We start from the raw sequence: 107,024 nt of genomic DNA, 5'->3' as shown, positions 1-107,024 counted from the left end.
GCCGTCGGTGGCCACGGCATCGGCGCCGTAGAGGGCGTGGTAGCCGATGCGTTCATCGCCGCGCAGCTGCTCGTGGTGGGCGGCGGCGGTCAACGCCAGGTAGTCGATCCCCGTCACCACCGGAGCCGAATCCGGGTTCTCGGGTCGGGCCTTGGGATGGGCGTGGCGGGTGATGGTGTGCGGCAGCGCAGCACCGAAGCTGCGGCCGCGGTCGCGGACCTCGATACTCTCCAGATCAAAGGGGCTGAAGACCAGCTCCACCCGGCGTCCGGCCAGGGCCAGGTCGACCCGGTAGGTGTTGGCGTGCAGCGACACGGTGGCGGTCTTGGTTACCACCCGGAATTCCGACCACAGGAACGCCTCGGTCAGATCCGCCGCGCTCGGTAGCGCCGGTGACCCGCCGAGCCGCTCCCATCCGGTCTGCCAGCGTGCCAGCGGCGCCTGCTCGGTCTCCGAATGTGTGCGGCGGTGGTATTCGGTCTCCACCCAGGCCATGAACAGCCGGTTGAGCTCCAACAACGCGCCGGTTTGGTCGACCCCGGCGGTGGCGAGGTCCTCGGTGGTGGTGTCTAGAGCGCCGCGCTGCGATCCGAAATGCCGGCCGATGCGATGGTCCGCCGAGAGCAATGCCGTTTTGGCCGCGATGCACTCCTTATCCGCACGGCGACATCTCGTATAGCGCGGTGGTGGCAGAAGACTGCCAAAATTCCACCTTCTGACCTGAGTCGCGTCGTATCGGTCGCAAGGACCTACGGATCTCAAGCGGCAGTTCTCTCCAGCAGAAGGGGTCAGGCCACCGCCGCCGTCCGGATCCCGTCCGGGCGCCGGCCTGTGAATCGATGGGCCGGCGGCTGTCCGAACAACCGTCGTTTTCCGGACACCACGCACCACTCGCCACGCCGCACATCGGCCGTTGCCCTTGACAGAAGTCCTGATTATCGGCAGCGCCCGGCCGCATGCAGCCCAAGTCCCTCAGGCCTGTCGGGTCTAGCTTCTAGACTTTTTCGCCCATGGGGGATTTCGACGGCCTGTACGGCAACCTTGATGCTGACTCGCGGGTTCGCGGCCGGCAGTTCGAACACGTCTGCAAGTGGTTTCTGGAGAATGACCCGGTATATCGCAGTGAACTGCGGCGGGTGTGGCTGTGGGACGAGTGGCCGGGTCGGTGGGGTGGGGACGCCGGGATCGACCTGGTAGCTGAGGACTGGAACAGGGGCCTGTGGGCGATCCAAGCCAAGGCCTATGACCCCAAGTACCGGGTGTCGAAGAAGGACGTGGATAAGTTCCTGGCCGAGTCGGGCCGCAAGGTGTTCGCCTACCGAATGCTGATTGCCACCACAGACCTGATCGACCGCATCGGCGAGCGCACCATCCAGCAGCAGGAGAAGCGGAGCAGCTTCTTCCGCCTCAACGACCTGCGTGCAGCTTCGGTGGATTGGCCGACGTCGCCGGCGTTCCTGCGCCGGGCGAAGCGTCGCAAGCCCGCCCAGCCCCGGCCGCACCAGGCCGAGGCGGTCCGCGATGTACTGAAGGGATTCATGACTTCTGACCGCGGCCAGCTCATCATGGCCTGCGGAACCGGCAAGACCCTCAACGGTTTGTTCATCACCGAGAACCTGAAAGCCCATCGGACGCTTGTGCTGCTGCCGTCACTGTCGCTGCTCAAGCAGACACTCAACGAGTGGCGGGCCAACTGCACCAACGATTTCGCCTCACTGCCGGTGTGTTCCGACGACACTGTCGCTGGCACCGACGACGCCGCGCTCGCCCATACCGCCGACCTCGGAGTCCCGGTCACCACCGACCCGAAGGAGATCGCGGTGTTCCTGCGCCGAAACTCCGGGCCACTGGTGGTCTTCTCGACCTATCAGTCCTCACCGCAGATCGAGGCGGCGTTCAAACTCAGCCGGGTTCCTGGGTTCGACCTCGTCATCGCCGACGAGGCGCACCGAGTGGCCGGGCCGGTGTCGTCGGACTTCGCCACCGTGCTGAACCCCGCGGCGATCAAGGGAACCCGCCGACTGTTCATGACGGCCACCCCGCGCTACTTCACCGGCAGGGTACTCAAGGCCGCCCAGGACGCTGACTACGAAGTCGCTTCGATGGACGACGAGGAGGAGTTCGGGCCGGTGTTCCATCGGCTGCCGTTCGGTGAGGCCATCGAACGTGATCTGCTCACCGATTACCAGGTGGCCGTCGTCGGTGTCGATGGCGGGACTTACCGCGCGTGGGCCGAAAAGGGAAGCCTGGTCACCCGCGACGGTAAGACAATCGACAACGCGGCGACCCTGGCCGGGCAGATCGGTCTGGCCAAGGCGATGCGGAGATACAACCTGCGCCGGGTGATCTCGTTCCACTCCCGCGTCAAGAGAGCTCGGGAGTTCGCTGCCTCAATGCCCGACGTGATCGCCTGGATACCCGCACCACAGCGGCCGAGGGGCACCTTGTGGTCCGACGTCGCGACCGGGGAGATGCCCGCCGGGGACCGCTACGTGTTGCTACAGCACCTGGGACGCCTCGATGACGCCGACCGTGGCCTCCTGGCCAACGTCCGCTGCCTCTCCGAGGGTGTGGACGTGCCAACCCTCGATGGTGTGGCGTTCATCGACCCCCGCCGCAGCGAGGTGGACATCGTCCAGGCGGTGGGACGCGCAATCCGCAGGTCCGAGGGGAAAACCGTTGGCACGATTGTCATCCCGGTGTTTATCGACACCGACGAGGAACCCGACGTAGCCCTGGATTCGTCAGTGTTCAAGCCGGTGTGGGACGTCATCAAAGCCCTACGAGCCCACGACGAGGAATTGGGCGAGCAGCTTGATGAGCTGCGCCGGCAGATCGGCCGCATAGGCGGAAACCCGCTGCTGCCCGACAAGATCCATGTCGATGTACCTGTCGCGGTGGGCACCGACTTCGCCGACGCATTCAACGTACGGCTGGTGGAGCAGACCACCGCGAGTTGGGACTTCATGTTCGGCGTACTGGAGCGATACGTCTCTGAGCATGGACACTCGCGGGTGCCCCGAGGCTGTGAGGTCGACAGAGTAAAACTCGCGGGATGGGTTACACGGCAGCGGGTCGCCTACGCCGAAAACACACTCCGCGAAGACCGTCGGCTTCAGCTGGAAGCGCTACCCGGATGGACCTGGGATCCGTTCGCCGACCAGTGGGAAGCGGGCTTCAACGCACTGATGCAATACATCGACCAACATGGACCCCAGTCGGTACCCCAGCGGTGTGAGGTCGACGGATTCAGTCTGGGCACCTGGGCGTCCCAGCAGCGCGCCAAACGCGCGAACGGCACCATTGATCCGGATCGCGAGCGACGACTCGGCGCAGTTCCCGGGTGGAGTTGGAACCCGAAAGATGACCAGTGGCATGAAGGATTGCGCCGGCTACGCGAACACCTAAAAAGCGGCCCCGATGTTCCTATCCCTGCCAAGAAGACGATCGCGAACGGATTTCAACTGGGCACGTGGGTCGACGTACAACGCCGCGACCACAAAAGGGGAACACTGCGGCCGGACCGACGAGAACTCTTGGAAGCCCTCCCCGGTTGGACTTGGAATCCCCAACAAGACAAGTGGGAGGAGTGGTTTGCTGAGCTCCAGGTATACGTCACAGAGCATGGAGACTCCCGCGTGCCAGACAGCTACGCGACCGAATCCGGCTCTCCACTGGGCAACTGGGTGGGTGTGCAGCGCGCCCTGCACGCGAAAGGAAAGTTGGGCGCCGATCGCGCTGACCGCTTGGCAAGCCTGTCCGGATGGAATTGGGAGCCGGTAAGCGCCCAGTGGGAGGAAGGGTTCGCATCCCTGGAGGCCTACGTGGCGGCAAACGGCAACGCCCGAGTTTCGTTCGACTACACCGCGGCGGACGGCTACCCCCTCGGCCGGTGGGTGGCGCGGCAGCGCAGCAGCTTCAGAGATAGTCGCCTCGCCTCTGAACGGGTCGCGCGCCTGGAGCGCCTCGATGGCTGGTCGTGGCGAGCCAACGAGGACAGGTGGGAGGAAGGGCTCAAACATTTGGTTGCCTACATCGCACGGAACGGAGACGCGCGGGTTCTTGGCGACTGCGTCGTCGACGGATTCGCCTTGGGTCGGTGGGTACTCAAGCAGCGGACGAGACACGGAAAAGGGGAACTGGAAATCGACCGGGCAGCGCGTCTTGCGGATCTGCCTGGTTGGTCCTGGGATCCACACGCCGAGAAGTGGGAGGAGGGCTTTCGCATCCTGCAGGAATACACGGCTAGATATGGCGACGCCCGAGTTCCTGCGGCATTCGTCACGGAGGACGGATACCCGCTAGGCACATGGACGGTTCGCCAGCGTCGGCTTCACGTGAAGGGCACCCTCAGCCTTGATAGGCAGCAGCGGTTGGACTCCATCCCCAGCTGGACGTGGAAGGCGCCGAGAGGCCCTGCGCCCAAGCGCTAAAACCAGCTCCAACACTTGGATAAAGGGCCTGCGGATAGCTGTTGATGCCGGTCGGCGCCGGGTGCGGTGGTCACGGTCATTTCGGCGGCCGCACTTAATTGAGGGTTCCGCCACGCGATGGACACCCCAGCGCGCACGGATTGGGGTGCGCGTTCCTGCTACGCAACCATCCCCAAAACGTCGCCATAGACACCGACAGCCCTCAGTGCCTGCCTGCGGTTCGACACCCCTAAGTGAGCGCCGCCTACTGCGAAACGGGACTTGCCGACAGAAGTCCCCAATTCCTGTCGCACGACGCTCGGATACCCCCCTCCCCCCACCCAAACACAAAGGTCACGACCTCTTTCAAGGTCGTGACTTAAGTGCTCGCGGTTCGCAGAACCGCTCGTGGTGGGCGAAGGGGGACTTGAACCTGTGCAGAAACGCTCTGACCTGCACAAATAGGTCGGGCACCGTCGGGTGAAAACGGGTAAAACCCCAGGTGGCGTGGTGGGGGGTCTTGACTGTGTCAAGACGGGTCAACGGTGGTGGGGCACCTTCGTCGGAGGCTTGGGGCAAATTTTCCCCAAGGCGCGCTGTAGAGCCTTGTGGCAGGTTTTCCATAAGCCTTTGGCTCTGACCAGCGAGAAGCGCTTGTGGCAGATTCGCCACAAGCTATCTCTGAGGCTGGACGTCAGTTCTCACCAGCGGAAACGACTCCGGCGGATTTGCCGGAGTCGATCCGCCGTGACAACGAGTCCCGCGAGCAGTCCGCTAAGGCGATCAGGTCGGTGAACCGCCCCAGTACTGCATCATGTTTCGGTTCTGCTGCTTCTGAAGATCGGCCATAGCGGACTTGCTGTCCTGCCCCTGACCGACGTTCACATCACCGTGCACGATCATCCCGGCGTTCGTCTGATTACCCTGCTGCCCCTGCTGTTGCTTGTCGTCAGGCTTCAGCGGGGGTTGCGTCTTCCCGGCCGAATTAGGGGCGGACGGGTGTGCGCCAGCTAAGCCGAAGATGATCTTGCCCGGAAGGGACTTGGACGGGTCGGCCAGTGGGGAATCGTTGAGAGAGAAGGTCTCTAGCAGACCCTCTGCGGCGATACCACCAAGCTGCCCAAGATACCCGGCAAACCGGTTCGCCTCTTGTGTGGCGATGTCCACACCAGCGCCAGCGCCGGGAGCCATCATGTTCACACCAGCGGCTGCGGCACCTTCAGCGGAGCCGATGAGGCCACCGGAGATCCCGAAGCCGGGAGACTTGTTGGTGGTGCCCAGCTGCTGAGACTTGTTCGTGCCCTCAGCCTTGTTGCGTGGACTCGCCCCGGTGATGCCCATAGGTGAGCCTTGCGGAATGCCGCCGTAGCCGACGGGACCGACACCACCACCGCCGTATCCGGCGATCATGGAGTTAGGGAGGTGCCACTGCTGAGGCAGGCTCATGGGACCGGCAGCAGAGCCACCGAACCGGAAGCCACTTCCCGCGCCGCCATCCTCGACGGGTATCCCACCGAGGGAACCGACCATGTGGCCAGACTTTCCGGGCTTCGGATTCACGCCGATGTTGAAGAACGACGACGGAGAGTATCCCGGCTGAAAGCCCAGACTCGGGAAGTTGCTTGTCGTGGTGAAGTGCCGGGTAGTCGGGTCTTGTCCGGTCAGTGCGCCGTACAGGCTGGAGATAGCGCCACTGCAGTCGGCGAGTCCCTTGGTGAGATCCGCTGCGCCATACGAGTAGGGGGAGCCGTTGGCGGACTGCGCCAGGGCGATAGCGTTCTGCACACCGGCCGGAAGCTGCCCACCTTCCCCGGTCATCTGCTGCGGCCAGTTAACAACCGAGACCGGTTGCGTGGCTTGGAGACGACCCAAGGGGTTACCCATGGCCAGCTCGGCCAGGAAGGTTGTCGCCATGCGGGCGATGTTCGGGAGGGTGAAGCCACCCGATGCGGCTTCGGCCAACGGGTTATAGATGTCGTTCCCGCCAGACGGCATAGACGACGGTGTGGTGGTGGCCGGGGCGGTGTAAACAGGATCACTCTTGCTCCCAGAGGGGGCCTTGTAGCCCGACGAGGAGCCGCCAGACGAGCTGGAGGACGGCACCGAGGGTAAAGGGATACCCGGCGTGGGAACAGCCGCTGTAGACCCGTCCCTGCGCCTGTATGTGCCCGGTGTGCGACCGGGTGGCTCGAACGTCGGACCAGACGGTGACGACGGTGACGAGATGATATCCGGCATCGTGGGCACGTTCGGAAGGCTGATGTCCACGCCGATCAGCTTGGCTGCGGCACGGACCGGGGCAAGTGCATCGTTGAGTGCGTTGCGGATCTTCTGCGCCACGTCGAGCACGACGGAGCCGACACCGTAGACCACGGTCTTGATGTCATCGAAGCCGGTGTGCAGCACGTGGACAGCGGTAGAGACCTGTTTCAGCCCGACTTCCCAAACCCCGAACTGAGGCCCGACAAGCTCGGCGGTCTTCTCGATCACCGGCATCAGATCGGCGACGTCATGCAGGATCCGGGAAATGTCCGGGAGAACCTTCTGGCCTACCGGGGCAAGGGACATCAGTGCCTTGCTCAAAGCCCAAGCGTCAGACCCAAGCTGCTTCAGCGTTTGCAGACCGTCAGACAACCATTTCTTGAGCTGCCCGGACTGCTGCGCCTGTTGGATGAAGTCGGAGAAGTGTTGCGCGGCATCAGCTGCGGCGGTGGCCAGCTGCGGGAGGAACGATGACCCTACTTGCGCAATCGACGCCATGGCACGGGTCAACGGTGCTGCGGCCGGTTCGATGGCCTTGAAAGCGGCCGCGACGTCGTGCAGCAGATCGGTGATGGCGGCACGGGTTTGCGGGTTGAGCAGCTCGTTACCGACACCCTGCAGCAGACGGCTGACAGTTCCAGCCACGCTGGCCATGGTGCGCTGCAGCTCGGGGAGGTAGACGCTGGCCACCTTCTGGATCTCAGATCCCATGCCCGAGAAGAGGGAGTCCTGCACGGCTGACTTGAGTCCGTCGAAGGCCGGCAAAAGGTTGCGGATCGACAGTGCGGTCTGTTGCGCTGCGGGACTGAGGGACTGCAGATCCTTGGCGAACTTCTCCGGATCACGCATATCCCCGAGAGCTTGGGAGAAGCCCTGCATGCCGATCTTGAGCGTGCCGAAGCCGACAGCGGCAGCACCGGCAGCGGCCGGGAGAAGCCACAGAGACTGTGCGGCACTGGCAGCGACACCGGCCAGCTCGACCAGACCGCCCACCACGCCAGCGATGGCGATAGGGGCCAGCGGACCCAACGCACCGGGCAGGCCGGTGGCCAGCTGACCGAACCGCGACGAGGCGGTCTCGGCTTCGGTGACGGTGATCTGAAGATCCTTGTAGGCCGATGCGGCGTCACGGATGGCCAGCGACTCGGCGCGACGGAGACGGTTGTGGTTCTCGGTGGCAGCGGACAGCTGTGTGATGGTGCGGGACTGCCGGTCGCGGATACGGGTGAGATCGTTCTCGGCACGAGTGATCAGGTGCAGATCGGTGATGCCGCTGGAACGGAGATCGGCTAGGTGCCGTTCCGCCTTGGCGAGATCGTCGGCGTCACGCTGTGCACGCTGGCGCACCTCGTTCAGCTTCGTCTCGGCAACGGAGACTTTCCCGGCGGCGTCGACAGCTCTCGTCTCGAACTTGCTCAGACCGGCGGTCAGGTTGTCGCTCATCTGCTGCCCGGTGAGGCGGCTGTTCTTGTCGAACTCATCGTGGAGTTGACGCGATGCACGCTGCAGTGCCTGATCGTCAAGACGGGTCCTGACGTCAATCGTGATCGTCACGCGCGTTCCTCCATCTGGAAGTAGGCTTCAGTCTTTGCGGCACAGGCGAACTCGGGTGTGGGGGTATTGCCACCCGTCCCGTACTCAATCCAGTGAGCTTTGTGGTCTGTGGCCTTGACCTGCACGTTTGGCATGCCGAACTTCACGGACTCGCGCCCGAGGTGGATGCTGGCCTTGTAGGCACCGGTTCTCACGGGGGCGATGCTGCGCCAGTAGTCGCGGACCTCTTTCGCGGCTTCACGCGTGTGTCTCTTCAGCTCCGCATCACGGCGGACCTTGGCCGCGATCTCGCGGGCGATCTCTTCAGTGGTACTTGTCATGTCTCGCTATTCAGTTGTGAAAGTTTTAGGTGCCCCGGCACCGTTGGCATGCCCTCTAAGCACCAACGGTCCGGGGCGATAACGGGTCGGTTGATTACCCGTCAATCCCATCTTGACATGATGGGGAGTAGGTGCCCCGGTGCGCACGATCACCGGGGCGGTGCGGTAGGAGAAGGTAAGACCCGCACCCTCTTGGCCGCGCAGCGGCAAAGGTTCGCGCAGCGGCCGAAGTCATGTGCCCCCAGGGCGAGTTCAAGGCTCAGCCCTGGGGGACCTAACAGAAAGCAACCGAATCACGGTCGCCGGATCCCGCTACTTATGTTCGCGGGACGTGTTTAGACCCGTTCCACCCAACGGTTCAGAATCCAGTTGCGTGCAAGGGATTCAGGAACGGTGGGGGTCGATCCGGGCCAGTAGGCGTTGCCCTCGTAGGCAACTTGGAAGGGTGGCAGCACCTTGACCTTCGTCAGGATGTCGGGCGCTTCCTCTTCCTCGACGCGTGGGGCGATCTCGCAATCCGGCATGAAGCGCTTGTCATTGCGGGGACGCTGGCCACGGCGGGGACGTGACTCCCCGGACTCGATCACGCGGTGGCGAGGTTGGAGACGACCATCACGGCGGACGGACGCTCGACGCAGAGCACCAGGCGCTCCTCCATGACGAACCGAGAGATGTTGTCGATGAAGTCGGTCCCGGACTGTCCGACGTGAACGGTCAAGCCTTCACGCACGGCGACGAAACCGAACTTGGTGGTGTCCAGCATCACGGCGGTACCGTCGGCGATGGCGGTGGTCAGGGCGACCGGCACACCGAAGAGCTGACGCGCCCCGACGGCGGCAGGCTCACCGATCAGAAACTCACCATAGGTGTTCTTCAGACGGCGCATAGACGAATAGGTGGCGGGCGACATCACGATGAAGTTCGCCTCAGCCAGCGACGTGCCGCTACGAAGTGCGGTGATGGCCTTTTCGATGGAGTCGAGCGCGGTCTCGTTGGTGCCGGTGTCCAGTGAGGCGTCATGGGTGAGTACGCCCGAGGTGGCGGTGAAGCCGGTCATGTCGGTTCCGGTGCCAGCGCCAGAGAGGATCTGTGCGTTCTCGACGTCCTGAATCTGACGCATCATCTCGTGCTGTGTATAGCCTTGGAAGGCACCGAAGTCCTGCAGGGTCTCGTACGAGATCCCCACATGCGCGGCCAGCTTCACGGCGGTGAAAGTCTCCGACGTGGTGTTGAGGACGATCTCGGGCTTCGCTGCACCTTCGGCAACCGAGGTGGGCGCGCCGGTCGTGGAGCTGTGAACGATAACCTCCAAGCTCGGCGCACTGATCGGCCGGGTGGGGAGGTAGTCGAGCACGCGGTTCTCGTGAACCTGGCCGAGGACGGCGGGGTCCAACTGCGCCGGCAGCAAGGATTCAACCGAGCTGTATGCCTTGACGGCGAAACCCTGCTTGGACACGGCGGCGTTGTACAGGCCCTTGATGGCCTTGGCGTCGATCCTCAGAGGGTTGCTCTGTGCGCCGGTCTTGACCTCGAAAGCCGGTGCAGTGACCGGGGTACCGAGGAAGTCGCCACCGCTGTCGCGCAATGCGTTCACGGTGTTGGAGGTCTGAGAGACAGCCTTGGCGGCAATCGCGGCGATCTCTTCGGTGGTCTTGGCGGCACGGAGGCGCGCAACAAGATCAGTGTTCATTATTGTGTTTTCTCATTTCTTTGGAGTGTGAAACCCCTTGCGGGGCAATGACTCCGGGCGGCAACGTCAGCGGGCCACACGTCGTTGTGTGAGCGGCGTTAGGTGCGGGCCGGGATGAGCATTGGCAGCGGGCACGGCGGCATGTAGCGGGCGTAGCGGCTGCGGACTGCTCAAGACTGTTCGACGGCCTGAGAGGCGTCGGAGAGGCGCAACCAATTCTCCTTGGTTGGCCAGTTGTACAGCTCAAGGGCCACGGTGGCCAGCTCCTCGACGGCGGGGGTTGGCTTCTCCCCGTAGAGGATGGTGACGGCTGCGGCTCGCAGCTGTTCTAGGTAGGTGTCGAGTCCTGCGCCGTGGTCGGCCAACAGGTCCCAGACCTGACTAGCGAATCGGCGGTGTTCTTCGTGCATTGTTTCTCCTAATTCTGTGAGCGTATTTACGTGCGCTCGGGTGGTGCTTATCTAGACGACGTGCGTTCGTCGCGTGGTGGATTACCGCTTAGGCAGGAAACCCTGCTTCCGGAGCAACGCTCCCCCGCATCCTCGTGGGGACGGAAGCGAGTCAGGCGGTCCAGTCCCTGTAGGCGGTGGCAGACCGGGCAGACAGCGGACTTGGCTTCGGGCTTGCGGAACCTCACCGCTCGGACCGTTCCCATTCGGCCATGACGTCATCGTGAGACAGACGCGACAGCCGCCCAGAGTCCCGCCACGTCCAATGGCTCAGGATGCGGGCAGGATCGCCGGGGATGAATCCGCGCGAGTCGGTGCAGCCGATGACGACGTCGGTCTTCTGCTCAGAACAGGTGGGCAGCTTCAAGCGGGCGCAGAACTCACGCATGCGCTCGGACAGCACCTTGAACGTCTCAGCGTCGGCCGGGACAGCGTCGGGGGTTTCCAGCTTCAGCCGAAGACCCTCCCACGCGGCGGCGAGCGCGGCGAAATCGCGCAGCTTCGGCCCGTAGATGCCGTGCTTGTCCCAGACCGCCCACCGGGTGATGTCAGTTGCTCTGGAGGATGGAGTCAATTTGTCGGTCCAATTCGGTGCGGTCGATCTTGCCCTCGTAGAGCGGAATGCTGCGGGACAAGGTGATGAGGCTGGCACGGGCAGCGGCCAGCGGGGACAGGCTCGGATTCTTCGTCCAGTTCTGCCGGGAGCGGACCACGACGCCACGCTTCTGAACGTCGTCGGCCAACAGGCCGTACAGGTGCATGGTGTCGGCGAAGATGCTCAGAAGTTCGAGATCCGCGCCAGCGAGTCGGCCCTCACGGCGCAGACGTTCGCGATGATGGTCGTAGATGGCCTGTGCCTCCGGGCACAGTTTTCGAGAGGTGGTCATGATTCTCCTAAATTTGCTGTGAACTGCGGAAACGGCACAGAAAACGAGTGTGAAAGCCGTGATCTGCAGACACAACACTGGTGAGCGGTCGGATGGTGCGTCCCGGTAGAGGCTGAAACCCACCCCCTGACCTGCAACAAACGATGCAGGTGCGCATGTGCAGGCCAGTGGTGGGAAGCGTTGTGCCGCTTTACTCTTCAGTGTCGCTGTTGGTAAAGCGTTGCAGCACACCAAGCTTGGCCGGGGTGGTGCCGGTAGGTGTGGCACGGTCGAACGCCACGAGTCGCGCCAGCTCGGCAGCGGAGAGGATGACGTGCCGATCTCCTTGCGTGAGCTTCACTCCCCCGTGCGGTCGGCGGGTGACGACGGTGAGCTTGCTGCCGGGGGAGCTGATGACGGCGGCGGTCATAGCCGTGCCGCGACCTCATCGAGCCATGCCAGCTTGTCGACGCGGAACGCCTCCGAGACGTCGGTGGCGGTAGTCCCCCTGGTCGCCAGTACCGATTGCGGATACTCCCGCTCGTGCTCGTTATACCAGTAGCCGAATTGACGTAGCGGAGCAAAGTCTAGTGTGCGTCGACATTGAGCAATTACAGCAGACGGGCTATCACTAATTGCATCAGTGATGAATCCGCCTAGCTTGAATTCTTCATTCTCACGATTGCATTCTTTGAGCCAGCGTTGTGCAGCAGCCATAACGATCTCCTCAGTTACCGACGTATCCTCACGCATTCTCTTCCCGGCAATGTTGGCCAGGAGTTTGGTGTTGTATCCAGTCCCTGCCGGTATCACGTTCTCGATGATCTTCTCAGGAGAAAGAGAAGAGGAGTCAGTACCTTCTCTATTCCCTGTATAAGTACCTGTATAAGTACCTGTAGGGGTGTCTTTGCCCTGGTCAGGGCGATTTAGATAGGACACGATGTCATCACTTGCAGGACACGATGTCACTACTTGCAGGACATCATGTCCTGTTGAATGCGTGTTTGTGTCCTGGTGTTGGACATTGTGTCCACCCGTTCGGACATCATGTCCGACCATCTCGCAGAGGTTGTAAGTACGCTGTGCCGCTAGTCCTGGGCCAGCGTTGCGGCGTGCAACCTCTTCGATATATCCCAGTTCGCAGAGTTTACGGAGTGCGGGATTAAGCCGGCGAATATCCGAATATCCCCCGATTGCCTCAGACAGTTGGCGGGGTTCTACCGCCCATCCTGCCCCGTTCTTGCGGGTGAATTGCACACAGATGATTCCGGCCAGTCGAGCCTCTTGGGCTGTCAGGTTCTCGTCTTGCATTACTTGCTTAAGCCATGCGAATTTGTCAAAGCTCATTTACTGTTCCTGTTCTTTCTTTATTGTGTTTCTAGTCCGTGTTTGCGACGTAGTACCCATGCACACTCAGCGCAGACGACGTTGTCCTGGCAGTAGTGAGGTGGTCCAAAGATCTTGGCCAGACACATCACGCATACGGGGACGCGGCTAGGCTTTCCGCGTAGGCACGACGGGTGAACGGTGCGACCGTCGAGCAACCGAAGTGACGTTGTCTCACAGCACTTATCACAGATGTCACACACCGGGGACGCTTGGCAACCGTCACGGATTGCCCTTGGTTCATCGAGAACTATCCCGGCGCGCCTCAGTGTTCTTTGCGCTCTCTTTACATTTCTGCTCATGGCATCTTCTATCGTCGCAAGGGGTATGGACAGCGAGTAATTTTCGTGTTCACGCCAGTACCTGTGACCAGCGTGAATAGCACCGCATTACCCCACGAATAGAATTCTGAGGCACTTTCAGCGGTGAGGAAGGTGGTAGTGCCCGAGCGCTAGAGAAATGCGCTTAGAGAATTGCGTGAGCAACGTATTTAGGGCAGGGGATATCCACCTACTTATACTATAACACATTAGTACTGCTAGATGTTTCCCAACAGGAAACACATACGCCATATCCCCAGGTGAGTGTTTCCCATCAGTAGACTGCTGTGAGCAACGTCACACTAGACGGAGTTGCGACCTGGGAGAACGTGTGGTATCGCGACGGTTCTCCTCAAGCCATTTCCTGACCCATGCGGCCGGGTAGCGGACGGTCCGGTGGCCTACGCGAACATAATCCGGCCCACGCTTCTGGTAGCGCCAGGACAGGATGGTGGAGCGGCTCACGCCGAGGTATTCGGCCAATGAGTCGGTATCGAACAGGCCCGTGGGGTCATAGCTCATAGCAGTGTTTCCTCTCAGGAAAGCGCCGCCTCTATAGCGTCGGAGACGGCTTGGAATTGCGACCGGTCTAGATGCCCGTACCGGTCGACGGTGGTCTTGATGGACTCGTGTCCTAGATGCGCCTGAACAGCCGGGAGCGCTACCCGTGCGGCGATCAGCCAGGATGCGCAGGTATGCCGCAGATCATGGATACGCACCCTCATCCCGGCGCGCTCGACGGCCGGTGTCCACACCTTCCCGGAGAAGGACGGCAGACGTACCGGGCCGGTGCCACGGTTACCACGCCCGGAGTTGGTGAACACGTACTCGTGTGAGTAGTCGAGTGTGTCGAGCACACTGGCAGGCACGTTGATCAGGCGTGTGCTCTTACGTGACTTCGGTGGCCCGATCTCCCAGCCGCCATTCACGGAACGCCATGCGCGGCGGATACTCACCGTGTTGTTCTCGCGGTCGATGTCCGACGGTCTCAGTGCCGTGGCCTCACCCCAACGGCAGCCGCTGGAGACGAGGAAACGCACCAGGGGTTGCCAATACTGCGGGATCTCTGCCAGCAGCGTGGCGAACTCCTCACGCGTCAGGAAGGCGGCTTCTGGCTCCTGCCCACGAGGCAGCTTCACCCCCCGGCATGGGTTAGCGGTGATGTGCCCGGCATCCACGGCGGCGTTCATCGCCCCGGACAGGTAGCGGAGCTTGTTGGCCTGAGTCTTGACGGCATTGCCGTGTAGACCCTTCAGCCACTGCGCCACCTGGTCGCGGTGCAGCTGCCTCAGGGGGATCTCGCCCAGTACCGGACCGATGTCATTGGCGGCATAGGCACGGTAGCGGGACAGCGTGCCCTCGTGTGCCCCGGTGAGGTGGTCGCAGTGATGCTGCAGCCACTCTGACACTGTCAATCCCTGCGGTGCCGCCCGGACCGTGTCGGGTATGTCGTATGCCTTCATGGCCTCTTGCCCGCCGATGGCGGTGGCCAGGGCACGGAACTTCTCGGCCGTGACCAGGTCGGTGAAGCTCACCGAGGTCTGTCGGCCGTCGATGGTGAACAGCACAGCGTGGACGGGCGTGCCGTCCTTGCGGGTGCGGGTACGTATTGAAGCCATGACCCAACGGTACGCCGATCTTGACTCGGGGTCTTGACTGAGGTTACCGGCTGGTATTTATCCCTCTGACCTGCACTTTCTTGTGGGCGAAGGGGGACTTGAACCCCCACGTCCCGAAGGACACTGGCACCTGAAGCCAGCGCGTCTGCCATTCCGCCACTCGCCCGTGACAACCGGGGGAGCCTATCACGCAGGCGACCCGGTATCCCAACGGTAATAGCGCACCCCCACGAACGCCAAAACGGCCTACTAAAGGGCGGTGACCTGCCGGGATGCGATTCTCAGAATTCTGTTGGTCCCGTTGCCCGGTGCACGGCCGATACCATGGGATCGAGCATCGCTGCCAGACGACACGCTGGCAGCATTGACGTGTGAGCAGGATCGCCGCACGACACCGAGGGAGGCGAGCAGGCACATGGGGTTCGTCGACCGCTTCGAGCGGAGGCTCGAGGACAAGGTCGGCGACGCGTTCGCCCGCGTTTTCGGCGGGTCGATCGTGCCGCAGGAGGTGGAGTCTCTGCTCCGCCGGGAGGCCGACACCGGAGCCCGGGAGTTCGGCGGCGGCCGCATTTTGGCCCCGAACGACTACGTCATTACCCTCAGTGTGCCCGACTACCACAAGGTGAGTGCCGACCCGGACATCACCGAGACCACGTTCGCCAAGCACTTGGAGGGATACATCCGTGACCAGGGGTGGCAAACGTATGGTGATGTGGTCGTCAGATTCGAGCAGTCAGCCAGCCTGCACACCGGACAGTTTCGCGCGCGTGGTGCGGTCAACCCCGACTCGACCACAGGCGAATCCGCCCCACCACCTCGAGACGTAGCGTCCCAGGCAGAACCAGGAGTACCACCGATGAGCGACAACCCGACCTACCACAGCGGCCAGGGGCAGGGCCAGGGCCGGCCGCCCGCCGACGACTATTACGACGAGCGCTACAACCGCCCGGACGAGCAGCGTGGCCAGTACCCTCCGTCGGATCAGGGCGGCTACCAGCCGCAGGGTGAGCAGGGCTACCAGCAGCGTGGCGGTTACCCGGACCAGGGCTACCCGCCGCAGTCCTACGAGCAGCGCCCGCCGGCCGGCTACGGCCCGCCCCCCGGCTACCCCGACCAGGGCTATCGGCAGGCCCCTCCCGGCTACGGCCCGCCGCAGGGCGGTCAGCCCGGCTACGGCGGCCCGTCCGGAGAGTACGACTACGGTCGCCCGCCCGGGCGTCCCGACGAGGGCGGCTACGGCCAGCCGGCCCGTCCGGCCTACCCGGATCAGGGTGGCTACCCCGACCAGGGCGGCTACGGCCAGCCCTACGGCAGGCAGGAATACGCCCAGCCCGACTACGGGCGCTACGGCGAGCCCCCGGCCGGCTACTCCGACCAGGGATACGGCGAGCACGGTTACGGCGCACCCGGCCAGCAGGGCGGCTACGGCCAGTACGGCCAGGGCGATTACCCGTCGGCCGGATCCGCGGTCACCCTGCAGCTCGACGACGGCAGCGGGCGCACCTACCAGCTGCGGGAGGGTGCCAACGTCATCGGCCGCGGCCAGGACGCCCAGTTCCGGCTGCCCGACACGGGTGTGTCGCGCCGGCACCTGGAGATCCGCTGGGACGGGCAGGTCGCGCTACTGTCGGACCTCAACTCCACCAATGGCACGACGGTGAACAACGCCCCGGTGCAGGAGTGGCAGCTGGCCGACGGCGACGTCATCCGGCTGGGTCACTCCGAGATCATCGTCCGCGTGCACTGAGGGTCGGCCGCCCGGGAAAGCGGTCGGCACGGCCCCCACGGCGTTCGACACCCAAGTAAGGTGGCGATGCCGAAGGGACGGGGACGGAGAGGACGTCAGATGCAGGGGCTGATACTGCAGCTGACGCGCGTCGGCTTCCTTCTGCTGTTGTGGCTGTTCATCTGGTCGGTGCTGCGGATCCTGCGGACCGACATCTACGCGCCGACCGGTGCGGTCATGGTTCGCCGCGGGCTACCGCTGCGCACCTCGCTGCTACCGAAGCGCGGCCAGCGCAATGTGCCCCGCCAACTGGTGGTCACCGACGGCGCGCTGGCCGGCACCCGGATCCCGCTCGGGACCCAGCCGGTCCTGATCGGCCGCGCCGACGACTCCACCCTGGTCCTCACCGACGACTACGCCTCGACGCGCCACGCCAGGCTCTCTCCACGAGGTCCCGAATGGTATGTAGAGGACCTAGGATCGACCAACGGTACATACCTCGACAGGGCGAAGGTGACGACGGCGGTACGAGTTCCGATGGGCACACCCGTGCGGATCGGCAAGACGGTGATCGAGCTGCGCCCGTGACGCGACCGGCACCGCGCACGCGTGGGGGCGCTCCCCCAGCAAGCTGGGCGCCCACCCCGGCAAGCCGGGGGCCCACCCCGGCATGCTGTCGGCCCACCCACCCGCAGGGTACGGGGAGACCGCAATGGCACTAGTGCTTCGATACGCCGCGCGCAGCGATCGCGGCCTGGTCCGGGCCAACAACGAAGACTCCGTGTATGCCGGTGCGCGCCTGCTGGCACTCGCCGACGGCATGGGCGGGCACGCGGCCGGTGAGGTGGCCTCCCAGCTGGTGATCGCCGCCCTGGCCCAACTCGACGGTGACGAGCCCGGCGGGGACCTGCTCAGCAAGCTCGACGCGGCGGTGCGCGAGGGCAACTCCGACATCGCGGCGCACGTCCAGGCCGATCCCGAGCTCGAGGGCATGGGCACCACGCTCACCGCGATCCTGTTCGCCGGCGACCGGCTCGGGCTGGTGCACATCGGCGATTCCCGCGGTTACCTGCTGCGCGACGGCGAGCTGACCCAGATCACCAAGGACGACACCTTCGTCCAGACCCTGGTCGACGAGGGCCGGATCACTGCCGAGGAGGCGCACAGCCACCCGCAGCGCTCGCTGATCATGCGCGCGCTGACCGGCCACGAGGTGGAACCGACGCTGATCATGCGGGAGGCCCGGGCCGGCGACCGCTATCTGCTTTGCTCCGACGGGCTGTCCGATCCGGTCAGCCACGAGACCATCCTGGACGCCCTCAAGATCGCCGACGTCGCCGAAAGCGCCGACCGCCTCATCGAATTGGCGTTGCGCGGGGGCGGTCCGGACAACGTGACCGTCGTGGTCGCCGACGTCGTCGACAACGACTACGGACAGACCCAGCCCATCCTGGCGGGGGCCGTGTCCGGCCAGGACGACCAGAGCGCCCCGCCGAACACCGCCGCCGGGCGGGCATCGGCGTTCAACCCTAAACGCAATGTGGCCAAACCCGTTGTCCCACAACCAGAGGTCCCCCCGCCGCGTCCCCGCTCGAGGCGCCGCATGTACATCGCCGCAGCCGTTCTGGTGCTCGTTGTGCTCGCGGGCCTGGCCGTCGGCCGCGAGATCGTGCGCAGCAACTACTACGTCGGCGAGCACGAGGGCACCGTGTCGATCATGCGGGGTGTCCAGGGCTCCTTTCTCTGGCTCTCGCTACAGGAGCCCTACCTGCTGGGCTGTCTGAACGCCCGCAACGAACTGTCCCTCATCAGCGCGGACCAGTCCCTCGACAACCTCGACTGTCGTCTTCTCAACGTCGACGACATGCGCCCCTCCGAGCGCGCACAGGTCATCGCGGGCCTGCCGTCGGGCTCGCTGGACCAGGCCATCAGCCAGATCGAGGAACTCTCCCGCAGCTCGGTGCTGCCGGTGTGCCCACCCCCGCCCACCTCCACATCGCGGACTCCGACGACGACCGCCGCCACCACCACCGCGACCCCTCCCACACCGAGTCCCTCCACATCGGAATCGGTTGGGCCCGGCGCTGTTCCGGGGACACCCTCCCCCACACCGGCACCCGAGACACCGCGCACCGTCACCACGTCGCCGACCGCCGCTCCGGGCTCCCCGGCGCCCTCCCCCACACCGTCCACCTCGGCGTCGCCGTCGCCGACCGTGACCGCACTTCCACCCGCACCACCTGAGCCGGGAACGAACTGCCGGGAAATCTCATGACGACCCAGCCGCAGTCTCCGGTCGCGGTGACCCCAGCCCTACCCAATCGGCGCAACGCCGAGCTGTTCCTGCTCGGCTTCGCCGCCCTCATCACCACGGTGGCCCTGCTGCTCGTCGAGGCCAACCAGGAACAGGGGCTGCGCTGGGACCTCGCCCAGTACACCGTCGCGTACCTGGCCCTGTTCACCGGTGCCCACCTGGCGATCCGCCGCTTTGCGCCGTACGCGGATCCGCTGCTGCTCCCGGTCGTCGCGGTGCTGAACGGTCTGGGGCTGGTGATGATTCACCGCCTCGATCTCGCCGAGGGCGCCAACACCGCCCAGGGACTCGGTGGCACGGCCAATCAACAGATGCTGTGGACGCTGGTCGGCGTGTTCGGCTTCTCCGTCGTGGTGATCTTCCTGCGCGATCACCGCATGCTGTCGCGCTACGGCTACCTGTGCGGTCTGGTCGGCCTGATCCTGCTGGTGATCCCCGCGATACTGCCCGCATCGATGTCCGAGCAGAACGGCGCGAAGATCTGGATCCTGTTGCCGGGCTTCTCGATTCAGCCCGCCGAGTTCTCCAAGATCCTGCTGCTGGTGTTCTTCGCCGCCGTCCTGGTGTCCAAGCGCAACCTGTTCACCAGCGCGGGCAAGCACGTCCTGGGCATGGACCTGCCCCGTCCGCGTGACCTGGCCCCGCTGCTGGCGGCCTGGATCGCCTCCATCGGCGTGATGATCTTCGAGAAGGATCTCGGCACCTCACTGCTGCTGTACGCGTCGTTCCTGGTGATGGTCTACATCGCCACCGAACGGTTCAGCTGGGTGGTGCTGGGCCTGGCACTGTTCGCGGCCGGCAGCGTCGCGGCCTACTACATGTTCGACCACGTGCAGGTGCGGGTGCAGACCTGGCGGGATCCGTTCGCCGACCCCGACGGTGCCGGCTACCAGATGGTCCAGTCCCTGTTCAGCTTCGCCACCGGCGGCATCTTCGGCACCGGGCTGGGCAACGGGCAACCCGGCACCGTGCCCGCCGCCTCGACCGACTTCATCATCGCCGCGGTCGGCGAGGAGCTCGGGCTTGTCGGCCTGGCGGCGGTGCTGATGCTGTACACCATCGTCATCATCCGCGGGCTGCGGACCGCGATCGCCGTGCGGGACAGCTTCGGCAAGCTGCTGGCCGCCGGCCTGGCCGCCACGCTGGCGATCCAGCTGTTCATCGTGGTCGGCGGCGTCACCAAACTGATCCCGCTCACCGGTCTGACCACCCCCTGGATGTCCTACGGCGGGTCGTCGCTGGTGGCCAACTACCTGCTGCTCGCGATCCTGGTGCGCATCTCGCATGCCGCGCGCCGCCCGATCGGGACCACCGCCCTGCCGTCGGGTCAGACGGGCAGTATCGCGGCGGCCAGCACCGAGGTGATCGAGAAGGTATGAACACCTCGCTACGCCGCATCTCCCTGATGATCATGGGCCTGATCGTGCTGCTGCTGGCCAACGCCACGCTGACCCAGGTGTTCACCGCGGACGGCCTGCGCGCGGACCCGCGCAACCAGCGCGTGCTGCTCGACGAGTACTCCCGCCAGCGCGGCCAGATCGCCGCCGGCGGCCAGCTGCTGGCCTATTCGGTGGCCACCGAGGGTCGCTTCCGGTTCCTGCGCGTCTACCCCAACCCGATGACCTACGCACCGGTGACCGGGTTCTACTCGCTGAGCTATTCGAGCACCGGCCTGGAGCGCGCCGAGGACAGCATCCTCAACGGTTCCGACCAGCGCCTGTTCGGGCGCCGGCTGGCCGACTTCTTCACCGGGCGCGACCCCCGCGGCGGCAACGTCGCCACCACGATCAACCCGCAGGTGCAGCAGGCCGCCTGGGACGCCATGCAGGAGGGCTGCGACGGGCCGTGCCAGGGCTCGGTGGTGGCGCTGGAACCGTCCACCGGCCGCATCCTGGCGATGGTCTCCTCCCCGTCCTACGACCCGAACCTGCTGGCCAGCCACGACGCCGCCGAACAGGACGCGGCGTGGGAGCAGCTGCGCGACGACCCCGCCTCGCCATTGCTCAACCGCGCTATCTCGGAGACCTACCCGCCCGGGTCGACGTTCAAGGTCATCACCACCGCGGCCGCGCTGCAGGCGGGGGCCACTCCGGACACCCAGCTGACCGCGGCGCCGCAGATCCAGCTGCCGGACAGCACCGCCACGCTGGAGAACTTCGGCGGCACCCCGTGCGGCGGCGGTCCGAGCGCCTCGCTGGAGTATGCGTTCGCCCATTCCTGCAACACCGCGTTCGTCGAGCTCGGCATCGACACCGGTGCCGAGAAGCTGCGCGCCACCGCCGCCGCGTTCGGCATCGACACCGCACCCGAGCCGATCCCGCTCCAGGTCGTCAAGTCGACCGTCGGGCCGATCTCCGACGCCGCCGCCCTGGGCATGTCGAGCATCGGCCAGAAGGACGTCGCCCTCACTCCCCTGCAGAACGCGATGGTCGCCGCGACCGTCGCCAACAAGGGGGTGACGATGCGGCCCTACCTGGTCGACCGGATCCAGGGTCCCGATCTGTCCACCATCGCCGCCACCGAGCCCGCGCAAGAGCGGCAGGCGGTACCCGAGCAGGTCGCAGATACACTTACGGACTTGATGGTCGCCGCCGAGCAGGTGACTCAGCAGAAGGGAGCCATCGCCGGCGTGCAGATCGCATCCAAGACCGGCACTGCGGAGCACGGGACGGATCCGCGCAACACGCCTCCGCATGCCTGGTACATCGCCTTTGCGCCCGCGCAGGCCCCCAAGGTCGCCGTCGCGGTGCTGGTCGAGAACGGCGGCCAACGCCTGTCGGCGACCGGCGGCGCACTGGCGGCGCCGATCGGGCGTGCCACCATCGCCGCCGCACTGCGGGAGGCCTCGTGAGCGGCCCTCGCCGGAGGCGAGAATCCGGTTTCCGAGCCGGAGGCGAGCAGACCAGCAGACGCGCCGGAGGCCAGAAATGAGCCCCCGCGTGGGAGTAACCCTGTCGGGGCGCTACCGGCTGCAGCGCCTCATCGCGACCGGCGGCATGGGTCAGGTCTGGGAGGGCGTGGACTCCCGGCTGGGCCGGCGGGTGGCGATCAAGGTGCTCAAGGCCGAGTACTCCACCGACTCCGAGTTCGTCGAGCGGTTCCGGGCCGAGGCCCGCACGGTGGCCATGCTCAACCATCCGGGCATCGCCGGGGTGTACGACTACGGCGAGACCGACATCGACGGTGAGGGCCGCACCGCCTACCTGGTGATGGAACTGGTCAACGGCGAGCCGCTGAACTCCGTCCTCAAACGAACCGGCCGACTGTCGCTGCGGCACGCGCTGGACATGCTCGAGCAGACCGGCCGGGCCCTGCAGGTCGCGCACACCGCGGGCCTGGTGCACCGCGACGTCAAGCCCGGCAACATCCTGATCACCCCCACCGGGCAGGTGAAGCTGACCGACTTCGGCATCGCCAAGGCCGTCGACGCCGCGCCGGTCACCCAGACCGGCATGGTGATGGGCACCGCCCAGTACATCGCGCCCGAGCAGGCTCTCGGCCACGACGCCACCGCGGCCAGCGATGTCTACTCCCTCGGCGTCGTCGGCTACGAATCGGTGTCGGGCAAGCGGCCGTTCACCGGCGACGGTGCGCTGACCGTGGCGATGAAGCACATCAAGGAGAACCCTCCCCCGCTGCCCGCCGACCTGCCGCCCAATGTGCGTGAGTTGATCGAGATCACGCTGGTGAAGAACCCCGGTATGCGCTACAAGTCCGGTGGGGCGTTCGCCGATGCCGTCGCAGCGGTCCGCGCCGGACGGCGGCCGCCGCGCCCCAACACCACACCGTCGATCGGTCGGGCCGCGCCGACGGCGGTGCCCGCCGCCACCCAGGCCCGTCCGGTTGTCCCCCCGGCCCCGGCCCCGCGCGCACGCAGCGCAGGCACCCACCGGTCAGCACCGCCGCCACGCGGGCGCACCTTCTCGTCGGGCCAGCGGGCGCTGTTGTGGGCGGCCGGGGTGCTCGGCGCGCTGGCGATCGTGATCGCCATCCTGATCGTGCTCAACGCGCAGGACCGCAGAGACCGCGTCCCCCCATCGGACACCACCACGCAGACCCCACCGGCGGAATCGCCCACCGCTGCGCCGGCGCTCCCTGACCTGGGTATTCATCAGCCTGACGAATACTGGGTATCCCTCTCGCACGACGCCCGACCGCCGGCCGTCACGCTGTACGCCGCAGGACAGATGATGCCATGACGACCCCACAGCAACTTTCCGACCGCTATGAGGTCGGCGAGATCCTGGGCTTCGGCGGTATGTCGGAGGTGCATCTGGCGCGCGACCTGCGCCTGCACCGCGACGTGGCGATCAAGGTGCTGCGGGCGGACCTCGCCCGTGACCCGAGCTTCTATCTCCGGTTCCGCAGAGAGGCGCAGAACGCCGCGGCACTCAACCACCCCGCCATCGTCGCCGTCTACGACACCGGCGAGGCGGAAACGCCCACCGGACCGCTGCCCTACATCGTCATGGAGTACGTCGACGGGGTGACGCTGCGCGACATCGTGCACACCGAGGGCCCGATGCCGCCCCGGCGGGCGATCGAGGTGATCGCCGATGCCTGCCAGGCGCTCAACTTCAGCCACCAGCACGGCATCGTGCACCGTGACGTCAAGCCGGCCAACATCATGATCAGCAAGACCGGCGCGGTGAAGGTGATGGACTTCGGCATCGCGCGTGCACTGGCCGACGCCGGCAACCCCGTCACGCAGACCGCCGCGGTCATCGGCACCGCCCAGTACCTGTCCCCCGAGCAAGCCCGCGGGATCAAGGTCGACGCCCGCTCCGATGTGTACTCGCTGGGCTGCGTGCTCTACGAGGTGCTCACCGGGCAACCGCCGTTCGTCGGCGATTCACCCGTCGCGGTGGCCTATCAGCATGTCCGGGAGGACCCGGTACCGCCGTCGCAGCGCAACCCCGACATCTCCCCCGACCTGGACGCGGTGGTCCTCAAGGCGCTGGCCAAGAATCCCGACAACCGCTACCAGACCGCCGCCGAGATGCGCGCCGACCTGGTCAGGGTGCACAGCGGCCAGACTCCCGACGCGCCGAAGGTGCTGACCGACGCCGAGCGGACGTCGCTGCTGTCGGCGACGCCGGCCCGGGACCGCACCGAACCCATCGAACCGGTCGGCGGCCACCAGCCCCGCTACGAGGAAACCGTGCGCAGCGGATCGGTGGCCCGCTGGTTGATCGCCGTCGCCGTACTGGCGGTGCTGACCGTGGTGGTCACCGTGGCCATCAACATGTTCGGCGGCGCGACCCGCGACGTCCAGGTCCCCGACGTGACCGGTCAGGCATCCGCCGACGCGATCGCCACGCTGCAGAACCGCGGCTTCTCCATCCGCACCCAGCAGCAGCCCGACTCCAAGGTGCCACCCGACCACGTGATCAGCACCGATCCCGAGGCCAACGCCGCGGTGTCCGCCGGTGACGAGGTCACCCTGAACGTCTCGACCGGACCCGAGCAACGCGAAGTACCCGACGTGTCGGGGCTGAGCTACGCCGACGCCGTGGAGAAGCTCACCGCGGCCGGCTTCGGCCGGTTCCGGCAGACGACCTCCGACTCGCTGCCCGAACAGAAGGACCGGGTGCTGTCCACGCTGCCGCCGGCCAACCAGACCTCGGCGATCACCAACGAGATCACCATCGTGATGGGCCGCGGGCCGGCCACCGCGGTGGTGCCCGACTGCGTCGGCCAGACCGTGCAGGTCTGCCAGGAGATCCTGTCGGCGTCCGGTTTCGCCAATACGGTTCCGGTCGAGGTCGACAGCACCACCTCGTCGGGCCAGGTGGTCGGAACGGACCCGGCTCCGTCGCAGACGGTGCCGCAGGACACCGTGATCCAGATCCAGGTGTCGCGCGGCAACCAGTTCGTGATGCCCGATCTGACCGGCATGTTCTGGACGGACGCCGAGCCACGGCTGCGTGCGCTGGGCTGGACCGGCCAGCTGGACAAGGGCGCCGACGTGCGGGACAGCGGTCAGCGGACCAACGCCGTCGTCACGCAGAGCCCGTCGGCGGGCTCCGGGGTGAACTACGGCGCCAGGATCACGCTGAGCTTCGCGTCGTAGCGGCCGCCACCGCGCCGGCCACCTCGTCCTCGAGCCGGCGCACCAGCTCCTCCGGCGGCGCCGCACCGCAGAAGCCCAGCCAGTTGGCCAGCATTCGGTGCCCGCCCTCGGTCAGGATCGACTCCGGATGGAATTGCACGCCGTGGATGGGCAACTCGACGTGGCGCACGGCCATGATCACCTCCCCGGCGGTGCGGGCGATCACCTCCAGCTCGGCGGGCACCGTGTCGGGCAGGATCGTCAACGAGTGATAGCGGGTCGCCACGAACGGGTCCGGAAGTCCTTTCAGCACACCGCAGTCGGAGTGATACACGGTGCTGGTCTTGCCGTGGAGCAACTCCGGGGCGCGGTCCACGGTGCCCCCGAACGCCACGCCGATGGCCTGATGTCCGAGACAGACCCCGAGCAGCGGTGTGCCCGCCGCAGCACAGGCGTGCACCAGCGGGATCGATGCGCCGGCCCGCTCGGGGGTGCCCGGCCCCGGGCTCAGCAGCACACCGTCGAATTCCGCCGCCACCCGCGCGACGTCGTCCGGGGTGGCCAGCCGGTCGTCGTCATTGCGCCAGACCTGCGCGTCCACCCCGAGCTGGCCCAGGTACTGGACCAGGTTGAACACGAAGCTGTCGTAGTTGTCGACGACCAACACCTGCATGGCAACAGGCTACCGGCGCAGGTGACGGCCCCCAACGTCAAGTGACTGAGTCGAGCGGCCGATCAGTACCCGAGCGGACCGATCGGGGTGGCGTACTTCATCTTCAGCGGTTCGGTGTAGCCGACGAGTTCGACGTCCTTCGGTTCCTCGGTGTATCCCAGCCCGAACCGGGCCGCGTACCGCTTGTAGAGCTGCACCAGCGGCGCATCGGCCAGCGCCTGCTGCATCGACCCGGCGTCGCCGATCGCGGTGATCACATACGGCGGGCTGTACGTGCGGCCGTTGAGCAGCAGCGTGTTGCCCACACACCGCGGCGCCGACGTCGCGATGATCCGTTGGTCCTGGATCTGCATGCCCTCGGCCCCGGCGCTCCACAACGCGTTCATGACGCCCTGGATGTCCTGCTGGTGCACGACCAGGTCATCTGGGGAGGCATCGCGCGGGAACCGGCCCTCGGCATCGCGCTGCGCGTCGTTGAGCGTCACCACCAGCCCGGGGCCGCGTACCGGCGCCACGCCCGCCGGCACCGAGAGTGCTTCGGCGCGACGGGTGATCGCGGCCAGCGCCGCTGCGATGCCGGGGGATCCGCCGTGGTGGTTCTCGAGTTCGGTGGCCGCGGCGTCCCGGGCCGCGGTGAGACGGTCCACCGACTGTTGGGCCTCCCGCACCAGGTCGACCAGGCGGGGCGCGTCGCTGCTGCGAATCTCGTCGCCGCCGGACACGCCGTGTGTGACGCCCAGCAGCAGGCCGGCCGCCACGCACACCACCGGGACACCCAGGCGCCATACCGACCGCCGCGGTGCGGGGTGCGTCCCGTGGTCCATCGGTTTCATCTCCTTCGGAGCGGTTCGGCGCCTGGGTTAGGCTTTGCGTACCCAATCGTCGCACTGACCGGTGGCTCGTGGCATCGGCGACAGGCGCGGCGCCGAACGCCCGAAGGTACGCATGCCCAAGTCCAAGGTCCGCAAGAAGAACGACTTCACCATCAATCCGGTGAGCCGGACACCGGTCAAGGTCAAGGCGGGACCGTCGAGTGTCTGGTTCGTCGTACTGTTCATCGGCCTGATGCTGATCGGCCTGACATGGTTGATCGTGTTCCAGTTGGCCGGCAGCGGACCCGACGCCCCCGGCTTCCTGCAATGGATGGCCGCCCTCAACGTGTGGAACTACGCCATCGCGTTTGCCTTCATGATCACCGGGCTACTCCTGACGATGCGCTGGCGGTGACCGTCACGGCCGGAGAGATGGATTCATCTTCGTTGCTTTCGATCACCCTGTACGTGACCTGTGCGTCAACGGATCACACGCTTGTTATTCATCCCCATTGGGGATAGCACCTGTGGATAACCCTGTTTTTCGCGGTAGGAGGGTGTGAATTGTCCACCCAGCAAACCCAGTGGGGCCCGCCGACGGCGGGCATTCTCGGGGCTGGAGTCGCTGGTCTAGCTCTCGGCGTAGGTGTTGTGACGCTGGTCACAGACCCGCCCGGGCGAATTCTCGTGGGCGCTGCCGCGGTGGGTTTGCTGGTGTTTGCGGTCATGTCGTTCCGCGCACGACCGAAGCTGGCAATCAGCGAGGGGGGCCTGGTGTACCGCGGCTGGTGGAAGGACCGCCGGCTCGAGCGCGGTGACATCACGCTGATCCGCATCACCGAGTTCCGCAGAATCGGTCGCCGCGTGCGGCTGCTCGAGATCGACACCATCGACGATCGGCTGCTGGTGCTGAGCCGGTGGGACCTCGGCACCGATCCGCTGCGGGTGCTCGACGCGCTCACCGCCGCCGGGCTCGCACCCGGCACCGGGTGATTTCGGTGTAGTTGGTGACGGTGAGCGTGACGAACTACACCGAAATCGCTACGAGATGGTGATCGACTCGATCACGACCGGCTCGACCGGGCGGTCGCCGCGGTCGACGGCCGTGGTCGCGATCGCGTCGACGACCTTCTGCGACTCAGGATCGACGACCTCACCGAAGATGGTGTGGCGGCGGTTGAGGTGCGGCGTCTCGGTGACCGTGATGAAGAACTGCGAGCCGTTGGTGCCCGGGCCCGCATTGGCCATCGCCAGCAGGTAGGGCTTGGAGAACTGCAGCTCGGGGTGGAACTCGTCGGCGAACTTGTAGCCGGGTCCGCCCCGGCCGGTGCCGGTCGGGTCGCCGCCCTGGATCATGAACCCGTCGATCACCCGGTGGAAGACCGCGCCGTCGTAGAACGGCCCCGAGGAACCACCCGAGGCGTTCTCGGTGCTGTAGTCCTTGGTGCCCTGGGCCAGGCCGACGAAGTTGGAGACGGTCTTCGGCGCGTGGTTTCCGAACAGTGCGATCTTGATGTCACCGCGGTTGGTGTGCAGGGTCGCGGTCGCGGTCTGAATGGGACTCGTCACGGGAAGTCAGTGTGCCACGCCCGGTCCGAACGCCAACCGGCACCATGGCGTCGGCGCGGATGGCAGTCTGGAGCACGACGCAGCCAGCGCAGGAAGAGGTGGGATATGAGCCCCAAGACCGAGCAGCGAATGACGCCGGGCCAACGGCTGAGCCGCGGCCTGAAGTACTCGGCGGTCGGCCCGGTCGACGTGACCAGGGGAGCGCTCGGCCTGGGGGCGGAATCGGTGCGGTCTTCGGCGGCCTGGGTCGGGAACCGCTACCGGCGTGGACGCGTCGCCAAGCAGCTTCGGGCCGACCTGGCCGCCGCGCAGGACGCGTTGACCGCCGAGCTGGCCGAGGTGCAGGAGGCGGTCGCCGCCCTGCCCGAGACGCTCGGTAAGGCCCGCAAGTCCCGCAGCCGGACGCGCCCGCTGGTGTTCGTCGGCGTCGGGGTCGCGGTGCTGGCCGGGGGAGCGGCGGCCTTCACGATCGTCCGGCGTTCGACGCAGCCCGAGCCGTCCCCGCTGCCGCCCAGCGTCGAGGTCGCACCCAAGCCGTAGCGCGGTTACCGTCGGTCATGACCGTCTCGGTGTTCGATCTGTTCTCGATCGGGATCGGCCCGTCGAGTTCGCACACCGTCGGCCCGATGCGGGCGGCCCGCCGTTTCGTCGAAGGCCTGTCCGCCGACGGCCGGCTGGGCGCGGCGACGGGCGTTCGGGTCGAGCTCTACGGCTCGCTCGGTGCGACCGGCGCGGGGCACGGCACCCCGGGTGCGGTGGTGCTCGGGTTGGAGGGGTTCGCGCCCGAGACCGTCGATCCCGGCCTCGCGCGCAACCGCGTCGAGGAGATCCGCTCCGGTGGCCGGCTGTCGCTGGCGGGGGAGCGCACCATCGACTTCGACATGGCCACCGACATCGTTCTCTCCCTGCGCGCCATGGACTTCCACAGCAACGGGATGGTGTTCTCGGCGGTCGACGGCGCCGGCGCTCCGGTCGCGCGCGGGGTGTACTACTCGGTCGGCGGCGGCTTCGTGCTCGCCGAGGGGGAGACCGCGGCGAGCAGCGACGTCGCGGTCCCGCACCCGTTCCGCAGCGGCGCCGAACTGGTGGCGCTGGCGCAGGAAAACCGTTGCCGCATCGCTGATATCGTCGCCCGCAACGAGATCGCGCTCGGTCACGGCGACCGCTTGCGCGACGGCCTGCTGCAGATCTGGGCCACCATGCGTGAGTGCGTCCACAACGGGCTGGGCGCGACGGGGGTGCTGCCCGGCGGCCTGCGGGTGCGCCGGCGGGCCCCCGGCCTGGCCCGGGCGCTGGAGTCCGACCCGACCGATCCGCTCTATGCCATGGACTGGGTCACCGTGTTCGCGCTGGCGGTCAACGAGGAGAACGCCGCCGGCGGGCGGGTCGTGACGGCCCCGACCAACGGGGCGGCCGGCATCATTCCCGCTGTCCTGCACTACTACTGGCGGTTCGTCCCCGGAGCCTCCGACGACGGCGTCGTCGACTTTCTGCTGACCGCCGCGGCGATCGGCCAGCTGTTCAAGACCAACGCGTCGATCTCCGGGGCCGAGGTCGGCTGCCAGGGCGAGGTGGGCTCGGCCTGCTCGATGGCGGCGGCCGGGCTGGCCGCCGTGTCGGGCGGCACCCCGGCCCAGGTGGAGAACGCCGCAGAGATCGGTATCGAACACAACCTCGGCCTGACCTGCGACCCGGTCGGGGGGCTGGTGCAGATCCCGTGCATCGAGCGCAACGCGGTCGCCTCGGTCAAGGCGATCACCGCCGCGCGGATGGCGTTGCGCGGTGACGGCACCCACCACGTCAGCCTGGACACCGCGATCAAGACGATGCGCGACACCGGTGCCGACATGGCGGAGAAATACAAGGAGACGTCGCTGGGCGGCCTGGCCCTCAACGTCGTCGAGTGCTGAGACGGGGCGACGGCGGTCCCGCACCCCAGTAGGCTCAGCCCGTCCCGGGCGGCACCAGCATCGACTGCCACGTCTGGTCCGTCGGGGCCTCCCCGGCGAGATCGGTCTGCGTGTAGACCTGGCCGTCCGGCCCGACGTAAGACCCGGTCGCCGGGTCGTACTCTGCTGCCGGCAACGGCAGCGGTTCCGGTTGCTGTTGCGGCACAGGCTGACCCGACAGCGTGGCATTCGGGTCGCCCTTCCAGTTGAAGCCGTCGTTGAGCGGCACGTAGGTCTCGTCGCTCTCGCACATCGCCGCCGTCGGCGCGCGCTTTCCCGGGCGAGTGACGCACGGTGTGTTACGAACACCCCGCACCCCGATCGGCGAATCCTGGGGCACCCGGCAGTACAGGTCGCCCGGCGGGCGGTCGGGGTAGTCCTCCGCGGCCGGGGGACGTCGCTGCTCGGCCGGCAGGAACCCGGTGGTGCACGGCGGCGGCAGGTTCAGCCTCAAATTGAAGCTGAGGAACGCACCGACATAGTCCTGCATCGTGTTCCGGTTCGCCACACCCACCGCCTGGGCGACCGCGGCAGCCTGGGGCAACAGCACCAGGAGCTGCTCCAGGCTGGGCTGGTAGGTGACCGCGACCTGACCGACGCTGACCAGGTTGGCCAGGATGACCGGAAGGGTAGGTCGCACCCGGTCGAACAGTGCACGGGCTTCCTCCGCGACCGGGCCGCCCTGCTGCAGCACGCCGCGCACCGCGTCGTCGTGTGCCCGCAGCTGCCCGCTGATCTCGGCCAGGTCCGCAGCCCACGCCTGCACCGAGTCAGAAGAATCGATCTGGGCGTCCAGCACCGGCTGTGCCCCGTCGATCAGCGTCAGCAGTGGGTCCAGGTTCTCCCGCGCGTTGGCGGCCAGGGCGCCGGTGTCCGTCACGAGCCCGGACAACTCCGGCCCCAGCCCACCCACCGCGACGTACGCCTCGTCGACCACCGTCTTCAGATCGTCGCGGGGGATCGCTGTCAGACCGGTGTTCATCGCGTCCAGCGCGGAGTCCAGATCGGGCGGCACCGAGGTGCGGTCCACCCGGATGACGTCGCCGTCCCTCAGCGGCGGGGAGTCCCCGCGCGGCAGCAGCGCGACGTACTGCTCGCCCACCGGGGACTGGCTGTGCACCTGTGCGTCGAGATCCCCGGGGATGTCGATGCCGGACTTCAACGAAAGCACGGCCGCGACACCAGTTTCGGTGAGCCGCACGCTCTTGACACGCCCGACCTCTGCGCCACGATAGGTGACGTTGCCGCTCGGGTACAGACCCGCCGCCCGGGGCAATTCCACCGTCACCTCATAGCGACCGATCCCGAACATGGCGGGCAGCCTGATGTAGCCGAACACCATCGCTGCACCACCCACCAGGGTGACCACCGCAAAGATCGCCAGCTGGACGAAGATTCGCCTCGACAACGGGGGCATGTCAGCGGCCCTGGTCCCAATGGTACGGAGCGACGAGCGGATTGCCGACGGTGTACGGGCTCGGCAGTTGGCCGATGGTGCGGCCCCACTGCAGCTCGAGCTCCGTCAGATCGCCCTCCCACCGTGTCCCGGTGAGAAACGATGCGTCGAGCCGGCTCAGGGTCAGGTCGATGACGGCGGTCAGGTTGGCGTAGTCGCCCCGCGCCCAGTTGCCGACGGTGTCCGCCGGAAACGGATACGTGGCGAACAGTCCCAGGGCGCGGGTCAGCGCGGGACCGGCATCGCCCAGTGACTGCAGCACCGGCCCGATGTCCTTCAACTCGGCGAGCAGACTCTCCTCGGTCTGATTCGCCGTATCGGCAACCAGCGCGCTGAACTGACCGAGTTGGTCCAGCGCATCGACGAGGTTCTGCCGCTCGGCGGCCAGCACCCGCAGCGCGTCGGGGATGGTGTCGAGGGCGTTGTCGAGCACCGGTTTCTGGTCGGCGAACTGGCCGGCCAGGTTGTTCAGGCTCTCGGTGGTGGCGATGATGTCCCCGCTCTGGTCGTTGACCCGGCTGGTGAAGATGTCCAGCTGGTGGATCAGGCTGCGCAGGTCGTCCTCGCGGCCGGCCAGGGCGGTGCTCAGCGATTCGGTGATTTCCTGAACCTGTCCGATGCCACCGCCGTTGAGCAGCATCGTGATTGCCGCCAAGATCTGCTCGGTGGACGGATAGGTCTCCGCCGATGACAGCGGGATCAGCGATCCGTCTGTCAAACGGCCTCGGGGCGCGACGTCGACGGGCGGCGCCAGCTCGACGTGCAGTGAACCCAGCAGGCCGCTCTGGCCGACCGTCGCCGTCGCATTGGCAGGCAGATCGACATCGCCGTCGATCCTCATCGTCAACAGCGCATGCCAGCCCTGCCGCTCGATCTTGCTCACCGAGCCCACCGTGACGTCGCCCACCTGTACCCGGGAGTTCGGCTCGAGCGTGCGCACGTCGGGTAGCTGTGCCTGGATCGTGAACGAGCCGGGCCCGACGCCGGCGGTTCCCGGCAGCTGCACCGAATTGAGTCCCCGCCAACCACAACCGCTCAGCGCGGCGGCGGCCACCGCCACCAGCAGCGCGGCAACAATGCGGCTACCGACCGGTCGGGGGGGTGTGCGCATCATGGGCCGGCTCCGGCGGGCACCATCATCCCGGGCAGGCCGGCGGCCGGATCTGTCGCGTGCACCTCGGCCGGCAACGGCGGAACATCCTGCTGCTCCGCCGAATTATCCGCCGGGAGAGAGGCCGACGGAGTTGCCGGGGGAGCGGCCGGGGGATGTTCCGGGGAAGCGGCCGGGGGAGGGATGTAGTCCGGCCGCAGCCAGTCTTCGCTGTAGGTGACCTCGTTGGGCCGCGCGGTGGCGCCGACGATCAGGTTCTCGCCCAGCGGCGGGAAGTTGTACCGACGGTTCTTCACCATCGGCGCCAGGTACTGCACGCACAGCTTGGCCGACTCTTCGGCACCCAGCCGCGAGGCGGCCTGCACCGCTCCGCACAGGAAGGCCAGCGGGTTGGCGAGGTTGTTGAACGCGGGGGCACCGCCGAGAGTGCCTTGCGCGGGTTGATAGATGTTCATCAGGTTCTGCAGTTCGTTGGGGGCCAGGTGCAGCGTCTGCTTGATGTCGTCGAGGCTCTCGGTCAGCGCCTGGCTCACCGACGCCAACCGGTCCGACGTCGTTCCCAGTGCGTCGCGGTTTTCGCTGATCACGGTTTTCGCATCGCCCAGCGCGGCGTTCAGCGCCGAGACGGCGTCGCCGACCTCGTTCGAATCGTCGGTCAGCAGAGCACCGACCGAGGCCAGGTTGTCGTTCAGCTCCCGCTGCAGATCGTCGCTGTCCTGCAGCGCCGATACCAGGATCGACAGGTTCTTCATCGTGCTGAACACATCGTCGCTGTGGTCACCGAGGGCGGAAACCGCCTGGGAGAGCTCGAGGATGGTCTGCCGAATCGTTGCTCCCTGGCCGCGCAGGTTGTTCGCGGCCGTGTGCACGACCGATCCGAACGCGCTGACCCCGCCCGGTTCGTTGGGTTGCACCATGTCGCTGAGTCTTTCGAGCTGCTGGCGTACTTCATCCCATTCAACGGGAACCGCGGTGCGCTCCTCGGGGATCACCGCGTTGTTCGTCAGCTTCGGGCCCCCGGTATAGGGCGGGTTGAGCTGGATGACTCGTGCGCTGACAATGGCCGGGGACAGGATCACCGCCGTGGCGTCGGCGGGCACCTCGTACTTGTCGTCGTACCAGAACGTGATCTTGACCCGTTGCGGCTCGGGCTCGATCGTCTCGATTCTGCCCACCGGCACGCCGAGGATGCGCACGTCGTCGCCGGGAAAGATGCCGTTGCTGTTCGCGAAATACGCCACGACCGTGGTCCTGTCGGCCACCGCCGACGAGTACAGCAACACCGCGACAGCGGCGATCAACGTGGTCACCAGCGTGGCCGCCACTCCGATACGGGCCTTGTCCCGGCTCTTCATCGTTCACCCTCCGGCGATGGCAGCGGTGGGCCGGGCGGCGGGCCGCCCGGCGCCGGCGCCGGCGGTGGCTCACGATAGGGATACCGCGGGTCACCGGGTACTCCGGTGATCGCATCCGGCAGAGTCATCCTCGGCTCGCCACCTTGGCCGGTGCGCGGGTACGGAACCGGCAGTGCCGGGGTTCCCGGCTGACCGGTCTGCGGGTCGGTGAGTTCGGTCGGCAGCAGGACGTTCGGATCGAGCCCGAGGTCGGAGAAGGCGGCGTCGATGAACGGCTGGATGAACTGGCCGGGCAGCAGGTTGGCGATGTAGAAGCTGAAGAACGGCCCCGACGACATCGACTCGCCGAGCGACATCGCGTAGACGTTGAACTTCTTGATCGCCGACTGCACTCGTTGTTTGCGGTTGTCGAGGATCGTCAGGAGCTCGTTGAGCTTGTCCAGCGCGGGTTTGAGGGTCTGCCGGTTCTCCGAGACCACCCCCTGGATCTGCTCGCTGACCGCCACCAGGTTCTCCGAGATCTGGTCCAGCGCACGGCTCTGGCCGAGCAGCGCGACGAGCAGCGCATTGGTGTCGGTCAGCAACCCGACGATGCTTTCGCTGCGCTCCGACAGGACTGCGGTGACCTTGTTGGCGTTGCTCAGCAGGTTTCGCAGCTGAGCGTCACGCTTGTTCAGCGTCTGGGAGAACCGTGCGACACCCTGCATCGCGATCCGCAGCGCCGGGGGAGTCTCGGAGAACGTCTGTGACAGCACGTCCAACGATTCCGTCAGCGTGCCGGTGTCCAGTCCGCTGACGGCGGTGGTCAGCTCTCCGAGCGCGTCGGGCAGCTGGTAGGGCGACCTGGTCCGTTCCAGCGGGATCGGTCCGGACTGCCGGCCGTCGCCCCGGGGGGTGATCTCGAGAATCTTCGCGCCCAGAACGCTTTTCGTCTTGATCGCTGCCTCGGTGTGCTCGCCGAGCCGAATGCTCTTGTCGATCTCGAATGTGACCAGCACCCGTGGTCCGTCGAGGTCGATGCTGTCTACCCGGCCGCTCGCCAGACCCGAAACCTGGACGTCTGCGCCGGTGAGCAACCCACCGGCTTCGGCGAAGTAGGCGGAGTATGTCTTGTTCGAGTTGATCAGCGGCAGCCTGCCGAAGTTCAGAGCGGCCAGGACCACGGCGAGGGTCACCGCCACGCCGACCGCGCCGACGACGAGGGGATTGCGCTCGGAGAACGTCTTCATCGGGGTGTGCACCGTCCGGAGTCCTGGCCGGCGACCTTGACGTAAACCGGTTGGCCACCTTTGCCGTTCAGTTTCAGGATCAGGTCGCACAGGTAGAAGCTGAAGAAGTCGCCGTACAGGCCCTGGCGATTCAGCATCTGGTAGGTGTCGGGCAATGTGTTGAGCAGGTTGTCGAGGTAGTCGCGGTCGGCCAGGGCCACCCCGGCCGTCCGGTCCGCCTCGTCGACGATCTTGCGCAGCGACGGGCGGGCCTGCGCGAGCAGATCGGCGGTCGCCGCCGCGGCCTCGTTGCCGTACGCGATCCCGGCACTGAGGTCCTGCCTGCGGTCGGCCAGCGTGCCCAACAGATCCGACAACGACTCGATGGTCGTGACGAGCTGTGGACTTCGATCACCCAGCGAGCCGAGCACGGTGTCCAGGTTCGAGATGATCTCTGCGATGAGGTGATCCCGGTCGGCGAGCGTGTTCGTCAGGGCCGCGGTGTTCGCCAGAAACGACGCGATCGTGGTCCCCTCGCCCTGCAACGCCTCGATGAGCTGCCCGGAAAGCGCGTTGACCTGCTCGGGCTCCAACGCCCGGAACAACGGCCGGAACCCGTTGAGCAGCGCGTCCAGATCCAGCGCGGGCGAGGTCTGCGACAGCGGGATGGTCGCACCGGGCTCGAGTTGTCTGGTGCTGCCGGCGCCTTCCTCGAGGGCCAGGTATCGGTCGCCGATCAGGTTACGAAAGCGGATGACCGCCCTGCTGCCCTCCGTCAAGACCACAGACTCGTCTGCGCCGAATTCCACCAGCGCGGTGGCGTCGTCGCGCAGCGAGATGTTCCTGACCTTGCCGACCTCCACGCCGGCTATCCGGACGAAATTGCCGGCCTGCAAACCCGAGACGTTGCTGAACAGCGCTGTGTACGTGTACATCCGCTCGAAGCGCGGCTGCGCAAAGATGACCAGCATGACGGCCAGGCCCAGCAGGCACACGGCCATGAAGACAGCCAGCCGCCAGACCGCTGCGCCCAGGTTCTCTCTCACGGTTCGATCCTCATGGCGCCGGCGCCGGCGCCGGGGTCGGCTGCAGCTGGGCGGGGGCCGGGACCACGAACGGCTCCGAACCCGGCGTGGGGCCCGGTTCGCGCGGTGCACCGGGCGGGGGCGCCGGCGGCAGGCCCGGCCAGAGTGGCGTCCCGTCCGGTGCGTACAGCTGCGCCCCGTAGGCCGGTGCACCGGGATACGGGATCGGCCCGGGTGCCGGACCGCCCGGATTGCGGATGCTCGGCGGTTCCGGTACCGCACGGGTGACCGGGAAGAAGTTGGCGTATGCCGGGAACGCGATTCCCGGGTTGGGCCGGATGTCCAGGCCGGTTCCCCAGCCGGTGTTGGTGATGAGTTGGCGCACAGGCCAGTTCGCGGCCACATCGGGCAGCGATCCGCATCCCGGTTTACCGCCGGGACCGCCCTTGGCGCCGATGATCGGCAGGTTGCGCGGGTAACGGTACTGGTCTGCACCCAACAGAATGGCGCTGTCCAGGATCAGCGATTTACCGTTCGCGCCACCGGTCGCATCCAGGTACCCGCTGTCGAGGGCTGTCTTGGCTCCGACGAGTGTGCACGTGTACGTCGGATTGTATTTCATCAACAATCTCGTGGTCGTCTCGAGCAGGGTGACCGACTCGATCAGGTTCTCGCGGCTCGAGCCCATCAGGTCGATACCACTGCGGGACATGCTCACCACCCCGACGAGCAGCGCATCCAGCGCCTGTGCGTTGTCGGTGATGGTCCTGCTGGTGGTGCCGACCGCGTCCAGGGCGGACAGGATGTCCTGTGCAGCAGCGCTGTAGGAGTCGCTGACCTCCCGGACGGCTCGCATATCTGCGCGGATCGTGTCGGTGCGCGAGTTGACCGCGATCAGCACCCGGTTGGCATCGGTGATGGCCTGGCCCATGCCGGCGCCGTGGCCCCGCACCCCCTCGGCGAGCGCGGCGAACACCGCCTGGAGCTTCACCGGGTCGATCTGATCCAGCACCCCGGCCAGGTTCTTCCACAACGTGTTGATCTCGGTGCTGACGTACTGCGAGGTGATCACCGTCCCTGCGGTCAGCGGGGCGGGGCTGGGGTCGCTCGGATAGACCAGTTCGACGAACTTCCCACTGAACAGGGTGCCGGCGCGGATGCGTGCCTCAACGTTGGCCGGGATGTAGTCGACCTGATCCGGGTCGATCTCCAGTTTCAGGCTCACCTGATTCGTCGCGCCCGTGACCTGGCCGACCCGACCCACCTGCACACCACGCATCGTGACCTTGGCGCCACGATCCATCACCAGACCGGCGCGATCGGACAGCAGCGTCACCGGGACGTAGTCCCGCAACGATCCCGAGAACAGCGCCGAGGTCAACACGACGGTGGCGACGGTCGCGGTGACGAAAATGAGCGTCCACCAACCTGGATGCATTCCTTCTCTCCGGCGTTCTGGCATCGCCCGCTACCCCGAGAGGTGGAAATTGCCGGACTGCCCGTACACCGACAGCGCGATCGCCAGCAGCAGAAAGGTCAGGACGATGAGTGACGTGCGCACCGAACGGCCGACCGCTTCGCCGACTCCCGCGGGTCCTCCCGAGGCGGTGTAGCCGTAGTAGGTATGGACCATCATGATGGCGACCGCCATCAGCAGCACCGTCAGAAACGACCAGAGCAGGTCAACCGAGTTCAGGAAGGTGTTGAAGTAGTGGTCGTACACACCGGTGGACTGGCCGTAGAACCCGGTCGTGCCGAACCGGGAGGCCAGGAACGCGCACACCATGGCCACGCAGTACAGCGGAATCACCACGACCACCCCGGCCACGACCCGAGTGGAGACCAGGTAGGCGACGGACCGGACCGCCATCACCTCGAGCGCGTCGATCTCGTCGGCGATCCGCATCGCACCCAGTTGGGCGGTGGCGCCCGCGCCGATCGTCGCGGCCAGTCCGACTCCGGCAACGGCGGGCGAAATGATTCGGACGTTGACATAGGCCGAGATGAAGCCGGTCATCGCTTCGACGCCGATGCCGGCCAGTTGGCTGTAGCCCTGCACGGCGATCACCGCCCCGGTCGCCAGGGTCATGAAACCGACGACGACGACCGTTCCGCCGATCACCGCCAGTGCGCCGGTGCCCAGGCTCATCTGGGCGATCAGTCGCAGGATCTCCCTCTTGTACCGGATGAACGCCATCCCGATCTCGCGCACCGACAGTGCGTTGAAAGCGATCTGTTCACCGACGTGATTCCAGCCCCCGGCAACAGCATTCGCCGCGCTGGTGAGCCATCCGGACCGCCGGCCCGCGGGGCTGCCCTCGGTCATTGCGCACTCGTGTAGAACACGGCCGTGGTGACGATGTTGATGACGAACAGCGCGATGAAGGAGTACACGACCGTCTCGTTGACGGCGTTTCCCACGCCCTGCGGCCCCCTGCGCACCGACATGCCCTTGTAGCAGGCGATCAAGGCGGCCGCCATGCCGAACAACGCCCCCTTCACCAAACCCAGGATCACATCGGGCAGACCGGTCAGCAGCGTCAGGCCCGCGGCGAAGGCCCCGGGGGTGACCTTCTGGACGAAGACCGCAAAACCGAATGAGCCGGCGAGTCCGACGATGGTGACCAACGACACCAGCGAGACGGCGGTGACGGTGGCCGCCAACACCCTGGGCACGACCAGGCGGTGAATCGGGTCGACACCCATGACCCGCAATGCGTCGAGTTCCTCGCGAATGGTCCGCGCGCCCAGGTCGGCGCACATCGCCGTCGCCCCGGTGCCCGCGACGACGAGCACCGTGACGATCGGTCCGATCTGCGTGACCGAAGCGGTCGCCGCGCCGGTGCCGGAGAAATCGGCGGCGCCGAACTCCGTCAGCAGGATGTTCAGCGTGAACACCACCAGCACGGTGAACGGGATCGCCAGCATGAGCGTGGGGACGATGGACACCCGCGCCACGAACCAGGTCTGCAACAGGAACTCCCGCCACGCGAACGGAGGCTTGAACAGTGCGACCAACGTGTCCAGGGCCGTGGCATAGAACTCGCCGACGCCCCGAAGCGGCTTCAGGGCGACCTCCGGCAGAACCAACAGCGGCCCCTTCCGTGCTTCCCGCTTGGGGCGTGAACCGCGACTCTGCTGCGACATTATCCGAACACGTCGGCGCCGCACGGCGCCGCGAGCGCGTGTCGTGGCTTTGCTTCACCCCCTCGCGAATTCGGATCCCGGCACCTGGTCTTGGGCGGCCGCACGTGCCGGGCGCGGCACAGAACATCGAGGCCGGATACAAGTAGTGTCCCGTTCCATGGGGAGCGACAGACGTGGCTGGTGGCTCGGATTGACCCTGGCAACGGTGCTGGTGGCCGGCGCCTGCAGCTCCGACGGCGGCGCGGGGTCCGACGGTACGGGTCCGGCGACCTCGGGTGCCGGAAACACGGACCTTCCCGACGAGGCCGCCGGCCTGATGGCGGCGGAGAAGTACCGGTCGTCTCGTTGGTCGCTGATCGTGGAAGCTGCGGACGGCGGCGACCCGGTTTACGCGCTGGACAGCGGCAAGATCGGCACCATGGGGTCGAACGCCAAGCTCTACACCGTGGGCACCTGGCTCGACGTCTTCGGGCCCGACCACACCATAGAAACCCCGGTCTACGGGCTGGGTTCGGTCAGCGGCGGGCGCCTCGACGGCGACCTGGTGCTGCGTGCGATGGGTGACCTGGTGATGGGCAGCCGCCAGGCCGGCAGCGGCAAGCTGGCATACAGCGTCCCACCGCAGGGCGACGCCAACGGCATCCCCGGTGCCAAGCCGGCGCCCGGTGATCCCCTCGCGGGGCTGAACGATCTCGCAGAGCAGGTCGCGGCATCCGGGGTCACCGAAGTCGGTGGCGACGTGCTCATCGACGACCGTCTCTTCCAACAGTGGGAGACGCCCCGTCCCCTCGAGATCAGCCCCATCGTCGTCAACGACAATCTGTTGGCGATGGTCACCACGCCCGGCAGTGCGGGTGAGCCGGGTACCGTCGAGACGGTCCCCGAAACTGCTGCGTTCACCATCGTCAACGACACCGAGACCGTGGCGGCCGGCGAAGACACCACCCTGTCGTTCGCCCCCGAGTTGGACGCACAGGGCAACCCCACCAACGTGATCGCGGTGAACGGCACGATCGCCACCGATGCCGAGCCGGTACTCAACGTGTACGAGGTCCCCGACCCCGCCACCTACGCCCGCACCCTGTTCATCGAGGCGCTCGAGCGGGCCGGGGTGACCGTGAGCACCGACCCCCTGGCCGTCAACGACGCGTCGACGCTGCCCGGGGCCGAGAGCTACGCGGCGGGCAACGCGCCGCTGGGGACCATCGAATCACCACCGATCTCGGAGATCGCCACCCTCGTCTGGAAGATCAGCCACAACTACGGCGCCGATCTCGCCGTGTGCCTGCTCGCGGTCAACGAGGGCTCGACCGACTGCGACGACGGGTTCGGCCCCGTTCGTGAGCGCATCGGCGACCTCGGCATCGACCAGAGCGACGTGTGGATCCTCGACGGTTCCGGGTCGAGCGTCGCGTCGACCACCCCCGATGCCATGGCCACCTGGCTCCGTTGGCTGCATTCGCGGCAGTGGAGCGACCGGCTCCCCGAGATGTTGCCCATCCTCGGCACCGACGGCTCGCTCTCGCTGTCTGAAACCGACAGCCCGGCGAAGGGCCGGGTCCAGGCCAAGACGGGGACCTGGGCAGCACGCGATCCGGGCACCGGCGACCTGCTGATGCTCGACCAGTCCCTGGCCGGGTTCATGCAGGGCGGTGACGGCACGGTCTACGTGTTCGCCCTGTACCGGCACAACACCAGCTTCGAGAGCCTGTCCGACATCCTCGGCTCACTGGACAACGTCGCCGCCGTCGCCGCCGCCCTGCAGCAGTCGCTCTGAGCCCGGTCGCAGGGGCCGGACGCCGGTGGATCATTCTCGCCCTGACTGTCGCCGGGGTCGCCAGCTGCTGCGGGTCAGCGCGGCAATTCGTTCAAGTGGTGCAATTTCGGCCAGAAGTCAGCGGACGCTCCCAATGCCAGGTCGTGCCCACGTCGGGATCCTCCCGTTCGCCGGCCAGCATAAATCCGAGTCGGCGAAGCACGCCCGTCGACGGATTCTCCTGGGGGAGCGTGTTCGCGACGACCATGCTGACCGTCCCGTGGGCGGCGGCCTTGTCGAGCATCGCCCGCGCCGCCGCCACCCCTAGCCCCCTGCCGCGAAACCCCGGCGCGAGTTCGTATCCGATTTCGACAACGCCCTGGTCGGGTGGGCCGGCGAAACCGCCCGAGCCGAAGAGGATTCCGCCGGACATGAAGAAGTGCATCCACCAGTCGGCTTCCTCGGGATGTTCGCGCAGCCGGTCGAGGGTGTATCCGACAGACTCCGGAAACTCCGGCCATCCGACCGGTACCGCGCTGCCGATCAACCTGCCGAACCTCGCGGGGTCGGATTGCAGGGCGGTGAGCTGCTCGACGGTGGCGGGTAGCAGGACGACGCCGGGCATTCCGACAGTGTGTCAGCCGCAATCCATCGGCTCGTCGGTTGGCGACCGGGCCGGTCGCACCTCGCCGTTGCCATGCAGTGATGGGGCAATCGTTGCCGCTTGTGGAGCCTAGGAGATTCGAACTCCTGACATCTGCCTTGCAAAGGCAGCGCTCTACCAACTGAGCTAAGGCCCCCGGTGCCGATCAGGAAGGTGCATCGGCGTTGTGGTCGGGCAGGGTGTGCCACACCTCGGGTCCGTGCTGGGTCCGCCACACCATAACCGCGGCGATCGCGCCGACCGCGGCGGTCAGAAGCACCACGAGCTTCATCGATGTGAACCTTTCCGTGGGGCTAGGAGGACTCGAACCTCCGACCTCTTCGTTATCAGCGAAGCGCTCTAACCGCCTGAGCTATAGCCCCGTCAACCGCACGGGCCGAGCGACGAGATTACCGTACGGTGTGGCCGTCTCCCAAACTCGATGCCCGTGACCTCAGTCGCGGTCGGCCAGCGTGACCTCGATGCCGCCCACCAGGTCGGTGGTCAGGTTGTAGATGAAGGCCCCGATCGTCGCCGCGGCGGTCAGCAGCACGATGTTCACCAGCCCGATCAGCGTGGCGCCGCCGAAGATCATGCCGCTGGACACCAGTTCTCCGCCGGAGGCGCCGCTGGCGCTGGTGAGCAGGTCACCGACGTTGCTGTTGAGCTTGCTCCACACGCCCATGCCGCCGAGCACCAGGTAAAGGAACGCCACCGCGATCATCCATACGAAGAACAACGCGACCGACAACAGCAGCGACACCTTCAGCGTGCTCCAGGGATCGATGCGCCGGATCTGCATGCTGGCCCGGACGGGTCCCTTGTGCTGGCGGGTAGCCACCTCGACCGCCTTGGCCGGTGGGGGAGTCGCCGGCGACTGCTGCTCACCCTGGGGACGTTCCGGCGGTTTGCGCTGCTGAACCGGTCGCGGCATCGGGCCGGACAGATCGGGCAGCTCGCTGGCGTAGGCCTTGTTCTCCACCCGCGGCGCCGGGCGGTTGGGCTCGCTGCGCATCACCTCGGTGCGGTCGCCCCGCGGTGCCTGGTCGGCCTCCGGGCCGGTGGTCGGCGCGGCCGGTGCTGCACCGCCGGAGATGAACCGGTTCAACCGGGCATCCAGGCCGCCCGCCGCACCAGTGCCGCGCTGATCCTCCGGGGTCTGCTGGCGGCGGGCCGCCGTGCCACGCTGCCAGGGCGGTGCGTCGCCGTCGGCGCCCTGCGCCGGCGCCGGGCCGGGCGCGCCGCTGCGGGCCGGCGATGTGCCCGGCGATGCACCCTCGGTGGCCGGACCGGCAGAGGTCGCAGACCCGCCGGGCGAGCCGTTGGCCCCGCTTGACCCGTCACCGCTTCGTGGGTTTGCCGGCTCGTTCGGTGAGCTCACCTACGACTCCTCACTGATCTGTCGCGTCGAGGTCGGTGTTGACCTCATCGGTACTGTCACCGGCTTCGGCATTCCGCGCGATCGCGATAAGTGTGTCGCCGTCTCCCAGGTTCATCAACCGAACGCCCTTGGTCTGGCGGCCGGCCTTGCGCACCTGTCGGGCGCCGGTCCGAATGACGCCCCCTCCGGAGGTGATGGCGTACAGCTCGGTGTCGTCATCGACGATCAACGCACCGACCAGCGTGCCACGTCGCCGGTCGAACTGGATCGTCAGCACCCCCTTACCGCCGCGGCCCTGCACCGGGTACTCCTCGATCGCGGTGCGCTTCGCGTAGCCACCCGAGGTCGCGACCAGCAGATACGTGTCGTCGCGGACCACGTTGAGCGACAGCAGTGCGTCCTCGGCGTTGAACCGCATACCCTGCACACCCGAGGTGGCGCGGCCCATCGGCCGCAGCGCCTCGTCGGTGGCCGAGAACCGGATGGACTGCCCGTTGGCCGAGACCAGCAGCAGGTCGTCCTCGGCCGAGCAGAGCACCGCGCCGACGAGCTCGTCGCCGTCACGCAGGTTCACCGCGACGATTCCGCCCGACCGGTTGGAGTCGAAGTCCACCAGCTTGGACTTCTTCACCAGGCCGTTGCGGGTGGCCAGCACCAGATACTGGGCGTCCTCGTAGCCCTTGATCTGGATCACCTGCGCGATGCGTTCCTCCGGCTGGAACGCCAGCAGGTTGGCGACGTGCTGGCCCCGCGCCGTGCGCGACGCCTCGGGCAGGTCGTAGGCCTTGGCCCGGTACACCCGGCCCTGCGTGGTGAAGAACAGGATCCAGTCGTGGGTGGAGCAGACGAAGAAGTGGTTGACGATGTCGTCCTGCTTGAGGCCGGCACCCTGCACGCCCTTGCCGCCGCGCTTCTGGCTGCGGTACAGGTCGGTCTTCGTCCGTTTGGCGTAGCCCGTCTCGGTGATCGTCACGACGACGTCCTCGCGCGCGATCAGATCCTCGTCGGCCACCTCGCCGTCGGCGGCGATGATGCGGGTGCGGCGCTCGTCGCCGTGCTTTTGGACAATCTCGTCGAGTTCTCCTCTTACGATGGCCCGTTGCCGCTCCGGCTTGGCCAGGATGTCCTCGAGGTCGGCGATCTCGGCCTCGATCTTGGCCAGGTCGTCGATGATGCGCTGGCGCTCCAGCGCGGCCAGCCGCCGCAGCTGCATGTCCAGGATCGCCTGGGCCTGGATCTCGTCGATGTCGAGCAGTTCGATCAGGCCGGCCCGCGCCACGTCGACGGTCTCCGACGCCCGGATCAACGCGATCACCTCGTCGAGCGCGTCGAGCGCCTTCACCAGACCGCGCAGGATGTGGGCCCGTTCGTTGGCCTTGCGCAGCCGGTAGGTGGTGCGCCGGACGATGACGTCGAGTTGGTGGTTGACGTAGTGGCGCAGCAGCTGGTCGAGCCGCAGCGTGCGTGGCACGCCGTCGACGATCGCCAGCATGTTGGCGCCGAAGCTGGTCTGCAGCTGGGTGTGCTTGTAGAGGTTGTTGAGCACCACCTTGGCCACCGCGTCGCGTTTGATCTCGACGACGATGCGCAGACCCACCCGGTCACTGGACTGGTCCTCGATGTTGGAGATGCCGCCGAGCTTGCCGTCGCGGACCTGCTCGGCGATCGAGGTGATGAAGTTGTCGTGGTTGACCTGATACGGCAATTCGGTGATCACCAGCGACGTGCGGCCGCGGGAGTCCTCCTCGATCTCCACCACGCCGCGCATCCGGATCGAGCCGCGCCCGGTGGTGTAGGTGTCGGCGATCCCCTGCGAGCCGACGATCAGGCCGTGGGTGGGGAAGTCGGGTCCCTTGACCCGTTCGCACACCGCGATCAGCGTCGCCTCTTCGTCGGCGTCGTGGTTGTCCAGGCACCAGTACACCGCCTCGGCGAGCTCGCCCAGGTTGTGCGGCGGGATGTTGGTGGCCATACCCACGGCGATGCCGCCGGACCCGTTGGCCAGCAGGTTCGGGAACCGGCTCGGCAGGACCGTCGGCTCCTGCACCCGGCCGTCGTAGTTAGGGATGAAATCGACTGTCTCCTCGTCGATTTCGCGCAGCATCTCCATCGCCAGCGGAGTCAGCCGGGCTTCGGTGTACCTCATCGCCGCCGGCGGGTCGTTGCCCGGTGAGCCGAAGTTGCCCTGGCCGTCGACCAGCGGGTAGCGCAGTGACCATGGCTGGGCCATCCGGACCAGGGTGTCGTAGATCGACGCGTCGCCGTGCGGGTGGTAGTTACCCATCGTCTCGGCAACCGAGCGTGCGGATTTCGCGTGGCTGCGGTCGGGCCGGAAGCCGGAGTCGAACATGGCGTAGAGCACCCGCCGGTGCACCGGCTTGAGGCCGTCGCGCACCTCCGGCAGCGCGCGGCCGACGATGACGCTCATCGCGTAGTCGATGTAGCTGCGCTGCATCTCCTGCTGGATGTCGACCGGTTCGATCCGGTCGCCGGCTTCGTCGCCGGGCGGCAGCGTGGTGTCAGTCATGGAGTTCCTTCTCGTGGTTGCGGCTCGAGAGTGCCTGCGAGCGTGAAGGTGTCGTCACACCCGATGCCGAGCGTGCCGACGACTTCACGCTCGACGGATCAAACATCAAGGAAACGAACGTCTTTGGCATTTCGTGTGATGAAGCTGCGGCGCGCCTCGACGTCCTCGCCCATCAGGATCGAGAACAGTTCGTCGGCGGCGGCGGCATCGTCGAGGGTCACCTGGCGCAGCACCCGCACCGACGGATCCATCGTGGTCTCCCACAACTCCTTGGCATCCATCTCGCCGAGGCCCTTGTAGCGCTGGATGCCGTCGTCGACGTTGATCTTCTTGCCGGCCTTCTTGCCGGCTTCGAGCAGACCGTCGCGTTCACGGTCGGAGTAGGCGAATTCCGGTTCGCTGCGTTGCCATTTCAGTTTGTACAGCGGCGGCTGAGCCAGGAAGATGTGCCCGTTCTCCACCAGCGGTTTCATGAACCGGAACAGCAACGTCAGCAGCAGCGTGGAGATGTGCTGGCCGTCGACGTCGGCGTCGGCCATAAGCACGATCTTGTGGTAGCGCAGCTTGGAGATGTCGAACTCGTCGTGGATGCCGGTGCCCAGGGCCGTGATGATCGCCTGCACCTCGGTGTTCTTCAGAACGCGGTCGATCCGGGCCTTCTCGACGTTGATGATCTTGCCCCGCAGCGGGAGGATCGCCTGGAACATCGAGTCCCGGCCGCTCTTGGCCGAGCCGCCGGCGGAGTCGCCCTCCACCACGTACAGCTCGGACTTGCGCGGATCGGTGGAGCGGCAGTCGGCGAGCTTGCCGGGCAGGCCGCCGATGTCGGTGGCGCTCTTGCGGCGCACCAGCTCGCGGGCCTTACGCGCGGCGATCCGGGCCTGTGCGGACGAAACCGCCTTGTTCACGACGGTTTTGGCTTCCGCCGGGTTGGCCTCGAACCAGTGGCTGAGCTGTTCGTTGCAGATCTTCTGCACGAACGACTTCACCTCGGTGTTGCCCAGCTTGGTCTTGGTCTGACCCTCGAACTGCGGTTGGGAGACCTTCACCGAGATCACCGCCGCCAGCCCCTCACGGATGTCGTCGCCGGTGAGGTTGGGGTCCTTGTCCTTCAGCAGCTTCTTGTCCTTGGCGTACTTGTTGACCACCGAGGTCAGCGCCGCGCGGAAACCCTCCTCGTGGGTTCCGCCCTCATGGGTGTTGATGGTGTTGGCGAACGTGTGCACCGATTCCGAGTAGCCGGCGTTCCACTGCATCGCGATCTCGACCTCATGGCCGGTGCCCTTGCCGTCGAAGTCGATGACGCTGGGCTGGATCGGACTCTTGGTGCGGTTGATGTGTTTGACGAAGTCGACCAGTCCGCCCGGGTAGTGGAAGACCCGGTGCTTGACCTTGTGTGGAGCGGCGGCCTCGGCGGCCTTCTCCTCCGCCGTCTTCGGCGCTTCGGCGGTGTCGCTGACCACGTCGTCGACGATGTCGTCGGCCCTGACCCGCTCGTCGGTGAGCTCGATGGTCAGCCCCTTGTTCAGGAACGCCATCTCCTGCAATCGTCGCGCGATCGTCTCGAAGTCGTAGTCCGTCGTCTCGAAGATGTCCGGATCGGCCCAGAACCGGATAGTGCTTCCGGTCTCCTTGGTTTTCTCGCCCTGCTTCAATGTCCCCGGCACCGACCGGTCGTAGGTCTGGAACCATTCGTAGCCGTCGGTGCGGATATCGGCTTCCAGCCGATAGGACAGCGCGTTCACCACCGAGACGCCCACGCCGTGCAGGCCACCGGACACCTGGTAGGCGCCCTCCTCGAACTTGCCGCCGGCGTGCAGGACGGTCATCACCACGTCGACGGTCGGGATCCCGGTGGCGTGCATCGCGACCGGAATGCCCCGGCCGTCGTCGGTGACCTGAACCCCACCATCGTCGAGGAGACGAACGTCGACCCGGGTCGCGAACCCCGCCATCGCCTCGTCGACCGCGTTGTCGACGACCTCCCAGATCAGATGGTGCAGACCACGCTCACCGGTCGATCCGATGTACATGCCCGGGCGCTTACGAACCGCTTCGAGGCCTTCAAGCACCTTGATCGAGTCGGCACCGTATGCGCTCGGCGCATTCTTCTTCTGGGCAGCCACGTTGGACGCGTCTCCTCGGGGTTCGCAGCAAGCGGTAAACCACCGCTCTCGGGTCTTCGTACAGTCTACCGTCACGGACCGTCAGGACCGATCCTGCGGCGGCGTTTCTGCACACCTAATCGCGCCGTGCGCGGAATTTCTCGAACGAAGATAGGTCTTGACGCCTTGGAAACCGCTGCGGCATCTTCTGGCGGCTCTCAGGCTATCCGCCGTGCAGGGTCATCCGTAGGTGTCCCGGGGTCCCCGACCCCGGACGTTGTAACGGCCCTTGCGCCAGGACGGACCGACCGGGCCGGTGATTTTGATCGAGGTGACGACCCCGTCGCCGACGGCCGCGGCGATCTTGGCCAGCAACTGCGCCTGCACCATCCTCAGCTGGGTGGCCCACGCGGTGGATTCCGCCGCCACCGTCAACACCCCTTCGTTCAGGGACGTCGGCGAGGCGTGCGCAGCGATCTGATCACCGACCACGGTCCGCCAGCGGCCGAACACCGCGCCCTCGGCGACCCGCCCCGACCACCCGCGGGATCTGGCGAGGTCGCTGGTCGCCGCCCCGAGTAGTTGCGGGTCGCGGCTGTCCGGCCCGGGCCCCGACCAACGTCGCCTGCTCGACCCGGCGACCCTGCGCGGCGTCGGTGCGCGCCGCCCCCGGCCCACGTTCTTACCCTGCGAGCGGGCCGCTCCACGGGCTTCCTCCAGGGTGCGCCGGACCAGATCCATGCCGGTCAACCCGGCCAGGTGTGCCGGGGGCTCGGCCGCGCCGCCGCGGTCCTCAGCGTCGTCATCGTCGTGCGTCACGGCTGCACCTCGGAGATCCGGCCGTCGTCCCCATCACGCATGCAGATGTCGATGCGTCGCGCGTCATGCCAGTCCGCCGGGATGTCCTCGGCAACCGCCGCGGTCACCAGCACCTGTTCGGCCGAATCCGCGACCTGGGCCAACGCCCGGCGCCGCGCGCTGTCGAGTTCGGCGAAGACATCGTCGAGCAGCAGCACCGGATCTCCCTCGGTCCGCAGCAATTCGTAGGCCGCCAGCCGCAGCGCCAATGCCATCGACCACGATTCCCCGTGGCTGGCAAACCCTTTGGCGATCTGGTCGCCCAGCCGCAACTCGACGTCGTCGCGGTGCGGACCGACCAGGCACACACCGCGTTCCAACTCGGCGTCGCGACGGCGACTCAATGCGTCCAACAACGCCACCTCGAACACCTCCGCATCGCACGCCCCAGCCGCCGCCTCGGCCTCCACCGCCTCGACACCGCTGCGGTATCGAATACCCGCGGGCCGTGACCCTGGCGCGAGCAACTGGTAAGCCTTTTCCACCTCGGGTGCCAATTGGTTCACCAGATCCACCCGGGCAGCGACCAATTGCGCGCCGTGCGCGGCCAGATGCCCGTCCCACACGTCCAGCGTCTCCAGCGCACCCCGATCGCCGCGGAATCGGGCGCCGGCGGCGGTCTTCAGCAGTGCGGTTCGTTGCCGGACCACCTTGTCGTAGTCCGCGCGCACGCCGGCGATGCGCGGCCTACGGGTGGTGGCCAGTTCGTCGAGGTAGCGCCGGCGCTCGCCGGGATCTCCACGAACCAGGGCGAGATCCTCCGGCGCGAACAGCACCGCCCGCAGTACGCCGAGGATCTCGCGGGCCGACCGGACGGGGGAGCGGTTGAGCCGGGCCTTGTTAGCCCGCCCGGAGCTGATGTCCAGATCGACGGCGAGCTCACGACCGTCGTTCACCACGATCGTCGACACCACCGCGCGATCGGCACCCGCCCGGATCAACGGAGCGTCGGTGGCCACCCGATGTGACCCCAATGTCGCCGAGTACCACAAGGCCTCAACCAGATTCGTCTTACCGAAACCGTTTGGGCCGACGAACACCGTCCGCCCCGGCGCCAGCTCGAGTTCGACCCGCGGCCATGAACGGAAGTCGGTCAGCGCCAGGTGGCGGACGTACACCGTTGTCTCTCGATCAGCCCGACTCGCTCACTCGCTGTACCGCATGACCACCGAACTGGTTGCGCAGCGCCGCGACCGCCTTCATCGTCGGCGAGTCGGGCTGGCGCGACAGGAACCGGGCGAACAGCGACGCCGCAATACCCGGAACCGGCACCCGCAGCCGGATCGCCTCCTCGACGGTCCACCGTCCTTCACCGGAATCCTCTGTGTAGCCGGTGATCTCGGCGAGCTCGGGGTCTTCCTTGAGTGCCTTGGCCAGCAACTGCTGAAGCCAGGACCGCACCACGGTGCCGTTACTCCAGGCCTGGTAGACAGCCTGCGGATTCTTCACCAGATCCTCGGCGGCCAGCATCTCGTAGCCCTCGGCATAGGCCGTCATCAGCGCGTACTCGACACCGTTGTGCACCATCTTGGCGAAGTGACCGGCACCCACCGGACCGACATGGACGAAGCCGTCCTCGCGCGGTCCCGGCGGTCGCAGCGTGTCGAAGATCGGCATCGCCCGCTCGACGTCGGCATCAGAACCGCCGACCATCAAGCCGTAACCCTCGGTGAGACCCCACACGCCGCCGGAGACACCGGCGTCGACGAACGCGACGCCCTTTTCCGCCAACAGCTTCGCGTGCGGCTCGTCCTCGGTATAGCGCGAGTTACCGCCGTCGATCACCAGGTCGCCCTCACCGAGAACATCGGCCACCGCCGAGATCGTCTGTTCGGTCACCGTTCCGGACGGCACCATCACCCAGACCACCCGCGGCGCCGCCAACCGCTCGGCGAGTTCCGCGAGGGAGGCGACATCCGACACTTCCGGCCGCGGGTCGTAGCCCACGACATCGTGGCCCCCCTCGCGCAACCGTGCGCGCATGTTGAAACCCATCTTTCCCAGGCCAACCAGACCCAGTTGCATGTCAAGCACCCCTTCTCGTGTCGGTGCGGCCGGTCAGCCCGGAAGGCGCACCGGCATCAACAGGTAGACGTACTCGGTTTGCGCAGCCGGGAACGGACCACTGCCGGCGGCACCTCCACCATCCTCACCCGCCGGTCGCAGTACCGCTGGCCGACTGGGGGTCGTGAAACCGAACGTGACACGGTCGGCATGCAGCGAGCTCAACCCGTCGGTCAGATACGTCGGATTGAACGCGATGGTCAGGGGATCCCCGGAGAACTCGACCGGGAGATCCTCCTCGGCCCGGCCCATGTCGTCGGCGCCCGCAGACAACCGCAGGACGTCATCGGCGAATTCCATCCGAACCTGCGCACCGCGATCGGCGACCAGCGCCACCCGCTTGATCGCCTCGGACAGTTCGGCAACACCCATCGTGGCCACCGCGGTGTGTTCGGTCGGGAGCAGCTGGCGGAACTTCGGGAACTCCGCGTCGAGAAGTCGCGTCGTGCTGCGCTTGCCGTCGCTGCGGATGCCCAACAGACCCTCCCGACCGACGCTCGGGCCTGACCCCAGCGACAGATGCACCTCGGCACCGTCGGCGCCGGCCCGTGCTGCTTCGGCCAGGGTCTTGGCGGGAACAAGCACCGCGGCTTCCAATCCGGCGGAATCGGTGGCCCAGATCAGCTCGCGCACGGCCAGCCGGAAACGATCGGTGGCGGCCAAAACCACTTTCTCACCGAAAATCTCGACCCGGATCCCGGTCAACATCGGCAACGTGTCGTCGCGGCCCGCCGCCACCGCCACCTGACCGATCGCCTCGGCGAACAACTCCGCCGAGATCACACCGGTCTCGTCGGGCAGCGCCGGCAGCGTCGGATAGTCCTCCACGGCCATCGTCGGCAGCGAGAAACGCGCGCTGCCGCAGGTCAGTGACACCCGAGTGCCCTCCACGCTGACATCCACCGGCTTGGCGGGCAGCGCGCGCACGATGTCGGACAACAACCGTCCTGATACCAAAACGCTTCCGGGAGAAGCAATTTCAGCGGGAATCCGGACCTCGGCAGATACCTCGTAGTCGAAGCCGGAAACGGTCAGACCCTCATCGGTTCCGGTCAGCAGGACACCGGCGAGCACCGGCACGGTCGGCCTGGACGGCAGATTGCGGGCCACCCAGGCGACGGCGTCGGCGAAGTCTTCGCGGGTGAGACGAAATTTCAGATCCGAGAGACCAGCCGTTGTCGCCACGTTCATAGCGTCCCTTCGATGCACACCCCGACAAAGCGTTAGTCAGCGGTTCTCCCGGTGTCACCCCGCGCGGCCCTCCCGGCACGGTGCGACGACGGCAACGGCTGTCGATGAACCACCGTAGAGCCTTCGGCTCCAACTTGAAAGCCAATCGGCCGGGCTGACATCGGGGCACGTGAGCGCCGGTTGGACACCCGATAGCGGAGTTTCCCCAGAGCGCTTCTTCGAGAAGAGTTCTAGAGAGATAAAAGAGCATCAGTAATAGGTGCTGTGGATCCTGGGGATAACCAGGGTTTCGCGCTGGCCAGTGGGTGTGAGTGGCTGTGAGCATCGTGGGGATTTCCTGCCGACAACCTGGGACCGGCTCGGGATGGCGGTGGCGGTGGGGATCGGTACCCAGGTTGTTCGGTGATTTGATCTCAAGTTCTGCACAGCGGTGTACACAACCGCCGCTGTGGCCGATGGGATTGGCGGTGCGAAAGTTTTTTGGCCCGCAGGGGCCGAAGAACGGCACGACGGAGCGCCACCGGGGTGGTCTGGGTGAGTGTGGGGGCGCTCAGCGCTTGGCGCGCTGCCGGATGCGGGTGGTGAGTTCCTTGACATGGTCGAAGACCTCGCGGCGCTCGGCCATCTCGGCGCGGATCTTCTTCTCGGCGTACATCACCGTGGTGTGATCGCGTCCGAACGCCTGGCCGATCTTGGGCAGCGAGAGGTCGGTGAGCTCGCGGCACAGATACATCGCAATCTGTCGGGATTGGGCCAGGGCGCGGGTCTTTCCCGGACCGCGCAGCTCGTCGACGCTGGTCTCGAAGTACTCGGCGGTGGCGGCCATGATGGCGGCGGTGCTGATCTGCATCGTGCTGGCGTCCGAGATCAGGTCGCGCAAGACGATCTCGGCCAGCGATTTGTCGATCGGGGTCTTGTTCAACGATGCGAACGCGGTGACCCGGATCAGGGCACCCTCGAGTTCGCGGATGTTGCGTTCGATGCGGCTGGCGATCAACTCGAGCACGTCACCCGGGACGTCCAGGCGATCCATTTGAGCTTTCTTGCGCAGGATCGCGATCCGGGTCTCGAGTTCCGGGGGCTGGACGTCGGTGATCAGTCCCCACTCGAACCGGGTCCGGAGCCGGTCTTCGAGCGTGGCCAGTTGCTTGGGCGGCCGGTCGGAGGAGATGACGATCTGCTTGTTCGCGTTGTGCAGGGTGTTGAAGGTGTGGAAGAACTCTTCCTGGATGCCGTCTTTGCCCTCGATGAACTGGATGTCGTCGACGAGCAGCACGTCGATGTCACGGTACGTGCGCTTGAAGGAGGCCCGGCGGTCGTCGCGTAGCGAATTGATGAAGTCGTTGGTGAATTCCTCGGTCGAGACGTACTTGACGCGCATGCCGGGAAACAGCCGCTGGGCGTAGTTGCCGGCAGCGTGCAGCAGGTGGGTCTTTCCGAGTCCGGACTCGCCCCAGATGAACAGCGGGTTGTAGGCCCGGGCCGGCGCCTCGGCGATGGCCAGGGACGCCGCGTGCGCGAAGCGGTTGGACGCGCCGATGACGAAGGTGTCGAACGTGTAGCGGCGATTCAGGTTGATCGCGGTCGGGTCGTCGGAGCTGGGCGTGGAGTTGCGGTTGGAGAAGTACGACGGCCAGCTCTCCTCGGCGCTGGCTCGAGCGGCCAGGTCGTCGTCGACGTCATCGGCATCACCGTCGATGTCGACACTGTCCGCGGTGGGATCGTCGTCATCGGTGTGGGCAAACCCGTTGTGGGTGTCGGGGCCGTCGATCGTGGCCGGGTCGGCGATGCGCACGCCGAGTTCGACGCGCTGACCGAGCTCACGGCTCAGCGCCGCGACGATCGGCTCGCGCAGATGACGTTCGATCTCGTTCTGGACGAACGGTGTCGGCACCGACAGCAATGCGAAGCCTTCGGTGAGGACCAGAGGCTGGACGAGTTTGAGCCAGGCGCGCTGCTGGGGTGTGAGTGACCCGCCGCCGATTGCGTTGCCATCTCCGTTGAGTTCGGTGACAACGTTGTTCCAGATGGTGACGAATGGTGGATCGGGGTCAGCCGTCAATGACACTTACCCCCTCGTGGCCGGCAGCCGGTCGACCAAATGGACGAACTGTCCACAAAGTTATCCACAAGTTGTGGAAACAGGACACTCGTCTCGTTGAGTTGTTGTCTACGGGCGGGAACACCGCGGACCGGAGCGCATCACCATGGTGCATTCGGTGGACTCGCGGCGAAGTGGGCATCCTCGCTTTGTTGTCGTGCGCCGTTCCGGCGTGGAATCGGCATTGCCAGAAGCTAACAGTTTTCTCTCCGGGTGCCAACAGTTCTGCAACATTGCGGTGAGGGTGGGCTCACCGGGGTCCGGTCGGTTCCGGATGTGCGTGACAATTGCGGTCGGTGTGATGCGGCTGACGTCGCGGCAGAGGCGGTCGGAGGGATCTGGCGCAGGTTTGACCCAGCGAATCCTCGTCAGTACCCTCGAACAGTCGCTCGTACGTGGCGATACGGCTGCGACCCGGGTTCTCCCGGGGACCGCGCCGGCAAGTGAGCGAGACCGAACGAACTTACCAACGGCCTGTCGCGTCACGCCTGCCATGACTGGTCATGCGGGCGGAAGCGCGGGGGCCACACGCAACAAGGAGTGACTGCCGTGGCCAAGGGCAAGCGGACCTTCCAGCCCAACAACCGTCGCCGGGCGCGGGTGCACGGGTTCCGGCTGCGTATGCGCACGCGTGCGGGGCGGGCCATCGTGTCCGAGCGCCGCCGCAAGGGTCGTCGGTCGCTGACTGCGTGACCCGGCTCAAGGTCTGACGCAGTGCTTCCGGCCCAAAACCGGATGACGCGGTCGACTGAGTTCGGTGTCACGGTGAGTCAGGGGACGCGGGCTGCACAGCCTGACCTTGTCGTGTACGCGCTGCGTTCTGATGAGCCCGGTGAACCCGGACCCAGGATCGGCCTTGTCGTTTCCAAAGCGGTGGGTAATGCCGTCCAGCGCCACCGGGTGTCGCGGCGACTGCGGCATGCTGCCCGCGCACTTCTCGGGGATCTGGACCCCTCTGAACGCATGGTGATCCGTGCGCTGCCCAGCAGCAGGCATGCGATCTCACCGCGGCTCGAACAGGAGCTGCGCACAGCCCTCCAGCGCATCCGTGTGCGCAGCGGGGAATCCGCGTGACGGCACCGTCGAGAACAGCCCGCGCGGTCGTCTGGGTCATAGAGATCTACCGGCACACCGTTTCCCCGCTACGCCTGCCGACGTGCCGGTTCACCCCGACCTGTAGCCAGTACGCCGTCGATGCGGTGACCGAATTCGGTGTGCTGCGCGGTGGATGGCTCGCGTTGGTCCGTCTGGTCAAGTGCGGTCCATGGCATGGCGGAGGATGGGACCCGATCCCGGATCGGGTATCCGACCGCGACAGTCACAGTGACACAACGGGCGTGTGTGGCTGCGAGTCCGCCGAACGCCGGGATGGCCCGGTGCAACAAGGGAAGAGTCAGCTGCGTGTTTAATTGGTTCAGCCTCGACATCATCTATTACCCGGTGTCGGCGATCATGTGGGTCTGGTACAAGGCGTTCGCCTTCGTCTTGGGGCCGACGAACTTCTTCGCCTGGGCGCTGTCGGTGATGTTCCTGGTGTTCACGCTGCGCGCGATCCTGTACAAGCCGTTCGTGCGTCAGATCCGCACGACGCGCCAGATGCAGGAGTTGCAGCCGCAGATCAAGGCGCTGCAGAAGAAGTACGGCAAGGACCGTCAGCGGATGGCGCTGGAGATGCAGAAGCTGCAGCGCGAGCACGGCTTCAACCCGGTGCTCGGATGTCTTCCGATGTTGGCGCAGATCCCGGTGTTCCTGGGCCTGTTCCACGTGTTGCGCTCGTTCAACCGGACTGTGGGTGGTTTCGGTCAGGTTCATCTGACGGTCGAACAGAACCGGGCGGTCGGCAACTACGTGTTCAGCGCGACCGATGTCGGGCACTTCCTGGATGCGAACCTGTTCGGCGCCCCGTTGGGCGCGACGATGATCCAGCAGACCGGGTTGGACGCGTTCACCGAGTTCAACCGCGCGGCGGTGATCATCGTGGGCGTGCCGATCATGATCATGGCGGGCATCGCCACCTACTTCAACAGCCGCGCGTCGGTGGCGCGGCAGAGCCCGGAAGCCGCGGCCAACCCTCAGACCGCGATGATGAACAAGCTGGCGCTCTACGTGTTCCCGCTCGGCGTCGTGGTGGGCGGACCGTTCCTGCCGCTGGCGATCATCCTCTACTGGTTCTCCAACAACATCTGGACGTTCGGTCAGCAGCACTACGTGTTCAACAAGATCGAGAAAGAAGAAGAACAGAAGAAGCTCGAGGCGATCGAGCGCCGGGCCGCCAACGCGCCGGCACCTGGTGCCAAGCCGACCCGCAGGAAGAAGGACGGGTCCGATGGAAGCGGCTCGGTCAATGCCAAGGAAGTCAATGCCAAGGAGCCGACCGAGCCCACCGACGGGACCGAGGTGGCCGATGACGGGTCCGAACAGCAGCCGGCAAGCCACGACTCCGCCAAACCTGCATCGCGCAACGGTGCGGTGAACCGCACCCCCAAACCCGGCGCCCGCCCGAAGAAGCGCAAACGCTGAACCACGGGCGAGCCCCAACGAGAAAAGAGGTAGGCATGACGAACTCGGATACCGCGACCGCCGCCGAGGAGCAGGTCGACGTCGCGGCGGGACCGCAAGACGCGGTCGAGGACAAGCTGGTGGCTGAGGGCGAGATCGCCGGAGATTATCTCGAGGAGCTTCTCGATCTCCTCGACTTCGACGGGGATATCGACCTCGACGTGGAGGGCGACCGCGCGGTCGTCAGCATCGACGGCGGCGGGGACCTGATCAAGCTGGTCGGCCGCAAGGGCGAGGTGCTCGACGCACTGCAGGAGCTGACGCGTCTGGCGGTGCATCAGCGGACGGGCGAGCGTAGCCGGCTGATGCTCGACATCGCGCAGTGGCGGCGGCGCCGCCGCGACGAGCTGGCCGCACTCGGAGACAAGGTGGCCCAGCGGGTGCTCGAGACGGGGGAGCGCGAAGAGCTGTCTCCGATGACACCGTTCGAACGCAAGATCGTGCACGATGCGGTCGCCGCCGTCAGCGGCGTGCACAGCGAGAGCGAGGGCGTCGAGCCGTCGCGTCGCGTCGTCATCATCGCCGACTGAGCGCATAGTTACACCGATGTAGTTCATCGGTCGCGACGGCCGTTCGTCCGCGCACATTCGGAGGATGTTTCACGTGAAACATGCGGAGGTTCCGCCAGCGCCCGCGGCGGCCGAAGCCATCTTCGGGCCGGGGCTCGATGCCGCGACCCGCTACACCGAGATTCTCGCGGGAGCCGGAGTCGAGCGGGGACTGCTGGGCCCCAGGGAAGTCGACCGGTTGTGGGAACGCCATGTGCTCAACAGCGCGGTACTGGGCGAGCTTGTCGAGCCGGGTGAGCGGGTGGTGGACATCGGCAGTGGCGCCGGCCTGCCGGGCATACCGTTGGCATTGGCCCGGCCGGATGTCCGGGTGACGCTCGTCGAACCACTGTTACGCCGCAGCGATTTCCTGCGGGAGGCGATTGCCGAGCTGGGCATCGACTGCGCGGTCGTGCGCGGTCGCGCCGAGGATCGTGCGGTACGCGAGGAGGTCGGGCAGGCTGATGTCGTGGTGTCGAGAGCAGTGGCCTCGTTGGACAAGCTGACCAAGTGGAGCGCGCCGTTGTTGCGGCCGGGCGGCCGGATGATGGCGATGAAGGGGGAGCGGGCCGAGGACGAGATCCGCGCGCACCGAAGCGCGATGGCCGCGGCGGGCCTGACCGATGTCGAGGTAGTGAGATGTGGCGCTCGATACGTGGATCCGCCCGCGACGGTCGTCGTAGGGTTTCAGGGGACACCGCAGCGCAGAGAGTCGCGGTCGGAAAGGAGACACGGGTGATGTCGGTTCCGGGAGAGTCGGAGGCGACCCCGCCCGATGTTTCACGTGAAACCTGGGGCACACAGAACGTGGATACGCCGATCGGGGCGGAGGCGGAGCGCGCGGTTCGGCTGATGCACGGTGCGCAGGGTCAGTTGCCAAGACCGGGTCGGCAGCGGGTGTTCACCGTGGCGAACCAGAAGGGCGGCGTCGGCAAGACGACGACCGCGGTCAACATCGCCGCGGCGCTGGCGCTGCAGGGGCTGCGGGTGCTCGTCATCGATCTGGACCCACAGGGGAACGCGAGTACCGCGCTGGGCATCGAGCATCGGCCGGGCACCCCGTCGTCGTATGAGGTGCTGCTCGGCGACATCCCCCTCGAAGAGGCGGTGCAGCGAAGTCCGCACAGCGAGCGGCTGTTCTGCGTGCCGGCCACGATCGATCTCGCCGGAGCGGAGATCGAATTGGTCAGCATGGTCGCCCGCGAGGGCCGGTTGCGCACCGCGCTGGCCGGTCTGAAGAACTACGACTTCGACTTCGTGTTCATCGACTGCCCGCCATCGCTGGGCCTGCTGACCATCAATGCGCTGGTGGCGGCGCCCGAGGTGCTGATCCCGATCCAGTGTGAGTACTACGCCCTCGAGGGGGTGGGGCAGCTGCTGCGGAACATCGAGATGGTCAAGGCGCACCTCAACCCCGTGCTGGACGTCACGACCGTCGTCCTGACGATGTACGACGGCCGGACCAAGTTGGCCGACCAGGTGGCGGTGGATGTGCGGGCGCACTTCGGCACGAAGGTCCTACAGACCGTGATCCCGCGCAGTGTGAAGGTGTCGGAAGCACCCGGGTACGGGATGACGATCATCGATTACGATCCGGGATCGCGTGGAGCGATGAGCTACCTCGATGCCAGCCGGGAGCTGGCCCACCGGGCCGGGGGAGAGCGGGCCCGATGAACGCGCGCGCCGGTCGCGCCGGTGCGGAGAGAAGAGGGAATCGATGAACAACCCGGCACGCAAGCGCAGCGGCCTGGGCCGCGGCCTGGCCTCGCTGATCCCGACCGGCCCCGCGGAGGATGGCCAGCCGGCGACGACGGGACCGCGAATGGGGGCTGCAGCGGCCGATGTCGTGTTGGGCGGGCCGAGCGTGCTGAGCCAGCCGCGGGAACCCAATCCGGCAGGCGCGGTGTACCGGGAGATCGATCCCACGCAGATCGAGCCGAACCCGCGCCAGCCGCGCCAGGTTTTCGACGAGGAGTCGTTGGCGGAACTGGTGCACTCCATCCGCGAGTTCGGTCTGATGCAGCCCATCGTGGTGCGGGCCGCTCCCGCCGGGGACGGCGCACCGCGGTATCAGCTCGTGATGGGGGAGCGACGCTGGCGGGCCGCACAGGAGGCCGGGGTCGCGACCATTCCCGCCATCGTCCGCGAGACCGCCGACGACAGCATGCTGCGCGACGCCCTCCTGGAGAACATCCATCGGGTGCAGTTGAACCCGCTGGAAGAGGCCGCGGCGTACCAGCAGCTGCTCGAGGAGTTCGCCGTCACCCACGATGAACTGGCGGCCCGGATCGGCCGCTCGCGCCCATTGATCACCAACATGATCCGTCTGCTCCGCCTGCCGATCGCGGTCCAGCGCCGGGTTGCGGCGGGCGTGCTCTCGGCCGGGCATGCCCGCGCGCTGCTGTCACTCGAGGGCGGCCCGGAGGCCCAGGAGGAACTCGCCGCGCGGATCGTGGCCGAGGGGTTGTCGGTCCGCGCGACCGAGGAGGCGGTGACGCTGGCCAACCGCGGCGACGGATCCGCCCCGCCGGCGCCTCGACGCAAGCCGATCCAGATGCCGGGCCTGCAGGATGTCGCCGAGCAGTTGTCGACGGCCTTCGACACCCGGGTGACGGTGAGCCTCGGGAAGCGCAAGGGCAAGATCGTGGTCGAGTTCGGGTCGGTGGACGACCTCCAGCGCATCGTGGACCTGATGAACGCGTCGGCTTCGTGACCGACCACACGCGGGAATTACGTCACTGTGACACGGCCGGACCGGTTTGCCGCCCGGTGGCCGGATGGGGATCCAACAATGCTGTGCCCCAAACACTTTCAGAATTTCCCCGGAGCGGCCACGGATCTGGCGGGCAGATCCGGCCGGCTACCCGCCCGCCTTCTATCCTGGAAGGGCAGCCGTCCATTCCGGCACGGCGACGAGACCCGGGAGCGTAGTGACCGCACGCATCACACCTCTACGGCTCGAAGGATTCGAGCAGCTGCCGAAACACGCCCGGCGCTGCGTCTACTGGGAGGTCGACCCGTCGACGCTCGGCGGTGACGATCATCTGTCCGATCCGGAGTTCGAGAAGGAAGCATGGCTGTCGATGGTCATGCTGCAGTGGGGATCGTGTGGTCAGCTCGCGGTGCAGTGTGCGGACGGGGATCTGCTCGGGGGAGTGGGTCCGGTGACCGGCGACGAGCCCTGCCTCGGGTACGTGTTCTACGCACCGCCGCGGTCGGTTCCGCGGGCGGCGCGGTTCCCGACGGGGCCGGTCAGTGCGGACGCGGTGTTGTTGACGTCGCTTGGCGTCGAGGCGAGCGAGGGGGGTGAGGATCTGTCACAGAACCTCATCACCGCGGTCGTTGGCGATCTGGTGCGGCGAGGTGTGCGGGCCCTGGAGGCGTTCGGCCGGACCGCGGCGGCGCGCGATCTGCTGGATTCGGCCGAGGTTCCCGATGATGTGCGCCCGGTGCTGGAGACACTGGGGGACTGCTCGGTCGAGCAGTGCGTGCTGGACGCCGACGCCTTGCTGGACGCGGGGTTCGTGGTGGTGTCGCATCACACGTACTTCCCGCGGCTACGGCTGGAGCTCGAGCAGGGCCTGGGCTGGAAGGCCGGGGTGGAAGCCGCCCTCGAGCGGCTGCTGCAGAGTGCGCAACTGGAGCAGCCGGTGGGTGCCGGGGCGAACCCCTGCAGCTAGCCCTGGCGGGCCTGCTCGACCGACAACTCGTGGGCGAGCAACTCCGCGAAAGTGAAAGTGCCCGTGGGCCGGTCGTTCTTTCCGAGCAGGTAGAGCCGCTTGACGGCGGCGAGGATGCCCTCGGCGAGGGAATCCCGCGCGGCCACCGACACCAGGGTGCTCCGGTCAGCGGGGTTGGTGATGTAGCCGATGTCGACCTGAACCGTGGGCATCCGGGTGAGCCGTAATAGATCCCACGTCCGGCCGTGCACGCGGCAGTCGCGTAATCCGGTGCGCGCCACCACTTCTCGTTGGATGAAGTCGGCGAGGTTGCGTCCGATGGTGGACACCGAACCGTGCGAGTTGCCGAAGTGAAACGACGCCACGCCGTTGGCGGCGGGGCTGGTCTGGGTGGCACAGCGCAGGCTGATCATCAGGTCGGCACCCACCGTGTTCGCCGTGGCGGCGCGCTCGACATCGGACGGCGCGCGGCCGGCGGGGCGGGACAGGAAGGTCTCCATGCCGATCGCCGTCATCCGGCCCTCGAGTCGACTGGCCAAGTCCCACAGGATGTCTGCCTCGCTGATGGGTCCGGCAGGACCGTTCATGATCAGGCCGTTGTCACCGCCGCCGCGACCCGGGTCGATGATGATCCGCTTGCCGGACAGCCGCGGCCCCGAGCTGCGGACCAGTTCTTCCTCGCGGATGGCATGCGGCGAGCCGCCGGTGACCCGGGAGCCGAGAAAATACAGCGAACGCAACGTCTCCGGCCCGCAGATCCCGTCCGGATACAGGCCGTACTCGCGCTGGTAGGACATCAGCGAGTTGTGGGTCTGCAGTCCGAAGTGACCGTCCACCAGCCCGGTGTAGAAACCGAGATCCTGCAGGCGGGCCTGCAGGGTGGCCACGTCGTCGCCGTACATCGGGGCGCCGAACTGGTGATTGAGGGTGCGCGCACCGAGGCGGTAGGACGCCTCTTTCAGCGCACGGTAGGTCGCTTCGCCGACGATGCCGTCGACCAACAGACCGCGGTGCTGCTGAAATGCGCGTACAGCATGGTCGAGTTCGTTGTCGAACAGGTCCACCGCGACATGCCTGCCGGTGCTGAGGTCCTCGTCCGGGTCATCGATCATGCCGAGGGCAGCGAGGGCGGCCCGGATCTCGGCCACCGCGCCCCCGCGGTCACCGCGACGCAGACTCGACATAGGCGCCATTGTCGCAGACCAACTCGCGAATTGGGAAAACCGCGGGTCGGTGCGCGGCGTCGGCAGGGCCGGAAACCGCTGGTGTCAGACCAGATCGGCGATCTCGCGCAACAGGGCGGCCTTGCCCTTCGCGCCGACGATCCGCTTCACCGGCTGGCCGTCCTTGAACAGGATCATCGTCGGTATCGACACCACCTGGAAGTCGCGGGCGGTGGCGGGGTTCTCGTCGACGTCGATCTTGGCGACGGTCAGCGCACCGGCCTTCTCGGTGGCGATCTCCTCGAGCACCGGCGCAACCATCTTGCACGGCCCGCACCAGTTTGCCCAGAAGTCGACCAGCACCGGGGTGCCGCTGGACAGCACATCCTCGGCGAACGAATCGTCGGTCACCGCGACGGTCGGGGACTCGGTGTCGGCGTCACTCACTGCTGTGCTCCTATCAGGTCGCTGTCATCGGTGGAGGCGGCGGCGTGATCGCGCTCGGCGAGCCAGCGTTCGGCGTCGATCGCGGCCGCGCAGCCGCTGCCCGCCGCGGTGATCGCCTGCCGGTAGGTGTGGTCGACGAGATCGCCGGCGGCGAACACACCGTCGACCGAGGTGTAGGTGGTCCTTCCCCGCACCGCCACGTAACCCTCGGCATCCACCTCCAGCTGGTCGCGAACCAGTTCGGAGCGGGGATCGTGGCCGATCGCGACGAACACGCCGGTCACCGGCAGCGTGGAATCCTCGCCGGTCGCGGTGTTGTGCAGCCGGATCCCGGTGACCTTGGGGTCGCCCTCGATGGCGGTGACCTGGGTGTTGGTCAGGATGGTGATCTTCTCGTCGGCCTTGGCCCGTTCCAGCATGATCTTCGACGCGCGGAACTCGTCGCGGCGATGGATCAGCGTGACGGTACGGGCGAACCGGGTCAGGAACGTGGCCTCCTCCATCGCCGAATCGCCGCCGCCCACCACGGCGATGTCCTGGTCGCGGAAGAAGAAACCGTCACAGGTGGCACACGTGCTGACCCCCATGCCGAGCAGGTCGTCTTCGCCGGGTACACCGAGATGACGCGCCGCGGCGCCCATCGCGAGGATGACGGCCCGGGCGTGGAAAGTCTCGTCGCCGACCGTCACCGTCTTGACCGCCCCGGCCAGATCGACGGTGTCGACATCCTCCATGCGCAGGTCGGCGCCGAAGCGCAGGGCCTGTTCACGCATCTGGTCCATCAGCTCGGGACCGGTGATGCCGTCGCGGAAACCGGGGTAGTTCTCGACCTCGGTGGTGGTCATCAGCGCACCGCCGAACTGGGTGCCCTCGAACACCAGCGGGTTGAGTTGTGCGCGCGCCGCGTACACCGCGGCCGTGTAGCCGGCGGGGCCGGAACCGATGACGATCACGTCATGGGGGGTGGATGCGGAGGTCATGCGAGCCTTTCTGCCTGCGGCACGGGTTCTAACAACAGGGTATGCCGGGCTGTTCCCGTTGACGTGCCGAGTGCGGCCTGTGCGCGGTCACGGCAGCGCGGACTCGGTTCTGGCCAGTACTCCGGTGTGTGCGGCGCTGCAGCCCGGCTCGACGAGCACGGCGACGAACCGGTCCGGGGTGTCGCCGGGCAGCAGCAGCAGGACCGCGTCCCGGCCGCTCAATCGGCGCTGGTCACCGCCCAGGACCGCCGTGGTGGCCGGGTAACCCAGCCCGACCAGGCAGGACGCCAGCCGTTGTGGATCCTCGAGGGCACCCAGGGCCGGCGCGACGGTCAGCGTGCGGCGGAGGTCGTCGACGGAGACCGGGAATTCCGGCGCCGCGGTGTCGGGCACCGTGATCGTCGATGCGGTCGGGCCGGCGGGGTAGCGGGGCCCGTCGCTGCGGGTCAGTGTCCACACGCCGACGATCGAGGCGGCCGCGAGCGCCAGAATCCCCAGGATCAAGCCGGCGCGCTGCGGTCGGGTCAACGCGGGTCGTGCGACACGGTGCCCGCCGACCGGCGGCGCGGTTCGCAACGCCTCCGCGACACGGGCCGTGACGGCCGCGGGCACCTCGGGGGCCGAATCGGCGTCCGAGCCGAGCCGGGCCAGTTCGCGGCGTACCGCGGCGAGACCGGCGAGCGTGCGCGCGGCGTCGGGATCAGAGCGGGCGTGGCGACGCACCCGGGCGGCGGTCGCGTCATCGAGCAGACCGGCCTGCAGGTCGGCCAGCAGCTCGGGGGAGACTTCGGCAGGTTCGGCGTCGCGACCCCGGTCCGCGCCGCTGTTCATCCCTGCCCCCGATGGTCTCGGCCCGCCTCGATCATTCGAGGCTAACCGACCGGGATCACTCGGTAACGGTGTCCACGGTGAAACAGTTCAGGGTCTCGGCCAGCTTCCGGCGGGCGCGCGAGCACCGGCTCTTGACCGTGCCCTCGGCGACGCCCAGCATCCGGGCCGTCTCGGCGATGGAGAAGCCCTGCATGTCGACGGCGACCACGGCAGCGCGCTGGTCGACGGGGAGCAGCATCAATGCGCGCTCCACGACCAGCGCGGTGTCCACGCGCCCGGTCGGGTCGGGCACCGGGCAGGCCTGATCGTCGAGTTGGGCGTATGCATGGGTTCTGTTGCGGCGCAGTCGGTCCAGACAGGAATTGACGACGATGCGGTACAGCCAGCTGCTCACCGCGGCATCGTGACGGAACGCGGGTGCGCGCCGGTGAGCGGACAGCAGCGCATCCTGCAACGCGTCGGCGGCGTCGTCGGGGTCGCGGCTGGTCAGCCGGGCCAGCCGGTAGAGCTGCCGGTGGTGGCGGTGGAAGAGCTCCTCGAACGCGAACCGATCACCTCCGACGTGCGCGGCGAGCAGCTCGGCGTCGGTCCGCTCCCGACCCGGTCGGCGCCGGCCCGCTGCGGCCACTTCGAAGATCCCCACAGCCGAACACTAAGCGGTGCCGGAAGGGGTGCCCGACACCAGTTTTGCGGAAGCGGGCCGACGTGCGCCGATCCCGTCAGTCCCGCTGGGGACAGCCCGTCAGGACGCGGCCTTGAGGGTGATCTCCGAGACGTCGGATCGGCTCTCGCCGTCCACCTGGCCCAGGGTCGAGATCCACACGAGCACGTATGACGTCGGCGAGGCGCCGTCGACCTGGATGGTGTTCGAGCCCGGTTTCAGCTGGGTGGGCTTGGTCAGCGCGGTGGTGTCTTCCAGCGACGACGGCGACGCGCTGGATGCCGAGCGGATCTGCACCGCGGTGCCGGTGCTGTTGACGTTGATGGTCACCGAGCCGAGTGTGGTCGGCTTGGGGAGTTGCAGCATGAGGCCGACGCCGTCCTTGAAGCTCGGGAACGGCACGGCGTCGCTGTAGGTGTCGGTCGGCCACACGGTGGTCGGGTTGCCGTCGATGGCAAGGTCGGCGAGGTCGGGTGCGTCGGCCTCCCCCTCGGGCGAAAAGACCGTTGCGCGAACGGGTTTGATGGTGGCACCCGACGCGGTGGGTTGCTCGGAGGCTGATGAGGACTCCGGCGCGTTGAGGCCCAGTTCGTCACCGCCGAGACCGGTACCGACATCGCCGAAGACCCGGCTGAGCACGGTGGCCAGCAGGATGACCGCCACGACGAGCACGGCGGCGCCCACGCCGATGCCGATCGTCAGGCCCTTGCGGCGGCGCGCTTCGGCCTCGGGGTCGGCCAACCGCTGCCAGCCGGACGACGGCGGTTCCTCGGCCGCGGGTTCGTCGACGGGGGCGATGTGGTCGGTGCGATCGGCTACCGCCGTGGCCTGCTGCAGCAGGTTGAGCAGCGTGCCTGCGCTGCGGATTCCGCCGCCCTCCTGCACGGCGCGCACCGCGGCCGCCGAGATCTGGAACGGGATGTCGCGGTCGAGCACCCGGGGCTCCACCGGCAAGCCCGCAGCGTCGACGTCGGCCTTCGCCAGCCCGCTGGGCTCGCCGGTCTCCGGCAGCGGCCACCGGTCGACGAGCAGCGCGTACAGCGACGCTCCGATGCCGCGGATGTCGCTGTCGGGATTGGCGTCGGGCAGGGTGGCCGGGAAGGCGAGCGCGACGTCGCCGTCGATGCTGACGCGAATCCGACTGGGGTGGTCGACCGACAGCGCGACGCCGTTGCGATGGGCGACGTCGGCGGCCGCCGCCAGCGACTGGATCGCACGGGCCCCGCCGATCGGGGACGGCGCGGTGTCGGCGACCTCGGCCAGCGAGCCGCCACGGATCCACTCGGACACCACCAGACCGCCGGGCCCGGTGGCCATCACGTCGAGAACCCTTGCCACTCCGGGCATCTCGATTCCACCGAGGCGCTGGGTGCGGGCCAGGATCTCGCGCACCCGGGACTCGGGCATCCGTCCGTCCCGGTCGACGAACGTCAGCGCGACCTGCCGGTCCAGGGCGGTGTCGAGTGCCTGCCAGAACTGTAGGTGCGGTGGGCCGCCGTGGGAGACCAGCAGTCGGTAGCGACCACCGGCGATCGTCGCACCGGGCATCAGGTTCATGTCCTCGGCGGCGAGCGCGGCGTCGGTGGCCGGCTCGCGCGGCTCCCGGGCGGGGTCACCGGCCGGTCGGCGCGGCGGCCCCGGCACCGATTCGGTCGGCCGCGCGTGGTTGGCGGAGGAACCGGGCGGAACGTCGGGCTGGAAGTCCTCGGATCCCGACGGCCGAGCCGTCGAATCAGATCCCGACGGCCGAGCCGTCGAATCAGATCCCGACGGCCGAGCCGTCGAGTCGGCCCCCCTGGAGGCCTCGAATCGGGTGGTTTCGGCGGCTTCGGAGCCGGCCGGGGAACCGCTGGCGGGTGTGTCGGTCACCGCAGATCCTTTCCCCCTCCAGTCGTCGGCAACGTCGGCCGAACGCCCCCGCCGCGCCGTCGGTGGCTGTGCCGGCCGGTGGGGCGGCGACGGATTCCTGTGATCAGGGTACGTGAGCGGCCGCTGAGGCCGGGACGGGGCGGAAGGCAAGGCCGCTGGTGGGGCGACTGTGCGGCGCCTTCCCAGCCGGCGCAGCACCACGTCGAGCGCGGCCCGGGCCTCGGGCACCCGGGCGGCCAGCAGCACCCCGACGACGATCGGCACCATGATCGCGCCGAGCACGGCCAGCCGGAGCAGCGAGCCGGCACCGCCCCAGCGGGTGGTCAGCTCCTCCAGCCCGACCAGCCGGTCGGCCGCGTGGGCGATCAGGCCGGCGGTCAGCGAGGCGGTGATGGTGACCAGGATGGTGCGTACCACGTCGACGCCGATCAACCGGCCGCCGGGCGGGTCGAGCCGCGCCCGCAGCAGGAAATGGCCGACGGTGGCGCCGGCCAGGAATCCCAGCCCGTTGGCCAGGCCGAGGTAACCGGCGACCAGGTCGGGATCGGCGGTCAGGTGCGGGGCGGCCAGCGACGCGGCGATCTTCACCGTGGTGATCACGACGATCAGCACGATCGGCGTCCACGGTTCCTCGCGCGCATAGAACACCCGCAGCTGCAACAGCACCAGGGCGTACGGGATCAGGGTGAACGCCGACAGCGTGATCGCCATGCCGAGATAGCCGGCATCGACCGAGCCGAAGTTGCCATAGGCGAACAGCGCGGTGCCGATGGCCGGACCGCCGACGGTCATCATCGCGACGATCGGGATGAGCGTGATCATCGTCAGCCGGGTGGCCAGCGACAGGTCGGCCAGCACCGCCGGACCGTTGTCGGCGGCGGCGTTGCGGCTCAGCCGCGGCATCACGACGGTCAGCACGGTGACGCCGATGATGCCGAACGGCAGCTGCAGCACCAGCCAGGTGTAGTTGTAGATGGCCGGGCCGGACGCTGCGGCGGCGCTGGCGATCTGGTTGCCGACGATCAGACCGATCTGGCTGATCAGCACGTAGAGCACCATCGCCAGCGCCATCATCCCGAACCGCTTGAGCCGGTCGTCGATGCCCCACAGCGGACGCAGGCTGATCCTTTCGGCCCGGATCGCCACGAACAGCACCGCGGCCTGCGCGACCACGCCGAGCGTGGTGCCGACTCCCAGCACCAGCAGTTTGGCGTTGCCCATCTGCACCGGATCGACCGAAAGCTCGCCCGGGACGAGGACGTAGAGGCCCAGCGTCGCGATGGCCACGACGTTGTTGACCACCGGCGCCCAGGCCGGGGGAGCGAAGATGTTGCGGGTGTTCAGGATCGCCATGAACACCGAGGACAACCCGTAGAAGATGATCTGGGGCAGCAGCAGGTAGGCGAATGCCGTGGTCAGCGGGCGGTTCACCAGCGGGTCGGCCCCGAGCATCAGGTCGACCAGCGCTGGCGCGGCCAGTGTCGAGGCGATGGTGGTGACCAGAAGCAGCGTGGTGGCCAGCGTGAGCAGTCGCCGGATGAAGGCGGCGCCGCCGTCGGCATCGTCGCGTTCGGCGCGGGCCAGCACCGGGACGAAGATCGCGGTGAAGGTGGCCTCCAGCACCAGCGCCGCGATCAGGTTGGGCAGCTGGTTGGCGACGGTGAAGGCACTGGACAGTGCGGCGCCGAGGATCGCGGCGAGCAGCACGATGCGGGCGAACCCGGTGAGCCTGCTGACCAGCGTGGCGACCGCCATGCCCCAGGACCGTGACACCACCGCGGAGTCGGACAGTTCCGGCCGCGGTCCGGTCCGGCGGGGGTCAGTCACCGTCGCCGCCGGCGGGCGTCCTGGCCCGGCGCGGGCGGTGCCGGGGCCGGGGTTCGTCGTCCTCGTCGTAGGCCAGCGCCACGTCGATCGGGTCGGGGCGGTGCGGATCGTTCTCGATGTCGGCGCGGTCGGGCTGGCCGCGGAAGCGGTGCCACAACCGGCGGCCGGCGAGCAGCACCAGCACCGCACCCGCGGACAGCGTGATGAAGAACAGCACCTTGCCGTAGGCGTTGGAGTGCACCGACAGCCGCACCGGTTCCCCGAGTGCCAGGCCGTTGGCGGTGCGCAGGGCGACGTCGACGGCCACCCGCTGGGTGAAGTGCACCTCGATCGGGACCTTGATCGGAAGGAACCCCGGCGGCAGCACGACCTCGCCCATGTCGGTGACTGTCATGCCGGGCGGGGCGGCGATGTCCAGTCGCACCCGGATGGGCACCGGCAGATCGTTGCGCAGCGCCAGCGGCAGCGGACTGCGTTCGGTGGCCAGCGTGTAGGACCCGCCCGGGTTGACGATGGTGACCGCGTGGAACAGGTCTTCCACGGTGCGGCCGACGGTGGTCAGCCGCTGCTGGGCCAGGCCGTTACGGGCGTCGGGCGGGACCGACAGGCTCAGCGCGCGCAGCAGATCCTCCCGCAGCGGCGCCGTGTACTGGGTGCCGGTCAGCCCGGTGCGTTCGTCGGTGGTCAGCGCCGCATCGAGTCCCCACAGGCGGCCGGTGACACCGGCGATGCCGGAGACGACACCGTCGTCGAAGCGGCCCCGGGGATTGCCCAGTGGGCCGGTCGGCAGCGGCGTCGTTTCCGGTGTCGCGGTGGCCGCGGCGACGACCGCGGGCAGCGGGCGCGGCACGGCCAGGCCGGCCCGGATGCCGCTGGCCAGCGCGGTGAGGATCGCCTGGGCGTCATCGGGGGTCAGGTTCCACATCAGCGGCGGCATCAGGATCTCGGTGCGCGGTGCGGAGTCGGTGTAGAGGCTTCGCCACAGCAGTGCGCCGAGCGCGTCCTGCCGCCGGGCGACCGGGGAATCCTGCTTGAGCGGGATATCGAGGGACGGGTCGAGGTACGACGGCGACTCCGGCACAGCACCGGCACCGGCGAGGGCGGCGCCGACCGTCGGGTCGAACGGTGCGGCGACCACGTTGGCGGTGTAGCGGACCGGGGCGGTATCGGCGATCTGTGGCAGACCGTCGCCGAACTCGCCGGGCCCGGTCAGTCCGGCGGCGCCGATCGCGACGGTGGGCCCCTGCTCGGAGAGCAACTCGACCGCCGGCGCGGTGAGCGGACCGTCACCGATCAGGGTGACGCCGCGTACCGCGGCGGTGCCGAGCAGCTGATCGACGATGTCGGCGGGGTCCTTGGTGGCCAGGGCGGACAGCCCCGGGTCGCCGACCCGGCGCAGCGCATCGAGGTCGGCCTGGGCGTAGACCGTCGGCACCACGCAGATGCGCTGCGCCAGCGCCTTGAGCCGGTTGAGCCAGTCGATGGCGGCCTGCTGGCCGGTACCGGGGTGGGTGGGCGTCTGGGGGCCGGCGTCGGCGGCGTCGTTGACGACGTAGCCGCCCGTCATGGCGTTGACGGTGACCAGAAGGTCGGGGTCGACCGCAAGGCACAGCGCCCGGGTGACCTCCGCGCCGGGATCGACCTCCAGGCTGGTGGCGAACTCGACCGCCGACAACATGGTGTCCAGGCGGCCGCCGGGACTCAGCGAGGTCGCCAGGTCGTCGTCGATCAGCCGGATCGGGGTGGTACCTCCGGGTGCACCCGCCGCCAGCCGGGGCCGGTCGGCGAGCGGCCAGAACATCGTCACGTCCACGGGCCGGGTGGTGTCCGGGGGCACCGCGGAGGCGAGCAGATCGCCCGGGGTGCCGTCGGCGCCCTCGGCGGGTGGCACCCCCATCACCGGGAGCAGGAATCGGGAGTCGTCGAGCCGGGCCGGAGCCCCGTAGTCGGGGGTGCCGTTGACGTTCACCATGACCGGGTAGACGCCGGGCTCGACGATGTCCAGCGAGGCGTGGCCGGTGCTGTGCAACGGTGCGGCCAGCCGGAATGACACCTGCTGGCCGCGGGCCAGCTCGGGTGCGATGGTGACGAAGTCCGAGACCGGCTGGTACTGGTCGACGTTCCCGGACAGGTCGGTGCGCAGCGCGGTGGACGACGTCACGGCGGCCGCGTGCTCGAGCCGGACCATGACGTCGCGGACCGCGCGGTCGCCGACGTTGCTGACCGTGCCGCTGACGGTCACCAGGGGGTCGCTGGTGGTGGTCATGACCTCCGGGGTCACGTTGTCGATCTGCAGGTGCAGGAAGGAGGCGGGTCCGGGCTGGCCGTGTGCGACCGGTACGACTGCGGCGGGTGCGAGCGCGAACACCAGCGCGAGGATCATGGCGGCCGGCCGCAGCCACACATGGTCCGGCAGGACGGTCACGGCCCTTGTCCGCAGCCGTTCGTCCGCCGGCCGGGCTGGGGTTGTGCGGTGGGATCGGGTCGGTGCTTGCGGGTGTGCGAGTGGGTCTGGCCGCGGCGCCGCGGGGTCGTTCGCGGCAGCGGCGGCAGCGCGTCGGGCCCGTGGGTGTGCAGCGTGTCGATGAGCTCGTGGGCGACCTCGGCGAGGCGGCGTTCGTCGGCGTAGGCCAGCCGGGACGGCAGTTCGGTGAGCGGCACCCAGGCCACCTCGGTCACCTCGACGTCCTCGTCGCACAGTTCACCGCCGAGGAAGCGCATCAGGTAATGGTGCACGGTCTTGTGCACCCTCCGTCCCTCGGTGACGAACCAGTAGTCGATGCTGCCCAGCGCCGCCAGGACGCTGCCCTGGATTCCGGTCTCCTCGGCCACCTCGCGGATCGCCGTCTGTTCGGCGGTCTCGCCCATCTCGATGTGACCCTTGGGCAGCGACCACAGCATCCGTCCGCGCCGGTCGATGCGGCCGATCAGCGCCGCGACCTGCTCGCCCTTGGGGCCGTCGATACCGTCGATGACCAGCCCGCCCGCCGAGGTCTCATGCACGGTGCGCAGCCGGTCCGGTTGCCTGCGCGGCCGGGACCGCGGCGGCCTCGGAATCGGCTTGTCTTCGTCACCCGCTGCCCGGGCGAGGTTCTGGGTGGGGTTGCCGGAGGGGTTCTTGGCGCCCGACCCGGGCGGACCCGCGGCGCGCCGACCGCGGCGCCGACCCCGGCGCCGTCGCGGTTTGGGCTGCTCGCCGTCCGACACCCAAGCGATAGTAGCTGGCATGATCAGCGCGGCTCCCCGCACTCGCCGGTCGGTGACATGCCTGTGACCAGTAGGCTCACCGGACGTGCCAGACCGTAGGCGAGAGAGCGTGACCGGTGAACCGGCGGCCGAGCTGTTGGCTGCCGCGCAGGTGTCGCTGAACCGTCACCGTGAGGTGCTGTGCGGGCTGGGCCGGTTGTTCGCCGACCACGGCCACGAGTTGTACCTGGTCGGCGGCAGCGTGCGGGACGCCCTGCTCGGCCGGCTGGGCACCGATCTGGACTTCACCACCGACGCGCGCCCCGAGCAGATGCAGCGGTTTCTGCGGGGCTGGGCCGACGCGCTGTGGGACACCGGCATCGAGTACGGCACGCTCGGGGTCGGCAAGGGTGATGACCGGTTGGAACTGACCACGTTCCGCGCCGACACCTACGACCAGGTGTCGCGTCACCCGGAGGTGCGGTTCGGCGACAACCTCGCCGACGACCTGCTGCGCCGGGATTTCACCGTGAACGCGATGGCCGTGCGGATCACTGCCGCCGGACCGGCTGAGTTCCTCGACCCGCTGGGCGGGCTGACCGCACTGCGGGTCGGTGTGCTCGACACCCCGGCCGCGCCGGAGGTGTCCTTCGGCGACGATCCGCTGCGGATGCTGCGGGCCGCACGGTTCGTCGCGCAGCTGGGCTTCACGGTGGCGCCGCGGGTGCGCACGGCGCTGGAGCAGATGGCCGGGCAACTCGGCCGCATCACCGTCGAGCGGGTGGCCGCCGAGCTGGACAAGCTGCTGCTGGGCGCCGACCCGGTGGCCGGGATCGACCTGATGGTGCAGACCGGGCTGGGGGAGGTGGTGCTCCCCGAGATCGGCGCGATGCGGATGGCCATCGACGAGCACCACCAGCACAAGGACGTGTACCAGCACTCGTTGACGGTGCTGCGGCAGGCGATCGAATTGGAGGGCGCCGACGGACCGGATCTGGTGTTGCGCTGGGCCGCGCTGCTGCACGACATCGGCAAGCCGGCGACCCGCAGGCACGAGGCCAACGGCGGGGTCAGTTTCCACCACCACGAGGTGGTCGGCGCGAAGATGACCCGTAAGCGGATGCGCGCGCTGAAGTACTCCAAGCAGATGATCGACGACGTCTCGCAGCTGGTGTATCTGCACCTGCGGTTCCACGGATACGGGGATGGCCGGTGGACCGACTCGGCGGTGCGCCGCTACGTCACCGACGCGGGGCCGCTGTTGACCCGGTTGCACAAGCTGGTGCGGGCCGACTGCACGACCCGCAACAAGCGTCGCGCGGCGCGGCTGCAGGCCAACTACGACGACCTCGAGCAGCGCATCGAGGAGTTGGCCGCCAAGGAGGATCTGGCGCGGGTGCGGCCCGACCTCGACGGCAACGAGATCATGGCGATCCTGGACATCCCGGCGGGCCCGCAGGTCGGAAAGGCCTGGAACCACCTCAAGGAGGTCCGGCTGGACCGCGGCCCGCTCAGCCACGACGAGGCCGTCGAGGAGCTCAAGAGGTGGTGGAACGAGAGCGGCGGCTCAGGCGTCTGATCATCCGTGGACTACTGCCTCGGTGACCCGGACGGCTCGGCGACGATGTGGTCGGTCGACGGCGGCCCGCGGGTCGAGGGTGTCGACGTCGACGGCGACGGGCTGACCGACGACGTGCTCTCCGATCTCGACGGCGACGGGATCGCGGACCTGGCGACGCTGGACCTCGACGACGACGGCGTCGCGGAGGCGCACGTCTCCGACGACGGGACCGGAACGTGGACGGTCGGACCGGGCCGGGGCGCGGCGGTGCGCTGGTTCGGCCTGGATGGGGCCGAGCATCCGGCGAGCGACCCCGTCGACGTGGACGGCGACCCAGCCACCGCGGAGCGGCTGGTCGACGCCGACGGTGACGGTCTGGCCGATCGGGCGTTCGGCGCGGGGGTGGCCTGGGTGGACACCGACGGCGACGGCCGCTGGGATGTCCGGCTGGCCGACACCGACGGCGACGGCCGCGCCGACACCGCCGGAAGCCCCTAGCCCCCGGTTGCGCGAGAGCGCGCGGCTGCACGGCGGCGCGCCGCGTCGGCCGTGCATCAACGCGCGCTCGTCAGCCGCGACCGGCCCCGGGTGGCCCGGCGAACGCCTGCGCGATGTCCAGCCACCGCTCGGCGTCCGGCCCCTCGGCGACGACGTTCAGCTGTGAGCGCGGTCGCCGCTGGGTGACCAGCAGGCAGAAGTGCTCGGCCGAACCGCTGACCCGCTGGGCGGCGTCGTCGGGTCCCCACGTCCATTCGGCGTCGGCGGCGCCGGGTGGCGCGGTCAGTTTCACGTGGAACGGCTCGGCCGGTGGGGTGAGCCCGTGCACGGTGAAGGCGAAGTCGCGGGTGCGCACCCCGATGTGGGCGATGGAGCGCAGCCGCGCCGTCGGCGTGCGGACCACCCCGAGCGCGTCGGCGACGTCCAGGCCGTGCGCCCAGGTCTCCATCAGCCGCGCGGTGGCCATCGACGCGGCGCTCATCGGCGGGCCGAACCAGGGCAGCTTGCGGCCGTCGGCGACCGTCAGCAGGGCGTCGTGCAGCGCGGCGCGGGTGGTGCGCCAGTCGGCCAGCAGCTCGGCGGGCGGAGTCGCGGCGAGCTCCTCGGCGGCGGCGTCGACGAATCCGGTGGGGTCCTTGGCCGCCTCGTTCAGGATCGCGGCGAAGCCGGCCTCGTCGGTGACCGAGGTGAGTGCCGTCCGGTCGGTCCACGACAGGTGGGCGATCTGATGGGCGATCGTCCACCCGGCCGCCGGGGTGGCGGTGGCCCAGCGCTCGGGTGGCAGGTCACGTACCAGGGCGTCGAGGGCGTCGCTCTCGGCGCGCAGATCGGCGACGATCGGGGCGGCTGCGGCCATGCCGGCCACCCTATCCGGGCGGGCGGGCCCGCCGTCCCACCGTTGCGTGCACCACCAGACCCGCCAGGTAGACGCCGGCGCCGGCGACGGCCAGCCACGGCGCGTGGCCGTCGGGCGGGATCACCGACGCGGCCGCGGTGATCGCCAGGATGAACGACATCCAGAACAACGAGTCCTGCACGGTGAAGACGTGCCCGCGCAGGGCGTCGTCGACGTCGACCTGCATGGCGGTGTCGGCGCACAGCTTGACGACCTGCCCGGCCGCGCCGAGCAGGAACCCGCACACGACCATCACCGGCAGTTGCAGGCCCGCGCCGCCGAGCTGCACGACGGCGGCGAAGGCCAGGGCCCCGCTGGGTGCGGCGAAACGGCCCCAGCGCCGCACCACGATCGGGGTGAGCGCGGTTGCCAGGAACGATCCGGTGCCGGTCGCGGCGACGAACAGCGCCGTCATGCCCAGGCCGGCCACCCCCGCGGTGTCGGTGTGGCGCACCATCACGAGCACCAGCAGGGTGTTCAGGCCGAACACCATCCGGTGGGCGGCCAGACCGGAGAGGGTGGCCGCCACCGAGGGGACGGTCGCCACCGTGCGTGCGCCGTGCAGCCAGCCGGTGGCCACCGCGTAGGCCACCGAGCCGTGCACCGCCCGTCCGCTGTCGTCGGGCCCGAGCAGGCCGGGCGGGAACCGCACCGACAACCACAGCGCCACCGCGACGGGAACGATCACCAGCGCGATGATCGTCGCCGCTCCGGAGTCACCCGAGCCGAACAGCCAGCGGGGAAACAACATGAAGAAGGCTCCGAAGAACGCCGCCGCGGCGCCGGTGGCCACCGCGACCGCGTTCATCGTGACCACCTGCTCGCGCGGCACCACATGCGGAAGGGCGGCCGACAGACCCGACGAGACGAACCGGGTGAACCCGTTGACGATCAACGCACCCAACAGGATCGGAATGTCGCCCATGCCGGCGGCCAGCAGCGCGGCCACGCCGAGCACCAGCATGAGCCGGGCGCTGTTGGCGCCGATCAGGACCAGGCGCCGGTCCCAGCGGTCCAGTAACGCGCCGGCGAACGGGCCGAGCAGCGAGTACGGCAGGAACAGCACCGCGAACGATCCCGCGATGGCCCACGGCGCGGCTTCCCGCTCCGGGTTGAACAGCAGTCCGCCGGCGAGTCCGGCGTTGAACAACCCGTCGCCGAACTGGCTGACCGCCCGCAACTCCAACAGCCGCCAGAATTCGGGCAGTGCCCGCACCGCACGCCACGCGGCGAGGGGTGCGCGGGCGTCGGGCACGGGTCACATCCTGAAGGCAGTGGTCGAACGCCGGATTTGTCGGCGACCGGACCCACAGTACAAATATCGGTTCGGCCCGCGCTTGTTCGCCACTATCGCCCAGCGGTGGTGCCATGATGGTCAGGTGGCTGCGCCTGAGGACCCGGAGGATTTCGTCGCGCCTGCCGCGCACCGGGTACGCGCGGGCACGCTGCTGCTGGCCAACACCGATCTGCTGGAGCCCACCTTCCGGCGCAGCGTGATCTACGTCGTCGAACACAACGACGGCGGCACCCTGGGCGTGGTGCTCAACCGGCCCAGCGAGACGGCGGTCTACAACGTGCTGCCGCAGTGGGCCAAGCTGGCCACCAAGCCCAAGACCATGTTCATCGGTGGGCCGGTCAAGCGCGACGCGGCGCTGTGCCTGGCGACCCTGCGGGTCGGGGTGGATCCGGCCGGGGTACCCGGCCTGCGACACGTGCAGGGCCGGATGGTGCTGGTCGATCTCGACGCCGATCCCGACGCGATCGCTCCGGCCGTCGAAGGGGTGCGGGTGTTCGCGGGCTATTCGGGTTGGACGATCGGCCAGCTCGAGGGCGAGATCGAACGCGACGACTGGATCGTGTTGTCGGCGTTGCCATCCGACGTCCTCGTCGAGCCCAAGGCCGATCTATGGGCCCGGGTGCTGCGCCGTCAGCCGATGCCGGTGTCGCTGCTGGCGACCCATCCGATCGACCTGAGCCGCAACTAGCGGGTTTCTGCGCACGACAGCGTGCATGTCGCACAGGCGCCACCGCCGCAGGCGGAGCCGGGTCCGGCGTTGCGGCGGGCCTCGTCGCGCGCTACCGCCGCGGCGCTCTGCCAGCACCCGGCCCCGACGGTGCCGATCGCGCCGAGCACGCAGACGCTCAACAACACCACCGACATCGGCGGTGCGGCCACCAGGCCGACCACGGCGCCGGCGGCCAGCATCACGGCCGCCGCGACCTGGGTCGGCGCCACCGCGCGCAGCACCTGCCGGACGTAGTCCCGCGACGGCGGGCGGGTCAGCGACCAGACGCCGAGGCCGCCGGTCACGACGGCCGCGCACAGACACACCACGGCAGCGACCAACATGGGCCTCAGAATACGGCCACCGGGTTGGGGTCGTCCCCCGGGCGCCAGGCTTCGCCCGGGGGACGTCGACTATCCCTGCAGTCCCAGCATCTGCGGTGGCGCGGCCACCGCGGGAGCAGCAGGAGCTTGTGGGGCCGCGACCGGCGCGACGGGCGCGGCCGGCGCCGGTGCTGCGGGTATCGGTAGCCCGGGGACCGGCGGGACCGGCGGTGTGGCCGAGGGCACGCTCACCTTGAAGCCGTTGACGATGGCGTCGGTGGCGCTCGCGGCGGCGACCACCTGGTCGACACTGGTGGTCACCGACAGCGACACCAGGTAGCGGTCGGTTCCGGAGGTGGCGATGACATGGCGCCTCGACGTGTTCAGCGTCATCGCGTTCTCGCGGTAGGTGCCCTCGATCACCGAGGACGGCATGCCGCCGAAGTCGGCGAGCGAGGCATCGGTGGACCGCCAGGCGGGCAACTGCTGGCTGTCGATGAACCCGTGGCTGATGGCTTCCTTGGGGTCGAACTCGCCGATCAGCTTGTAGACGACGACCTGCGCGTTCGACGTGTAGAGACCGTTGCCGCCCACCCGGTCGGCGATCACCGCGAACGCATCGGGAACGTTGGGGTCGGGCACATGTGACCAGCCGCGCGGCATCGGCAGCACGATGTTCAACGCCCGGAAGTCGGTGCTGGACTGGGGTTCGAGCGCGACGCCGTTGGCGGCGAAGAAGTCGCTGAGGGTCCCGGTGCTGGCCGGCGCGATGGTCGCGGGTGGCGCCGGCGGCACCGCGGGTGCGGCCGGTGCGGCCGGTGCGGTGATCCCTGCGGGCACGGCGGCCGGCCCTGCGGTGCCCGGTGTCACACCTGACTGGCCGATGACGGCCTGGGGGGCGGCGCCGGGTGCCACGGTGACCGTCTGGGTGATCGTGGCCGGAGCGGGCAGCGTCGGCTGCGGGAGCACCGGCTCGGCCGAAGCCGTCGTGCCCGCAAACCCCAGCACCCCGGCGGCGCCTGCGGCGCACGCCCCGATGCCTGCTGCCAGAACCCGCCAGCGGCGGGGCATTTCGCTCATCGAGTGAAGCCTCCCAGTCCTTCCCGACATCGGTCCCGATCGTCAACTGCGGGTGGTCGTACCCGCGTCAGGCGATGAATGTATCCGCGCCCGTCGGACGGTCACCACCCCTGGAATCGACCTGGAACCAACCCCTGACGCATCCGCAACGGAACCGAGATCAACCCGTGGCGGGAAAATCGGCGATCGGGGTGCTTATACCCTGGTGATGTGACCGAAACGCCGACTGCGCAGCCCGCCGCCGCTGCCGACACACCCCGCTACCGCTACACCGCGGAGCTGGCGGGTGAGATCGAGCGGTCCTGGCAGGACACCTGGGTGCGGTCCGGGACGTTCGACGTGGCCAACCCGGTGGGTTCACTCGCGCCCGCGGACGGCGGCCCGGTGCCGACCGACAAGATGTTCGTCCAGGACATGTTCCCCTACCCATCGGGCGAAGGTCTGCACGTCGGGCACCCGTTGGGCTACATCGCGACCGACGTGTACGCTCGCTACTACCGGATGACCGGACGTAATGTGTTGCACGCGTTGGGTTTCGACGCGTTCGGCTTGCCCGCCGAGCAGTACGCGATCCAGACCGGGACCCATCCGCGGATCCGCACCGAGGCCAACATCGTGAACTTCCGGCGTCAGCTGGGGCGGCTGGGCCTGGGCCACGACCAGCGCCGCAGCTTCTCCACCACCGACGTCGACTACTACAAGTGGACGCAGTGGATCTTCCTGCAGATCTACAACGCCTGGTTCGATCGCGACCTCGGCAGGGCCCGGCCGGTCGCCGAGCTGATCGCCGAGTTCGAGGCCGGTGCCCGCAGCACCGGCGACGGCCGGGCCTGGGCGCAGCTGTCGGCCGGCGAGCGGGCCGACGTCGTCGATTCCCACCGGCTGGTGTACCTGTCGGACTCGGTGGTCAACTGGTGCCCGGGCCTGGGCACGGTGCTGGCCAACGAAGAGGTCACCGCCGACGGGCGCAGTGAGCGCGGCAACTTCCCGGTGTTCCGGAAACGGTTGCGGCAGTGGATGATGCGGATCACCGAGTATTCCGACCGGCTGCTCGAGGATCTCGACGTGCTGGACTGGCCGGAGAAGGTCAAGACCATGCAGCGCAACTGGATCGGGCGGTCCACCGGTGCGACCGTGCTCTTCCGCGCTGGCTCGGGGCCGAACGCCGGCGACATCGAGGTGTTCACCACCCGGCCGGACACCTTGTTCGGGGCGACCTACATGGTGCTGGCCCCCGAGCACGATCTGGTGGACAGTCTGGCCGCGCAGGCCTGGCCGGCCGACGTCGATCCGCGGTGGACGTTCGGCGCCGCCAGCCCGATCGAGGCGGTCGCCGCCTACCGGGCGACGATCGCGGCCAAGTCCGATCTGGAGCGGCAGGAGAACAAGTCCAAGACGGGCGTGTTCCTCGGCTCGTACGCGACGAATCCGGCCAACGGACAACAGGTTCCGGTGTTCATCGCCGACTACGTGCTGGCCGGGTACGGCACCGGTGCGATCATGGCGGTGCCGGGCCACGACCAGCGGGACTGGGAATTCGCCACTGAATTCGGCCTGCCGATCGTGGAAGTCGTTGCCGGCGGAGACATCTCGCAGGAGGCGTTCACCGGTGACGGACCGGTGGTCAACTCGGATTTCCTGGACGGTATGGACGTCGGGGGGGCCAAGGCGGCGATCACCGAGCGGCTGATCACCGACGGGCGGGGTTGGGCGCGGGTCGAGTACAAGTTGCGGGACTGGCTGTTCGCCCGGCAGCGGTACTGGGGCGAGCCGTTCCCGATCGTCTACGACGCCGACGGGCGGGCACATCCGCTACCGGAATCGCTGCTGCCGGTCGAGCTGCCCGACGTGCCCGACTACTCGCCGGTGCTGTTCGATCCCGAGGATGCCGACAGCGAACCGTCGCCGCCGCTGGCCAAGGCCACCGACTGGGTGAACGTCGAGCTCGACCTCGGGGACGGATTCAAGCCCTACACCCGCGACACCAACGTGATGCCGCAGTGGGCGGGCAGCTCGTGGTACGAGCTGCGCTACACCGATCCGTACAACAAGGAACAGATGTGCGCCAAGGAGAACGAGGCGTACTGGATGGGTCCGCGGCCGGCCGAGCACGGCCCCGACGATCCGGGTGGCGTGGACCTCTACGTCGGCGGTGTCGAGCATGCGGTGCTGCACCTGCTGTACTCGCGGTTCTGGCACAAGGTGCTGCACGATCTGGGCCATGTCAGCTCGCACGAGCCCTACCGGCGGCTGGTGAACCAGGGCTACATCCAGGCGTTCGCCTACACCGACGCGCGGGGTGCGTACGTCCCCGCCGCGGAGGTGGTCGAACGCGACGGCGGGTTCTACTGGACCGGGCCCGACGGTGAGGTTCCGGTGAACCAGGAGTTCGGCAAGATCGGCAAGAGCCTGAAGAACTCGGTGTCGCCCGACGAGATCTGCGACGACTACGGCGCGGACACGCTGCGGGTCTACGAGATGTCGATGGGCCCGCTGGAGGCGTCGCGGCCGTGGGCCACCAAGGACGTCGTCGGCGCACACCGTTTCCTGCAACGGGTGTGGCGACTGGTCGTCGACGAGGAGACCGGCGCGACGCGTGCCACCGACGACTCCCTCGACGACGACACCCAGCGGCTGTTGCACCGCACCATCGCGGGGGTGGCCGAGGACTACGCCGCGCTGCGCAACAACACCGCGGCGGCCAAGCTCATCGAGTACACCAACCATTTGACCAAGCGGGCGGTGACCTCGAGGGCCGCGCTGGAGCCGGTGGTCCTGATGGTGGCTCCGCTGGCGCCGCATCTGGCCGAGGAACTGTGGAGCCGGCTCGGCCACGGCGTATCGCTGGCGCACGGCCCGTTCCCGGTGGCCGACGAGCGCTACCTGGTGGAGGACACCGTGGAGTACCCGGTGCAGGTCAACGGCAAGGTCCGTGGGCGGGTGACGGTGCCCGCAGACGCGGCGGCCGACGCCGTGGAAGCCGCCGCGCTGGCCGACGACAAGGTGCTGGCCTTCCTCGACGGGCGCAGCCCGAAGAAGGTGATCGTCGTCGCGGGCCGCCTCGTCAACGTCGTCGTGTAGCGATTTCGGTGTAGTTCGTCACGCTGGTGTTGACGTTCGACACCGGAATCGCAGGGGTTGGAACCGAGCGGGGTAGCGGCGCGTCAGTTCGGTGTGGTGAGTGTGCTGAACGACCTCCTTCGCTACCACGATGGGGTTATCACACTCGCGCAGGCGCGGGGTGCGGGGCTGAGCAGACAGGCGGTGAACCGGCGGGTTCAGTCCGGCGACTGGCGGCAGTGTTCGCGCGGGGTGTTCTTCGTCGACGACCGGGCCTTCACCGATGCCGCTCGCATCCGGGCGGCAGTGTGGTCGTTCGGCGAGCATGCAGTGGCCAGCGGACTCGCTGCCGCATGGTGGCACGGCTTGACCGGATTCGCGCCGGAGATTGTCGAAGTGACGATGCCGCGCAACGGAAGCGGGCGCAAACGGGAGGGGACGCGATTGCGCCGGCGCGATCTCAGGCCGACCGATGTCGTGGAGTGTCGGGGCCTTCGTGTGACGGCACTGCCCCTGACCGCGATCGAGGCAGCGGTACGGGGGAGGGGCAACAGCGGGGTGATGGACCGGGCGCTGCAACGCGATGCGACTCTGTCCCAGTTGTGGGCCGCGCATATGCGTAACAAGGGACGACACGGCTCACCGGTGGCACGCATCCTGCTGCAAGCGGCCGCTGACGGCACGCATTCGCAAGCCGAGCGCAGGCTGACGAAACTGTTGCGGACGGCAGGGATCACCGGCTGGCGCAGCAATGTGCGTATCGCCGGGTATGTCGTCGATGTGGCCTTTCGCGGGGCGAAGGTCGCCATCGAGGTGGATGGTTGGGCGTTTCACAGCGACCAGCAGGACTTTCAGAACGACCGCGTTCGACAGAACGTGCTCGCGCTGAACGGATGGCAGGTGCTGCGGTTCACCTGGCTGGACCTCACCCAGTACCCGGAGCGGGTACTGGCCACCATCCGCACCGCTGTTCGGGTGTAGTTCGTCACGCCGGCGTTGACGATCTACACCGAAATCCCGGTCAGCGGGGGCGGATGACGATTTCGCGGACGTCGGCGTCGGCGGGCGCGTTGATCGCGTCGGCGGTGAGGCGGGCCACCGTCTGCGGGCTCAGGAACTGGTGCGGGTCGTACTCCCGGCCCTCGTAGGCGATCAGATCCTCCTGCATCGCGGTGGCGATCCGGCCCGGATGCACCGACAGCACGCGCAGCGACGGCTCGTCGTTGCGCAGTGAGTCGGCGAAGCCGCGTAGCGCGAACTTGCTCGCCGAGTAGGACGCCAGGCCGGGGGAGGCGTTGATCCCGGCGCCGGAGTTGATGAACACCACCTGACCGGCGGCGGCCCGCAGCGCGGGCAGCAGCTCCAGCGTGAGCGCCACGGGGCCGATGACGTTGACGGCCATGGTGGCGCGCCATTCGTCGACGTTGGACTCCGCGACCCGGCCCGGGTATGCGACGCCGGCGTTGTGGATCAGCACGTCAAGTGCGTCGATGGTCTCCACGACGGCGGGCAGCGAGTCCGGATCGCCGAGATCCATCGGCCAGGTGGTGGCGCCCAGCCGCTCGGCCACCCGGTCCAGCCGGGGCGACGGCCGCCCGGCCAACAGCAGGGTGTGGGTCGGCGCCAGGGCGTCGGCGAGGGCGGTCCCGAGGCCGCCGGCGGCCCCGGTGATCATCGCGGTCGGCACCCTGTGGACCCTACCGACCTGCGAGTCGGGCGCAGTCGTCGCATCATGAAAGGCGATGCCAGCCGATCCCACCTTCGCGCCCACGCAACTGGCGGCCCGTGCCGCCTATCTCCTGCGTGGCAATGACCTCGGTGTGATGACCACCGCGGCGCCCCTGCTCTACCCGCATATGTGGAGTTGGGACGCCGCGTTCGTCTCGATCGGGCTGGCCCCGCTGTCGGTCGAGCGTGCCGTGGTGGAGTTGGACACACTGCTGTCGGCCCAGTGGCTCAACGGGATGATTCCGCACATCGTGTTCGCCAACGGGGTGGACGGCTATTTCCCCGGTCCGGCCCGGTGGGCGTGTTCGGCGCTGGCCACCAACGCGCCGCGCTCCCGGCACACGTCGGGCATCACCCAGCCGCCCGTGCACGCCATCGCGGTCCAGCGCATTCTTGACCACGCCAGCACCCGCGGCCGGTCGACCCGCGCGGTCGCCCAGTCGTTCCTGGACCGGCGGTGGGCCGACCTGATGCGCTGGCACCGCTGGCTGGTGGAGTGCCGCGACCCCAACGAACGCGGCCGGGTCACCGTGTACCACGGCTGGGAGTCCGGCATGGACAACTCTCCGCGTTGGGACGGTGCGTACGCCAGTGTGATGCCCGGTGAGGTGCCGGAGTACCAGCGCGAGGACAACAAGATCAACACCGACGCCACCCAGCGGCCCAGCGACCTCGAGTACGACCGCTACCTGTGGTTGGTCGAGGAGATGAAGGCGGCCCGCTACGACGACGAACTGCTGGCCAAGTCGGTCAGCTTCGCGGTCGAGGACGTGTTCGTGTCGGCCATCCTGTCGGTGGCCTGCCAGGTGCTCGCCGAGATCGGGGAGGACTACAAGCGCCCCCGCGCCGACGTGAAGGACCTGTACGCGTGGGCCGATCGGTTCCGCTCCGGCGTCGTCGCGACCACCGACGAAAGGACCGGCGCGGCACGTGATTACGACCTGCGTGCCGAACGGTGGATCACCACCGAGACGGTGGCGCAGTTCGCGCCGCTGCTGTGCGGCGGCCTGCCCCACGACCGGGAGCGGGCGCTGCTGCGGTTGCTGGAGGGTCCGCGGTTCTGTGGTCACCCCGACCTCGCCTACGCGCTGATCCCGTCGACGTCGCCGGTGTCGCGCGACTTCCGGCCCCGCGAGTACTGGCGCGGGCCGGTGTGGCCGGTGATGACGTGGCTGTTCTCGTGGTGCTTCGCGCGGCGCGGCTGGGCCCAACGGGCCTCGCTTCTGCGCCGGGAAGGCCTGCGCCAGGCCAGCGACGGGACGTTCGCCGAGTACTACGAGCCGTTCACCGGCGAACCGCTGGGCAGCATGCAGCAGTCCTGGACCGCGGCGGCGGTATTGGATTGGCTGGGCTAGCTATTCGGCGATCCGCTCGAGTTATTCGGCGATCCGCTCGAGCGGGGCCAGCGCCTTGGCCAGCGCCTCCAGTTCGTCGCCGTTGAGCTTGCTGAGCAACGTGGCGAGGTGAGCCTGCCGGGACGCCAACGCTTCTCGGTGTTGTGCCAGACCCTCGGGGGTGATGTCGACGAGAACCGCACGCAGATCCGATGGATCGCGGGAGCGCTTCACCAGCCCCAGCTTCTCGAGCCGGCGGATCGCCACCGTGGTGGTGGGGGTGCGGACCTTTTCGTGGGCGGCCAGCTCGGTCATCCGCATCGGGCCCTGGTCGAGGAGCGTCAGCAGGATCGACAGCTGGGCGAGGGTCAGATCACCGGTGGTCGATGTCCGGCCGGTATGCCGAAGCACGGCCAACACTTTGGAGAGCACGCGCTGCAGTTCGCCCGCGAGCTCGCCGACCTGGGCATCCGCTTCCGCCATAATTCAGACAGTCTAACCTGTCCGAAGCTGCCAAGTTGTCTGGTCAGCGGGTTCTGCGCAAAATCTTTTCGACATATATCGATTCATTTTGAGCACGGCGGGTTCACCGCAACAACTCAGTCGATGGCCGGCGGGGACAGCACTCCGCGCCGGAGCAGTTCGGCCACCATCAGCTGTGAATGCATCCCGGCGCGTTGCGCACACGCCTCTCTCGCCGCGTCGGGCCGGCCGGACCGGATCGCCGACAGCTCTGCCTCGTAGGTGGTCAGCAGCTCGTCGCGGTGGCCGGGAAAACTGTCCCAGAACGACGGCGGGATCAAGGTCTGCGACGAGTCGATCGTCGCCTGCAGGCGCGGCCCGGCGTAATTGGTGTTGATGATCGTGCGGAATTCGCGCGCATGCGGATCGAACTCCAGGTTGTCTCTGCTGGTTCTCATCGCCTGGGTTTGCTGCTCGAGCTCGGAAACGACCGCCGGATCGGCGGCGGCGGCCGCACGCGCAGACGCCAGACCGCAGAGCACGCCGTACAGCTCCTGGTGTTCGCGCACCACGGCCTCGTCGAACCGCTGGACGAAGGCCCCCCTGTGGTAGCGGGTGGTCAGGATCCCGTCGTGCTCGAGCTGGACCACCGCCTCCTGCACCGGGACGCGACTGACACCGAGCCTGGCGGCGATCTCGTTACGATCCAGCCGATCCCCCGACCGGAGCTTTCCGGTCAGCACCAGGTCGACCACATGGGTAACCACGAGGTCTTTCTCTTTGATCCCATACTTTTTCGGCATGGCCGGGCCAGTCTCTCACGGCGTTGCGCCATGTACGCAACGTTCCCGGTGTTTCAGCCCCCGCTGCGCCGCCGTCGGTCGCGCCACCGGCACAACGCCTCAGCCCGGGACAGGTCGTAGTCCGGGCCGTTGACCCCGAGGGTCAGCATCGAGATTCCGAGCCCGGTCAGGGTGTCGGCGTCGGCCAGTAGGCGCTCCAGGTTGCGGCCGGCGACCTCGGCGGACCGCTCGATGTCGGCTGGATCGCGGCCGACCTCGGCGCAGTGGCGCGCCAGCACGGCGGCCTTGTGAGGGTAGCTCTCGCTGTCGGAGAACGAATGCCAGATGTCGGCGTATTGGGCCACCAGCCGCAGGGTTTTGCGTTCGCCGCCCCCGCCGATCAGCACCGGGATGTCCCGCAGGGGCTGCGGATTGAGCTTGCCCAGCCGAGCCTCGATGCGGGGCATCGCCTCGGCCAGGTCGTCCAGCCGGCTGCCCGCGGTGCCGAACGGATAGCCGTACTCGTCGTAATCCCTCTGCTTCCAGCCTGATCCGATGCCGAGGATGAGCCGACCGTCGCTGATGTGGTCGACGGTACGGGCCATATCGGCCAGCAACTCGGGATTGCGGTAGGAGTTGCAGCTGACCAGTGCGCCGATCTCCAGGCCCGAGGTCTGCTCGGCCCACGCGCCGAGCATCGTCCAGCACTCGTAATGCGCCCCGTCGGGATCGCCGTAGAGCGGGAAGAAATGGTCCCAGTTGAACACGACGTCGACGCCGATGTCCTCGCAGCGACGCACCGCGTCGCGGATGTGGCCGTACCGGGGAGCGTGTTGGGGCTGCAGTTGCACACCGATGCGCAGCGGGCGTGGGGAGGCGGTCATGGCTCCACCGTAGGCCCGGGCCGGTACCGGGGCCGTCAGACGCCGATCCGGCCGCCGTTCTTCCACACCGCCACGATCGACGGGCGGGCGGTGCCGTTGCCGCCCTCGGGCCAGCGCGACTGCGGGTCGTCGATGCTGTTGTCGTCGTTCTCGCCCGGATGCTGTACGGCGACCGTCACCAGGTCGTCGGTGATGATCGGTCCGCACGTCTCGGCGCCGAGCGGCACGGTCAGGAACTGCTTGACCTCTCCGCGGTTGGGCCCCTCCAGAGCCACCGCGAACAAACCGTCGTTGGAGTCCAGCGCATTGCCGTCGGTGGAGATCCACAGGTTGCCGTGGCTGTCGAAGGCCAGGTTGTCCGGGCAGGAGATCGGGCTGACCTTCGACTTGTCGAAACCGCCGTAGTAGGTGTCGGCGGCCTGCGGATCGCCGCAGACCAGCAGCAGGTCCCAGGTGAAGTCGGTGCCGGTGTGGTCGTCGGTGATCTCCAGGATCTGGCCGCTCTTGTTGTCGTTGCGCGGGTTGGCCGCATCGGCGGCGGCTTCCCCGGGCGCGCCGCGCTCGTCGTTGTTGGTCAGCGCGACGTAGACCTTGCCGGTCTTCGGGTCGGCCTCGAAGTCCTCGGGGCGATCCATCTTGGTCGCCCCGGCCTTGTCGGCGGCCATCCGGGTGAACACCGCGGCCTCCTGCGCGGTGACCCCCTCGACGAGGGACTCGGCATGGCCGTCAGCTCCGCTGTGCAGCAACGGGATCCAGGTTCCGGAGCCGGCGAACGAGCCCGTCGGGGGCAGGTTGCCCGACCCGTCGATCTGGTCGGCGGGGATGTCGCTGGAGAGCTTGGCGACATAGAGCGTGCCCTCGTCGAGGATCGTCATGTTGTGGGCCATCGCAGCTGGATCGGTCCCGGGTTGCACCTTCTTCGACGACACGAACTTGTACATGTAGTCGAAGCGCTGATCGTCGCCGGTGTAGGAGACGACGGTGCCGTCGTCGGCGACGTAGATGGTGGCGCCCTCGTGCTTGAGCCGGCCCATCGCGGTGTGCTTGACCGGCGTGGACTGCGGATCCCACGGGTTGAGCTCGACGACGTAGCCGAACCGGTTGGGCTCGTTGGGTGTCTTGGTCAGGTCGAAGCGGTCGTCGAAGGTCTCCCACAGCAGCTCGGTGGGTTCGGCGGACACTCCGTAGCGGTCCAGCCGGTCGGCCTCGACCGGTCCGGGCGCCGGCGCGCCCTCGGCCGCTCCGAAGTAGTCCTGGAAGTTCTCCTCACCGGACAGCACCGTGCCCCAGGGGGTGACTCCGCCGGAGCAGTTGGCGAACGTGCCCGCGACGGTCGTTCCGGTCGGGTCGGCCGCGGTCTTGACCAGGTCGGCGCCCGCGGCCGGGCCGGTGAGCGTCATCGGGGTGTCGGCGGTGATGCGCCGGTTGTACTTGCCCAGAACGGGTTTGAGGCCGCCCTCGGGGGTGCGCTCGACCTCGACGACGCCCATCCCGACGGCGGCGCGCTCGACGTCGAACTGCTCGCGGGTGGGGGCGGCGGCGTCGAAACCGGGGAACATGAACTGCGGGGTGACGTACTCGAAGTTGGTCACCAGCAGGTAGCGGCCCGTGGAGCCGGGGATCGGCAGCAGGCCGGCGAAGTCGTTGTTGAAACCGAACTGGCCGCGCTGCGCGGCGCCGGTCTGGTTGTCGACGTCGAACGCCGGCGCGTCGGGCAGCACCGGGTCACCCCAGCTGATCACGACGCCCTGCTGGTAGCCGTCGGCCACGACGACCGCGTCCTCGCTGTTGGGCGGCACCGAGGTGAAGTTCATCCCCGGGGACGGCTGCGCGGGGGCCGGCGACGACGACGTCGGGGTGGCCGACGGCTGGGAGTCGGAGGAGCAGGCGGCCAGCGCCGAGCCCGCGCCGACGGCGAGCACCGCGACGCCGCCGGCCTGCAGGACGGAGCGGCGTGAGACGATCTTGGCGATGTCGCCGAAGTACTCGTTGTCGCTGCGGTTGGGTGCCGGCTTGGAGCAGGCGTCACCGCACTTGTAGACGCAGGTGATGTGCTGTCGCTTGGACTTCCCGTCATGGGAGACAAAGAGGTTGAGCGGTACGAGCGCCATGGCTACCGGGTCCCTTCCGACACGAACGACGGCCGGGGCTGGCCGGCCGCACCCGCGGAAAGCTACGGCAGCAGGACGAGCGGAAGGCGAGCGCGAGGTGAACAGCCTGCGATCAGGATTCGTCGAGAACCTGACGAAGCAGGTCGACGAGGGCCCTCGGCTGGTCGCTCTGCACCGAGTGACCCGAGTCCTCGACGATGTGCACCCCCCGGAATCCCGGAGCGGTCCGGGCGAACGCGGCGACGTCCTCGTCGTTGACGAAAAAGCTGTTGGCACCGCGGATCAGCGTCGTGGGCGTGGTCAGGCGGGGCACGTCGTCCCACAGACCCTCGAACCCCTCACCGTTGCGGATGGAGTCGTAGCGCCAGGTCCAGGTGCCGTCGCCGAGACGTTTGGCGTTGTGGAACACGCCGCGCCGCAACGACTCCCGATCGCGGTGGGGTGCGGCCGCCACGGTTACCTCGAGCATTGCGTCGAAGGTGGGGAACGTGCGCTCGCCCTGGACCAGCGCAACGGTGCCCTTCTGGGCGTCGGTCATCTCGGTGTGCCGTTCGGGCGCCGACGGGGTCACGTCGACGAGCACCAGCTTGCGCACCAGCTCCGGGGCGGCCACCGCCAGCCGCAGTGCGGTCAGTCCACCCAGCGACATTCCGACGACGAGGTCGGCGTCGCCGGCCAGCTCGCGGATCACCGGCTCGACCGCCACCGCGTTGCTCTTCGGTCCGTAGTCGCCGTCCTCGCGCCAGGCCGACCGGCCGTGCCCGGGCAGATCGATGGCCAGCGCCGGTTCGCCGAGGCCCAGAACGACGGTGTCCCAGGTGTGCGCGTTCTGGCCGCCGCCGTGCAGGAACACCACCCGCGGGGCGGCGTCGCCGAACCGGATCGCACTGATCGGGCCCGACTCGATGCGCGTGACGCTCGGCAGTGGGCCCGTCACGCCGGCCTGGCGCGCGTTTTCACCGAGGAAGATGAACTCGGACAGGCTGGCCAGCTCGTCGTCGGTGTCGTCCATGCTGCGACAGTACTGACAGCCGTCCCGCAGAATGCGTTGAGGCTGCGCTCACGGCGGGGAAGTACGAGTGACCTTCACCGTGAGCGCAGCCCCAACGAGGTTGCTGTCTAGCCGTCGATGAACTTCTCGAGCTGCTCGCGGGCGACGTCGTCGGCGAGCTGCTTGGGCGGACTCTTCATCAGGTACGCCGAGGCGGCTTCGATGGGTCCGCCGATGCCACGGTCCTTGGCGATCTTCGCCGCACGCACCGCGTCGATGATGACGCCCGCCGAGTTCGGGGAGTCCCACACCTCGAGCTTGTACTCCAGGTTCAGTGGGACGTCGCCGAAGGCGCGGCCTTCGAGCCGGACGTAGGCCCACTTGCGGTCGTCGAGCCACGCGACGTGGTCGGACGGTCCGATGTGGACGTTCTTGTCCTCGACCTTGCCGGCCAGCGAGCCGGACAGATTGGAGGTGACCGCCTGGGTCTTGGACACCTTCTTCGACTCCAGCCGCGAGCGCTCCAGCATGTTCAGGAAGTCCATGTTGCCGCCGACGTTGAGCTGGTAGGTGCGGTCGAGCGCGACGCCGCGGTCCTCGAACAGCTTGGCCATCACGCGGTGGGTGATGGTGGCGCCGACCTGGCTCTTGATGTCGTCGCCGACGATCGGCACGCCCGCGTCGGCGAACTTCTTGGCCCACACCGGGTCCGAGGCGATGAACACCGGCAGCGCGTTGACGAACGCCACACCGGCGTCGATCGCGCACTGGGCGTAGAACTTGTCGGCCTCCTCGGAACCCACCGGGAGGTAGGAGACCAGCACGTCGACCTGCGCGTCCTTGAGCGCCTTGACGACATCGACGGGCTCGGCGTCGGAGATCTCGATGGTGTCGGCGTAGTACTTGCCGATGCCGTCGAGCGTCGGGCCGCGCTGCACGAGGACGTCGGTGGGCGGCACGTCGGCGATCTTGATGGTGTTGTTCTCGGAGGCGAAGATGGCCTCGGACAGGTCGAAGCCGACCTTCTTGGCGTCCACGTCGAACGCGGCGACGAACTTCACGTCGCGCACGTGGTACCGGCCGAGCTTGACGTGCATCAGGCCGGGAACGGTGGCGCTGGCGTCGGCGTCCTTGTAGTACTGCACGCCCTGCACGAGCGAGGACGCACAGTTGCCCACGCCGACGATCGCGACCCGGACGTCATTGCTTGCGGTCATGACGGCTTCTCCTCTGTCCTACTTCTGTTGCGGAAATACTCGATTGATTGGCTGACGAGTTGTTCACATCTGTTCGGCGCGCCCCTGCGCCGACTTCTCCGCCGCGATCAACTCGTTGAGCCACTTGACTTCTCGTTCGCTGGACTCCAGCCCCAGCTGGTGGAGCTGGCGGGTGTACCGGTCGAACGAGTTGCTCGCCCGCGCGATGGCTTCACGCAGACCTTCGCGACGTTCTTCCACCTGACGGCGCCGACCCTCGAGGATCCGCATTCTGGCCTCCGCCGGTGTGCGGTTGAAGAACGCGAGGTGGACCCCGAAGCCGTCGTCGGAGAAGTTCTGTGGGCCGGTGTCGGCCACCAGCTCGGTGAACCGCTGCTTTCCGGCATCGGTGAGCCGATAGACCCGGCGGGCGCGCCGCACCTTGAGGGTGCCCTCGGGCGCGGCGTCCTCGACGATCAGACCGTCGGTCTGCATCCGCCGCAGCGCCGGGTAGAGCGAGCCGTAGGAGAACGCGCGGAACGCGCCGAGCAGGCCGGTCAGGCGCTTGCGCAGCTCGTAACCGTGCATGGGGGATTCCAGGAGCAGCCCCAGGACGGCCAGTTCGAGCACGCGGGGCACCTCCCTCCCGATAGATCCGTCGCTACGACGTCTCGACACCTCGGCACATAGTATCGCGCCGATATATTCGGCGCTACATCGGCGGCCGCGGCCGGACCGCGGGACGGTCAGTTGCTGGGGTAGTTGATCTGCTTGACGGTGCCGTCGGCGTTGAGCTCGATGTAGCCGCCGCCGAACTCGCTGGACACGTAGACGGTCAGGTCGATCGCCCCGGGCGGGGCCGTCACATCGCTGCCCGGATCGATCGACAGGTACATGTTGTCGACGTCGGCGGGGTTGATCCCCAGCGTCTCCGGGGCCCCGCGCATGACGCCGACGATCGCCTCGACGTCGAATTTCCCCAGGTCGACCAGTACGTCGCGGTCGTCCTTGGCCGAGGTGGACGGATCGCCCCAGCCACCCCGGTAGGTGTAGCGCAGAATCCGGCGCTCGTCGGCCGGATCGGGCCGTTCCAGCGACGCGTAGTCGGGATAGATGGTCAGCGAGTAACCCTCGGAGTCGCCGAACCTCTGCTTCATCTGTTCGATCAGGCCATTGAGCCCGCCGAGGGAGTGCAGCTGCCGCGGCGGGGTGAGGACCTTGGCCGGAATGCCGTCGGATTTCGCGCCGGGATCGGAGGTGAAGTTCAGCGGCGACGGCGTGTTGCCGTACAGCCCCCACCCGATGGCGACGCCGAGCAGCACGAGCACGCCGGCGATCGCGGCGCGGATGCCCCAGCCGGGGGCCATCCCGGGCAGCACCCGCTTCCGCACACCGGGGACGACGAGCTGCGGTGCGGCGGTCTGCAGGTCGGAGACCAGCGACTGCAGCTCACCGAGCGTGGCGGCGCTGGTGGCGGCCTTGACCCGCTCACCGTGCTCGGCCATCGACAGCTGGCCCTCCGACAGCGCCGTGTCCAGGATCTGACACGTGGCGTTGCGGTCGCTGTCCTTCGCCCGCGTACCCGACGTCCGACGTGCTGAGCTCCCCGAGGCCACGACGTGAATGGTAAGAGTTACCCCTTCGATGGCGCAGGCCAGCCGCCGTTTGTCGCGGCCCGGACACGACCCGGCGGCGCCGCCGACGCTCGGCTGCCCCCGCACCGACGTACTCTGGTCCTCGTGCGATTGCAGCGACAGGTGGTGGACTACGCCCTGCGGCGGCGTTCCCTGCTGGCGGAGGTCTACTCGGGACGCACCGGCGTCTCGGAGGTCTGCGACGCCAACCCCTACCTGCTGCGGGCCGCGAAGTTCCACGGCAAGCCCAGCTCGGTGACGTGCCCGATCTGCCGCAAGGAACAGCTGACGTTGGTGTCGTGGGTGTTCGGTGATCACCTCGGCGCGGTATCCGGGTCCGCGCGCACCGCAGAAGAGCTGGTCCTGCTGGCGACCCGCTACGCCGAGTTCTCGGTCCATGTGGTGGAGGTATGCCGCACCTGCAGCTGGAATCACCTGGTCAAGTCGTATGTGCTCGGCGCGGTGCCCCCTCCCAAGGGGTCGCGTCGCACCCAGACCGCGCGCGAACGTGCGCGCACGGCCAGTGAATAGCGAAGGGCGCCACGACCGGTCGGTGAACGATGCCCGCGACGGGCAGCAGACTGACGGCGTGAGCGCACGACCCCCGCAGCACCGCTCCGACGGTCCGCCGTCTCGTTCCGACGGTCCGCCGTCTCGTTCCGACGGTCCGCCGTCGCCTCGTCCCGACGGCTCGCCGTCGCGCCGGCCCGGTGACGGCGGGCGGCATCGTCCGCCGAGCCAGGGCGCGCCGCGGCGGCCGGGCCCCGACGACCGGTTGACGACGGTGCTGCCGCCGGTGCGCGAGGACACCCCGGCCCACCTGCGTGACCCGATCGACGCCGTCAAGCGGGCGCTCGACGGCGGGCAACCGCCGCCGCCACCCCCGCCGCCGGTCCGTCCGTCCGGGGGTGGCTCCGACGGTGGCGGACCGTCCGAACCTCCGCGGCCACAGCGCAGCCTGCGGGACCGGATCAACTGGCGGTGGGTGCGGCGCGGCGCGCTGGTCGCCGCGATCGTGATGATCGTGCTGCCGATCCTGACGTTCGGCATGGCGTACCTGATCGTCGATGTGCCCAGGCCCGGTGACATCCGCACCGCGCAGGTGTCGACGATCCTGGCCGGCGACGGCACCGAGCTCGCCAAGGTCGTTCCGCCGGAGGGCAACCGGATCGACGTCAAGATCGACCAGATCCCGGTGCACGTGCGCGACGCCGTGATGGCCGCCGAGGACCGCGACTTCTACTCCAATCCGGGTTTCTCGTTCACCGGGTTCCTGCGCGCGGCGAAGAACAACATCTTCGGCGGTGACCTGCAGGGCGGGTCCACCATCACCCAGCAGTACGTGAAGAACGCGCTGGTGGGCGATGCGCGCTCGGGGGTCGGTGGGCTGATCCGGAAAGCCAAGGAACTGGTGATCTCCACCAAGATGTCCAGCGAATGGTCCAAGGACCAGGTGCTGGAGTCCTACCTGAACATCATCTACTTCGGCCGCGGCGCCTACGGGGTGGCCGCCGCGTCGAAGGCCTACTTCGACAAACCCGTCGAGCAGCTCACGGTCGCCGAGGGCGCGCTGCTGGCCGCGCTGATCCAGCGCCCCTCCGCGCTGGACCCGGCACTGGACCCGGTCGCCGCCGAGGAGCGGTGGAACTGGGTGCTCGACGGGATGGTGGAGATCGGTGCGCTGTCGGCGCAGGACCGCGCCGCGCAGGTGTTCCCGGCGACGATCCCGCCGGACGCGGCGAGCACCCAGAACCAGACCACCGGGCCCAACGGGCTGATCGAACGGCAGGTGATCAACGAGCTGCTGGAGATCTTCCACATCAACGAGCAGCAGCTCAACACCGAGGGCCTGCAGATCACCACGACGATCGACCCGCAGGCGCAGGCGGCCGCCGTCGACGCGGTCGACGAGTACATGGACGGCCAGCAGCCGGACATGCGGACCGCGGTGGTGTCGATCGACCCGAGGACCGGCGGGGTCAAGGCGTACTACGGCGGCTCCGACGCCGCCGGGTTCGACTTCGCCCAGGCCGGCCTGCCGACGGGGTCGTCGTTCAAGGTGTTCGCGCTGATCGCCGCGCTCGAGCAGGGCATGGGGCTGGGCTACCAGGTGGACAGCTCGCCGGTGACGGTCAACGGCATCACCATCAACAACGTCGAGGGCGGCGGCTGCGGAACCTGCAACATCGCCGAGGCGCTGAAGCGCTCGCTGAACACCAGCTACTACCGGCTGATGCTGGAGCTGGAGAACGGCCCGGCCGACGTCGCCGACGCCGCGCACCGCGCCGGCATCGCGGAGAGCTTCCCGGGCGTCGAACACACGCTGTCCGAGGACGGCGAGGGCGGCCCGCCCAACAACGGGATCGTGCTGGGCCAGTACCAGTCCCGGGTGATCGACATGGCCTCCGCATACGCCACGATCGCCGCGTCGGGCGTCTACCACAAGCCGCACTTCGTGCAGAAGGTGGTCAACGCCGAGGGGCAGGTGCTGTTCGACGCGAGCCAGGAGGACAACACCGGGGATCAGCGCATCGAGAAGGCCGTGGCCGACAACGTGATCGCCGCGATGCAGCCGATCGCCGGGTGGTCCAACGGGCACAACCTGGCCGGCGGACGGCCGTCAGCCGCCAAGACCGGGACCAACCAGCTGGGCGACACCGGCGCCAACCGCGACGCCTGGATGGTCGGGTTCACCCCGTCGCTGTCGACCGCGGTGTGGGTGGGCACCACCGACGGCACCCAGCCGCTGGTCAACCAGTGGGGCTCGCCGGTGTACGGCTCGGGGATTCCGTCGGACATCTGGAAGGCCACGATGGACGGCGCGCTGGACGGCACTGAGAACGAGTCCTTCCCCAAGCCCGAAGAGATCGGCGGCTACGCCGGGGTGCCCGCGGCACCCCCACCGCCGCCGACCACGACCGAGCCGCCGCCGCCGTCGGAGACGGTGATCCAGCCGACGCTGGAGATCGCGCCGGGCATCACGATCCCGTGGGGTCCGCCGACCACGGTGCCCGTCGCGCCACCGGGAGCGCCGCCGCCGGTTCCGCCGCCCGATCCCGGGGTCCCGCCTGCTCCCGGTGCCGAGGTGCCGCCGGGCGAGCCGGTGCCGGCCGGTCCGCCACCGCCCCCGTGACGGAATCACAGGCGGCCGAACGCGATACGTCACCGGCGCCGCTGGCCCGCGACCTGCGCAGCCTCGGCGACCGCGACCTGCCCAGCCGGACCGACACCATCGGTGCGGCGCTGGCCGGCACCATCGGCGGCCCGGTCGGCAGGCACGCCCTGATCGGCCGGACCCGGTTCATGACCCCGCTGCGGGTGATGATGATCATCGCGCTGGTGTTCCTGGCACTGGGCTACTCGACCAAGGCCGCCTGCCTGCAGACCACCGGCACGGGTACCGCCGACCAGCGGGTGGGCAACTGGGAGAACCAGCGGGCCTACTACGAGCTCTGCTACTCCGACACCGTGCCGCTCTACACCGCCGAGCTGCTGAACCTCGGGAAGTTCCCGTACAAGTCCAGCTGGGTGGAAACCGGCGGCGACGGCAAGCCGCAGACCACCTATGACGGCGACCCCGCGGTGCGCTACATGGAGTATCCGGTCCTGACCGGGATCTACCAGTACCTGTCGATGACACTGGCCAAGACATACACCGCGCTGACCAAGCTGGTCGCGGTGCCGGTGATCGCCGAGGTGGTGATGTTCTTCAACATCGCGGCGTTCGGGCTGGCGCTGGCGTGGCTGGCGACATTGTGGGCGACGGCGATGCTGGCGGGGTCGCGGCGGATCTGGGACGCCGCCCTGGTGGGCGCCTGCCCGATCGTGATCTTCCAGATCTTCACCAACTTCGACGCGCTGGCCACCGCGTGCACGGCCGGAGCGATGCTGGCGTGGGCGCGCCGAAGACCGGTCCTCGCCGGCGCGCTGATCGGGCTGGGGGTGGCGGCCAAACTCTATCCGCTGCTGTTGTTGATCCCGTTGGTGCTGTTGGCGATCCGGACCGGCCGGGTCCGCGCGGTCGGGCAGACCGCGCTGGCGGCGCTGGCGACCTGGCTGGTGGTGAACCTGCCGGTGCTGCTGCTGTTTCCGCGGGGCTGGTCGGAGTTCTTCCGGCTCAACACCCGCCGCGGCGACGACATGGACTCGATCTACAACGTGGTGAAGTCGTTCACCGGGTGGCGCGGCTTCGACCCCGACCTCGGGTTCTGGCAGCCCCCGACGGTGCTGAACACGGTGACCGCGTCGCTGTTTCTCGTGTGCTGCCTCGGCATCGGCTACGTGGCGCTGACCGCGGCGCGGCGCCCACGGGTGGGTCAGCTCGCATTCCTGGTGGTGGCGGCGTTCCTGCTGACCAACAAGGTGTGGAGCCCGCAGTTCTCGCTGTGGCTGGTGCCGCTGGCGGTGCTGGCGCTGCCGCACCGGCGGATCCTGCTGGCCTGGATGACCATCGACATGCTGGTGTGGGTGCCGCGGATGCTCTACCTGTTCGGCGAGCAGAACAAGGGACTGCCGGAGCAGGCGTTCACGGCCACCGTGCTGCTGCGCGACATCGCCGTGGTGGTGTTGTGTGCGTTGGTGATCCGGCAGATCTACCGTCCCGAGCTGGACCTGGTGCGCGCCGGCGGGGTGGTCGACGACCCGGCCGGCGGGGTGTTCGACCGCGCACCCGACGCCCCACCCGGCTGGCTGCGGGCCCGGCTGTGGCCGCGCGACGGGGTGCGCGCCGGGCCGGCCCGCGAGCCGGACCCCGCCGGCGTCTGATTCCCGGCCTTCCCGGACGGGGCCTTCCCGCTCGCCGCCCCTTCCGCCGACCGGGCCTCCCGCCGAGTGTGAACCCAGTGCGATTTCCGGGCGTGCTTTTCGCGGCGGTTCACACTCGGTGACCGATGGGGCCGCCCCAGGACCCGCTTCATGAGCGATTTCGCAGATCAGCGCCTGTTCCTGTAGCCTGGGCCGGTTGCCGACGCAGGCGACCCTCCTGCCACGGAACGACCGTGGCCGCAACGACCATAGGAGGTGATGGGTTAGTTATGCGTCCATACGAAATCATGGTCATCCTCGACCCCACTCTCGACGAGCGCACCGTAGCTCCGTCGCTGGAGACGTTCCTCAACGTCGTCCGCAAGGACGGCGGCAGTGTCGACAAGGTCGACATCTGGGGCCGCCGGCGGCTGGCCTACGAGATCGCCAAGCATGCCGAGGGCATCTACGCGGTGGTCGACGTCAAGGCGGAGCCGGCCACGGTCAACGAGCTCGACCGTCAGCTCAACCTGAACGAGTCCGTGCTGCGCACCAAGGTGATGCGGACCGACAAGCACTAGGTCGCCCGGACCGGTCGAAGCGGGCGTGCTCGTCACACCACTTCCGTAGGCTCGCCTGCGACCGCCGTTTCAGGCATCCATGCTTCAACCGAGGGCACACAGGAGGAACCCGTGGCTGCTGGTGACACCAACATCACCGTCGTCGGAAACTTGACCGCCGATCCCGAACTTCGTTTCACCCCGTCCGGCGCGGCGGTGGCCAACTTCACCGTTGCGTCCACCCCCCGCATCTACGACCGCCAGAGCGGTGAGTGGAAGGACGGCGAGGCGCTGTTCCTGCGGTGCAACATCTGGCGCGAGGCCGCCGAGAACGTGGCCGAGAGCCTGACCCGCGGATCGCGCGTCATCGTGACCGGCCGGCTCAAGCAGCGTTCCTTCGAAACCCGTGAGGGCGAGAAGCGCACCGTGGTCGAGGTCGAGGTCGACGAGATCGGGCCGTCTTTGCGCTACGCGACCGCCAAGGTCAACAAGGCCAGCCGCAGCGGCGGTGGTGGCGGCGGGTTCGGCGGGGGCTCCGGCTCCCGCCCGTCGGAGCAGCCCAAGAACGACGACCCGTGGGGCAGCGCGCCCGCCTCGGGTTCGTTCGGCGGCGCCGACGACGAACCGCCCTTCTGATCAATCAACAGACATTTCAGCGATTTTGAGAAAGAGATAGACGATGGCGAAATCGACCAAGCGTCGGCCGGCGCCGGAAAAGCCGGTCAAGACACGCAAGTGCGTGTTCTGCTCCAAGAAGGGGCAGGACATCGACTACAAGGACACCGCGCTGCTGCGCACCTACATCAGCGAGCGCGGCAAGATCCGGGCCCGTCGGGTGACCGGCAACTGCGTCCAGCATCAGCGCGACATTGCTATCGCGGTGAAGAACGCCCGCGAGGTCGCGTTGCTGCCGTTCAGCTCGTCGACGCGGTAGTAGCGAGAAGACCAGACAGGACGTAAGACGATGAAACTGATTCTGACTGCCGAGGTCGACCACCTCGGTTCGGCCGGTGACACGGTCGAGGTGAAGGACGGCTACGGCCGCAACTACCTGCTGCCCCGTGGGCTGGCGATCGTGGCCACCCGCGGCGCCGAGCGCCAGGCCGATGAGATCCGCCGCTCGCAGGAGCTCAAGAGCGTCAAGAGCCTGGAGCACGCCAACGAGCTGAAGACCGCGATCGAGGGTCTCGGCGCCGTTGAGCTGGCCGTCAAGGCGGCCGGTGACTCCGGCAAGCTCTTCGGTTCGGTGACCGCCGCCGACGTGGTCGCGGCCATCAAGAAGGCCGGCGGGCCCAACCTCGACAAGCGCACCATCAGCCTGCCCAAGGCGCACATCAAGTCGGTCGGCACGCACCCCATCGGCGTGCGGCTGCACCCCGACGTGGATGCCGCGGTGTCGCTGAGCGTGGTGGCGGGCTAGCAGCGGTTCGGCCGCAACAGCGCAGGAACGGCCGGGCGAGGACCACAGGGTCTTTGCCCGGCCGTTGCCGTTTCCCGGTGGCGAACATTTCCCGGCAAAGTCGCCACAGCGAAGGCAACCGGCTGTTAACCTGCCCGGCGCCGACCCGAAACACAACACGCCCGAAACGGCTACCGGCGACGACACGCCGATGAATTTCCCATCCACAGATATCGCACCGGCCTATGGTGCGTTCATCAGCGCAAATGGGATGAACAACGCTGTTGATCCACAGGTTTTCCCCAACGACTCAACATCGCCGACCAGACCTATCCACACGCCATCCACACGTTCATCAACAACACCGACTTGATTCCCCCCCAGCAACGTCTAGCGTGAGCCGTCGCGGGATCAGTTTCCGCCGCGGTGATCGGTTGTCGGGGGCTGGGCCTACAGTCACGGCAGACCGTCATTCGAAACTGCGTTCGACCGCGAACAGGAGGGGGTGGGGCTCAGCGTGGCTGTGGTCGATGACTTGGGTCGTTCGGGCGATCGCTCGGACATGGAGCCCCCGCCGAGCGAGGATTTCGGCCGTCAACCACCCCAGGATCCCGCGGCCGAGCAGGCCGTGCTGGGCGGCATGCTGCTGAGCAAGGACGCGATCGCCGACGTGCTGGAGCGGCTGCGCCCCGGAGATTTCTACCGCCCCGCCAACCAACTCGTCTACGACGCGATCCTCGACCTCTACAGCCGCGGCGAGCCCGCCGATGCGGTGACCGTCGCCGCCGAGCTGGACCGCCGCGGTCTGCTGCGCCGGGTCGGCGGAGCGCCGTATCTGCACACCTTGATCTCGACGGTGCCGACGGCGGCCAACGCCGGCTACTACGCGGGCATCGTCTCGGAGAAGGCGCTGCTGCGCCGGCTGGTCGAGGCCGGCACCCGCGTCGTGCAGTACGGCTACGCCGGGGCCGAGGGCGCCGACGTCAACGAGGTGGTGGACCGCGCGCAGGCCGAGATCTACGACGTCACCGAGCGGCGCACCGCCGAGGACTTCGTGCCGCTCGAGGAGCTGCTGCAGCCCACCATGGACGAGATCGACGCGATCGCGTCCCAGGGTGGCATCTCCCGGGGAGTGCCGACCGGTTTCGTCGAGCTCGACGAGCTGACCAACGGGCTGCACCCGGGGCAGATGATCGTCGTCGCGGCCCGGCCGGGTATGGGCAAGGCGCTGGCGCTGGACACCCCGCTGCCGACACCGGCCGGGTGGACCACGATGGGCGAGGTCGCCGTCGGCGACGAATTGATCGGCGCCGACGGGCATCCCACGCGGGTGGTCGCGGCCACCGACGTGATGGTCGGGCGGCCGTGCTACGAAGTCGAGTTCTCCGACGGAACCGTCATCGTCGCCGACCGGGAGCACCAGTGGCTCACCGAGACGCGCGCGTCGCGGCGGGGCGCGTCCATTCCGGCCGCGGTCCGGACGACGGGTGAGATCGCCGCGACGCTGCGCTGCCCGACGAAAGACCGCCGGCTGAACCACTCGGTGGCCAACGCATCGGCGCTGCAGTCACCCGACCGCGATCTGCTGGTGCCGCCGTACACGCTCGGTGCGTGGCTGGGCGATGGCACCACGGCGGCCGCCCAGCTCACCACGGCAGACCCCGAGATCACGATGCGCATCGAGGCCGAGGGGATCGAAGCGGGGGAGCAGGGCACGCTCCAGGGCAGGCTGCGGACCATCGGATTCTTGAACGACAAGCACATTCCGGCCGGGTATCTACGCGCGTCGGAGTCCCAGCGGCGATCGCTGCTGGCCGGATTGCTCGACATCGACGGCACGGTGACGGCGAGCGGGTCGGTCCAGTTCTCGGTCACCAACCGGCGTCTCGCCGAGGATGTTGCGGAACTGATCGTCAGCCTGGGCTACCGCTGCCAGACGATGACGAAGCGGGTGCGTGGACGCACCGCAGCATCCTCGACCACCTATACCTTGAATTTCACGACCGACGACGTTGTCTTCGGCCTCGAACGAAAAGCCATCCTGCACAAGGAACGACGGGCCGGAGCCTGGTCGGCACGGCACGGCCTGCGGTACATTGTCGACGTTCGGCCGATCCCGAGCGTTCCGGTGCGCTGCGTGCAGGTCGACAACACCGATCACATGTACCTGGCGGGCAGGGCGATGGTGCCCACCCACAACTCGACGCTCGGACTGGATTTCATGCGGTCCTGCTCGATCAAAAACCACCTGTCGAGCATCGTGTTCTCGCTGGAGATGAGTAAGTCCGAGATCGTCATGCGCCTGCTGTCCGCGGAGGCGAAGATCAAACTGACCGATATGCGGTCGGGCCGGATGACCGACGACGACTGGACCCGGCTGGCCCGACGGATGAGCGAGATCAGCGAAGCGCCTTTGTACATCGACGATTCACCGAACCTGACGATGATGGAGATCCGGGCCAAGGCGCGCCGACTGGCGCAGAAGGCCGACCTGCGCCTGATCGTCATCGACTACCTGCAGCTGATGACCTCGGGCAAGAAGGTCGAGTCACGCCAGCAGGAAGTCTCCGAATTCTCCCGCCAGCTCAAGCTTTTGGCCAAGGAGCTCGAAGTGCCGGTGGTGGCGATGAGCCAGCTCAACCGTGGGCCGGAGCAACGCACCGACAAGAAGCCGATGCTGGCCGACCTCCGTGAGTCCGGCGCCATCGAGCAGGACGCCGACATGGTCATCCTGCTGCACCGCCCGGACGCGTTCGAGCGCGACGATCCGCGTGGCGGTGAGGCGGACCTGATCGTGGCCAAGCACCGGAACGGGCCGACCAGGACGGTGACCGTCGCGCATCAGCTGCATCTGTCGCGGTTTGCGAACATGGCCAAGTAGGGCGCGGCGGGTGCTGCGCGCTCTCTGCTGCTGCTGCGCGGGTCACGATGTGAGGGCGGTCGACGTCTGCGCCGAACGCCTCGAAAGCCGGCGGCGGTGGTGGTGCTGCTGTCGAGATGCAACTAAGATCAACAAACGGCACCCTATTGTTAAACAAGGTCAACAGCCCAGATCAGGTTGTCGCCGTAGTCGGCTTGGCGTTGCCATTGCCGGCTGGCGGCGGTGCCGTGCAGTTTCGTCGCGGTGTCGGAAGAGTCGACTATCCTGAGGGTTACGCGACTGAAGGCGGTGTTTCGGTGACTGAGGTGCAAGAAGCGCAGCGTCGGCGGGTCAAGGCCGTCAGGTCGATCCGCCGCAGCAGTGAGCTCGAGGGTTCGCGCAGCACGGATGCCACCCGCGAGGATCAAGACGCCTACGCCCGGGGGGCCATTACCGCCGCCGAATTGGGGGAGCGCGTCCGCCGCCGGTACAACGTCCAATAGGCGGACCGGGAGTGCCGCACCCCTGGGACACCGGTGACCCAGCGCGGAACTGGCAGGGTTACTTCATCCCCGGCACCACTGTCTTGAGGAACCGCGTCGGTGCCCGGACGGTCGAGGCGTTGCAAGACGCGGAGAACGATCTTGTCGAGGCCCGGATCATTGAATTGCGGTAAGCTCCAGAGCTTCTGGGTGAGCGTTCGTACGATCTGGCGTTCCTGCAAGCAATCCACCGCCAACTCTTCCAGGATGTGTACATCTGGGCCGGAGATCTGCGGACAGTCGGCATCGAGAAGGGCGACGAGTCCTTCTGTCCGCCGGGCAACATCGGCCAACCGATGAACCATGTCGCCGCAGAGGTCCACCGGCTCGGGAAGCTGACGGCGGTTCCCGATCCCGATCTCGCGCGCACCGTGGGGTACCTGTACGACTACGTAAACTTCGCCCACCCCTTCCGTGAGGGCAATGGCCGTTCGACACGCGAGTTCTTCGATCTCCTCCTTTCTGAACGCGGCGCCGGCATTGACTGGGACAAGACCGACCAGACTGAGTTGTACAGCGCGTGCCACACCGCGCGCGCCGACTCCGACCTCAACGGACTGGTCGCGATGTTCGCCAGAATCCTCGATACCGATCCTGCGTACGACTTCTGACCGTGTGACCGAATGACGAAACCGGCCGGGTGGACTGCAGCGGCGGGGAGCAGCGGATGCGGGCCAGAAGCCCTGTGTAAGAAGGTGTTTGGTGATTGGACCGGTACGTCACGTTGTGATCCCATCACTGTCACGTGACAGAGCCATGGCCGACTTGGCCTGATCGGTGTGAACGATTTCGGCCTCCGGCCTGGCTCGTCACGGGGTGCCGCTGAAGAAAATGACACGAACTTGAGACGAAACCCGGATGACACGACGTGAGATAACCTGCGTTATCGCAGTTCGGGAGACCGGGCTATGACACGGAAGTTGAGAACCTACAGCCGGGTTCACGGCGGCTTCCTCTATGCGTCCTCGACTGTCGGGCCGTGAGGTGCTTGCGGATCTCGTTCGCTCCCTGGCGGTTTCACGGTTGCTCGAACGGATAGTCAGACCATCGTAGCCGGCTGAGGGCAGTTCAGGGGTGCGGGAAGATGGCTTCGATCCGGGGGCCGTCGCTTGACCAGAAGACCTTGTAGGGCGGGTGCCCGATTACCGGCAGTCGGAGGCGGATGCCCTCGTTCGTGGTGATGTCCGTCGATAAGGCGTGGGCCTGGCTAGGCAGTCGGAAGATCAGCTCGATGGTGTCGAGCACGGCGTTGTAGAGGTCGGCGTCGGGGGCGCGCTCCAGTTCGTCGAGTTGGGAGTCGGCGACTTCTGAGTACTCGGCGTCGGCGCTCATTTAGCGGCGTCGGCGAGTACGGCGCACCGTCGGGGACGCAGCAGCCCTGGCGAGGAGATCGCGCAGTTCGGGATCTGAGTCGTACTCCTGTTGCGCGTCGGTGACGATCCGGGCTGGCTGCAGCAGGATACTGCCGTCTTCGTTGACCCGCATGAGAAAGCGCTGGTTGGGGAGGCCGGGTAGAACTGCACGGCTGCGTGCGTCGGTTTCGATGAGCGCCGGTTCAGTCACGAAATCAGTATATTCCCACTTTCCCACAATGGGCAATCATGGCGGCGTTTGGAGAGGAACCAGAGCTAAGCTAGGCACACATCCAACACGTCCATCGGACCAGTCGGAGAAAGCCGAGCCGTTCGTACACCGGCTGACCGTCGTCGGACGCGATGAGCACCGCCGGCTGGTCGGTCCAGGCGACAGTGGCCGCCCAGGTGATCGCGGCTCCCGCCCCGAGCCCCCGCGCACTGGGCAGCACGGCGACGTTCTCCACGACGGTGGCTCCGGCGGCCGACAGTGCCACCGAGGTCGCCACCGGGGTCACGCCGTCGTAGGCGACGAATACCCGGCACGTCTCGGTCGGCAATTCTGGGCGATAGAAGTTGAGGCCGGAGTCCTCGGCGAGTTCGGGCAGCGGGTAACCCTCGACCAGGACTCGTTCGGCGTCGACAAGCTCGGTCGGCGAGACCGCTTGACGGACATCGAGTTTCGTGGCCGGCTCCGTTGTGATTGTGCTGGTCGGCCGCCACATCAACGGTGGATGCCCCACCAGGCTCAGGCCCATGGGGGCCAAGTCGGGTGTCGGGATGGGGCTGATGACCAGCAACGGTGAATCGGCCGGCTGGTAGTCGCGGATGTCGCCGATCAAGGCAGCCCAGTCCCGCGGCGGCTCGGTGACCAACACCCAGTTGAGCATCGGCGACGACGTCCCACCGAAACCACCGGACCAGCCCGGCCGCTCGACCACGGTGCCGCCCGCGGCCCGGGCAACCGCATCGGCCCACGCGACATGTGCCAACACCGCCTGGCGCACCAGTGAATCCCCGGCGGGAAGGTCAGGTTCCCAGCCTGTCGTCAGATGTTCGCCCTCCTCGGGCAGCATTGACGTCATGTCCGACAGCCTGACACGAAGGGCAATCGGCGCGCTACGACACCAAGGGCGAAGAACTCGCTGCGGCGGGTGCAAACCCTCCGGCCGACGGAGCTCGTCTCGGCTTTGCGCTTTCGCGTGATCACGATTTGTAGAGCTGACCGTCCTTCATCACCATGCGCAGATTCGTCTGCGGGTCGGCAATCAAAGACAGGTCGGCGAGCGGGTTGCCATCCCAGATGAGCAGATCGGCAAGGGCACCCACCTCAACCACCCCGAGTTTTCCCGGGTAGGGGTCACGTGGACCACACAGCTTGAGCAGCTGCGCGTTGTCATGGGTGACCATTTTCAGGGCCTCACCCGGGGTGAACCAATTCCCGAGTTTGGTCACGAGCTTTCCCTGCTTCTCGGCAAGGCCCGCATCGAAGAGAGTGTCGGTGCCGAAGGCAATCTTCATGCCGAGTTCTTTGGCCGTCCGGTAGACCCGCTCGGTGCCGTTGGTGGCCTCCACGAACTTCGCACGGCTGACGGGATCGGGAAAAGGAATGGCGTCCTCATCGTCGAGTATGGGTTGGATGCTCAGCCATGCGCCCTTGTCGGCCATCATCTGCAGGGTCTCTTCGGAAAGCAGGAAGCCGTGTTCGATCGACAAGACCCCGGCGTCGAGGCACATCTGCACCGATGCGTCATTCATGGCGTGGACTGCAACATAGGTGTTCCAGCTGCGGGCCACGTCGACCGCGGCGGCCATCTCCTCGAAGGTGTACTGACGGGTGTCGAGCGGGTCATACAGCGAAGACACCCCGCCACCGGCCATCACCTTGAGCTGCGTTGCCCCCATCCGTAACGCTTCTCGGCAACGCAACAGGACTTGAGGGACACCATCGGCCATGAGCGTCATCCCGGCGGTCGAGAAGTAGTCGAGCGCACCGCACGGGTGGGTGGGAACCTCATACGGTCCGCGGAAGTCCCCATGGCCGGATGTCTGGGAGATAAAGGGTCCGGACGGATAGATCCGCGGCCCATCCACCACCCCGAGATCGGTGGCGCGCTTCAAGCCGAACACATTCCCACCCACGTCTCGCGTGGTCGTGAACCCTCGAAGCAGCGCAGCCCGATTCGCTTGAGCCGCAACCAGTTGCACGAAATTCAGATCGCCGCTGAGCAGATCGGCTTGGGCTAGCGTGGCGAACAAAGCGTGCCAGTGGTTGTCGATCATTCCCGGCGTCAGCACGCCGCCCTCGCCGTCGACGACGGTTACCTCGTCGGCCGGCTTGAGGGCTGCGTCGATCGCGGAGATCACGTTGTCGTCGACGAGCACGTTTGTGGGTCCGGACAGGTCGTCGACGTGTCCGTCGAACACCTGCACTCCAACGATCAACGTTCGTGACATGCCACGAACCTATACTTTTGCCGCAGTGGGGGGTGCATGAACCGCCCCGAGTTGTCACCGTCGTCGCACCCACGCTCCCGAACAGGCACGATCCTCAGGTCCTCCGGCGCAGAAGTCAGTGAATGACAGGCTGTGAGCCCGGCACTCCACCACCGAAATCGACCGGGGCAGAATAGTATTCCTTCGTCCAACTCTCGACGCTGAGCGACGTGGCGCGGCTTTCGGCCGGCTCGAATCGGATCGGCTCGCCCGGACTCGCACCCTCGAGCACTTCGGAATCCCGCACGACGATGGCGCCGTTGACGATGACGTAGGGAATGCCGGTCGACGGCAGCGTGGCGTGGGAGTACGTCGCATTGTCTGTGACGGTCTGTGGGTCAAAGACGGGAGGCTCTAGCGACCATTACCTCTTGTAGGCGTCCCCGTTCCTGCATCGCCGTCAAGCCCATCTCGCCCAGGTGGCAGGCCGAGTTGTAGCTGGTCATGGCGACGACCTGCATCAGTGGAATATTGTGCTCCCGCGCCACGCGAAGGGACTTGGCACAACTACCTGCCGCCCGCGGGTGGGTGTTGGGCAGCTCCTCGTAGGGCGTCTCCCAGCTGAGGCCATCGTCGGGCACCATCGGCATGCCGTCGGTGACGACGCTGACGCCGGGCAGCCTGAGCCAGTCGACGATGGCCGACTCGGGCATCTTGAACACAAGGACCGCCCGCGTCGGCTCCTTCTCGAGCATCTCCTCCCGCGACTGCTGCGTGTACCACTCACCGGTCGCCACGTCCTGGATCGTGTCCTCGTACCGGTGGCCGAGAGTCTCGACCCACATCTCCGGTTCCAGGAAGACGGCGTTGAGGGCCGTCGACCCGGCGGCGTAGGGGTAGATCTCACCCCAGACGTTCATGCCGCGCTCCCTCAT

Annotated in this window: 95 protein-coding genes, 3 tRNA genes and 2 pseudogenes; 38 read left to right on the top strand and 62 right to left on the bottom strand. The window is 67.6% G+C overall.

Annotated features, from left to right (window positions below):
* Positions 1 to 570: pseudogene (locus JDV09_RS16950) on the bottom strand (Mu transposase C-terminal domain-containing protein); the annotation flags it as partial.
* Between the two features lie 440 nt (positions 571 to 1,010).
* Between JDV09_RS16950 and JDV09_RS16945 the strand changes: the two are divergent.
* On the top strand, positions 1,011 to 4,433 hold the full coding sequence (locus tag JDV09_RS16945) for a DEAD/DEAH box helicase (protein ID WP_221370298.1): 3,423 nt from the start codon (positions 1,011 to 1,013) through the stop codon (positions 4,431 to 4,433).
* Between the two features lie 762 nt (positions 4,434 to 5,195).
* Here JDV09_RS16945 and JDV09_RS16940 read toward each other — a convergent pair.
* The 12 genes from JDV09_RS16940 to JDV09_RS16885 all read right to left on the bottom strand — a co-directional run bounded on the left by JDV09_RS16940 (position 5,196) and on the right by JDV09_RS16885 (position 15,044).
* Positions 5,196 to 8,228 (bottom strand): hypothetical protein, encoded by a 3,033-nt coding sequence (locus tag JDV09_RS16940; RefSeq protein WP_221370297.1) that lies wholly within the window; start codon positions 8,226 to 8,228, stop codon positions 5,196 to 5,198.
* Entirely contained in the window at positions 8,225 to 8,548 is a 324-nt protein-coding gene (locus JDV09_RS16935) for an HK97 gp10 family phage protein (protein WP_221370296.1), read from the bottom strand. The genes JDV09_RS16940 and JDV09_RS16935 overlap by 4 nt, the downstream gene beginning before the upstream one ends.
* Before the next feature lie 335 nt (positions 8,549 to 8,883).
* Positions 8,884 to 9,135, bottom strand: coding sequence for a hypothetical protein (locus JDV09_RS16930; RefSeq protein ID WP_221370295.1), 252 nt, complete (start codon positions 9,133 to 9,135; stop codon positions 8,884 to 8,886).
* Positions 9,132 to 10,238, bottom strand: coding sequence for a phage major capsid protein (locus JDV09_RS16925; protein WP_221370294.1), 1,107 nt, complete (start codon positions 10,236 to 10,238; stop codon positions 9,132 to 9,134). Before JDV09_RS16925 ends, JDV09_RS16930 begins: the two co-directional genes overlap by 4 nt.
* A gap of 170 nt (positions 10,239 to 10,408) precedes the next feature.
* The gene (locus JDV09_RS16920) at positions 10,409 to 10,648 is read right to left on the bottom strand and encodes a hypothetical protein (RefSeq protein ID WP_221370293.1); all 240 of its coding nucleotides are present in this window, start codon (positions 10,646 to 10,648) and stop codon (positions 10,409 to 10,411) included.
* 223 nt (positions 10,649 to 10,871) lie between these two features.
* Complete coding sequence (locus JDV09_RS16915) at positions 10,872 to 11,261, bottom strand: hypothetical protein (RefSeq protein WP_221370292.1); 390 nt, start codon at positions 11,259 to 11,261, stop codon at positions 10,872 to 10,874.
* Positions 11,236 to 11,574: a P27 family phage terminase small subunit gene (locus tag JDV09_RS16910; protein WP_221370291.1), complete on the bottom strand. Its 339-nt coding sequence runs from the start codon at positions 11,572 to 11,574 to the stop codon at positions 11,236 to 11,238. The genes JDV09_RS16915 and JDV09_RS16910 overlap by 26 nt, the downstream gene beginning before the upstream one ends.
* A 190-nt stretch (positions 11,575 to 11,764) precedes the next feature.
* Positions 11,765 to 11,983: a hypothetical protein gene (locus JDV09_RS16905; protein WP_221370290.1), complete on the bottom strand. Its 219-nt coding sequence runs from the start codon at positions 11,981 to 11,983 to the stop codon at positions 11,765 to 11,767.
* Positions 11,980 to 12,900, bottom strand: a complete 921-nt coding sequence (locus JDV09_RS16900; RefSeq protein ID WP_221370289.1) for a hypothetical protein — start codon at positions 12,898 to 12,900, stop codon at positions 11,980 to 11,982. Before JDV09_RS16900 ends, JDV09_RS16905 begins: the two co-directional genes overlap by 4 nt.
* Positions 12,901 to 13,556: 656 nt before the next feature.
* Positions 13,557 to 13,781, bottom strand: a complete 225-nt coding sequence (locus tag JDV09_RS27505; protein ID WP_221370288.1) for a helix-turn-helix transcriptional regulator — start codon at positions 13,779 to 13,781, stop codon at positions 13,557 to 13,559.
* A 14-nt stretch (positions 13,782 to 13,795) separates the two neighbouring features.
* Complete coding sequence (locus tag JDV09_RS16890; protein ID WP_308124149.1) at positions 13,796 to 14,827, bottom strand: tyrosine-type recombinase/integrase; 1,032 nt, start codon at positions 14,825 to 14,827, stop codon at positions 13,796 to 13,798.
* Between the two features lie 134 nt (positions 14,828 to 14,961).
* Positions 14,962 to 15,044: transfer RNA gene (locus tag JDV09_RS16885), tRNA-Leu, on the bottom strand.
* Between the two features lie 249 nt (positions 15,045 to 15,293).
* Here JDV09_RS16885 and JDV09_RS16880 point away from each other — a divergent pair.
* The 7 genes from JDV09_RS16880 to pknB all read left to right on the top strand — a co-directional run bounded on the left by JDV09_RS16880 (position 15,294) and on the right by pknB (position 24,991).
* Positions 15,294 to 16,625 (top strand): FhaA domain-containing protein, encoded by a 1,332-nt coding sequence (locus JDV09_RS16880; RefSeq protein ID WP_221370286.1) that lies wholly within the window; start codon positions 15,294 to 15,296, stop codon positions 16,623 to 16,625.
* A gap of 99 nt (positions 16,626 to 16,724) precedes the next feature.
* Positions 16,725 to 17,192, top strand: coding sequence for an FHA domain-containing protein FhaB/FipA (locus JDV09_RS16875; RefSeq protein ID WP_221370285.1), 468 nt, complete (start codon positions 16,725 to 16,727; stop codon positions 17,190 to 17,192).
* A gap of 124 nt (positions 17,193 to 17,316) precedes the next feature.
* Positions 17,317 to 18,879, top strand: a complete 1,563-nt coding sequence (locus JDV09_RS16870) for a PP2C family protein-serine/threonine phosphatase (RefSeq protein WP_221370284.1) — start codon at positions 17,317 to 17,319, stop codon at positions 18,877 to 18,879.
* The gene (locus JDV09_RS16865) at positions 18,876 to 20,297 is read left to right on the top strand and encodes a peptidoglycan glycosyltransferase RodA (RefSeq protein ID WP_221370283.1); all 1,422 of its coding nucleotides are present in this window, start codon (positions 18,876 to 18,878) and stop codon (positions 20,295 to 20,297) included. Before JDV09_RS16870 ends, JDV09_RS16865 begins: the two co-directional genes overlap by 4 nt.
* Entirely contained in the window at positions 20,294 to 21,769 is a 1,476-nt protein-coding gene (pbpA, locus tag JDV09_RS16860; RefSeq protein ID WP_221370282.1) for a D,D-transpeptidase PbpA, read from the top strand. Before JDV09_RS16865 ends, pbpA begins: the two co-directional genes overlap by 4 nt.
* Before the next feature lie 76 nt (positions 21,770 to 21,845).
* Positions 21,846 to 23,117 (top strand): protein kinase domain-containing protein, encoded by a 1,272-nt coding sequence (locus JDV09_RS16855; protein ID WP_221370281.1) that lies wholly within the window; start codon positions 21,846 to 21,848, stop codon positions 23,115 to 23,117.
* A complete protein-coding gene (gene pknB / locus JDV09_RS16850; protein ID WP_221370280.1) occupies positions 23,114 to 24,991 on the top strand; it encodes a Stk1 family PASTA domain-containing Ser/Thr kinase in 1,878 nt (625 codons plus the stop codon). Before JDV09_RS16855 ends, pknB begins: the two co-directional genes overlap by 4 nt.
* On the opposite strand, the gene JDV09_RS16845 is transcribed toward pknB, so the two are convergent.
* Positions 24,969 to 25,643 carry an aminodeoxychorismate/anthranilate synthase component II gene (locus tag JDV09_RS16845; RefSeq protein ID WP_221370279.1) on the bottom strand — a complete coding sequence of 225 codons (675 nt, stop codon included), beginning with the start codon at positions 25,641 to 25,643 and terminating at the stop codon, positions 24,969 to 24,971. The two genes, pknB and JDV09_RS16845, sit on opposite strands and share 23 nt — an antisense overlap.
* Positions 25,644 to 25,705: 62 nt before the next feature.
* The gene (locus tag JDV09_RS16840; protein WP_221370278.1) at positions 25,706 to 26,467 is read right to left on the bottom strand and encodes a DUF881 domain-containing protein; all 762 of its coding nucleotides are present in this window, start codon (positions 26,465 to 26,467) and stop codon (positions 25,706 to 25,708) included.
* A gap of 121 nt (positions 26,468 to 26,588) precedes the next feature.
* Between JDV09_RS16840 and crgA the strand changes: the two genes are divergently transcribed.
* Both crgA and JDV09_RS16830 read left to right on the top strand, forming a co-directional pair.
* Entirely contained in the window at positions 26,589 to 26,870 is a 282-nt protein-coding gene (gene crgA / locus JDV09_RS16835) for a cell division protein CrgA (RefSeq protein ID WP_221370277.1), read from the top strand.
* A 149-nt stretch (positions 26,871 to 27,019) separates the two neighbouring features.
* The gene (locus JDV09_RS16830) at positions 27,020 to 27,448 is read left to right on the top strand and encodes a PH domain-containing protein (protein WP_221370276.1); all 429 of its coding nucleotides are present in this window, start codon (positions 27,020 to 27,022) and stop codon (positions 27,446 to 27,448) included.
* Positions 27,449 to 27,496: 48 nt separating this feature from the next.
* On the opposite strand, the gene JDV09_RS16825 is transcribed toward JDV09_RS16830, so the two are convergent.
* Entirely contained in the window at positions 27,497 to 28,024 is a 528-nt protein-coding gene (locus tag JDV09_RS16825; protein WP_221370275.1) for a peptidylprolyl isomerase, read from the bottom strand.
* Between the two features lie 105 nt (positions 28,025 to 28,129).
* On the opposite strand from JDV09_RS16825, the gene cwsA reads away from it, so the two are divergent.
* Together cwsA and JDV09_RS16815 are read left to right on the top strand one after the other, a co-directional pair.
* The gene (gene cwsA, locus JDV09_RS16820) at positions 28,130 to 28,564 is read left to right on the top strand and encodes a cell wall synthesis protein CwsA (RefSeq protein ID WP_221370274.1); all 435 of its coding nucleotides are present in this window, start codon (positions 28,130 to 28,132) and stop codon (positions 28,562 to 28,564) included.
* A gap of 17 nt (positions 28,565 to 28,581) precedes the next feature.
* Positions 28,582 to 29,934, top strand: a complete 1,353-nt coding sequence (locus JDV09_RS16815; protein ID WP_221370273.1) for an L-serine ammonia-lyase — start codon at positions 28,582 to 28,584, stop codon at positions 29,932 to 29,934.
* A 34-nt stretch (positions 29,935 to 29,968) separates the two neighbouring features.
* Here the strand turns inward: JDV09_RS16815 and JDV09_RS16810 are convergent, their stop codons facing one another.
* From JDV09_RS16810 to JDV09_RS16775, 8 genes are read right to left on the bottom strand one after another with little or no spacing between them, the layout of a single operon-like run.
* Entirely contained in the window at positions 29,969 to 31,390 is a 1,422-nt protein-coding gene (locus tag JDV09_RS16810; RefSeq protein ID WP_221370272.1) for an MCE family protein, read from the bottom strand.
* 1 nt (position 31,391) lies between these two features.
* Positions 31,392 to 32,540, bottom strand: coding sequence for a virulence factor Mce family protein (locus JDV09_RS16805; RefSeq protein ID WP_255605503.1), 1,149 nt, complete (start codon positions 32,538 to 32,540; stop codon positions 31,392 to 31,394).
* Entirely contained in the window at positions 32,540 to 33,895 is a 1,356-nt protein-coding gene (locus tag JDV09_RS16800) for an MCE family protein (protein WP_221370271.1), read from the bottom strand. The genes JDV09_RS16805 and JDV09_RS16800 overlap by 1 nt, the downstream gene beginning before the upstream one ends.
* Positions 33,892 to 35,124: an MCE family protein gene (locus JDV09_RS16795; RefSeq protein WP_221370270.1), complete on the bottom strand. Its 1,233-nt coding sequence runs from the start codon at positions 35,122 to 35,124 to the stop codon at positions 33,892 to 33,894. Before JDV09_RS16795 ends, JDV09_RS16800 begins: the two co-directional genes overlap by 4 nt.
* Complete coding sequence (locus JDV09_RS16790) at positions 35,121 to 36,149, bottom strand: MCE family protein (protein WP_221370269.1); 1,029 nt, start codon at positions 36,147 to 36,149, stop codon at positions 35,121 to 35,123. The genes JDV09_RS16795 and JDV09_RS16790 overlap by 4 nt, the downstream gene beginning before the upstream one ends.
* A gap of 10 nt (positions 36,150 to 36,159) precedes the next feature.
* Complete coding sequence (locus JDV09_RS16785; protein ID WP_221370268.1) at positions 36,160 to 37,590, bottom strand: MCE family protein; 1,431 nt, start codon at positions 37,588 to 37,590, stop codon at positions 36,160 to 36,162.
* A 6-nt stretch (positions 37,591 to 37,596) separates the two neighbouring features.
* Complete coding sequence (locus tag JDV09_RS16780) at positions 37,597 to 38,454, bottom strand: ABC transporter permease (RefSeq protein ID WP_221370267.1); 858 nt, start codon at positions 38,452 to 38,454, stop codon at positions 37,597 to 37,599.
* Positions 38,451 to 39,218, bottom strand: coding sequence for an MlaE family ABC transporter permease (locus tag JDV09_RS16775; protein ID WP_255605489.1), 768 nt, complete (start codon positions 39,216 to 39,218; stop codon positions 38,451 to 38,453). Before JDV09_RS16775 ends, JDV09_RS16780 begins: the two co-directional genes overlap by 4 nt.
* 214 nt (positions 39,219 to 39,432) lie before the next feature.
* Between JDV09_RS16775 and dacB the strand changes: the two genes are divergently transcribed.
* Complete coding sequence (gene dacB / locus JDV09_RS16770) at positions 39,433 to 41,052, top strand: D-alanyl-D-alanine carboxypeptidase/D-alanyl-D-alanine endopeptidase (protein WP_221370265.1); 1,620 nt, start codon at positions 39,433 to 39,435, stop codon at positions 41,050 to 41,052.
* A 91-nt stretch (positions 41,053 to 41,143) separates the two neighbouring features.
* On the opposite strand, the gene JDV09_RS16765 is transcribed toward dacB, so the two are convergent.
* From JDV09_RS16765 to dnaA, 12 genes are all read right to left on the bottom strand, one after another.
* Entirely contained in the window at positions 41,144 to 41,656 is a 513-nt protein-coding gene (locus JDV09_RS16765) for a GNAT family N-acetyltransferase (protein WP_255605488.1), read from the bottom strand.
* A 102-nt stretch (positions 41,657 to 41,758) separates the two neighbouring features.
* A tRNA-Ala gene (locus JDV09_RS16760) sits at positions 41,759 to 41,831 on the bottom strand.
* Positions 41,832 to 41,840: 9 nt separating this feature from the next.
* On the bottom strand, positions 41,841 to 41,966 hold the full coding sequence (locus tag JDV09_RS26880) for a hypothetical protein (RefSeq protein WP_255605487.1): 126 nt from the start codon (positions 41,964 to 41,966) through the stop codon (positions 41,841 to 41,843).
* Positions 41,967 to 41,983: 17 nt separating this feature from the next.
* Positions 41,984 to 42,057, bottom strand: a tRNA-Ile gene (locus JDV09_RS16755).
* Between the two features lie 71 nt (positions 42,058 to 42,128).
* Positions 42,129 to 43,055: a DUF3566 domain-containing protein gene (locus JDV09_RS16750; protein ID WP_221370264.1), complete on the bottom strand. Its 927-nt coding sequence runs from the start codon at positions 43,053 to 43,055 to the stop codon at positions 42,129 to 42,131.
* A 10-nt stretch (positions 43,056 to 43,065) separates the two neighbouring features.
* Positions 43,066 to 45,582: a DNA gyrase subunit A gene (gene gyrA, locus JDV09_RS16745; RefSeq protein ID WP_221370263.1), complete on the bottom strand. Its 2,517-nt coding sequence runs from the start codon at positions 45,580 to 45,582 to the stop codon at positions 43,066 to 43,068.
* Between the two features lie 98 nt (positions 45,583 to 45,680).
* Positions 45,681 to 47,708: a DNA topoisomerase (ATP-hydrolyzing) subunit B gene (gyrB, locus tag JDV09_RS16740; RefSeq protein WP_221370262.1), complete on the bottom strand. Its 2,028-nt coding sequence runs from the start codon at positions 47,706 to 47,708 to the stop codon at positions 45,681 to 45,683.
* 219 nt (positions 47,709 to 47,927) lie between these two features.
* Positions 47,928 to 48,506 (bottom strand): DUF721 family protein, encoded by a 579-nt coding sequence (locus JDV09_RS16735; protein ID WP_221370261.1) that lies wholly within the window; start codon positions 48,504 to 48,506, stop codon positions 47,928 to 47,930.
* Positions 48,503 to 49,663, bottom strand: coding sequence for a DNA replication/repair protein RecF (gene recF, locus JDV09_RS16730; protein ID WP_221370260.1), 1,161 nt, complete (start codon positions 49,661 to 49,663; stop codon positions 48,503 to 48,505). The genes JDV09_RS16735 and recF overlap by 4 nt, the downstream gene beginning before the upstream one ends.
* A 13-nt stretch (positions 49,664 to 49,676) precedes the next feature.
* Entirely contained in the window at positions 49,677 to 50,570 is an 894-nt protein-coding gene (gene gnd, locus JDV09_RS16725) for a phosphogluconate dehydrogenase (NAD(+)-dependent, decarboxylating) (protein ID WP_221370259.1), read from the bottom strand.
* A gap of 33 nt (positions 50,571 to 50,603) precedes the next feature.
* Positions 50,604 to 51,800: a DNA polymerase III subunit beta gene (gene dnaN / locus JDV09_RS16720; protein ID WP_221370258.1), complete on the bottom strand. Its 1,197-nt coding sequence runs from the start codon at positions 51,798 to 51,800 to the stop codon at positions 50,604 to 50,606.
* A gap of 550 nt (positions 51,801 to 52,350) precedes the next feature.
* Positions 52,351 to 53,862, bottom strand: a complete 1,512-nt coding sequence (dnaA, locus tag JDV09_RS16715; protein WP_221370307.1) for a chromosomal replication initiator protein DnaA — start codon at positions 53,860 to 53,862, stop codon at positions 52,351 to 52,353.
* Between the two features lie 588 nt (positions 53,863 to 54,450).
* On the opposite strand from dnaA, the gene rpmH reads away from it, so the two are divergent.
* The 9 genes from rpmH (at position 54,451) to JDV09_RS16670 (ending at position 60,688) form a co-directional block, all read left to right on the top strand.
* Positions 54,451 to 54,594, top strand: coding sequence for a 50S ribosomal protein L34 (gene rpmH / locus JDV09_RS16710; RefSeq protein ID WP_057149900.1), 144 nt, complete (start codon positions 54,451 to 54,453; stop codon positions 54,592 to 54,594).
* A 21-nt stretch (positions 54,595 to 54,615) separates the two neighbouring features.
* Positions 54,616 to 54,975: a ribonuclease P protein component gene (rnpA, locus tag JDV09_RS16705; RefSeq protein ID WP_221370257.1), complete on the top strand. Its 360-nt coding sequence runs from the start codon at positions 54,616 to 54,618 to the stop codon at positions 54,973 to 54,975.
* The gene (yidD, locus tag JDV09_RS16700; RefSeq protein WP_221370256.1) at positions 54,972 to 55,310 is read left to right on the top strand and encodes a membrane protein insertion efficiency factor YidD; all 339 of its coding nucleotides are present in this window, start codon (positions 54,972 to 54,974) and stop codon (positions 55,308 to 55,310) included. The genes rnpA and yidD overlap by 4 nt, the downstream gene beginning before the upstream one ends.
* Positions 55,303 to 56,421 carry a membrane protein insertase YidC gene (gene yidC, locus JDV09_RS16695; protein ID WP_308124148.1) on the top strand — a complete coding sequence of 373 codons (1,119 nt, stop codon included), beginning with the start codon at positions 55,303 to 55,305 and terminating at the stop codon, positions 56,419 to 56,421. Before yidD ends, yidC begins: the two co-directional genes overlap by 8 nt.
* A gap of 35 nt (positions 56,422 to 56,456) precedes the next feature.
* Positions 56,457 to 56,990: a Jag family protein gene (locus JDV09_RS16690; protein WP_221370255.1), complete on the top strand. Its 534-nt coding sequence runs from the start codon at positions 56,457 to 56,459 to the stop codon at positions 56,988 to 56,990.
* A gap of 73 nt (positions 56,991 to 57,063) precedes the next feature.
* The gene (gene rsmG, locus JDV09_RS16685) at positions 57,064 to 57,747 is read left to right on the top strand and encodes a 16S rRNA (guanine(527)-N(7))-methyltransferase RsmG (RefSeq protein WP_221370254.1); all 684 of its coding nucleotides are present in this window, start codon (positions 57,064 to 57,066) and stop codon (positions 57,745 to 57,747) included.
* A complete protein-coding gene (locus JDV09_RS16680; protein WP_372452940.1) occupies positions 57,648 to 58,682 on the top strand; it encodes a ParA family protein in 1,035 nt (344 codons plus the stop codon). The genes rsmG and JDV09_RS16680 overlap by 100 nt, the downstream gene beginning before the upstream one ends.
* Before the next feature lie 43 nt (positions 58,683 to 58,725).
* Positions 58,726 to 59,721, top strand: coding sequence for a ParB/RepB/Spo0J family partition protein (locus JDV09_RS16675; RefSeq protein ID WP_221370253.1), 996 nt, complete (start codon positions 58,726 to 58,728; stop codon positions 59,719 to 59,721).
* 217 nt (positions 59,722 to 59,938) lie between these two features.
* Positions 59,939 to 60,688 (top strand): acetyltransferase, encoded by a 750-nt coding sequence (locus JDV09_RS16670; RefSeq protein WP_221370252.1) that lies wholly within the window; start codon positions 59,939 to 59,941, stop codon positions 60,686 to 60,688.
* Here JDV09_RS16670 and JDV09_RS16665 read toward each other — a convergent pair.
* From JDV09_RS16665 to JDV09_RS16630, 8 genes are all read right to left on the bottom strand, one after another.
* Entirely contained in the window at positions 60,685 to 61,872 is a 1,188-nt protein-coding gene (locus JDV09_RS16665) for an N-acetylmuramoyl-L-alanine amidase (protein ID WP_221370251.1), read from the bottom strand. The two genes, JDV09_RS16670 and JDV09_RS16665, sit on opposite strands and share 4 nt — an antisense overlap.
* Positions 61,873 to 61,956: 84 nt before the next feature.
* Complete coding sequence (gene trxA / locus JDV09_RS16660; protein WP_221370250.1) at positions 61,957 to 62,298, bottom strand: thioredoxin; 342 nt, start codon at positions 62,296 to 62,298, stop codon at positions 61,957 to 61,959.
* Entirely contained in the window at positions 62,295 to 63,278 is a 984-nt protein-coding gene (trxB, locus tag JDV09_RS16655) for a thioredoxin-disulfide reductase (protein WP_221370249.1), read from the bottom strand. Before trxB ends, trxA begins: the two co-directional genes overlap by 4 nt.
* Before the next feature lie 87 nt (positions 63,279 to 63,365).
* On the bottom strand, positions 63,366 to 64,109 hold the full coding sequence (locus tag JDV09_RS16650; RefSeq protein ID WP_255605484.1) for an RsmA family anti-sigma factor: 744 nt from the start codon (positions 64,107 to 64,109) through the stop codon (positions 63,366 to 63,368).
* A gap of 55 nt (positions 64,110 to 64,164) precedes the next feature.
* Positions 64,165 to 64,752: an RNA polymerase sigma factor SigM gene (gene sigM, locus JDV09_RS16645; protein WP_308124147.1), complete on the bottom strand. Its 588-nt coding sequence runs from the start codon at positions 64,750 to 64,752 to the stop codon at positions 64,165 to 64,167.
* Between the two features lie 99 nt (positions 64,753 to 64,851).
* Positions 64,852 to 68,394 (bottom strand): murein biosynthesis integral membrane protein MurJ, encoded by a 3,543-nt coding sequence (gene murJ / locus JDV09_RS16640; protein WP_221370301.1) that lies wholly within the window; start codon positions 68,392 to 68,394, stop codon positions 64,852 to 64,854.
* A 64-nt stretch (positions 68,395 to 68,458) separates the two neighbouring features.
* Positions 68,459 to 70,849 carry a DUF6049 family protein gene (locus tag JDV09_RS16635; RefSeq protein ID WP_221370302.1) on the bottom strand — a complete coding sequence of 797 codons (2,391 nt, stop codon included), beginning with the start codon at positions 70,847 to 70,849 and terminating at the stop codon, positions 68,459 to 68,461.
* Positions 70,850 to 70,887: 38 nt separating this feature from the next.
* Positions 70,888 to 71,673, bottom strand: coding sequence for an NUDIX hydrolase (locus JDV09_RS16630; protein ID WP_221370248.1), 786 nt, complete (start codon positions 71,671 to 71,673; stop codon positions 70,888 to 70,890).
* A gap of 109 nt (positions 71,674 to 71,782) precedes the next feature.
* Here JDV09_RS16630 and JDV09_RS16625 point away from each other — a divergent pair, with 109 nt between their 5' ends.
* Together JDV09_RS16625 and JDV09_RS16620 are read left to right on the top strand one after the other, a co-directional pair.
* Positions 71,783 to 73,231: a CCA tRNA nucleotidyltransferase gene (locus tag JDV09_RS16625; protein WP_221370247.1), complete on the top strand. Its 1,449-nt coding sequence runs from the start codon at positions 71,783 to 71,785 to the stop codon at positions 73,229 to 73,231.
* A 6-nt stretch (positions 73,232 to 73,237) separates the two neighbouring features.
* A complete protein-coding gene (locus JDV09_RS16620; RefSeq protein ID WP_221370246.1) occupies positions 73,238 to 73,711 on the top strand; it encodes a pullulanase in 474 nt (157 codons plus the stop codon).
* A 70-nt stretch (positions 73,712 to 73,781) separates the two neighbouring features.
* Here the strand turns inward: JDV09_RS16620 and JDV09_RS16615 are convergent, their stop codons facing one another.
* Both JDV09_RS16615 and JDV09_RS16610 read right to left on the bottom strand, forming a co-directional pair.
* Positions 73,782 to 74,567: a TIGR03084 family metal-binding protein gene (locus JDV09_RS16615; protein ID WP_221370245.1), complete on the bottom strand. Its 786-nt coding sequence runs from the start codon at positions 74,565 to 74,567 to the stop codon at positions 73,782 to 73,784.
* 10 nt (positions 74,568 to 74,577) lie between these two features.
* The gene (locus tag JDV09_RS16610) at positions 74,578 to 75,861 is read right to left on the bottom strand and encodes an MFS transporter (protein ID WP_221370244.1); all 1,284 of its coding nucleotides are present in this window, start codon (positions 75,859 to 75,861) and stop codon (positions 74,578 to 74,580) included.
* Positions 75,862 to 75,985: 124 nt separating this feature from the next.
* Between JDV09_RS16610 and JDV09_RS16605 the strand changes: the two genes are divergently transcribed.
* Positions 75,986 to 76,591 (top strand): YqgE/AlgH family protein, encoded by a 606-nt coding sequence (locus tag JDV09_RS16605; RefSeq protein ID WP_221370243.1) that lies wholly within the window; start codon positions 75,986 to 75,988, stop codon positions 76,589 to 76,591.
* On the opposite strand, the gene JDV09_RS16600 is transcribed toward JDV09_RS16605, so the two are convergent.
* Both JDV09_RS16600 and JDV09_RS16595 read right to left on the bottom strand, forming a co-directional pair.
* Entirely contained in the window at positions 76,588 to 76,956 is a 369-nt protein-coding gene (locus JDV09_RS16600; RefSeq protein WP_221370242.1) for a hypothetical protein, read from the bottom strand. The genes JDV09_RS16605 and JDV09_RS16600 overlap by 4 nt on opposite strands.
* A gap of 69 nt (positions 76,957 to 77,025) precedes the next feature.
* Positions 77,026 to 78,015, bottom strand: a complete 990-nt coding sequence (locus JDV09_RS16595) for an LpqN/LpqT family lipoprotein (protein ID WP_221370241.1) — start codon at positions 78,013 to 78,015, stop codon at positions 77,026 to 77,028.
* Positions 78,016 to 78,225: 210 nt separating this feature from the next.
* On the opposite strand from JDV09_RS16595, the gene leuS reads away from it, so the two are divergent.
* Both leuS and JDV09_RS16585 read left to right on the top strand, forming a co-directional pair.
* Positions 78,226 to 81,096, top strand: a complete 2,871-nt coding sequence (gene leuS, locus JDV09_RS16590; protein WP_221370240.1) for a leucine--tRNA ligase — start codon at positions 78,226 to 78,228, stop codon at positions 81,094 to 81,096.
* Positions 81,097 to 81,198: 102 nt separating this feature from the next.
* Positions 81,199 to 82,056 (top strand): type IV toxin-antitoxin system AbiEi family antitoxin domain-containing protein, encoded by an 858-nt coding sequence (locus tag JDV09_RS16585; protein ID WP_221370239.1) that lies wholly within the window; start codon positions 81,199 to 81,201, stop codon positions 82,054 to 82,056.
* A gap of 40 nt (positions 82,057 to 82,096) precedes the next feature.
* On the opposite strand, the gene JDV09_RS16580 is transcribed toward JDV09_RS16585, so the two are convergent.
* Positions 82,097 to 82,762, bottom strand: a complete 666-nt coding sequence (locus JDV09_RS16580) for an SDR family oxidoreductase (RefSeq protein ID WP_308124146.1) — start codon at positions 82,760 to 82,762, stop codon at positions 82,097 to 82,099.
* Positions 82,763 to 82,817: 55 nt separating this feature from the next.
* On the opposite strand from JDV09_RS16580, the gene ggh reads away from it, so the two are divergent.
* On the top strand, positions 82,818 to 84,158 hold the full coding sequence (ggh, locus tag JDV09_RS16575; protein WP_221370238.1) for a glucosylglycerate hydrolase: 1,341 nt from the start codon (positions 82,818 to 82,820) through the stop codon (positions 84,156 to 84,158).
* Positions 84,159 to 84,179: 21 nt separating this feature from the next.
* Here ggh and JDV09_RS16570 read toward each other — a convergent pair whose 3' ends face one another.
* The 8 genes from JDV09_RS16570 to JDV09_RS16535 all read right to left on the bottom strand — a co-directional run bounded on the left by JDV09_RS16570 (position 84,180) and on the right by JDV09_RS16535 (position 92,179).
* Positions 84,180 to 84,620 (bottom strand): MarR family winged helix-turn-helix transcriptional regulator, encoded by a 441-nt coding sequence (locus tag JDV09_RS16570; RefSeq protein WP_221370237.1) that lies wholly within the window; start codon positions 84,618 to 84,620, stop codon positions 84,180 to 84,182.
* A gap of 116 nt (positions 84,621 to 84,736) precedes the next feature.
* Entirely contained in the window at positions 84,737 to 85,402 is a 666-nt protein-coding gene (locus tag JDV09_RS16565; protein ID WP_221370236.1) for a GntR family transcriptional regulator, read from the bottom strand.
* A gap of 53 nt (positions 85,403 to 85,455) precedes the next feature.
* Positions 85,456 to 86,265, bottom strand: a complete 810-nt coding sequence (locus tag JDV09_RS16560; RefSeq protein ID WP_221370235.1) for an LLM class F420-dependent oxidoreductase — start codon at positions 86,263 to 86,265, stop codon at positions 85,456 to 85,458.
* A 35-nt stretch (positions 86,266 to 86,300) separates the two neighbouring features.
* Positions 86,301 to 88,376, bottom strand: coding sequence for a PhoX family protein (locus tag JDV09_RS16555; protein ID WP_221370234.1), 2,076 nt, complete (start codon positions 88,374 to 88,376; stop codon positions 86,301 to 86,303).
* A gap of 112 nt (positions 88,377 to 88,488) precedes the next feature.
* A complete protein-coding gene (locus JDV09_RS16550) occupies positions 88,489 to 89,388 on the bottom strand; it encodes an Rv0045c family esterase (RefSeq protein WP_221370233.1) in 900 nt (299 codons plus the stop codon).
* Positions 89,389 to 89,495: 107 nt separating this feature from the next.
* Entirely contained in the window at positions 89,496 to 90,584 is a 1,089-nt protein-coding gene (locus JDV09_RS16545) for an inositol-3-phosphate synthase (RefSeq protein WP_221370232.1), read from the bottom strand.
* Positions 90,585 to 90,647: 63 nt separating this feature from the next.
* A complete protein-coding gene (locus JDV09_RS16540; protein WP_221370231.1) occupies positions 90,648 to 91,193 on the bottom strand; it encodes a PadR family transcriptional regulator in 546 nt (181 codons plus the stop codon).
* A gap of 116 nt (positions 91,194 to 91,309) precedes the next feature.
* Positions 91,310 to 92,179: a DUF1707 domain-containing protein gene (locus JDV09_RS16535; RefSeq protein WP_221370230.1), complete on the bottom strand. Its 870-nt coding sequence runs from the start codon at positions 92,177 to 92,179 to the stop codon at positions 91,310 to 91,312.
* A gap of 123 nt (positions 92,180 to 92,302) precedes the next feature.
* Between JDV09_RS16535 and JDV09_RS16530 the strand changes: the two genes are divergently transcribed.
* The 10 genes and pseudogenes from JDV09_RS16530 (at position 92,303) to JDV09_RS16485 (ending at position 102,912) form a co-directional block, all read left to right on the top strand.
* Positions 92,303 to 92,728, top strand: coding sequence for a DUF5318 domain-containing protein (locus tag JDV09_RS16530; RefSeq protein ID WP_221370229.1), 426 nt, complete (start codon positions 92,303 to 92,305; stop codon positions 92,726 to 92,728).
* Positions 92,729 to 92,981: 253 nt separating this feature from the next.
* Positions 92,982 to 95,330, top strand: a complete 2,349-nt coding sequence (locus tag JDV09_RS16525; RefSeq protein ID WP_443678036.1) for a transglycosylase domain-containing protein — start codon at positions 92,982 to 92,984, stop codon at positions 95,328 to 95,330.
* Positions 95,327 to 96,961 carry a glycosyltransferase family 87 protein gene (locus tag JDV09_RS16520; RefSeq protein WP_221370228.1) on the top strand — a complete coding sequence of 545 codons (1,635 nt, stop codon included), beginning with the start codon at positions 95,327 to 95,329 and terminating at the stop codon, positions 96,959 to 96,961. Before JDV09_RS16525 ends, JDV09_RS16520 begins: the two co-directional genes overlap by 4 nt.
* Before the next feature lie 269 nt (positions 96,962 to 97,230).
* Positions 97,231 to 97,521, top strand: a complete 291-nt coding sequence (gene rpsF, locus JDV09_RS16515; RefSeq protein ID WP_221370227.1) for a 30S ribosomal protein S6 — start codon at positions 97,231 to 97,233, stop codon at positions 97,519 to 97,521.
* Between the two features lie 111 nt (positions 97,522 to 97,632).
* On the top strand, positions 97,633 to 98,136 hold the full coding sequence (locus tag JDV09_RS16510) for a single-stranded DNA-binding protein (RefSeq protein ID WP_221370226.1): 504 nt from the start codon (positions 97,633 to 97,635) through the stop codon (positions 98,134 to 98,136).
* 43 nt (positions 98,137 to 98,179) lie between these two features.
* Complete coding sequence (rpsR, locus tag JDV09_RS16505) at positions 98,180 to 98,434, top strand: 30S ribosomal protein S18 (RefSeq protein ID WP_221370225.1); 255 nt, start codon at positions 98,180 to 98,182, stop codon at positions 98,432 to 98,434.
* 30 nt (positions 98,435 to 98,464) lie between these two features.
* On the top strand, positions 98,465 to 98,920 hold the full coding sequence (rplI, locus tag JDV09_RS16500) for a 50S ribosomal protein L9 (protein WP_221370224.1): 456 nt from the start codon (positions 98,465 to 98,467) through the stop codon (positions 98,918 to 98,920).
* A 496-nt stretch (positions 98,921 to 99,416) separates the two neighbouring features.
* On the top strand, positions 99,417 to 101,780 hold the full coding sequence (gene dnaB / locus JDV09_RS16495) for a replicative DNA helicase (RefSeq protein WP_221370223.1): 2,364 nt from the start codon (positions 99,417 to 99,419) through the stop codon (positions 101,778 to 101,780).
* Between the two features lie 296 nt (positions 101,781 to 102,076).
* Positions 102,077 to 102,262, top strand: a complete 186-nt coding sequence (locus JDV09_RS16490) for an antitoxin VbhA family protein (protein ID WP_221370222.1) — start codon at positions 102,077 to 102,079, stop codon at positions 102,260 to 102,262.
* Between the two features lie 11 nt (positions 102,263 to 102,273).
* A pseudogene (locus tag JDV09_RS16485) lies at positions 102,274 to 102,912 on the top strand (Fic/DOC family protein).
* A 457-nt stretch (positions 102,913 to 103,369) separates the two neighbouring features.
* Here JDV09_RS16485 and JDV09_RS16480 read toward each other — a convergent pair.
* The 5 genes from JDV09_RS16480 to JDV09_RS16460 all read right to left on the bottom strand — a co-directional run.
* Entirely contained in the window at positions 103,370 to 103,633 is a 264-nt protein-coding gene (locus tag JDV09_RS16480) for a hypothetical protein (RefSeq protein ID WP_221370221.1), read from the bottom strand.
* A complete protein-coding gene (locus JDV09_RS16475) occupies positions 103,634 to 103,864 on the bottom strand; it encodes a ricin-type beta-trefoil lectin domain protein (protein ID WP_221370220.1) in 231 nt (76 codons plus the stop codon).
* Between the two features lie 70 nt (positions 103,865 to 103,934).
* Complete coding sequence (locus JDV09_RS16470; RefSeq protein ID WP_221370219.1) at positions 103,935 to 104,738, bottom strand: GNAT family N-acetyltransferase; 804 nt, start codon at positions 104,736 to 104,738, stop codon at positions 103,935 to 103,937.
* 121 nt (positions 104,739 to 104,859) lie between these two features.
* Positions 104,860 to 106,110, bottom strand: coding sequence for a metal-dependent hydrolase family protein (locus JDV09_RS16465; RefSeq protein ID WP_221370218.1), 1,251 nt, complete (start codon positions 106,108 to 106,110; stop codon positions 104,860 to 104,862).
* 377 nt (positions 106,111 to 106,487) lie between these two features.
* Positions 106,488 to 107,024: amidohydrolase family protein (locus JDV09_RS16460; RefSeq protein WP_221370217.1), on the bottom strand; the 537-nt coding region annotated here is incomplete at its 5' end.

The sequence above is a fragment of the Mycolicibacterium xanthum genome (genome assembly GCF_019710635.1).
Lineage (GTDB): Bacteria > Actinomycetota > Actinomycetes > Mycobacteriales > Mycobacteriaceae > Mycobacterium > Mycobacterium xanthum.
This window is presented reverse-complemented; position numbering and strand designations above follow the sequence as displayed.

Excerpts from the sequence above, each read along its gene's own strand:
- gnd (WP_221370259.1), bottom strand. The coding sequence starts at position 50,570 with ATGCAACTGGGTCTGGTTGGCCTGGGAAAGATGGGTTTCAACATGCGC.
- gyrA (WP_221370263.1), bottom strand. The coding sequence starts at position 45,582 with ATGACTGACACCACGCTGCCGCCCGGCGACGAAGCCGGCGACCGGATC.
- JDV09_RS27505 (WP_221370288.1), bottom strand. The coding sequence starts at position 13,781 with ATGAGCTATGACCCCACGGGCCTGTTCGATACCGACTCATTGGCCGAA.
- JDV09_RS16565 (WP_221370236.1), bottom strand. The coding sequence starts at position 85,402 with ATGCCGAAAAAGTATGGGATCAAAGAGAAAGACCTCGTGGTTACCCAT.
- cwsA (WP_221370274.1), top strand. The coding sequence starts at position 28,130 with ATGAGCCCCAAGACCGAGCAGCGAATGACGCCGGGCCAACGGCTGAGC.
- JDV09_RS16560 (WP_221370235.1), bottom strand. The coding sequence starts at position 86,265 with ATGACCGCCTCCCCACGCCCGCTGCGCATCGGTGTGCAACTGCAGCCC.
- JDV09_RS16635 (WP_221370302.1), bottom strand. The coding sequence starts at position 70,849 with ATGATCCTCGCGCTGGTGTTCGCGCTCGCACCCGCCGCAGTCGTACCG.
- JDV09_RS16600 (WP_221370242.1), bottom strand. The coding sequence starts at position 76,956 with ATGTTGGTCGCTGCCGTGGTGTGTCTGTGCGCGGCCGTCGTGACCGGC.
- JDV09_RS16545 (WP_221370232.1), bottom strand. The coding sequence starts at position 90,584 with ATGACCGCAAGCAATGACGTCCGGGTCGCGATCGTCGGCGTGGGCAAC.
- rpsF (WP_221370227.1), top strand. The coding sequence starts at position 97,231 with ATGCGTCCATACGAAATCATGGTCATCCTCGACCCCACTCTCGACGAG.
- JDV09_RS16815 (WP_221370273.1), top strand. The coding sequence starts at position 28,582 with ATGACCGTCTCGGTGTTCGATCTGTTCTCGATCGGGATCGGCCCGTCG.
- rpsR (WP_221370225.1), top strand. The coding sequence starts at position 98,180 with ATGGCGAAATCGACCAAGCGTCGGCCGGCGCCGGAAAAGCCGGTCAAG.
- JDV09_RS16800 (WP_221370271.1), bottom strand. The coding sequence starts at position 33,895 with ATGAAGAGCCGGGACAAGGCCCGTATCGGAGTGGCGGCCACGCTGGTG.
- JDV09_RS16840 (WP_221370278.1), bottom strand. The coding sequence starts at position 26,467 with ATGGACCACGGGACGCACCCCGCACCGCGGCGGTCGGTATGGCGCCTG.
- JDV09_RS16805 (WP_255605503.1), bottom strand. The coding sequence starts at position 32,540 with ATGCGCACACCCCCCCGACCGGTCGGTAGCCGCATTGTTGCCGCGCTG.
- JDV09_RS16470 (WP_221370219.1), bottom strand. The coding sequence starts at position 104,738 with ATGACGTCAATGCTGCCCGAGGAGGGCGAACATCTGACGACAGGCTGG.
- JDV09_RS16555 (WP_221370234.1), bottom strand. The coding sequence starts at position 88,376 with ATGGCGCTCGTACCGCTCAACCTCTTTGTCTCCCATGACGGGAAGTCC.
- JDV09_RS16680 (WP_372452940.1), top strand. The coding sequence starts at position 57,648 with ATGTGGCGCTCGATACGTGGATCCGCCCGCGACGGTCGTCGTAGGGTT.
- JDV09_RS16910 (WP_221370291.1), bottom strand. The coding sequence starts at position 11,574 with ATGACCACCTCTCGAAAACTGTGCCCGGAGGCACAGGCCATCTACGAC.
- JDV09_RS16855 (WP_221370281.1), top strand. The coding sequence starts at position 21,846 with ATGAGCCCCCGCGTGGGAGTAACCCTGTCGGGGCGCTACCGGCTGCAG.
- JDV09_RS16795 (WP_221370270.1), bottom strand. The coding sequence starts at position 35,124 with ATGAAGACGTTCTCCGAGCGCAATCCCCTCGTCGTCGGCGCGGTCGGC.
- JDV09_RS16935 (WP_221370296.1), bottom strand. The coding sequence starts at position 8,548 with ATGACAAGTACCACTGAAGAGATCGCCCGCGAGATCGCGGCCAAGGTC.
- JDV09_RS16765 (WP_255605488.1), bottom strand. The coding sequence starts at position 41,656 with ATGCCCGGCGTCGTCCTGCTACCCGCCACCGTCGAGCAGCTCACCGCC.
- JDV09_RS16690 (WP_221370255.1), top strand. The coding sequence starts at position 56,457 with ATGACGAACTCGGATACCGCGACCGCCGCCGAGGAGCAGGTCGACGTC.
- JDV09_RS16615 (WP_221370245.1), bottom strand. The coding sequence starts at position 74,567 with ATGGCCGCAGCCGCCCCGATCGTCGCCGATCTGCGCGCCGAGAGCGAC.
- pknB (WP_221370280.1), top strand. The coding sequence starts at position 23,114 with ATGACGACCCCACAGCAACTTTCCGACCGCTATGAGGTCGGCGAGATC.
- JDV09_RS16880 (WP_221370286.1), top strand. The coding sequence starts at position 15,294 with ATGGGGTTCGTCGACCGCTTCGAGCGGAGGCTCGAGGACAAGGTCGGC.
- JDV09_RS16900 (WP_221370289.1), bottom strand. The coding sequence starts at position 12,900 with ATGAGCTTTGACAAATTCGCATGGCTTAAGCAAGTAATGCAAGACGAG.
- JDV09_RS16810 (WP_221370272.1), bottom strand. The coding sequence starts at position 31,390 with ATGCCCCCGTTGTCGAGGCGAATCTTCGTCCAGCTGGCGATCTTTGCG.
- JDV09_RS16595 (WP_221370241.1), bottom strand. The coding sequence starts at position 78,015 with ATGAGCGAAATGCCCCGCCGCTGGCGGGTTCTGGCAGCAGGCATCGGG.
- JDV09_RS26880 (WP_255605487.1), bottom strand. The coding sequence starts at position 41,966 with ATGAAGCTCGTGGTGCTTCTGACCGCCGCGGTCGGCGCGATCGCCGCG.
- trxB (WP_221370249.1), bottom strand. The coding sequence starts at position 63,278 with ATGACCTCCGCATCCACCCCCCATGACGTGATCGTCATCGGTTCCGGC.
- pbpA (WP_221370282.1), top strand. The coding sequence starts at position 20,294 with ATGAACACCTCGCTACGCCGCATCTCCCTGATGATCATGGGCCTGATC.
- JDV09_RS16675 (WP_221370253.1), top strand. The coding sequence starts at position 58,726 with ATGAACAACCCGGCACGCAAGCGCAGCGGCCTGGGCCGCGGCCTGGCC.
- JDV09_RS16920 (WP_221370293.1), bottom strand. The coding sequence starts at position 10,648 with ATGCACGAAGAACACCGCCGATTCGCTAGTCAGGTCTGGGACCTGTTG.
- rplI (WP_221370224.1), top strand. The coding sequence starts at position 98,465 with ATGAAACTGATTCTGACTGCCGAGGTCGACCACCTCGGTTCGGCCGGT.
- JDV09_RS16905 (WP_221370290.1), bottom strand. The coding sequence starts at position 11,983 with ATGACCGCCGCCGTCATCAGCTCCCCCGGCAGCAAGCTCACCGTCGTC.
- JDV09_RS16865 (WP_221370283.1), top strand. The coding sequence starts at position 18,876 with ATGACGACCCAGCCGCAGTCTCCGGTCGCGGTGACCCCAGCCCTACCC.
- JDV09_RS16875 (WP_221370285.1), top strand. The coding sequence starts at position 16,725 with ATGCAGGGGCTGATACTGCAGCTGACGCGCGTCGGCTTCCTTCTGCTG.
- crgA (WP_221370277.1), top strand. The coding sequence starts at position 26,589 with ATGCCCAAGTCCAAGGTCCGCAAGAAGAACGACTTCACCATCAATCCG.
- JDV09_RS16650 (WP_255605484.1), bottom strand. The coding sequence starts at position 64,109 with ATGAACAGCGGCGCGGACCGGGGTCGCGACGCCGAACCTGCCGAAGTC.
- murJ (WP_221370301.1), bottom strand. The coding sequence starts at position 68,394 with ATGGCGGTCGCCACGCTGGTCAGCAGGCTCACCGGGTTCGCCCGCATC.
- JDV09_RS16780 (WP_221370267.1), bottom strand. The coding sequence starts at position 38,454 with ATGACCGAGGGCAGCCCCGCGGGCCGGCGGTCCGGATGGCTCACCAGC.
- JDV09_RS16845 (WP_221370279.1), bottom strand. The coding sequence starts at position 25,643 with ATGCAGGTGTTGGTCGTCGACAACTACGACAGCTTCGTGTTCAACCTG.
- JDV09_RS16785 (WP_221370268.1), bottom strand. The coding sequence starts at position 37,590 with ATGCCAGAACGCCGGAGAGAAGGAATGCATCCAGGTTGGTGGACGCTC.
- dnaN (WP_221370258.1), bottom strand. The coding sequence starts at position 51,800 with ATGAACGTGGCGACAACGGCTGGTCTCTCGGATCTGAAATTTCGTCTC.
- JDV09_RS16925 (WP_221370294.1), bottom strand. The coding sequence starts at position 10,238 with ATGAACACTGATCTTGTTGCGCGCCTCCGTGCCGCCAAGACCACCGAA.
- JDV09_RS16465 (WP_221370218.1), bottom strand. The coding sequence starts at position 106,110 with ATGTCACGAACGTTGATCGTTGGAGTGCAGGTGTTCGACGGACACGTC.
- JDV09_RS16480 (WP_221370221.1), bottom strand. The coding sequence starts at position 103,633 with ATGAGCGCCGACGCCGAGTACTCAGAAGTCGCCGACTCCCAACTCGAC.
- JDV09_RS16550 (WP_221370233.1), bottom strand. The coding sequence starts at position 89,388 with ATGGACGACACCGACGACGAGCTGGCCAGCCTGTCCGAGTTCATCTTC.
- JDV09_RS16665 (WP_221370251.1), bottom strand. The coding sequence starts at position 61,872 with ATGTCGAGTCTGCGTCGCGGTGACCGCGGGGGCGCGGTGGCCGAGATC.
- ggh (WP_221370238.1), top strand. The coding sequence starts at position 82,818 with ATGCCAGCCGATCCCACCTTCGCGCCCACGCAACTGGCGGCCCGTGCC.
- JDV09_RS16570 (WP_221370237.1), bottom strand. The coding sequence starts at position 84,620 with ATGGCGGAAGCGGATGCCCAGGTCGGCGAGCTCGCGGGCGAACTGCAG.
- JDV09_RS16945 (WP_221370298.1), top strand. The coding sequence starts at position 1,011 with ATGGGGGATTTCGACGGCCTGTACGGCAACCTTGATGCTGACTCGCGG.
- JDV09_RS16870 (WP_221370284.1), top strand. The coding sequence starts at position 17,317 with ATGGCACTAGTGCTTCGATACGCCGCGCGCAGCGATCGCGGCCTGGTC.
- dacB (WP_221370265.1), top strand. The coding sequence starts at position 39,433 with ATGGGGAGCGACAGACGTGGCTGGTGGCTCGGATTGACCCTGGCAACG.